105 protein-coding genes, 1 pseudogene and 2 riboswitches (1 of these 108 only partly in view) are annotated in these 112,419 nt (G+C 61.8%); of the genes and pseudogenes, 51 read left to right on the top strand and 55 right to left on the bottom strand.

Annotation, left to right across the window (positions count from 1 at the left end; genetic code table 11):
- The 5 genes in view from WA145_RS09895 to WA145_RS09875 are tightly spaced (at most 10 nt apart) and all read left to right on the top strand, a layout consistent with a single transcriptional unit that may run on beyond the window.
- Positions 1–197, top strand: the final stretch of a protein-coding gene (locus WA145_RS09895; protein WP_422581416.1) for a MotA/TolQ/ExbB proton channel family protein. 1,150 nt of this gene lie to the left of the window's left edge; only the last 197 of its 1,347 coding nucleotides appear in the window; the start codon falls outside the window, past its left edge; the stop codon is at positions 195–197.
- Positions 190–738: a MotA/TolQ/ExbB proton channel family protein gene (locus WA145_RS09890; RefSeq protein ID WP_422581415.1), complete on the top strand. Its 549-nt coding sequence runs from the start codon at positions 190–192 to the stop codon at positions 736–738. Before WA145_RS09895 ends, WA145_RS09890 begins: the two co-directional genes overlap by 8 nt.
- Before the next feature lie 10 nt (positions 739–748).
- On the top strand, positions 749–1,159 hold the full coding sequence (locus WA145_RS09885; RefSeq protein ID WP_422581414.1) for an ExbD/TolR family protein: 411 nt from the start codon (positions 749–751) through the stop codon (positions 1,157–1,159).
- Positions 1,159–1,842, top strand: coding sequence for an energy transducer TonB (locus WA145_RS09880; RefSeq protein ID WP_422581413.1), 684 nt, complete (start codon positions 1,159–1,161; stop codon positions 1,840–1,842). Before WA145_RS09885 ends, WA145_RS09880 begins: the two co-directional genes overlap by 1 nt.
- A gap of 1 nt (position 1,843) precedes the next feature.
- Positions 1,844–2,941, top strand: a complete 1,098-nt coding sequence (locus WA145_RS09875; protein WP_422581412.1) for a hypothetical protein — start codon at positions 1,844–1,846, stop codon at positions 2,939–2,941.
- 79 nt (positions 2,942–3,020) lie between these two features.
- Here the strand turns inward: WA145_RS09875 and WA145_RS09870 are convergent, their stop codons facing one another.
- The 4 genes from WA145_RS09870 to WA145_RS09855 all read right to left on the bottom strand — a co-directional run bounded on the left by WA145_RS09870 (position 3,021) and on the right by WA145_RS09855 (position 6,223).
- Positions 3,021–3,542, bottom strand: a complete 522-nt coding sequence (locus WA145_RS09870; protein WP_422581411.1) for a DUF3299 domain-containing protein — start codon at positions 3,540–3,542, stop codon at positions 3,021–3,023.
- Positions 3,543–3,553: 11 nt separating this feature from the next.
- The gene (locus WA145_RS09865) at positions 3,554–4,819 is read right to left on the bottom strand and encodes an ABC transporter permease (RefSeq protein WP_422581410.1); all 1,266 of its coding nucleotides are present in this window, start codon (positions 4,817–4,819) and stop codon (positions 3,554–3,556) included.
- A gap of 2 nt (positions 4,820–4,821) precedes the next feature.
- Positions 4,822–5,532, bottom strand: a complete 711-nt coding sequence (locus WA145_RS09860; protein ID WP_422581409.1) for an ABC transporter ATP-binding protein — start codon at positions 5,530–5,532, stop codon at positions 4,822–4,824.
- Positions 5,533–5,638: 106 nt separating this feature from the next.
- Positions 5,639–6,223, bottom strand: a complete 585-nt coding sequence (locus WA145_RS09855) for a DUF2796 domain-containing protein (protein WP_422581408.1) — start codon at positions 6,221–6,223, stop codon at positions 5,639–5,641.
- Positions 6,224–6,349: 126 nt separating this feature from the next.
- Between WA145_RS09855 and WA145_RS09850 the strand changes: the two genes are divergently transcribed.
- Positions 6,350–6,688, top strand: a complete 339-nt coding sequence (locus WA145_RS09850; RefSeq protein WP_422581407.1) for a hypothetical protein — start codon at positions 6,350–6,352, stop codon at positions 6,686–6,688.
- 39 nt (positions 6,689–6,727) lie between these two features.
- Here the strand turns inward: WA145_RS09850 and trxA are convergent, their stop codons facing one another.
- From trxA to WA145_RS09835, 3 genes are all read right to left on the bottom strand, one after another.
- A complete protein-coding gene (trxA, locus tag WA145_RS09845; protein WP_422581406.1) occupies positions 6,728–7,600 on the bottom strand; it encodes a thioredoxin in 873 nt (290 codons plus the stop codon).
- 71 nt (positions 7,601–7,671) lie between these two features.
- Positions 7,672–8,328, bottom strand: a complete 657-nt coding sequence (locus WA145_RS09840; protein ID WP_422581405.1) for a class I SAM-dependent methyltransferase — start codon at positions 8,326–8,328, stop codon at positions 7,672–7,674.
- Positions 8,325–8,780, bottom strand: a complete 456-nt coding sequence (locus tag WA145_RS09835; RefSeq protein WP_422581404.1) for a YbaY family lipoprotein — start codon at positions 8,778–8,780, stop codon at positions 8,325–8,327. The genes WA145_RS09840 and WA145_RS09835 overlap by 4 nt, the downstream gene beginning before the upstream one ends.
- Before the next feature lie 116 nt (positions 8,781–8,896).
- Between WA145_RS09835 and nrdR the strand changes: the two genes are divergently transcribed.
- The 13 genes from nrdR (at position 8,897) to WA145_RS09770 (ending at position 18,560) form a co-directional block, all read left to right on the top strand.
- The gene (gene nrdR / locus WA145_RS09830) at positions 8,897–9,361 is read left to right on the top strand and encodes a transcriptional regulator NrdR (RefSeq protein WP_311090449.1); all 465 of its coding nucleotides are present in this window, start codon (positions 8,897–8,899) and stop codon (positions 9,359–9,361) included.
- Positions 9,361–10,479 carry a bifunctional diaminohydroxyphosphoribosylaminopyrimidine deaminase/5-amino-6-(5-phosphoribosylamino)uracil reductase RibD gene (gene ribD / locus WA145_RS09825; protein ID WP_422581403.1) on the top strand — a complete coding sequence of 373 codons (1,119 nt, stop codon included), beginning with the start codon at positions 9,361–9,363 and terminating at the stop codon, positions 10,477–10,479. The genes nrdR and ribD overlap by 1 nt, the downstream gene beginning before the upstream one ends.
- Positions 10,480–10,578: 99 nt before the next feature.
- Positions 10,579–10,738, top strand: a riboswitch (FMN riboswitch).
- 168 nt (positions 10,739–10,906) lie between these two features.
- A complete protein-coding gene (locus tag WA145_RS09820; RefSeq protein ID WP_422581402.1) occupies positions 10,907–11,569 on the top strand; it encodes a riboflavin synthase in 663 nt (220 codons plus the stop codon).
- A gap of 12 nt (positions 11,570–11,581) precedes the next feature.
- On the top strand, positions 11,582–12,676 hold the full coding sequence (ribBA, locus tag WA145_RS09815) for a bifunctional 3,4-dihydroxy-2-butanone-4-phosphate synthase/GTP cyclohydrolase II (RefSeq protein ID WP_422581401.1): 1,095 nt from the start codon (positions 11,582–11,584) through the stop codon (positions 12,674–12,676).
- A 51-nt stretch (positions 12,677–12,727) separates the two neighbouring features.
- Positions 12,728–13,204 (top strand): 6,7-dimethyl-8-ribityllumazine synthase, encoded by a 477-nt coding sequence (gene ribE, locus WA145_RS09810; RefSeq protein ID WP_271349001.1) that lies wholly within the window; start codon positions 12,728–12,730, stop codon positions 13,202–13,204.
- On the top strand, positions 13,201–13,692 hold the full coding sequence (nusB, locus tag WA145_RS09805) for a transcription antitermination factor NusB (RefSeq protein ID WP_422581400.1): 492 nt from the start codon (positions 13,201–13,203) through the stop codon (positions 13,690–13,692). The genes ribE and nusB overlap by 4 nt, the downstream gene beginning before the upstream one ends.
- A 15-nt stretch (positions 13,693–13,707) precedes the next feature.
- Positions 13,708–14,676, top strand: coding sequence for a thiamine-phosphate kinase (thiL, locus tag WA145_RS09800; protein ID WP_422581427.1), 969 nt, complete (start codon positions 13,708–13,710; stop codon positions 14,674–14,676).
- The gene (locus tag WA145_RS09795; protein ID WP_422581399.1) at positions 14,669–15,199 is read left to right on the top strand and encodes a phosphatidylglycerophosphatase A; all 531 of its coding nucleotides are present in this window, start codon (positions 14,669–14,671) and stop codon (positions 15,197–15,199) included. Before thiL ends, WA145_RS09795 begins: the two co-directional genes overlap by 8 nt.
- A 51-nt stretch (positions 15,200–15,250) precedes the next feature.
- Positions 15,251–15,943 carry a substrate-binding periplasmic protein gene (locus tag WA145_RS09790; RefSeq protein ID WP_422581398.1) on the top strand — a complete coding sequence of 231 codons (693 nt, stop codon included), beginning with the start codon at positions 15,251–15,253 and terminating at the stop codon, positions 15,941–15,943.
- 17 nt (positions 15,944–15,960) lie between these two features.
- Entirely contained in the window at positions 15,961–16,608 is a 648-nt protein-coding gene (locus tag WA145_RS09785; protein WP_422581397.1) for a retropepsin-like aspartic protease family protein, read from the top strand.
- Between the two features lie 121 nt (positions 16,609–16,729).
- Positions 16,730–17,350 carry a GTP cyclohydrolase II gene (gene ribA, locus WA145_RS09780; protein WP_422581396.1) on the top strand — a complete coding sequence of 207 codons (621 nt, stop codon included), beginning with the start codon at positions 16,730–16,732 and terminating at the stop codon, positions 17,348–17,350.
- Positions 17,347–17,763: an MFS transporter gene (locus tag WA145_RS09775; RefSeq protein WP_422581395.1), complete on the top strand. Its 417-nt coding sequence runs from the start codon at positions 17,347–17,349 to the stop codon at positions 17,761–17,763. Before ribA ends, WA145_RS09775 begins: the two co-directional genes overlap by 4 nt.
- Entirely contained in the window at positions 17,763–18,560 is a 798-nt protein-coding gene (locus WA145_RS09770) for a cobalamin-binding protein (protein ID WP_422581394.1), read from the top strand. Before WA145_RS09775 ends, WA145_RS09770 begins: the two co-directional genes overlap by 1 nt.
- Before the next feature lie 52 nt (positions 18,561–18,612).
- Here WA145_RS09770 and WA145_RS09765 read toward each other — a convergent pair whose 3' ends face one another.
- From WA145_RS09765 to WA145_RS09730, 8 genes are all read right to left on the bottom strand, one after another.
- On the bottom strand, positions 18,613–20,505 hold the full coding sequence (locus WA145_RS09765; protein ID WP_422581393.1) for a TonB-dependent receptor domain-containing protein: 1,893 nt from the start codon (positions 20,503–20,505) through the stop codon (positions 18,613–18,615).
- Positions 20,506–20,605: 100 nt separating this feature from the next.
- Positions 20,606–20,821, bottom strand: a riboswitch (cobalamin riboswitch).
- A gap of 66 nt (positions 20,822–20,887) precedes the next feature.
- Entirely contained in the window at positions 20,888–22,783 is a 1,896-nt protein-coding gene (dxs, locus tag WA145_RS09760) for a 1-deoxy-D-xylulose-5-phosphate synthase (protein ID WP_422581392.1), read from the bottom strand.
- Between the two features lie 85 nt (positions 22,784–22,868).
- Positions 22,869–26,156 (bottom strand): carboxyl transferase domain-containing protein, encoded by a 3,288-nt coding sequence (locus WA145_RS09755; RefSeq protein ID WP_422581391.1) that lies wholly within the window; start codon positions 26,154–26,156, stop codon positions 22,869–22,871.
- Positions 26,157–26,351: 195 nt separating this feature from the next.
- Positions 26,352–27,239: a (2E,6E)-farnesyl diphosphate synthase gene (gene ispA / locus WA145_RS09750; protein ID WP_422581390.1), complete on the bottom strand. Its 888-nt coding sequence runs from the start codon at positions 27,237–27,239 to the stop codon at positions 26,352–26,354.
- Positions 27,236–27,481 (bottom strand): exodeoxyribonuclease VII small subunit, encoded by a 246-nt coding sequence (locus WA145_RS09745; RefSeq protein ID WP_422581389.1) that lies wholly within the window; start codon positions 27,479–27,481, stop codon positions 27,236–27,238. The genes ispA and WA145_RS09745 overlap by 4 nt, the downstream gene beginning before the upstream one ends.
- A gap of 98 nt (positions 27,482–27,579) precedes the next feature.
- The gene (locus WA145_RS09740) at positions 27,580–28,035 is read right to left on the bottom strand and encodes a DUF2214 family protein (RefSeq protein ID WP_422581388.1); all 456 of its coding nucleotides are present in this window, start codon (positions 28,033–28,035) and stop codon (positions 27,580–27,582) included.
- Positions 28,036–28,047: 12 nt separating this feature from the next.
- Positions 28,048–29,091 carry a diguanylate cyclase gene (locus WA145_RS09735; protein ID WP_422581387.1) on the bottom strand — a complete coding sequence of 348 codons (1,044 nt, stop codon included), beginning with the start codon at positions 29,089–29,091 and terminating at the stop codon, positions 28,048–28,050.
- Positions 29,078–30,448, bottom strand: a complete 1,371-nt coding sequence (locus WA145_RS09730) for an MATE family efflux transporter (RefSeq protein WP_422581386.1) — start codon at positions 30,446–30,448, stop codon at positions 29,078–29,080. The genes WA145_RS09735 and WA145_RS09730 overlap by 14 nt, the downstream gene beginning before the upstream one ends.
- Before the next feature lie 175 nt (positions 30,449–30,623).
- On the opposite strand from WA145_RS09730, the gene WA145_RS09725 reads away from it, so the two are divergent.
- Both WA145_RS09725 and WA145_RS09720 read left to right on the top strand, forming a co-directional pair.
- Positions 30,624–31,088: an aminoacyl-tRNA deacylase gene (locus WA145_RS09725; protein ID WP_422581385.1), complete on the top strand. Its 465-nt coding sequence runs from the start codon at positions 30,624–30,626 to the stop codon at positions 31,086–31,088.
- Positions 31,089–31,242: 154 nt separating this feature from the next.
- On the top strand, positions 31,243–36,165 hold the full coding sequence (locus WA145_RS09720) for an alpha-2-macroglobulin family protein (RefSeq protein ID WP_422581384.1): 4,923 nt from the start codon (positions 31,243–31,245) through the stop codon (positions 36,163–36,165).
- Positions 36,166–36,203: 38 nt separating this feature from the next.
- Here the strand turns inward: WA145_RS09720 and WA145_RS09715 are convergent, their stop codons facing one another.
- Both WA145_RS09715 and WA145_RS09710 read right to left on the bottom strand, forming a co-directional pair.
- Entirely contained in the window at positions 36,204–36,497 is a 294-nt protein-coding gene (locus tag WA145_RS09715; protein ID WP_422581383.1) for a hypothetical protein, read from the bottom strand.
- A 295-nt stretch (positions 36,498–36,792) separates the two neighbouring features.
- Positions 36,793–40,308 (bottom strand): beta strand repeat-containing protein, encoded by a 3,516-nt coding sequence (locus tag WA145_RS09710; RefSeq protein WP_422581382.1) that lies wholly within the window; start codon positions 40,306–40,308, stop codon positions 36,793–36,795.
- Positions 40,309–40,941: 633 nt separating this feature from the next.
- On the opposite strand from WA145_RS09710, the gene pbpC reads away from it, so the two are divergent.
- From pbpC to WA145_RS09695, 3 genes and pseudogenes are all read left to right on the top strand, one after another.
- Positions 40,942–43,311: a peptidoglycan glycosyltransferase PbpC gene (gene pbpC / locus WA145_RS09705; RefSeq protein WP_422581381.1), complete on the top strand. Its 2,370-nt coding sequence runs from the start codon at positions 40,942–40,944 to the stop codon at positions 43,309–43,311.
- Positions 43,312–43,465: 154 nt separating this feature from the next.
- Positions 43,466–44,527, top strand: a pseudogene (locus WA145_RS09700) (HAMP domain-containing protein); the annotation flags it as partial.
- 132 nt (positions 44,528–44,659) lie between these two features.
- Positions 44,660–45,397 (top strand): methyl-accepting chemotaxis protein, encoded by a 738-nt coding sequence (locus WA145_RS09695; protein ID WP_422581426.1) that lies wholly within the window; start codon positions 44,660–44,662, stop codon positions 45,395–45,397.
- Between the two features lie 227 nt (positions 45,398–45,624).
- Here WA145_RS09695 and WA145_RS09690 read toward each other — a convergent pair whose 3' ends face one another.
- The 11 genes from WA145_RS09690 to WA145_RS09640 all read right to left on the bottom strand — a co-directional run bounded on the left by WA145_RS09690 (position 45,625) and on the right by WA145_RS09640 (position 55,178).
- Positions 45,625–46,755 carry a GGDEF domain-containing protein gene (locus WA145_RS09690; protein ID WP_422581380.1) on the bottom strand — a complete coding sequence of 377 codons (1,131 nt, stop codon included), beginning with the start codon at positions 46,753–46,755 and terminating at the stop codon, positions 45,625–45,627.
- Between the two features lie 67 nt (positions 46,756–46,822).
- Entirely contained in the window at positions 46,823–47,944 is a 1,122-nt protein-coding gene (locus WA145_RS09685) for a GGDEF domain-containing protein (RefSeq protein WP_422581379.1), read from the bottom strand.
- Positions 47,945–48,088: 144 nt separating this feature from the next.
- Positions 48,089–48,940, bottom strand: a complete 852-nt coding sequence (locus tag WA145_RS09680) for a universal stress protein (RefSeq protein ID WP_422581378.1) — start codon at positions 48,938–48,940, stop codon at positions 48,089–48,091.
- Between the two features lie 106 nt (positions 48,941–49,046).
- Entirely contained in the window at positions 49,047–50,534 is a 1,488-nt protein-coding gene (locus tag WA145_RS09675; protein ID WP_422581377.1) for a SulP family inorganic anion transporter, read from the bottom strand.
- A 325-nt stretch (positions 50,535–50,859) separates the two neighbouring features.
- Positions 50,860–51,309: a DMT family transporter gene (locus tag WA145_RS09670; RefSeq protein WP_422581376.1), complete on the bottom strand. Its 450-nt coding sequence runs from the start codon at positions 51,307–51,309 to the stop codon at positions 50,860–50,862.
- A 144-nt stretch (positions 51,310–51,453) separates the two neighbouring features.
- Entirely contained in the window at positions 51,454–51,942 is a 489-nt protein-coding gene (locus WA145_RS09665) for a GNAT family N-acetyltransferase (RefSeq protein ID WP_305592551.1), read from the bottom strand.
- Between the two features lie 16 nt (positions 51,943–51,958).
- Positions 51,959–52,522 carry a DUF4136 domain-containing protein gene (locus WA145_RS09660; protein WP_422581375.1) on the bottom strand — a complete coding sequence of 188 codons (564 nt, stop codon included), beginning with the start codon at positions 52,520–52,522 and terminating at the stop codon, positions 51,959–51,961.
- Between the two features lie 25 nt (positions 52,523–52,547).
- Complete coding sequence (locus WA145_RS09655; protein ID WP_422581374.1) at positions 52,548–53,141, bottom strand: DUF4136 domain-containing protein; 594 nt, start codon at positions 53,139–53,141, stop codon at positions 52,548–52,550.
- Between the two features lie 29 nt (positions 53,142–53,170).
- Positions 53,171–53,920, bottom strand: coding sequence for a methyltransferase (locus WA145_RS09650; RefSeq protein WP_422581373.1), 750 nt, complete (start codon positions 53,918–53,920; stop codon positions 53,171–53,173).
- Positions 53,917–54,231, bottom strand: coding sequence for a nucleotide pyrophosphohydrolase (locus tag WA145_RS09645; protein WP_422581372.1), 315 nt, complete (start codon positions 54,229–54,231; stop codon positions 53,917–53,919). The genes WA145_RS09650 and WA145_RS09645 overlap by 4 nt, the downstream gene beginning before the upstream one ends.
- 92 nt (positions 54,232–54,323) lie before the next feature.
- Entirely contained in the window at positions 54,324–55,178 is an 855-nt protein-coding gene (locus WA145_RS09640) for a MaoC/PaaZ C-terminal domain-containing protein (protein WP_422581371.1), read from the bottom strand.
- A 178-nt stretch (positions 55,179–55,356) separates the two neighbouring features.
- Here WA145_RS09640 and WA145_RS09635 point away from each other — a divergent pair, with 178 nt between their 5' ends.
- Entirely contained in the window at positions 55,357–56,349 is a 993-nt protein-coding gene (locus WA145_RS09635) for an AraC family transcriptional regulator (protein ID WP_422581370.1), read from the top strand.
- A 4-nt stretch (positions 56,350–56,353) separates the two neighbouring features.
- Here the strand turns inward: WA145_RS09635 and WA145_RS09630 are convergent, their stop codons facing one another.
- Positions 56,354–57,124 (bottom strand): sulfite exporter TauE/SafE family protein, encoded by a 771-nt coding sequence (locus WA145_RS09630; protein WP_422581369.1) that lies wholly within the window; start codon positions 57,122–57,124, stop codon positions 56,354–56,356.
- A 29-nt stretch (positions 57,125–57,153) separates the two neighbouring features.
- Positions 57,154–57,417 (bottom strand): hypothetical protein, encoded by a 264-nt coding sequence (locus tag WA145_RS09625; RefSeq protein WP_422581368.1) that lies wholly within the window; start codon positions 57,415–57,417, stop codon positions 57,154–57,156.
- An 88-nt stretch (positions 57,418–57,505) separates the two neighbouring features.
- On the opposite strand from WA145_RS09625, the gene WA145_RS09620 reads away from it, so the two are divergent.
- The gene (locus WA145_RS09620) at positions 57,506–57,682 is read left to right on the top strand and encodes a hypothetical protein (protein ID WP_422581428.1); all 177 of its coding nucleotides are present in this window, start codon (positions 57,506–57,508) and stop codon (positions 57,680–57,682) included.
- Positions 57,683–58,066: 384 nt separating this feature from the next.
- Here WA145_RS09620 and WA145_RS09615 read toward each other — a convergent pair whose 3' ends face one another.
- Positions 58,067–59,260, bottom strand: a complete 1,194-nt coding sequence (locus tag WA145_RS09615) for a Fic family protein (RefSeq protein ID WP_422581367.1) — start codon at positions 59,258–59,260, stop codon at positions 58,067–58,069.
- Between the two features lie 746 nt (positions 59,261–60,006).
- On the opposite strand from WA145_RS09615, the gene WA145_RS09610 reads away from it, so the two are divergent.
- From WA145_RS09610 to WA145_RS09600, 3 genes are all read left to right on the top strand, one after another.
- Positions 60,007–60,279: a CopG family ribbon-helix-helix protein gene (locus tag WA145_RS09610; protein WP_003393486.1), complete on the top strand. Its 273-nt coding sequence runs from the start codon at positions 60,007–60,009 to the stop codon at positions 60,277–60,279.
- Complete coding sequence (locus WA145_RS09605) at positions 60,267–60,560, top strand: type II toxin-antitoxin system RelE/ParE family toxin (protein WP_422581366.1); 294 nt, start codon at positions 60,267–60,269, stop codon at positions 60,558–60,560. Before WA145_RS09610 ends, WA145_RS09605 begins: the two co-directional genes overlap by 13 nt.
- Before the next feature lie 426 nt (positions 60,561–60,986).
- Positions 60,987–61,961, top strand: a complete 975-nt coding sequence (locus WA145_RS09600) for a hypothetical protein (RefSeq protein ID WP_422581365.1) — start codon at positions 60,987–60,989, stop codon at positions 61,959–61,961.
- 301 nt (positions 61,962–62,262) lie between these two features.
- Here WA145_RS09600 and WA145_RS09595 read toward each other — a convergent pair whose 3' ends face one another.
- From WA145_RS09595 to dctP, 3 genes are all read right to left on the bottom strand, one after another.
- Positions 62,263–63,561 carry a TRAP transporter large permease gene (locus WA145_RS09595; RefSeq protein WP_422581364.1) on the bottom strand — a complete coding sequence of 433 codons (1,299 nt, stop codon included), beginning with the start codon at positions 63,559–63,561 and terminating at the stop codon, positions 62,263–62,265.
- A 57-nt stretch (positions 63,562–63,618) separates the two neighbouring features.
- Positions 63,619–64,146 carry a TRAP transporter small permease gene (locus tag WA145_RS09590; RefSeq protein ID WP_422581363.1) on the bottom strand — a complete coding sequence of 176 codons (528 nt, stop codon included), beginning with the start codon at positions 64,144–64,146 and terminating at the stop codon, positions 63,619–63,621.
- Positions 64,147–64,229: 83 nt separating this feature from the next.
- A complete protein-coding gene (dctP, locus tag WA145_RS09585) occupies positions 64,230–65,261 on the bottom strand; it encodes a TRAP transporter substrate-binding protein DctP (protein WP_422581362.1) in 1,032 nt (343 codons plus the stop codon).
- Between the two features lie 327 nt (positions 65,262–65,588).
- Here dctP and WA145_RS09580 point away from each other — a divergent pair, with 327 nt between their 5' ends.
- The 5 genes from WA145_RS09580 to WA145_RS09560 all read left to right on the top strand — a co-directional run bounded on the left by WA145_RS09580 (position 65,589) and on the right by WA145_RS09560 (position 70,627).
- Positions 65,589–66,494, top strand: a complete 906-nt coding sequence (locus WA145_RS09580; protein ID WP_422581361.1) for a dihydrodipicolinate synthase family protein — start codon at positions 65,589–65,591, stop codon at positions 66,492–66,494.
- A 3-nt stretch (positions 66,495–66,497) separates the two neighbouring features.
- Entirely contained in the window at positions 66,498–68,006 is a 1,509-nt protein-coding gene (locus tag WA145_RS09575; protein WP_422581360.1) for an aldehyde dehydrogenase, read from the top strand.
- Between the two features lie 170 nt (positions 68,007–68,176).
- Positions 68,177–69,523 (top strand): NAD(P)/FAD-dependent oxidoreductase, encoded by a 1,347-nt coding sequence (locus WA145_RS09570; protein ID WP_422581359.1) that lies wholly within the window; start codon positions 68,177–68,179, stop codon positions 69,521–69,523.
- Between the two features lie 106 nt (positions 69,524–69,629).
- The gene (locus WA145_RS09565) at positions 69,630–70,304 is read left to right on the top strand and encodes an AzlC family ABC transporter permease (protein WP_422581358.1); all 675 of its coding nucleotides are present in this window, start codon (positions 69,630–69,632) and stop codon (positions 70,302–70,304) included.
- Positions 70,304–70,627, top strand: a complete 324-nt coding sequence (locus tag WA145_RS09560; RefSeq protein ID WP_422581357.1) for an AzlD domain-containing protein — start codon at positions 70,304–70,306, stop codon at positions 70,625–70,627. The genes WA145_RS09565 and WA145_RS09560 overlap by 1 nt, the downstream gene beginning before the upstream one ends.
- Before the next feature lie 81 nt (positions 70,628–70,708).
- On the opposite strand, the gene WA145_RS09555 is transcribed toward WA145_RS09560, so the two are convergent.
- Together WA145_RS09555 and WA145_RS09550 are read right to left on the bottom strand one after the other, a co-directional pair.
- Positions 70,709–70,846: a hypothetical protein gene (locus WA145_RS09555; RefSeq protein ID WP_422581356.1), complete on the bottom strand. Its 138-nt coding sequence runs from the start codon at positions 70,844–70,846 to the stop codon at positions 70,709–70,711.
- 132 nt (positions 70,847–70,978) lie between these two features.
- A complete protein-coding gene (locus WA145_RS09550; protein WP_422581355.1) occupies positions 70,979–71,929 on the bottom strand; it encodes a LysR family transcriptional regulator in 951 nt (316 codons plus the stop codon).
- Between the two features lie 395 nt (positions 71,930–72,324).
- Between WA145_RS09550 and WA145_RS09545 the strand changes: the two genes are divergently transcribed.
- A complete protein-coding gene (locus WA145_RS09545) occupies positions 72,325–73,356 on the top strand; it encodes a GlxA family transcriptional regulator (RefSeq protein WP_422581354.1) in 1,032 nt (343 codons plus the stop codon).
- A gap of 217 nt (positions 73,357–73,573) precedes the next feature.
- Here WA145_RS09545 and WA145_RS09540 read toward each other — a convergent pair whose 3' ends face one another.
- The 5 genes from WA145_RS09540 to WA145_RS09520 all read right to left on the bottom strand — a co-directional run bounded on the left by WA145_RS09540 (position 73,574) and on the right by WA145_RS09520 (position 77,245).
- Entirely contained in the window at positions 73,574–73,753 is a 180-nt protein-coding gene (locus tag WA145_RS09540) for a hypothetical protein (RefSeq protein WP_422581353.1), read from the bottom strand.
- Positions 73,754–73,795: 42 nt separating this feature from the next.
- Positions 73,796–74,692: a hydrolase or metal-binding protein gene (locus WA145_RS09535; protein WP_422581352.1), complete on the bottom strand. Its 897-nt coding sequence runs from the start codon at positions 74,690–74,692 to the stop codon at positions 73,796–73,798.
- An 87-nt stretch (positions 74,693–74,779) separates the two neighbouring features.
- Positions 74,780–75,781, bottom strand: coding sequence for a YqaJ viral recombinase family protein (locus WA145_RS09530; RefSeq protein WP_422581351.1), 1,002 nt, complete (start codon positions 75,779–75,781; stop codon positions 74,780–74,782).
- A gap of 75 nt (positions 75,782–75,856) precedes the next feature.
- On the bottom strand, positions 75,857–76,825 hold the full coding sequence (locus WA145_RS09525; RefSeq protein WP_422581350.1) for a DUF932 domain-containing protein: 969 nt from the start codon (positions 76,823–76,825) through the stop codon (positions 75,857–75,859).
- A 90-nt stretch (positions 76,826–76,915) separates the two neighbouring features.
- The gene (locus tag WA145_RS09520) at positions 76,916–77,245 is read right to left on the bottom strand and encodes a hypothetical protein (RefSeq protein ID WP_422581349.1); all 330 of its coding nucleotides are present in this window, start codon (positions 77,243–77,245) and stop codon (positions 76,916–76,918) included.
- Between the two features lie 286 nt (positions 77,246–77,531).
- On the opposite strand from WA145_RS09520, the gene WA145_RS09515 reads away from it, so the two are divergent.
- From WA145_RS09515 to WA145_RS09505, 3 genes are read left to right on the top strand one after another with little or no spacing between them, the layout of a single operon-like run.
- Positions 77,532–77,756 (top strand): helix-turn-helix transcriptional regulator, encoded by a 225-nt coding sequence (locus tag WA145_RS09515; RefSeq protein ID WP_422581348.1) that lies wholly within the window; start codon positions 77,532–77,534, stop codon positions 77,754–77,756.
- Positions 77,756–79,210 carry a YfjI family protein gene (locus WA145_RS09510; RefSeq protein WP_422581347.1) on the top strand — a complete coding sequence of 485 codons (1,455 nt, stop codon included), beginning with the start codon at positions 77,756–77,758 and terminating at the stop codon, positions 79,208–79,210. The genes WA145_RS09515 and WA145_RS09510 overlap by 1 nt, the downstream gene beginning before the upstream one ends.
- A 15-nt stretch (positions 79,211–79,225) precedes the next feature.
- Positions 79,226–79,888 (top strand): hypothetical protein, encoded by a 663-nt coding sequence (locus WA145_RS09505; RefSeq protein WP_422581346.1) that lies wholly within the window; start codon positions 79,226–79,228, stop codon positions 79,886–79,888.
- 25 nt (positions 79,889–79,913) lie between these two features.
- On the opposite strand, the gene WA145_RS09500 is transcribed toward WA145_RS09505, so the two are convergent.
- From WA145_RS09500 to WA145_RS09490, 3 genes are all read right to left on the bottom strand, one after another.
- Complete coding sequence (locus WA145_RS09500; protein ID WP_422581345.1) at positions 79,914–81,116, bottom strand: tyrosine-type recombinase/integrase; 1,203 nt, start codon at positions 81,114–81,116, stop codon at positions 79,914–79,916.
- 215 nt (positions 81,117–81,331) lie between these two features.
- Positions 81,332–81,859 (bottom strand): inorganic diphosphatase, encoded by a 528-nt coding sequence (gene ppa, locus WA145_RS09495; RefSeq protein ID WP_160016157.1) that lies wholly within the window; start codon positions 81,857–81,859, stop codon positions 81,332–81,334.
- 78 nt (positions 81,860–81,937) lie between these two features.
- A complete protein-coding gene (locus WA145_RS09490) occupies positions 81,938–82,777 on the bottom strand; it encodes a zinc-dependent peptidase (RefSeq protein WP_422581344.1) in 840 nt (279 codons plus the stop codon).
- A 111-nt stretch (positions 82,778–82,888) separates the two neighbouring features.
- Here WA145_RS09490 and WA145_RS09485 point away from each other — a divergent pair, with 111 nt between their 5' ends.
- Positions 82,889–84,487 carry a protein kinase gene (locus WA145_RS09485; RefSeq protein ID WP_422581343.1) on the top strand — a complete coding sequence of 533 codons (1,599 nt, stop codon included), beginning with the start codon at positions 82,889–82,891 and terminating at the stop codon, positions 84,485–84,487.
- Positions 84,488–84,530: 43 nt separating this feature from the next.
- Here WA145_RS09485 and WA145_RS09480 read toward each other — a convergent pair whose 3' ends face one another.
- The 5 genes from WA145_RS09480 to WA145_RS09460 form a co-directional block, all read right to left on the bottom strand.
- A complete protein-coding gene (locus WA145_RS09480) occupies positions 84,531–84,998 on the bottom strand; it encodes a GNAT family N-acetyltransferase (protein WP_422581342.1) in 468 nt (155 codons plus the stop codon).
- 138 nt (positions 84,999–85,136) lie between these two features.
- Positions 85,137–85,949, bottom strand: a complete 813-nt coding sequence (gene eutC / locus WA145_RS09475) for an ethanolamine ammonia-lyase subunit EutC (RefSeq protein ID WP_422581341.1) — start codon at positions 85,947–85,949, stop codon at positions 85,137–85,139.
- A 14-nt stretch (positions 85,950–85,963) separates the two neighbouring features.
- A complete protein-coding gene (locus tag WA145_RS09470) occupies positions 85,964–87,358 on the bottom strand; it encodes an ethanolamine ammonia-lyase subunit EutB (RefSeq protein WP_422581340.1) in 1,395 nt (464 codons plus the stop codon).
- Positions 87,359–87,424: 66 nt separating this feature from the next.
- Entirely contained in the window at positions 87,425–88,873 is a 1,449-nt protein-coding gene (eat, locus tag WA145_RS09465; protein ID WP_422581339.1) for an ethanolamine permease, read from the bottom strand.
- A 181-nt stretch (positions 88,874–89,054) separates the two neighbouring features.
- Complete coding sequence (locus WA145_RS09460) at positions 89,055–90,575, bottom strand: aldehyde dehydrogenase family protein (protein WP_422581338.1); 1,521 nt, start codon at positions 90,573–90,575, stop codon at positions 89,055–89,057.
- Between the two features lie 304 nt (positions 90,576–90,879).
- Between WA145_RS09460 and WA145_RS09455 the strand changes: the two genes are divergently transcribed.
- The 9 genes from WA145_RS09455 (at position 90,880) to WA145_RS09415 (ending at position 102,098) form a co-directional block, all read left to right on the top strand.
- The gene (locus WA145_RS09455; protein WP_422581337.1) at positions 90,880–92,778 is read left to right on the top strand and encodes a sigma-54-dependent Fis family transcriptional regulator; all 1,899 of its coding nucleotides are present in this window, start codon (positions 90,880–90,882) and stop codon (positions 92,776–92,778) included.
- A 331-nt stretch (positions 92,779–93,109) separates the two neighbouring features.
- On the top strand, positions 93,110–93,976 hold the full coding sequence (locus WA145_RS09450; RefSeq protein ID WP_422581336.1) for a methyl-accepting chemotaxis protein: 867 nt from the start codon (positions 93,110–93,112) through the stop codon (positions 93,974–93,976).
- Between the two features lie 3 nt (positions 93,977–93,979).
- Entirely contained in the window at positions 93,980–94,573 is a 594-nt protein-coding gene (locus WA145_RS09445; RefSeq protein WP_422581335.1) for a hypothetical protein, read from the top strand.
- Between the two features lie 35 nt (positions 94,574–94,608).
- Positions 94,609–95,601, top strand: a complete 993-nt coding sequence (locus WA145_RS09440) for a hypothetical protein (protein ID WP_422581334.1) — start codon at positions 94,609–94,611, stop codon at positions 95,599–95,601.
- A gap of 83 nt (positions 95,602–95,684) precedes the next feature.
- A complete protein-coding gene (locus tag WA145_RS09435; protein WP_422581333.1) occupies positions 95,685–96,053 on the top strand; it encodes a response regulator in 369 nt (122 codons plus the stop codon).
- A 124-nt stretch (positions 96,054–96,177) separates the two neighbouring features.
- Positions 96,178–99,339: a GAF domain-containing protein gene (locus WA145_RS09430; RefSeq protein WP_422581332.1), complete on the top strand. Its 3,162-nt coding sequence runs from the start codon at positions 96,178–96,180 to the stop codon at positions 99,337–99,339.
- Between the two features lie 366 nt (positions 99,340–99,705).
- A complete protein-coding gene (mpl, locus tag WA145_RS09425; RefSeq protein WP_422581331.1) occupies positions 99,706–101,058 on the top strand; it encodes a UDP-N-acetylmuramate:L-alanyl-gamma-D-glutamyl-meso-diaminopimelate ligase in 1,353 nt (450 codons plus the stop codon).
- Positions 101,059–101,173: 115 nt separating this feature from the next.
- Positions 101,174–101,806 carry a flavin prenyltransferase UbiX gene (gene ubiX, locus WA145_RS09420; RefSeq protein WP_422581330.1) on the top strand — a complete coding sequence of 211 codons (633 nt, stop codon included), beginning with the start codon at positions 101,174–101,176 and terminating at the stop codon, positions 101,804–101,806.
- A complete protein-coding gene (locus WA145_RS09415) occupies positions 101,799–102,098 on the top strand; it encodes a YceK/YidQ family lipoprotein (protein WP_422581329.1) in 300 nt (99 codons plus the stop codon). Before ubiX ends, WA145_RS09415 begins: the two co-directional genes overlap by 8 nt.
- A 6-nt stretch (positions 102,099–102,104) precedes the next feature.
- On the opposite strand, the gene WA145_RS09410 is transcribed toward WA145_RS09415, so the two are convergent.
- The 6 genes from WA145_RS09410 to WA145_RS09385 form a co-directional block, all read right to left on the bottom strand.
- A complete protein-coding gene (locus tag WA145_RS09410; protein ID WP_422581328.1) occupies positions 102,105–104,729 on the bottom strand; it encodes an EAL domain-containing protein in 2,625 nt (874 codons plus the stop codon).
- 78 nt (positions 104,730–104,807) lie between these two features.
- Positions 104,808–105,419, bottom strand: a complete 612-nt coding sequence (locus WA145_RS09405) for a class I SAM-dependent methyltransferase (RefSeq protein WP_422581327.1) — start codon at positions 105,417–105,419, stop codon at positions 104,808–104,810.
- A 21-nt stretch (positions 105,420–105,440) separates the two neighbouring features.
- A complete protein-coding gene (locus WA145_RS09400) occupies positions 105,441–105,791 on the bottom strand; it encodes a DUF5629 family protein (RefSeq protein ID WP_422581326.1) in 351 nt (116 codons plus the stop codon).
- Positions 105,792–105,806: 15 nt separating this feature from the next.
- Positions 105,807–106,448 carry an oxidoreductase gene (locus WA145_RS09395; RefSeq protein WP_422581325.1) on the bottom strand — a complete coding sequence of 214 codons (642 nt, stop codon included), beginning with the start codon at positions 106,446–106,448 and terminating at the stop codon, positions 105,807–105,809.
- A 61-nt stretch (positions 106,449–106,509) separates the two neighbouring features.
- Positions 106,510–108,237 (bottom strand): C13 family peptidase, encoded by a 1,728-nt coding sequence (locus tag WA145_RS09390; protein WP_422581324.1) that lies wholly within the window; start codon positions 108,235–108,237, stop codon positions 106,510–106,512.
- A 296-nt stretch (positions 108,238–108,533) separates the two neighbouring features.
- Entirely contained in the window at positions 108,534–109,517 is a 984-nt protein-coding gene (locus WA145_RS09385; protein ID WP_422581323.1) for an outer membrane protein assembly factor BamD, read from the bottom strand.
- Positions 109,518–109,664: 147 nt separating this feature from the next.
- Between WA145_RS09385 and rluD the strand changes: the two genes are divergently transcribed.
- From rluD to WA145_RS09370, 3 genes are all read left to right on the top strand, one after another.
- Complete coding sequence (rluD, locus tag WA145_RS09380; RefSeq protein WP_422581322.1) at positions 109,665–110,639, top strand: 23S rRNA pseudouridine(1911/1915/1917) synthase RluD; 975 nt, start codon at positions 109,665–109,667, stop codon at positions 110,637–110,639.
- A 38-nt stretch (positions 110,640–110,677) separates the two neighbouring features.
- Positions 110,678–111,403: a peptidoglycan editing factor PgeF gene (gene pgeF / locus WA145_RS09375; protein WP_422581321.1), complete on the top strand. Its 726-nt coding sequence runs from the start codon at positions 110,678–110,680 to the stop codon at positions 111,401–111,403.
- A gap of 165 nt (positions 111,404–111,568) precedes the next feature.
- Positions 111,569–112,419: Clp protease N-terminal domain-containing protein (locus tag WA145_RS09370; protein ID WP_422581320.1), on the top strand; the 851-nt coding region annotated here is incomplete at its 3' end.

Genomic DNA, 112,419 nt, shown 5'->3' with positions numbered 1-112,419 from the left:
GCGGCGATTCGCGGCTGATGGCCGACGGTATCTCGCAAGCGCTGGTGACCACGGTGCTGGGCCTGGTAGTGGCGATTCCGCTGCTGTTCCTGCACACCCTGCTGGCCAGCCGCAGCAAGGGCCTGATTCAGCTGCTGGAGCAGCAAAGCGCCGGGCTGATTGCCCTGCACCTGTCCGGGGCGCCGCGCCGTGACTGATTGGCTGGCGCTATGGTTGCGCCTGGTGGACAGCGCTCATGCCTTGCTCGACTTTATGAGCGCCGGTGGCGTGGTGATGTGGGCGCTGGCTGGGCTGTGCGTGGTGTTCTGGACCCTGGTCTTCGAGCGCTTCTGGTACATGCGCCGGGTGTTCCCGCAGTGGGTCCGCGAGCGCCGTCAGGCCTGGCAGCAGGTGCTGAGCGACGACACCGGCAACTGGCAGCGCGCAGTGCGCAGTGCCTGGTTGGCCCAGGCGCAGCAACACCTGCTCGGGCCGCTGCGTCTGAGCAAGACCCTGGTGGCGATGTACCCGCTGCTGGGCTTGCTCGGCACGGTCAGTGGCATGGTCGCGGTGTTCGACGTGCTGGCCATCAATGGCACCGGTAACCCGCGCGGCATGGCGGCCGGGGTCTGGCAGGCGACTCTGCCGACCATGGCCGGCATGGTCTTGGCGATTAGTGGATTGTTCAGCCTGGCGCGCCTCGAACGCGATGCCCGCCGGGCCCTAGAGCAGCTGGCTGACCAGCTGCGTAACGACTGAGATTCGACACATGAGAATGCGCCGTCACCACCAGCAAGACGAAGACACCGGCATCGACCTGACGCCGATGCTCGACGTAGTTTTCATCATGCTGATCTTCTTTATCGTCACCAGCTCCTTTATCAAAGAAGCCGGCGTCGAAGTGCAGCGGCCCCAGGCGCAAACTGCCAGCCCGCAGGACAAAGGCAATATCCTTATCGCCATCACCGCCGACGGGCAGGTGTGGATGGACAAGAAAGTCGTCGATGTGCGCAGCGTGCGTGCCCATGTCGAGCGCATGCGCGTCGACCAGCCGGATGGCGCCGTGGTGGTGCAGGCCGATCAGGATGCGCGCACCGGTCTGGTGGTACAGGTGATGGATCAGGCGCGTCTGGCCGGTGTGCATGACGTGGCCCTGGCCGCTACGGCGGGAGCGCTTTGATGCGTTTGCCACTGTCCTTTGTCGCGGCCTGCGTGATGGCGCTGGCGCTGTTCGGCCTGATGCTTTACATGGTCGCGCCGCCCAGCAGCAAACCGAGTGAGGAACCGCTGACGGTGGCCAATTTCGTCCGCCTGGACGGCGACTCCAGCGACACCGCGACGCGCACCCGCCAGCAGGCACCGCAACCGCCGCAAGCACAAACGCCGCAAACTCCGACCCCACCGACGCCGATGACGGCCACCCCAAGTGCCAATCTGCCGGCCCTGGATCTGCCGGTGCCAAGCCTGAGCAGCGGCATCGCCGTCAACAGCGCACCGACGCCGAGTTTGACGGGCCTGGCGGCAGGCGCCTCGGCGCCCAATGCACCAACCCCCAGCGATACCGGTGGTCAGCCGGGCGACCCGGAAAGTGAAGTGATGCCGCTCAACGATGTCAGTCCAGATTACCCGCGCTATGCTTTGCAACGTGGCATCGAAGGCCACGTCAAACTGGCGTTCACCATTAACCGCGCGGGTGCGGTGGAGAATGTGCGGGTTATCGACGCCAGCCCGCAGAACGTCTTTGAACGCGAAGCTCGCCGCGCCGCCGTGCGTTGGCGGTTTGCGCCGCGCACCGAGGGAGGCCTGGCGGTGGCCCGCGAAGCGGTGAAAACCCTGTACTTCCGCCTGGAAGGAGGCCGCTGATATGTATCGTCTCGTGTTGCTGATCGCGCTGTGTGGCGCCGGTGCCGCGCAGGCGGCTGAGCAGAGTGTTGAGCCGGGCGTGTTTCGCGCCCTGGATACGGCGCAGAGCGCACAGCAGAAGGGTGACTACGCCGCCGCGCGCCGCGCTCTGGATGCCGCTAGCGGCCAACCGGGTAGCCTGGAAGAAGCGCTGCTGTGGCGCAGCAAAGCTTATCTGGCCTGGGCCGAAGGGCAGAATGCCCAGGCCATCGAGTTGCTGGAGAAGGTGCTGAAGAGCGGCAAACTGGACGCCGAACTGCAGGCCACTGAAGCGCTGAACCTGGCCCGCCTGAATCTGCTCGAGCGGCGCTACGCCCGTGTCGTGACCCTGCTCGCACCAGGCCAGGCCAACGCCAATGAAGAGGTGCTGCAGATGCTGGTGCAGGCCTATCAGGGCCTTGGTCAGCCGGCCAAGGCGCTGCCGCTGGCTGAGCGTTATGTGCAGGCTAATCCGCAGGCCGCCGATAGCTGGTTGCAATTTCTCGTCGCCATAAATGCCGACGTCAAACGCTACCCAGCCGCCGAGCGCTGGCAGCGTCAACTCCTGGCACGTCAGCCGAACAATGCCCAGGGCTGGCGTCAGCTGGCAGCGCTGCAGCAGCGAAGTGGCAGTTATGACAAGTCCCTGGCAACCCTGCGTACGGCGTATCAGAAGGGCCTGCGTTTTAGCGAAAGCGAGCTGGACAATTTGGTGCTGCTGGCCGGAGCTGCCGAGCAACCCTGGCAGGGCGCCAAGCTGCTCGCCGGGATGCTCGATCAGGGTCTGTTGCCACGCACCAGCGCCCGTGAGGAGCGGCTGGGGCTGCTCTGGTGGCAGGCGCGTGAGCGCGGCAAGTCGGCGCAGATCTTCCGCGAGCTAGCGCAGCGCTCGGGTACGGCCAAACATTGGCTGCACCTGGCTCAACTGGAGCTGGAGCAGGCGCGCTGGCAAGCCGGGCTCGACGCCCTGGCCAAGGCCGAACGTGCCGGCGCCGAGCGCAGCAAGGTGCGCGCCTGGCGCCAGTGGGCGGAAAGCGAGTTGAGCTACCAGCGTGACAAGCGCCTGGCCAGCGCCGGCTAGTGGCTTACCGATTTGTTACGGCCAATAAAAAGCCAGACCTGGGGTCTGGCTTTTTTCTGCCTGGTTGCTGCGTTGTGTCTTAGCTATCCGGCAGCTCATAGGCGTAGATCTTCTCGGCTTCCATCTGGTAACCGGCTTCAGCCAGCTCGCTGCTGGTCTGCTCGACCTTCATCGGCCCCTCGATCCAGAACGGCTGGTACAGCGCATCCAGCAGCACGCCCAGCTCGCTGGTGACATGCACGATCTGATTCGACGGCGGTGGCGGCACGTGGATGCACGCGCCGAAGTATGGCACCAGCAGGAACTCGGTCACCCGACCTTCATCCGTCACATCCAGTGGCACGATATAGCCCGGCAGCTTGACCGATTGGCCATCCAGTGCCTGCACCACCGGCGCGGCGGGTGACTGCTGCATGGCCGCCGGCCCGGACTCGGCGAGGGCGTCGGCCAGCTGTGAGAGGTCGTGGATCGGCGCCGGTTCAACGACTTGTGGCGGTGCGTCGGCCGGGACCATTTCCGACCAGGTCAGCTCGCGCACCTCGGCGGCTGCCAGGGGCAGGGCCAGGGTGAGCAGCAGGGTGGCGAGCAGGGAGCGGTGCATGCAAAAGAGCCTCATAAGCGGATCGATAAGCCATCGGCCAGGGATTGGCGATACGCACGCCAGGCCGGAACACAGCCCATCAACAGGGCGGCGTTCAGGATAGCGCCGAGCAGCGTCCACTCATAGCGGCTTGGCAGATTCAGTGGCAGGTACAGGCCGTAATTCGCCTGCACGTAGCCCTGCGCCCCGGCGATACCCAGGTACAGCAGCAGCAAGCCAAGCAGCACGCCGGCCAGGGCCAGGGCAAAGGCCTCGACGATCAGCAGGCTGGCGATATGCCAGGGCCGCGCGCCGACCGAGCGCAGAATCGCCATTTCCCGGCGGCGCTCGTTAAGGCTGGTGAGAATCGCCGTAAGCATGCCGATCAGCCCGGTCAGCACGACAAACAGTGACACCACAAACAGCGCCTTCTCGGCAGTGCCCATCAGGCTCCACAGCTCCTGCAGGGCCACGCCGGGCAGGATCGCCAGCAACGGTTCGCCGCGAAATTCGTTGATTTCGCGTTGCAGGCTAAAGGTGGCGATCTTGCTATTCAGACCGAGCAGTACTGCGGTGATCTGCTTGGGTTGCAGGTCCATGGCCCGTGCCTGTTCAGCGCTGACCTTGGCCGCGCCGCGCGCCGGCATGCCGTTCTGCCAATCAACATGCAGGGCCTGCATGCCGGCCAGGGAGATATGCAGAGTACGGTCCACCGGGGTTCCGGTGCGTTTGAGGATGCCGACCACCTTGAACGGTTTGTCGTCATGTTTGACCAGGCTGATGGTGGCCACGCCATGGGCCAGCACCAGCTCCTGATCGAGTTGGTAGTTGAGGGCCTTTGCTACTTCCGCACCCAGCACCACTTCGAACGGGTCATCGGCAAAGGCGCGGCCGCTGCTCAGTTGCAGTGGCTGGCTGCGGGCATAACGATAGTGTTCGAAGTACGCCGGACTGGTGCCCATTACCCGATAGCCGCGGTGCGAATCACCGAGGGAAATCGGGATGGCCCATTTGACCTGACGATGCTGGGCGAGCTGCTCGAAGCTGTCCCAGCGAATATTGTTGGTCGCATTACCGATGCGGAACACCGAGTACAGCAGCAGGTTCACGCTGCCCGAACGCGCGCCGACAATCAGGTCGGTGCCGCTGATGGTGTTGGCAAAGCTGGCGCGGGCTTCGGTGCGTACCCGCTCGACCGCGAGCAACAAACACACCGAGAGCGCGATGGCGAATACTGTGAGCCACGCAGTAAAGCGGCGGTTGCCCAGGCTGGCCAGGGCGAGGCGCAGTAGATACATGGTTAAATCTCCGCCAGACGAGTGGCTTTGTTCAGCTCGGCCAGCGACAGGCTGCGGTCGAACATCCGTGCCAGGCTCTGGTCGTGGCTGACAAACAGCAGGCTGGAGCCGGCCTCGCGGCATTCGGCGAACAGCAGTTCGAGAAAAGCCTCGCGGGCGTCGGCATCCAGGGCCGAGGTGGGCTCGTCGGCGATCACCAGCTCCGGCTGGCCGATCAGTGCCCGGGCTGCAGCCACGCGCTGCTGCTGGCCGATCGATAGGTCGCCAGCGCGGCGCTCGAGCAGGCTTGGCTTATTCAGGCCCAGGTGGGCCAGCAGGGCGGCGGCGGCGTTGTCCACGCTGCCATGGCGTTGCACCGCGCGGCTGGTGCGCAGGCGGGAGAAATGACAGGGCAGTTCGACGTTCTCGCGCACCGAGAGAAACGGCAGCAGGTTGAACTGCTGGAAGATATAGCCGGTGTGATCGACGCGAAAACGGTCGCGAGCACCGGCCGAGAGTGTACTCAGGTCCTGGTCGAGCAGCTGGATACTGCCGCGGTTGGGCTTTTGCACGCCGCCGAGTAGGCCCAGCAGGGTGGTCTTGCCGCTGCCACTGGGGCCTTTGAGGAACAGGCTTTCGCCGCGTTGCAGGGTGAAGCTGTCGATGTCCAGCAGCTCGGGCTGGCCGGGCCAGGCAAAGCCGAGGTTGGACAGTTGGATCAGGGCTGAACTCATGGGGGAACTCGTTTGGCGCGTAGGCAGGATGACGCTTCACCCATCCACCGCAAAATTGCCAGGGTGGATGGGTGAAGCGTCATCCACCCTACGTTAAATCGGCAAATCAGAAACTCAGGGTCGGCTGCGCAGGCGTCAGCTTGAGGCCCTGCTGGCCATTCGGACCGATCAGTTGTACCTGAATTTTCGCGGTGGCGGGGAAGCGCTTAAACAGTTCGCCCAGGTTCAATTGCTTCAGTTCGCCAGGGCTTTTGCAATCGAGCTGGTAATGCGCATGGATTTCGCTGTGTTCACTGTCTTTGTCGTGCGCGTGATGTTCTTCGTGCTCGTCATCTGCAAACAGGGCGCTTTCCAGCTCCGCTTCACGCATGCTGCAATCGCCTGCGTTCAGGCCGAACAGCGCCAGCGGGTCTTGTAACTGGCTGCGCACGGCGGCGACCTTGGCTTTATCGGCGTCGCTCTTGGCGGCATGTTCGAACCCCAGCAGATTCATCGCCGGGCTTTCCAGCTGCAACTCCAGCACCTTGCCGTCGAGCAGCACATTGAGTTGTGCTACGCCGTGCTCGTGAGCGTCCAGGCTGCCGTGCTCGGCATGTTCGTGCTTATCTTCGGCGTGCTCATGGCTGTGTTCGGCAGCGCTAGCGGCAAGGGGCAGCAGGGCAAACGGCAGGGCAAGTAGCAGGCGGCGCATGGCGGTCTCCGGTCAGAAATAATCAAGCGTTACGTTATAACAACTTTATGGCCTGCCTGGCCAGTCTTGCTTGGCGGTCTGCGGCAGACGTGGGAGCATGGCGGCTGATCAGTTGAGGGCAGAACCATGGTGCGAATTCGCGGGCAAATCGGCGCTTGGCCGGTGGACCTGATGGTTGAGCTGGATGCGCAGGATTGGGCGCAGCTGGCTCAGCATGTGCCCCTTGCAGCACCCGCTGCGCCGGCCGCAACTGCCGCACCGGTGGCCAACGACGCGCTATGGCAGACCACCCTGGAGTTGCTGCGTCAGGCTGGACAGATCGAGGGGCCGCAATTGCTCGGGCAACTGGCCGGGCTGGCCGGAGGCGAGGCGGCGGGCAAGCGCTTGCTCGTGCGCCTGCGCCATTGCGCGCAGGTGCGCGTGGAGACGGGGGTGGATGCGCCGATTTATCACTGGGTCGGCTAGTTCTCGTCGATGGGGGTTACCCATCGACGGTGGTGGGGATCAGTAAATCGCCTGGTACAGCTTGCGCCGGTAGGCGGTGACCAGCGTGTGGTCATTGCCCAGCAGGTCGAATACTTGCAGCAGGGTCTTGTGCGGCAGGCCGTCGGCATAGCTGCGGTTGCGGATAAACAGCTTGAGCAGTGCGTCCAGCGCCGGCTCATAGTGTTGGCGCGCCAGTTGCTGGATGGCCAGTTGGTAGCTCGCTTCATCGTCGTCGGCGTTCTGTGCCAGGCGGGTTTTCAGGCTGGCCACGTCCGGCAGCTCGCCGGCCTGGCGCAGAAAGGTCAGTTGGGCGCGGGCGCCGGCCAGGGCCTGTTTGTGCTCATCGCCTTTTACCGCGTCCAGCACCGCCTCGGCTTCGCCCAGTTCGCCCCGTTCGGCCAGGCAGCGGGCGTAGAGAATCAGCGCGGCAGCGTGTTCATTGTTTTCCGTCAGCAGCAGCTTGAGCAGCGCTTCGGCATCGGCAAAGCGGCCTTCGCTGAACAGCGCCTGCGCCGCTTCCATCGGGTCGGCGGCCGCCGGTGCCGGTTCGGCCACATGCGGCTTGAGCAGCTCGCGAATCGCCGACTCGGGCTGCGCGCCAGCAAAACCGTCCACCGGCTGGCCATCCTTGAACAGCACCACGGTGGGCAGGCTGCGGATGCCGAAGCGCGCAACGATGTCCTGTTCGATATCGCAGTTGACCTTGGCCAGCAGCAGCTCGCCGTTGTATTCCTCGGTGATCTTCGCCAGCAGCGGCATCAGCGCCTTGCACGGCGCGCACCACTCGGCCCAGAAATCCACCAGTACCGGCTTCTGGAAGGAATTCTCGATCACCAGCTGTTCGAAGCTGGCGCTGCCTGCGATATCAAAAATATAAGGGGAGTCGCTCATGGTCGGTCTCGGCTGGGCGAAAAATGGGATGAACTATAAATGCGGGCATGGCGCGGCGGATACAAGGGGCTTTAGCTGCGTTCGGCGTGGTACAGACTGACATGACGAAACTCCGCTGGCTCGGCCAGATCCGGCCAGGTGCAGGCTTCCAGTACGCCCAAGCGTTGGTACAGCGGGTGCTGAAAGTCGCGCACCCGCGAGTCGGCCACCAGCGCTGCACGCCCTCGGCTGAGAAACTGATCGAGCAGCGGCAGGTTGGCGCGGTCGTAGAGCACGTCGGCGACGATGATCAGGTCGAAGCGGTCGGCCTCGGCGAAAAAATCGGCGGAATAACTCAGCTGCACATCATTCAGTGCCGCGTTGGCCCGGCAGGCGGCAATTGCCAGCGGATCAAGATCGCAGGCCACCACGTCCAGTGCGCCGGCTTTGGCCGCAGCAATTGCCGCCACGCCTGAGCCTGCGCCGAAATCCAGCACGCGCTTGCCGCGCACCCATTCGGGGTGCGCGGCCAGCCAGCGCGCCAGGACCAGGCCGCTGGCCCAGCAGAAACACCAGTAGGGCGGTTCTTCGAGGATCAGGCGGGTTTCTTCCGGGCTGAAGCAGCGATCCATGTTGGCCGGGTCGATCAGCCATAGCTTGATCGCAGTGCCGGGCAGGGGCTGCGCGCTGAGCTGGGCGTCACCCAGCCGTTCGCTGAGCGCAGCCTGCAAGGCGGCGGGTGCCGTCATGGTGCCGGCACCAGGCGTAATTCACCGAGGGCCTGGGTTTCGCTGCGGGCAATCGGCTGCGGCGGCAAACGCAGAATCAGCCTACCGGCCTGGTTGGCGCGGCCATGCAGTTCGATACGCTTGTGCTTGTTAAAGGTTTGCGGGTTGAACGGCAGGCGAAATGCCAGCGGGTTGCCGGTGCCGCGCAGCTGGATATTGCCCAGCAGCGCTGTGGGGCGGCCGCGTTGATCAACCGCCAGCAGGGCCAGTTCGACATCCGCGGCATTGGGCACATTCAGCAGGGTGCCGCTTAGCTCGCGCTGGTGTGCCGGCAGTGGCGCTGCTTCTTTCGGGGCCTGTGCCGGCGCGGGCTGAGTGGGTTTGGCGGGCGGTGGGCTATCGCTGGCGCAGGCCGTCAGTAGGGCAATCAGGCTTACTAGAATCAGCGGTTGCAACGGCTTCGGGGCTTTCATCGAGGGTATCAACTCCGCTGGTTTGCATGGGCGCCTGTATACCGCAAAGCCCGCGGCTTGTCTTGCCTGCGGGATGCGCTACCATGGCTGTCTTCGTTCTAAAGCCGGCCTTATTTATGCACTGTCCCTTCTGCGGCGCCAATGACACCAAAGTGATCGACTCGCGCCTGGTTGCCGAGGGCGAGCAGGTGCGGCGTCGGCGTGAATGCCTGGCCTGTGAAGAACGTTTCACCACCTTTGAGACCGCCGAGCTGGTGATGCCGCGCCTGATCAAGCAGGACGGCAGCCGCCAGCCCTTCGATGAAGACAAGCTGCGCGCCGGCATGCAGCGTGCGCTGGAAAAACGCCCGGTGAGCATCGAGCGCCTGGAAGCGGCCATCGCCCATATCAAGCACAAGCTGCGTGCCACCGGCGAGCGCGAGATCAAGTCATTGGTGCTCGGTGAGTTGGTGATGGGCGAGCTGCAGAAACTCGATGAAGTGGCCTATATCCGCTTCGCCTCGGTGTACAAACGCTTTCAAGACCTTAACGAGTTCCGCGAGGAAATCGACCGCCTGTCCCGCGAACCTGCCAAAGGTTGATGATGAATTCAGATCACGCCTTGATGGCGCGCGCGCTGGAGCTGGCCCGTAAAGGCCTGTACTCCACCCACCCCAATCCGCGCGTGGGCTGCGTGATCGTGCGTGATGGGCGCATCGTCGGCGAAGGCTGGCATGCCCGCGCCGGCGAACCGCACGCCGAAGTGCACGCGCTGCGCCAGGCCGGCGACAAGGCGCGCGGTGCCACCGCCTACGTCACCCTGGAGCCCTGCAGCCATCATGGGCGCACGCCGCCGTGCGCCGATGCGCTGATCAATGCCGGTATCGCCCGCGTCGTCGCCGCCATGCAGGACCCCAACCCGCAGGTCGGTGGCAATGGTTTGCTGCGCTTGATGCATGCCGGTATCGCGGTGCAGGGCGGTGTGTTGGAGGCTGAGGCGCGCGCGCTGAATGCCGGGTTTATCAAACGCATGGAGCAAGGTCTGCCGTTTGTGCGGGTCAAGCTGGCGATGAGTCTGGATGGGCGCACCGCCATGGCCAGCGGCGAAAGCCAGTGGATTACCGGGCCGGCGGCGCGCGCTGCGGTACAGCGCCTGCGTGCTCGCTCCAGCGTGGTGTTGACCGGGGCCGATACGGTGCTGGCCGATGATGCACGACTGACCGTGCGTGCCGACGAGCTCGGTCTGGGCGCCGAGTTGAGCGCCTTGGCGCAGACCCGGCCACCGCTGCGGGTGCTGGTCGATGGGCGTTTGCGCGTGCCGCTCAGCGTGCCGTTTTTCCAGGCCGGTGCGGCCCTGGTGGCGACCTGCGCGGCAGCTTCGGCGCGTGATCGCTATCTGGACGATGGCCACGAACTATTGGCCATGCCCGGCAGCAATGGGCATGTTGACCTGCGTCGGCTGTTGGTCGAGCTGGCCAGCCGGGGTGCCAATGAGGTGCTGGTGGAAGCCGGACCGCGTCTGGCCGGGGCCTTTGCCCGCCTGGGCCTGGTGGATGAGTACCAGCTGTTCGTCGCGCCCAAGCTGCTGGGCTCCAGTGCGCGGCCACTGCTCGACCTGCCGTTGGCGCGCATGGCCGATGCGCCGGCGCTGAAAATCGTCGAGATGCGTGCGGTCGGTGACGACTGGCGAATTATCGCGGTGCCGCAGCCGGCCGTTTGATCGGCCGCTATTAGCGATCGCGAGTCATTCATGCGGTCGCTTGGTCATGCAGGGCGGCGGCAATTGTGGTAAAACGCGTCTCGGCCATGCAAGTGGCCGTAACGTTCTCAGGGCGGGGTGTAATTCCCCACCGGCGGTAATGGCTGCAAGGCCTAGCCCGCGAGCGCTTGCCCGGTGGCTGTAAACCGCCGCGCAAGGTCAGCAGACCCGGTGTGATTCCGGGGCCGACGGTTAGAGTCCGGATAAAGAGAGAGCGGGATTGCCTTAACAGGGCGCGTTCAGGCGTGCCTCGAAATCCCTATCGATCAAACATGCCCTGTTTTTTTATAAAACAGGAGTTGGTCTAGATGTCTGATTTTTATTCCGTGTCCCAAGCTACTGGCGTTGTTCGCCAGTGCTTTGCCGTGGGCATTAAGCAGGGGGTGGCATGTTTACCGGCATAATCGAAGCCATTGGCAATATCCGCGCACTGACGCCCAAGGGTGGTGACGTGCGGGTGTATGTGGCAACCGGCAAGCTGGACCTGGCCGACGTCAAACTCGGTGACAGCATTGCGGTCAACGGCGTGTGCCTGACGGCAGTGGAATTGCCGGGCGATGGTTTCTGGGCCGATGTCAGTCGCGAAACCCTGGCGCGTACCGCGTTTATCGATTTCAAGGCCGGCAGTAAGGTCAACTTGGAAAAGGCCCTGACGCCTACCAGCCGTCTGGGCGGCCACCTAGTCAGCGGGCATATTGACGGCGTCGGCGAGATCGTTGCGATGGCGGAAAATGCCCGTGCTTGGCAGTTCACCATTCGTGCGCCGAATGAGTTGGCCAAGTACATCGCCCACAAAGGCTCGATCACCGTCGATGGCACCAGCCTGACCGTCAATGCGGTCAACGGCGCCGAATTCGAACTGACCATCGTGCCGCACACCCTGGCCGAGACCATCATGCTTGACTACCGCCCTGGCCGTAAGGTCAATCTTGAAGTGGATCTGCTCGCGCGTTACCTGGAGCGCCTGTTGCTCGGTGACAAGGCCGCGGAGCCTTCAGCCTCGGGCCTGACCTCCAGTTTTCTCGCCGAACACGGCTACCTGAACAAATAAGGAATCGCCCGCATGGCTCTTAACAGTATCGAAGAACTGGTCGAAGACATCCGCGCCGGCAAGATGGTCATCCTGATGGATGATGAAGACCGCGAGAACGAAGGCGATCTGATCATCGCGTCCGAGTGCGTGACCGCCGAACATATCAACTTTATGGCGCGTTTCGCCCGTGGCCTGATCTGCATGCCGATGACCCGCGAGCGCTGCGAAACCCTCAAGCTGCCGCTGATGGCGCCGCGCAACGGTTCCGGTTTCGGCACCAAGTTCACTGTCTCCATCGAGGCCGCCGAAGGTGTGACCACCGGCATCTCCGCCGCCGACCGCGCGCGTACCGTACAGGCCGCCGCGGCCAGGCATGCCAAGGCCGACGATATCGTCAGCCCTGGGCATATCTTCCCGCTGATGGCCCAGCCCGGCGGCGTACTGGCCCGTGCTGGACACACCGAGGCGGCCTGCGACTTGGCGCGCATGGGTGGTTTTGAGCCGAGTGGGGTGATCTGCGAAATCATGAACGACGACGGCACCATGGCCCGTCGCCCGGAACTGGAAGTGTTTGCCGCCGAGCACGGCATCAAGATCGGTACCATCGCCGACCTGATCCACTACCGCCTGATCCACGAACGCACCGTTGAGCGCGTCAGCGAGCAGGTGCTCGACAGCGAACTGGGCCAGTTCAATCTGGTGACCTACCGTGACTCGGTGGAAAACGACGTGCACATGGCGCTGACCCTGGGCGAAATCTGCGCGGAAGAACCGACCCTGGTGCGCGTGCACAATATGGACCCGCTGCGCGACCTGTTTATGGTCAACCAGCCGGGCCGTTGGAGCCTGCGCGCAGCCATGGCCGAGGTGGCCAAGGATGGCAGCGGCGTGGTGCTGCTGCTGGGTAACCCGCTGACTGGCCCGGACCTGCTGGCGCACCTGGAGCGTCAGTTGGGCGGTGAGGCGAAAGTCGCCAACCCGACTACTTACAGCACCGTTGGTGCCGGCTCGCAGATTCTGCGTGACCTCGGTGTGCGCAAGATGCGCCTGATGAGTTCGCCGATGAAGTTCAATGCAATATCCGGTTTCGACCTGGAAGTTGTAGAATACCTGCCCTCCAAATAATCCCAAGGGTCGCCACTGGCGGCCCGGCTCTTTAAATAGACGAGACGCGTTATGACCCTGAAGACCATCGAAGGTACTTTTATCGCCCCCAAGGGCCGCTTTGCCCTGGTCGTCGGCCGCTTTAACAGCTTCGTTGTCGAAAGCCTGGTAAGCGGCGCAGTTGACGCCCTGGTGCGCCACGGCGTGAGCGAAAGCGAGATCACCATCATTCGTGCGCCGGGTGCCTTCGAAATCCCGTTGGTCGCGCAGAAAGTCGCCCAGCGTGGCGATTTCGACGCCATCATCGCCCTCGGTGCGGTGATCCGTGGCGGCACTCCACACTTCGAATACGTGGCTGGTGAGTGCACCAAGGGCCTGGCTCAGGTTTCCATGGAGTTCGGCGTACCGGTGGCTTTCGGCGTGCTGACGGTGGATTCCATCGAGCAAGCCATCGAGCGTTCCGGCACCAAGGCCGGTAACAAGGGTGCGGAGGCTGCATTGTCCGCCCTGGAAATGGTCAGCCTGCTGGCGCAGTTGGAGGCCAAGTGAGCCAGAACGACGGTAACGGGCAGCAGCCACAAGCGCCGAAGAAAGGCCCCAGCAGCAAGACCCTCGCGCGCCGTCAGGCGCGCACCCTGGCCATGCAGGCGCTGTACTCCTGGCACATGGCTGGGCAGTCGCTGAACGAGATCGAAGCGCAGTTCCGCGTCGATAACGATTTCACCGCAGTCGACGGCGGCTACTTCCACGAGATCCTGCACGGCGTGCCGCGGCAGAAAACCGAGATCGATGGCGCGTTCGAGTCGCTGCTCGACCGTCCGCTGGAGGAGATCGACCCGGTTGAACTGTCGATCCTGCGTCTGTCGACCTACGAGCTGAAAAACCGCATCGATATCCCCTATCGCGTGGTGATCAACGAAGGCATCGAGCTGGCCAAGGTGTTTGGCGCCACCGACGGGCACAAGTTCGTCAACGGCGTGCTGGACAAGCTGGCACCGCGCCTGCGCGCGGACGAAGTTCGCGCTAATAAGCGCTGATCTGGCTTGAGTGCCTTGGGTGAGTTCGAGCTGATCCGTCACTACTTCGCCGCTGCGTCCTGTGCGCAGGCCGGCGAAGGTGTGGCATTGGGCATCGGCGACGACTGCGCCCTGCTGCAAGTGCCGGCTGGCGAGCAGCTGGCGATTTCTACCGACACCCTGGTCGCCGGGGTGCATTTCCCTGCATCGCCTGAGCCGTTTCTGCTGGCGCAGCGTGCGCTGGCTGTCTCGGTCAGCGATCTGGCTGCGATGGGCGCGACGCCTGTCGGTTTTACCCTGGCCTTGACCTTGCCCGGTGCCGAGCCGGATTGGTTGCAGGCGTTTGCCCGTGGCCTGGATCAGATGGCGCAGCACTGCGCCATTCGTCTGATCGGCGGCGATACCACCCGTGGTCCCCTGAGCCTCACCCTGACGGTTTTTGGCCGCGTGCCGCTTGGCATGGCGCTGACCCGCCAGGGCGCGCAGGTCGGTGATCTGCTCTGCGTCGGTGGTGAGCTGGGCGATGCCGCTGGTGCTTTGCCGCTGGTGCTCGGGCAGCGCCACGCCGATCCGGCAGTAGCCGAGCCGCTGCTGGCGCGTTACTGGTCGCCCATGCCGCAGCTCGATCTGGGCCTGGCGCTGCGGGGTAAGGCCACGGCGGCACTGGATATTTCCGATGGGCTGTTGGCCGACTGCGGGCATATCGCCGCAGCCTCTGGTGTAGCGTTACTCATCGAACAGGCGCAGGTGCCGCTGTCCGCCGCTTTGCTGGCCTTTGCCGGCGAGTCGGCGGCGCGCCAGTGTGCTTTAAGTGGTGGCGATGATTACCGCCTGGCATTCACTCTACCGGTGCAGTATCTGGCGGATTTGCAGCAGGCCGGTTGGCCTGTGCGCGTTATTGGTCGTGTTGTGGCCGGTGAGGGCGTTACTCTGCTGGACGCGCAAGGCCAGCCTGTGTCGCTGCCACATAGCGGCTATCAACATTTTGGAAGTGTCAGTGACTGATCATCCCAAGCAAGTCCCCGCCGAGTTCGTACCGCCTTCGGTCTGGCGCAATCCCTGGCATTTCCTGGCCTTTGGCTTCGGTTCCGGCACCTTGCCGAAAGCCCCGGGCACCTGGGGTTCGCTGGTGGCGCTGCCGTTTATCCCACTGTTTCAGCTGCTGCCGGACTGGGGCTACTGGCTGATGCTCGGCATCACCATGCTGTTCGGCTTCTGGCTGTGCGGCAAGGTAGCCGATGACCTACGGGTGCACGACCACGAAGGCATCGTCTGGGATGAAATGGTCGGCATGTGGATCACCCTCTGGCTGGTGCCGGAAGGCTGGGGCTGGCTGCTGCTAGGCTTTCTATTGTTCCGTGTGTTCGACATCCTCAAGCCCTGGCCGATTCGCTGGATTGATCGGCACGTGCATGGCGGTGTCGGCATCATGCTCGATGACGTGCTGGCTGGAGTATTCGCCTGGATGGCCCTGCAACTGGTCGTCTGGGGCTGGGCCAACGGCCTGGCCGCCGCGCTGGGCTGGTAACCGATGGAGGGGTAAATGAGTCGCTGCTGTAGGTGGTGGTTGTGGTCGGTGATGAGCCTTGCCAGCGCGTCTGTCAGCGCTGCCGAGCCGACGCAGATTCGCATTGCCAGTGAGGTCTGGGAGGCGCACACCCAGGTCGATGGCAGTGGCCTTGCCTGGGATGTTCTGCGCACCGTGTATGAGCCGGCCGGCGTGCAATTGAGCATCCAGAGTGTGCCCTACACCCGCTCCATCGGCCTGGTGCAGCGCGGCGCTGCCGATGCCTGGGTCGGCTCCTACCTGAATGAAGTTGAGCAGGGCGTGTTTTATCCGCGTTGGCATTACGATGCCGACCAGATCGCCGCGCTGGGCTTGCAGGATAAACCCATTCCCACCCAGGACTCCCTTGGCGAGTACCGTTTGGTCTGGATGCGCGGCTATGAATATCAGCGTTATCTGCCAAATTTGCGCCAGTACCGCGAAGTGTTTAGCCGTAGCGGTATCCTCGGCATGTTGGAACTGGGTCATGCGGATTTCTATATCGATGCCCTGACCGAGGTTGAAGATGTACTGAGCAATGCGAGTCAGTCGGCCCGCTACCGCGTTACCCTGCTGACCCAACTGCCAATCTACCTGGGCTTTGCCGATACCCCGCGTGGCCGAACCCTGGCCGAGCTGTTCGACAAACGCATGGATAGCCTGGTGGCGGACGGTAGCCTGCGGCCGATTTTCCAGCGCTGGCAGCAACCTTACCCGTTTGACTAACCTGTGCGAGAGGTTCCATGTACGCCTTGAAAGTCTTGTTATTGAGCCTGTCGCTGCTACTTGGCAGTGGGCTAATGGCGGCCTCCCAGGTACGGGTTGTCGGCCTGTTTCCGGGGGCGGCGGTATTGCATGTCGACGGCCAGCGCAAACTGGTCAAGGTTGGCCAGGTCGGCCCCGGCGGCGTGGTGGTGGTCAGCGCCGACAGCCGTGGTGCGGTGTTGCGGGTCGACGGTGTCGAGCGCAGTTATAGCCTCAGCCGCGAATACAGCAACGGCTTTGCCGAAGCGCAGAAGAAGCAGCTTAGCGTGGCCAAGGGTATTGGCGGGCATTACTGGGTAGCGGGTTCGGTCAACAGTCAGCCCATCCAGTTTCTGGTGGATACCGGCGCCACCTCGGTGGCCTTAAATGATGCGCATGCGCGCCGCTTGGGCATCGATTACCGGGTGATTGGCGCACCGTTGCAGGTCAGTACCGCCAGCGGCACCGCGCGCGGCTGGCGCGTGACACTGGACCGGGTGAAAATCGGTGAGCTGGAAGTGCTGGGTGTCGAGGCCGTGGTACTGGAAGGCGGCTCGCCCACCGAGGCCCTGCTTGGCATGAGCTTTCTTAGCCGAGTTGGCTGGAAGGTCGAACAGGATGTGCTGGTGCTGGAGTCCAAGTACTAGCGCTTTGACCATCTCGAGCTGGCTCGATCCTTATCATCAGTAATTCAGGCTAAGCGGCTGCCAGGGCCTGCTGTTACAATGCCGGCCTGATTTTTCCAGCCCATTTCTTTAGGAGCATCCGGTGTCCGTCGTGTTTGTCGCCGCCTCCCAGCTGCCCACGCCCTTTGGCGTGTTCACCATGCACGGTTTCCTCGAAGAGGCCACGGGTAAGGAACATGTCGCCCTGACTTTTGGTGATGTGGCCGATGGCGCGCCGGTGCTCGGCCGTTTGCACTCCGAGTGCCTGACTGGCGATGCACTGTTCAGCCTGCGTTGCGATTGCGGTTTCCAGCTCGAAGCGGCGCTGCGCGCAATTGCCAATGAAGGTCGTGGCGTCTTGCTCTACCTGCGTCAGGAAGGCCGTGGCATTGGCTTGCTGAACAAGATCCGCGCCTATGAGTTGCAGGACGGTGGCGCCGACACCGTGGAAGCCAACGAGCGCCTGGGCTTCGGTGCCGATCAGCGTGACTATGCGATCTGCTTGCCGATGCTCGATCACCTGGGTATCAGCCAGCTCAAGCTGATGACCAACAACCCGCGCAAGGTCAAGGCGCTGGGCGATATGGGCATCAAGGTGGCGACCCGTGTGCCGTTGCAGATTGATCACAACCCGCACAACAAAAAATACCTCGCGACCAAGGCCGGCAAGCTCGGGCATATGCTCGGCAGCCTGCACCAGGGCGAGGTCGAGGAAAGCCTGTGACCCGCAGCGAAGTGCGCCGTCGACTAGCGCTGGAGTGGTGGCGGCAACTGGCCGTGACCCTGGCCCCGTTGTTTGTGCTCAACCTGCTGTTTGGCGCCGAGCAAAAACCCGGCCTGCTAACCATGCCGCTGTTTATCGCCGGCCTGGCCTCGATGTTTGTCAACCTGCCGCTGTTCAGCGCCTACAAGCGCGCGTTGCTGGCCACGGAAAAAGCCCTGGATACCCCCGCCGAGCATGACGCCTGGCTGGATTTGGCGCGTGTGCGTCGCCAGGCCTTGCTCGGTGCGGCGCTGCCGGCCTGGATTGCCGCCATCGCGGTATTCGCCGGCCTGGAAGCGATTCCGCTGATCCTCCTGGCGATTTCCAGCATCGTCCTGCTCTATCTCTACCGCATTCCCCGCCAACTCGGCTGATGCGCGCCACCACTCTCTGTTTGCTGCTGTTGCTGGCGTTGCCCGCCGCAGCGGTCGAGCGGGTGGTGAGCCTGGCGCCGTCGCTGACTGAAATAATGCTGGAGCTGGACGCGGGCAACCTCTTGGTCGGCCTGCTCGATGGCGGTGAGCGCCCGGCTGCGGTCGCGCAGCTGCCTTCGGTCGGCCGCTATGGCCAGCTTGAGCTGGAAAGCCTGCTCGAACTGCAACCCGATCTGGTACTGCTCTGGCCCGATAGCATCAGCAGCGCGCAACGCCAGCAGCTGCAACGTATGGGGATTCCCCTGCTGATCGTCGAGCCGCGCAAGCTGGCTGATCTGGCAGAGAACTTCGTCGAAATTGGCACGCGCATCGGCCGCGCCGAGCAGGGCCGGCAACTGCAGCGGCAATTCAACAGCGGCCTGGCCGCGTTGCGTCAGCGCTATCAGCGTAAGCAGCCGTTGCGCCTGTTCTATCAGGTCTGGGATACGCCGCTGTACACCATCGGCGGCCAGCAGATCATCAGCGACGCCCTGGGTATCTGCGGAGCCGAGAATGTATTTGCCGAGCTCACCTTGCCGGCGCCGCAGGTCAGCGTGGAGGCGGTGCTGCAGCGCAACCCCGAGGTGATTCTGGCGGGCGTGCAGGGGCAGCTGGACGCCTGGCGTATCTGGCCGCAGGTGGCGGCGGTTGCGCGGAAGCAGCTGTGGCTGGTGCCGGATGCAGGCCTGGAGCGGCCGAGTTTTCAGATGTTGGCGGCCACCGAGCGTCTGTGTCGGGCCCTGAGTAGGGCACACTAAAAAGCCCCGCGTTTGCGGGGCTCAGTCGATTGCCTGGTTGACGGTTAGGGCCTTAAAGCTGAGGCGTCCAGGTCACGGCAAACAGCGCGGTACGGCCTTCGGTGTTGTAGCCGAAACGACCGTTGCTGGTGCTGTAAGTCGCTTCGGCATAATCCTTATCGAAGAGATTGTTCAGTTTCAGGTCGAAGGCTACTTCCTCAGTGGCTTGCCATTTGCCGCGCAGGCTCAGCAGGCCGTAACCACCCAGCTCACGGGTGTTGGCGGCGTCGTCATAGCGGCCGCTGACTGCGCGCCAACTGGCACCCACTGCAAACTCACCGAAGGGGCGATCCAGGTCCAGGCTCAGCGTGCGTTTGGCGCGGCGGGCGAGGGTGTGGTCCGTGTCACGATCCCGTGGATCGATCAGCGCGAGTGCCAGGTTGCCCTGCCAGCCATACAGCTCCTGTTTGAGCGCGGCCTCGAAGCCGTTGATGCGGGCCGTCTGCACGTTCTGCGGAATAAAGTTCTGGTCGAGGACAATCGCGTCCTGCAGGTCGATACGGTACAGCGACAGCTCCAGCACGCCAGTTTCGCTGTAGCGGCTACGCCATTGGGCTTCGTAGCTTTTGGAGGTTTCTGGTTCGAGGTCGGGGTTGGCGCTGGCGGAGCAAAAGCCGGCAAAACAAAAATCGGGGTAGTACAGGTCGTTGAAGGTCGGCGCGCGGAAGCCTTCGCTGTAGGACAGGATCAAGTCGTTGGCGTTGTTGAATGGCAGGGTCAATGCGGCGTTCCAGCTGTTCTCGCTGCCGAACTGCTGGTTCTTGTCATGCCGCAGACCCAGCTCGGTGGAGAAGTGGTCGGCGTTGTAACGGTGCTGGATAAAGGCTGCCTGGTTCCAGCGCGAGTCCTCAGTGAAGTTCTCACTGCCATTCACGCGATCCTCATACCAATCGGCACCCAGCAGCACTTGGTGGCGCTCGTTGAGGCTCAGGGTGTTCACCCAGTTGACCGAGTCGCGGTAGGTATTAAAGCTGTAGAACGAGAATGCACTGGCGTTTGGCTGGTCGTTGCCGGTGTCGCGCTTGTCCTCGCTGTGGCCGATTTCCAGGCGGCTATTCCAGGCTTCGCTGAGGTTGCCATCGATGTAGCTGGACAGGCTGCTCAGCTGGAAGTCTGTGCTGGGCAGCGAGGTGCTGAAAATGTCCTCGAACTCGGCCTGACCACGTTGGTCGAGGGCGCTGAAGCCGATTTTAAGATCGTCATTGAAGCGGTGCGAGAGGTTCAGGCTCAGCGATTTATTGCGATAGGCATCGTCATCGCCGTTGGCACCGAAGTTATCGCGTGTGGCGTCGATCCCTTGGCTTTCATCGAGTGCGGCGCCCAGATTGAAGCGGGTTTGTGCGTCGCCACCGGACAGACCAAGGTTGCGTTCGAAGGTCTGGTTGCTGCCGACGCCCAAGCGTACATAGGGTTTGAGTCCGTCACCGCTGCCTTGGCGGGTGAAAATCTGCACGACGCCACCGATGGCATCCGAGCCATAGAGCGCCGAGCGTGCGCCGCGCACGACTTCAACACGTTCGATCTGCTCTGGGCTGAGAAACTCCAGGCTGCTGGTGCCGCTGGACGCGGCAGCAATGCGTTGGCCGTCGACCAGAACCAGGGTTTGTGCGGTTGCAGTGCCGCGTACGAACAAGCCGGTCTGGCTGCCCGCGCCGCCAGTACGGCTGACGCTGACGCCGGGCACGCGCTCAAGCAGTTCTGCCACGCTGCGCACTTGTAGGCGTTCGATGTCCTGGCGGGTAAATACCGTGGTTACAGCGGTCGCCTGCTGGATTGGTTCGGCATGCCGTCCGGAGGTCACCACCAGGGGCGGTAGCGCGAGCGGGTTCTGGTAGGCGTTGGATTGTTCGGCATGGGCAGCCAGCGGCAGCAGCGCCACAGCCAGGGCAAGACGGGACATTTTCACGTAGAGAATCCTCAAAAGATCAAACGACTTTTGAGGAGGGCAGGGGCAAGAACGGGCGCGCGGACGCAGCCTGAGCTTGACGGTGATGCCCTCCGCAACACCAGTCACATCCAGCAAGGCCGGTCTCCGGGCTCTCGACGTGCGCCACCTCGCCTTCCCGGGCTAACCCAGTGGCGTTGAGGTGACGTGCAGAGCGTGGCTCTGCGGTCGATTACCGTTGCGGGGGCAGCGCCGGGTTGGTTCGACAGAACGCACCGGCTTCCCGTTTAACGCCGCTTCACTGTGGAAGGGACGCACCTTGGCGGAAGTAAAACGCCGCGCACCTTAATCCGCGGGTGGATGAATTACAAGCAAGCCTGGTTCAGCTCTGGATGAGCGGTATTCATGCAGAAAGGCTGGCGAGGCGCGCGCGGATAGCGGCTTCGATACCGGCGGCATCCAGCCCGCATTCGGCGAGCATCTGCGCGGGCTTGGCGTGCTCGACGTAGTAGTCGGGCAGGCCCAGGTGCAGCACTGGCTTGAGGATGCCGGCGGAGGCGAGGAACTCGCTGACCGCACTGCCGGCACCGCCCATCACGCTGTTCTCTTCGATAGTGACCAGCAGCTCGTGGTTGGTGACCAGCTGGCGTACCAGGGCTTCGTCCAGGGGTTTGACAAAGCGCATATCCACGACCGTCGCATCCAGTGCCTCGCCAGCCTTAAGCGCCTCGCGTAGCTGCACGCCAAATACCAGCAGGGCCGCTTTGTTGCCCTGGCGGCGGACGATGCCCTTGCCGATTTCCAGTGGCTGCAGGCCTGGCTCGATGGCGGCATTCGGGCCGCTGCCACGTGGGTAGCGCACCGCCGCCGGGCCGTCGAACAGATGGCCGGTGGTGAGCATGCGGCGCAGTTCGTTTTCATCGCTCGGCGTCATCACCAGCATGCCGGGGATGCAGCGCAGGTAGGAAATATCGAAGCTGCCGGCGTGGGTCGGGCCGTCCTCGCCGACCAGGCCGGCGCGGTCGATGGCAAACAGCACATCGAGGTGCTGCACGGCCACGTCGTGAATCAGCTGATCATAGGCGCGCTGCAGAAAGGTCGAGTAGATCGCCACCACCGGCTTGGCGCCGTCGCAGGCCATGCCGGCCGCGAGGGTCACCGCATGCTGCTCGGCGATGGCCACGTCGAAATAGCGCTCGGGATAACGTTCGCTAAACGCCACCAGGTCCGAGCCTTCCTTCATCGCCGGGGTAATGCCGACCAGGCGCGGGTCCTGCGCGGCCATATCGCACAGCCATTGGCCGAACACGGCGGAGTATTTCGGCCCGGCGGCTTGCTTGGGCGCGGCTGGCGCGTTGATCGGCTCCAGCTTGGTGATGGCGTGGTAGCCAATCGGATCGGCCTCGGCCGGGGCGAAGCCCTTGCCCTTCTTGGTCACCACATGGAGGAACTGCGGGCCGTCGAGGTCGCGCATATTGCGCAGGGTGGCGAGCAGAGTGGGCAAGTCATGGCCGTCGATGGGGCCGACATAGTTCCAGCCCAGCTCCTCGAACAGGGTGCCGGGCACCAGCATGCCTTTGGCGTGTTCTTCGACCTTGCGCGCGATTTCCCAGGCGCCGGGCAGGTGCGAGAGGATCTTCTTGCTGCCTTCGCGCATGTTCGAGTAAGTGCGGCTGGAGATGATCTTGGCCAGGTAGTTGGACAGGCCGCCGACATTCTTGGAGATCGACATGTCGTTGTCGTTGAGGATCACCAGCATATTGGCGCCCACATCGCTGGCGTGGTTTAGTGCCTCGAAGGCCATGCCGGCGGTCATTGCGCCGTCGCCAATCACCGCCACGGCCTTGCGTTTGCTGTTCTGCAGGCGGGCGGCGATGGCCATGCCCAGGGCGGCGCTGATGCTGGTGCTGGAGTGGCCAACGCCAAAGGTGTCGTATTCGCTTTCCGAGCGGCGCGGGAAGGCGGCGATGCCGTCCTTCTGCCGCAGGCTGCCCATCTGCTCGCGGCGGCCGGTGAGGATCTTGTGCGGGTAGGCCTGATGGCCGACATCCCACACCAGGCGGTCATCCGGGGTGTCGAAAACGTAATGCAGGGCCACGGTCAGTTCGATCACGCCGAGGCCCGCGCCGAAATGCCCGCCCGTTTGCCCCACCGTATACAGCAGGTACTGGCGCAGCTCGTCGGCCAGGGTTTCTAGCTCGGCTTCGCCCAGTCGGCGCAGCTCGTCCGGCGTGTTGGCGCGGTCTAGAAGGGGCGTCAGCGGGCGCTCACGGGGAATCGCGTGGAAGGTCGTCGGCATCAGGCAGATCGTTATCGGGGTAAAAGATGCGGCAGTTTACCCGAAGCGCCGGAAACTGCCCAAACATGCTTCGGGCAGGCGCTTTTTACCAGGTGTCGACGCTGCGCTTCTTGCCTTCGCGCGGTGCGGGTTTAGGGGTGGCATTGAGGCCGCGCAGCAGCCAGGCGCGGGTTTCCACGGGGTCGATCACCGCATCGATCTCCAGGAAACTGGCCATATTGATGCCCTTGCCGTTCTGGTAGGCCTTGGCCACCAGCTTGTCGAACAGCTGCTGGCGCGCGGCGGGTTCTTCGATGGCGGCCAGTTCCTTGGCAAACCCCAGGCGCACCGCGCCTTCCAGGCCCATGGCGCCAAATTCGGCGCTGGGCCAGGCGATGGTGAACAGCGGTGAATGGAAGCTGCCGGCGGCCATGGCCTGGGCGCCCAGGCCGTAGCCCTTGCGCAGCACCACAGTGAAAAACGGCACCGTCAGGCTGGCGGCGGTGACAAACATGCGCGACACATGGCGCACCGTGGCCTGTTTCTCCGCCGCCGGGCCGACCATAAAGCCGGGGGTGTCGCACAGCGACAGCAGCGGGATATCGAAGGCATCGCACAGCTGCATAAAGCGCGCGGCCTTGTCGCCGGCCACCGCGTCGATGGCGCCGCCGAGGTGCGCCGGGTTATTCGCCAGCAGGCCGAACGGCTGGCCCTCGATGCGGATAAACGCAGTGATCAGCCCAGGGGCGAACTGCCTGCGCAGTTCCAGCACGCTGTCCGTGTCGGCGAGGGTGGCAATCACCTGACGGATGTCATAGACCCGCAGACGGTTTTCCGGGATCAGGTGACGCAACTCGCGCTGATCGGCGCAGTGCCACGCGCTGAGCGGGCCCTGGAAGTAGCTCAGGTACTGCTTGGCCACCCGCACCGCCTCGGCTTCGTCGGCCACCCGTATATCGATCACGCCATTGGGCCCCTGCACGCTGACCGGGCCGACCTGTTCCGGTTTAAAGCTACCCAGGCCGCCACCTTCGATCATCGCCGGGCCGGCCATGCCGATGGTGGCGTTGTCGGTGGCGATAATCACATCGCAGCAGCCGAGCAGCGCGGCGTTGCCGGCGAAGCAGCGGCCGGACACCACGCCGACCAGTGGCACCAGGCCGGAGAGTTTGGCCATGCCGACAAAGGTGTGGCAGTCCAGCCCGGCCACGCCGACAAAATCCGTATCCCCCGGACGGCCGCCACCGCCTTCGGCAAACAGCACCAGCGGCAAGCGCCACTGCGCGGCGAGGCCGAGCATACGGTCGGTCTTCTTATGGTTGATCACGCCCTGGGTGCCGGCGAACACCGTGTAGTCGTAGGCGATGGCCATGCAGCGCGCCGCCTGGCTAGCGAACGTTTCGGCGTTGACCGTGCCGATACCCGCCACCAGGCCATCGGCCGGGCTTTGCTCAATCAGCTCCTCCTGTGAGCGCCGACGGCGTTGCGCGGCAATCGCCAGGGCACCGTATTCGTTGAAGCTGCCGTCATCCAGCAGGTCCGCCAGGTTCTCCCGTGCGGTGCGCTGGCCGCTCTTGCGCCGCTTGGCCACGGCCTGGGGGCGGCGCTCGTCACGGGTAATTGCATGGCGTTCGAGCACTTCGGCCAGGTCCGCGCGGATATGATCGAGGTCCAGGCTTTGTTCGCTTTGGCTGGCGGTGGCATCCACGTCGGCCGGCTCGATAAACAGCAACGCTTGGCCTTCATTGAGCGCGCTGCCGACCTGCACGGCCAGTTGGCGGACGATGCCGCTGTGACTGGCGGTAACCACAAACTCCATCTTCATCGCCTCCAGCACGGCAATGCTCTGGCCGACGGCCACGGCATCACCCTCGGCCACCGCCAGGCTGACCACCACGCCGGTGCTGTGGGTCAGCAGCGGCAGACAACCTGGCGGTGCGTCCGCTATCTGCTCGGCGTCTTTGCTGGCAGCCTGCGCACCGGCAAAGAAATGATGTGGGTGGGCCTCGGGCTGGGCGGCCAACAGTTCGCTCAGCTGGCTTTCGACAAAGCGTGTGGTCAGCTGATAACTCGCCACTTGCGGCAGGCGCAGCAGGTTTTGCAGCAGGTGCAGGTTGCTCGCTACGCCTTCCAGGCGGAACTCGCACAGCGCGCGGTAGGCGCGGCGCAGGGCGCTGGGGTAGTCCGGCGCCTGGGCGATCAGCTTGGCCAGCAGTGAGTCGTAGCTGGGGCTGACCGGATAGCCGGCGTAGCCATAGCCGTCCACCCGTAGGCCGGGGCCACTGGGTGGTTGGTAGGCCGTCAGGGTACCGGCGGCCGGGCGGGTGCTGCCGTCGCTGCTCATGCTTTCCAGATTGATCCGCAGTTGTACGGCGCAGCCATTCAGTGGCGGTGGTTCGAGCAGACCCAGCTCGCTTAGGGATATCCCCGCGGCCAGCTTAAGTTGGGTGTGCAGCAGATCGACGCCAGTGACCTGTTCGGTGACGGTGTGCTCGACCTGAATACGCGGGTTGGCCTCCATAAAATAGAAACGCTCGGGCTGTTCGGCATCCAGCAGAAATTCGAAGGTGCCCAGGCCCTGGTAGCGGGCCGCGCCGGCCAGTTGCAGCGCGGCCTCGATCATCCGGGTGCGGGTGGTGGACAGCAGATCCGGGCTGGGGGCGATTTCGACCAGCTTCTGCTGGCGGCGTTGCAGGCTGCAGTCACGCTCCCACAGGTGGCTGACCGCCCCCGTACTGTCGCCCAGCACCTGAATCTCGATATGCCGGGCTTGGCCTACAAGCTGCTCGATATACAGCGCGCTATTGCCGAAGGCGCTGTGTGCCTCGGACTGGCAACGGGCAAAGGCCTCGTCCAATTCGCTGGCAGCCAATACCGGACGCATGCCACGACCGCCGCCGCCGGCCAGGGCCTTGAGCATCACCGCGCCATGCTCGGCGAGAAAGCCATGGGCTTCCTCCAGGCTGATCGGCCGATTGATCCCCGCCACCAGCGGCACGGCGCAGCGTTCGGCCAGCTCCCGCGCCGCTGCCTTGTCGCCAAACAGCTGCAACACCTCGCTGCTGGGGCCGACAAAGCACAGCCCGGCGGCCTGGCAGCGCCGCGCGAATTCGGCGTTCTCCGCGAGAAAGCCATAGCCGGGATGCACGGCATCGCAGCCCTGGGCCTGGGCGATGGCGATCAACTGCTGCATATCCAGGTAGGCCGCCACGCCACGGCCCTTGAGCGCCACGGCGCTGTCGGCCTGGCGCACATGCAGGGAGGCGGCATCGTCTTCGGCATAGACGGCGACCGAACGGATGCCCAGCTCACTGGCGGCGCGGGCGATACGGATGGCGATTTCGCCACGGTTGGCGATCAGCAGGGCGGCGAAGGGGGCGGTGGTAGAGGGCATGGTGGCTCCAGATTTTTATTCTGCAGCCATCTTAGGCGCTCTGCGGGCGAGGTAAACCAAGCCTTAGCGGCTGAGGGTTGGGTTATTGATAGGGGTGATAAGGGGCGCGGGTATGGCCTAGGCGTCCCCGCCGCGCCTGCAGGCGCGTGGCTGATCTGTAGGAGCGGGCTTGCCCGCGATGGGGGCTGTGCTGGCTTAGCTGCGTCGCTCGACGATATAGCGCGCCAGATCACGCAGCGGCTCGGCGGCCTGGTCGAACGGGCGCAGGGCATGCAGGGCCTGGTCGCGCAGTTCCAGGGCGTAGGCCTTGGCCGCGTCGAGGCCGAGCAGGGCCGGGTAGGTGGGTTTGTCGTGGGCCTGATCCTTGCCCTGGGTCTTGCCCAGGGTGGCGGTGTCGCTTTCCACGTCGAGGATATCGTCCTGCACCTGGAAGGCCAGGCCGATGGCGCGGGCGTAAGTGTGCAGGGCTTTTAGCGCGTGGTCGTCGGCCTGGCCACTGGCCAATGCGCCGAGTTGCACGCTGGCTTCGATCAAGGCGCCGGTCTTGTGCCGGTGCATGATTTCCAGGGCGCTCTGGTCGAGCCGCCGGCCCACCGAACCGAGGTCGATGGCCTGGCCGCCAACCATGCCGGCCGGGCCAGCGGCGCGGGCCAGGGTGCTAAGCATGGCCAGGCGCAGTTCGGCGTCATGCGGGTTGTGTGTGGCATCGCTGAGTACTTCAAACGCCAGGCTTTGCAGGCCATCGCCGGCAAGAATCGCGCAGGCTTCATCGAAGGCTTTGTGGGTAGTCGGCTGGCCGCGGCGCAGGTCGTCATCGTCCATCGCCGGCAGGTCATCGTGGACCAGGGAATAGGCGTGGATCAGCTCCACCGCGCAAGCGGCAGCATTGGCGCGCGCAGGCTCGCCACCGAGGGCTTCGCAGGCGGCATACACCAGCAGCGGGCGCACCCGCTTGCCGCCGTTAAACAGGCTGTAGCGCATGGCGGCGTAGAGGCGTTCCAGCTCCGGGCATGGGCTGCTCAGCAGAGTCTCCAGGGCCGCATCGACGCGGCGTTGGCAGCTGCTCTGGTAAGCCGCAATCATGCCTGCTGATCCGCGTCGAAGGGGGCTTCCTCCAGCTCGCCGTCGCGTTCCATCAGTATCTGCACTTTCTGTTCGGCCTGGGCCAGGGCGCTCTGGCAATCGCGGGTCAGGCGCACGCCTTGTTCGAAGGCGGTCAGTGAGTCTTCCAGCGACAGCTCGCCGTTTTCCAGACGTTCGACCAGGTTCTGCAGATCGCTCAGGGATTGCTCGAAATCGAGCGCGGCTTTTTTGCGGGCGGCCATGGCGGATATCTCGGGCGGATCGGGGAATCGGAACCGGCGCGACACTAGCAGAGCCATGCCGTGCGGGCAAATCGCGGGGCGTGGGGCAGGGCTGGCTGTCAGTCGATCCCGCCATAACCGCGTGCCATCAGCACCGCTAATAATGGGATGGCCAGTAGCAGCAACAGTTCCAGGCGAATCACCATGATCACCAGGCGCGCCTTGGCTGGGCTGACCAGTGGCACCTCGCCGGCCTTGAGGCTATTGCGCCAGTTGAGGAAGACAAAGGTCGGCACCACGGAAATCAGCCCGACCAGAATAAACAGGCCGACTTTGGCGTGAAACAGGCTGTTGCTCAGGTAGTAGTCCAGGCCCTTGCCGTACCACAACACCCGCGCCAGACCGGTGAAAAGCACCACGCCGGCGCAGATGCCGTAGGCGATGTCGGTGATGATCAGGCTGCGTGCGCGGCGCAGATCCAGCGGCAGTTTGAATTGCACATGCTCGATACTGAGCAGGGCGAACAGCAAAAAGATCGACAGGTAATGCAGGTAGGCGGCAATGGCTTGGCCCATGGGAGCATCCCTTCAGGTGGTTGATATGCAACTGGCGAGTTCGACCCGATTACGGCCATTGCCCTTGGCCTGATACAGCGCCTGGTCGGCGCGGTTTAGGGTGGCCGTCGGTGCTTCTTGAGGGCCGCGCAGGGCTGCGCCGACACTGATGGTCAGGTTGAGTTGCAACTCGTCGATGGCCACCGGCTCCTTGTTCAGGGCGCCGCGAACACGCTCGGCAATTTGCAGCAGTTCATGTTGATCATGCACTTGCAGCAGCACCACGAACTCCTCGCCGCCGCTGCGCGTCACTACATCCTGCGGGCGCACCGCTGCGCTGATACGTCGCGCGGCTTCCCATAGCACCTGATCGCCGATGGCGTGGCCGTGGTTGTCGTTGACCTTCTTGAAGTAGTCGAGGTCGCAGAACAGCACGCCGAGCTGCAGGCCCAGGTCGGCGGCCTGCTCCTGCTGCCGCGGTAGAAAATGGTTGAGGCCGGCGCGGTTCCACAGCTGGGTCAGCGGGTCGAGCATGACCTTGCGTTGTTCACGGCTTAGCGCCGCGCGCAGTTGCACGGTCTGCGCGCTGACGTGACGCAGCTTCAGGTAGCCCTCGACCAGGGTGGCCATATCGATAAGCAGACGCACCTGCTGCTCGTTCAGGCGACCGGGACGCGGGTCGAACAGGCACAGGGTACCTAGCGCCTGACCTTCCTCGGAGAGCAGCGGCTGCCCGGCATAAAAACGGATGTGCGGGGTGTTGATCACTAGCGGGTTGTCATGAAAGCGCAGGTCGTTGTGAGTGTCTTCAACGATAAAGGGCTGGGTGCCGAGGATCGCGTGGGCACAGAACGAGATGGTGCGCGGGGTTTCGTTGAGCTCCAGGCCGATGCGCGATTTGAACCACTGGCGATCATGGTCGATCAAGCTAACCAGTACGGTCCTGACCGCGAACACATCGCGCACCACCCGCACCAGGGTGTCCAGATAGGGGTCGGCAGGCGTGTCGAGCAGCTCTTGGTCATCGAGAGTCTGTTGGCGCAGCGCTTCATCACAGGGCATTTCAGGGCTGAGCATGGGAGGCTCCGGATTGGCTGGGGGCGAACCATCGATCGTCACGGGTCAGACGGTAAGCATAGCCACCCAGGCACAGGCTGCGCAGCCCCATAAAGCTCAGAAAAGCCAGCCATAGGCCCTGGTTGCCCAGCGGTTGCAGGCTCCAGGCCAACGGCAAGCTGAGCAGCAGCGCCAGCAACATGGCGTCGCGCATCTCGCGGGCACGGGTGGCGCCGATAAACAGCCCGTCGAGCAGGTAGCCCCACACCGCGATCAGCGGCAGCAGGGCGAGATAGGGCAGGTAGGCGAACGCCGTCTCGCGCACCGCCGCGATAGTGGTCTGCAGGCTGATAAACCAGTGCCCGCCGAGCAGAAAGAACAACGCAAAACCCAGGCTGGCGAGCAGTGACCAACCGCCGGCGACGATCAGCGTTCGCCGCAGCGCATGGCGATCCCGGGCGCCCAGGGCATGTCCACACAGCGCCTCGAGGGCGTGGGCCAGGCCGTCGAGGGCGTGGGCGGCGAGCAGCAGGCCGTTGAGCAGCAGGGCATTGGCCGCCACCGTGGCATCACCCAGGCGCGTGCCCTGCACGGTGATCAGAAAGAACACCGCCTGCAGCGCCAGGGTGCGAATAAAGATGTCGCGGTTCACCGCCAGCAGCGGTCGCCAGCTCAGCCAGCGGCGCAGCGCCGCCCAGTCCAGCGTGCCGGCATAGGCGCGCAGGGCACGGCGTGCCAGATACAGGCCGAGCAGGGCACCGCTCCATTCGGCAAGCACCGAGGCCCAGGCCGCGCCGGCCACGCCCCAGTGCAGGCCGAGGACAAACAGCAAATCGAGGGCCACATTCAGCAGGTTGCTGGTCAGCAGAATGGCCAGCGGCCCGCGGGCGTTCTGCGTGCCCAGCAGCCAGCCAACCAGGGCGTAAGTGGCCAGCGCCGCCGGCAGGCCGAGCAGGCGGATATGCAGGTAGCTGCGCGCCAGCTCATCGAGCTGCGCCGAGGGTTGCATCAGGCTCAGCGCGGCGCTGCTCAGGGGAATCGCCAAGCTGATCAGCAACATCGCCAACAGCACGCCGAGCAGCAAACCCTGCAGCAGCACCTGACGCAGCGCGCCGCCATCATTGCGCCCGGCGGCCTGGGCACTGAAACCGCTAGTGCCCATGCGCAGAAAGCCCGCCGCCCAGGCCAGCAAGGTGTACAGGCTGCCGCCCACGGCCACGGCGGCCAATTGGTGGGCGTGCGGCAGGTGGCCGATCACCGCGCTGTCGACCAGCGCCACCAGTGGCACCGAGAGGTTGCAGAGGATCATCGGCGCGGCCAGCGCCCAGACCTTGCGCTGAGTCGGGCGGTGCTGCCAGGCGTCGAGCAGTGCGGACATGGGCGCTCCGGAAAAACGCCGATTATAAGCGCAGCCCAGTTGATAGTGCGGTTTCGCCTATACAGGCCTCGCCATAGCAGCAAGGGTTGCAGAGGCCGGCCGCTGCACGGGAGCGGGCTGGCTACACTGAACTCAGGGGGTAATGACTGCGTATGGCGCAGTCGAGGAGGTGGTTATGCACATGGCACAAACCCTTGAGCGCAACCTGCAGCGTGCGCACTGCCAGTACGAGCTGCTTGCGCACGATATAACGGCGACCAGCCTGGAGTCGGCCCGCAAGGCGGGTATTCCGGCCGCACGCATGGCCAAGTCGGTGATCCTCGACGATCGCCGCGGGCATTACCTGATGGCCGTGTTGCCGGCCAATCGCCAACTGGACCTGAGCAAGGTACGCAAGGGCCCGCGGCGTTGGCAGCTGAGCGGCGAACAGGCGCTGGCCAGGCTGTTCAAGGATTGTCAGCGCGGTGCGGTGCCGGCCATTGGCGAGCTCTATGGCCTGGACATGCTGATCGACCCCATGCTGGTCGGCCAGCAGGATATCTACCTGGAGGCCGGGGACCACGAAAGCCTGGTGCATATGCCGGTCGATGAGTTCTTCAGGCTGGTGCCCAATGCCGAGATCCGCGAACTCTGTGCTTGAGGCTTGAGGCCTAGGAGCCGCGGTCTGATCCGGCATTTCGCCGGACGGCGGAGAGTTGTGCGCTGCTCGTGGCTTTGCCGGTGGCCCGCTCGTCGGCCGCCGGGGGCTCGACTATAGTGTGTGGCTGCATCTACCACCCTTGTTGGAGCCCGCAATGCCGAAGAATGGACTGCTTCTGGCACTTGCCCTGAGCCTGCTCAGCGCCTGTGATTCATCCACCCCTGGGCCGGCCGAAGTGACGGCGACCCAACCCTCCCCCGTGAGCAGCGAGGCGGCCAAGCCGGCGCTCGAGCGCAAGGCGCTGGCCGAGCGTTACGCCGGCCGCGAACTGACGGTGGTGGACGTTTCGGAAGTGCAGCTCGATGGCGCCAGCACCCTGTCGATCAGCTTCTCGGTGCCGCTCGACCCCGAGCAGAAGCTCGCCGAGCGCCTGCACCTGGTCGACAGCAAAGACGGCAAGGTCGATGGCGCCTGGGAACTGAGCGACAACCTGATGGAGGTGCGCCTGCGCCACCTGGAGCCGCAGCGCAAACTGGTGCTGACCGTGGATGCCGGTCTGCTCGGGCTGAACGGCAAGAGCCTCGCCGCCGAGCAGGTCACCCGCCTGGAAACCCGCGACCTGCAAGCCAGTGTCGGCTTTGCCAGCCGTGGCTCCTTGTTGCCCACACGCCTGGCCGAAGGCCTGCCGGTTATTGCGCTGAACGTCGACAAGATCAATGTCGAGTTCTTCCGCATCAAGCCCGAGTCGCTGCCGGCCTTTCTCAACCGCTGGGGCCGTTCGAGCAACCTGGATAACTGGGAAGCCCGCAGCCTGCTGCCGATGGCCGAGCTGGTCTACGGCGGCCGCTTTGACCTGAATCCTGCGCGTAACACCCGCGAAACCCTGCTGCTGCCGATTGCCGGCCTGCAGCCGTTCAAGCAGCCCGGCGTGTACCTGGCGGTGATGCGTGAGGCTGGCAGCTACAACTACGCGCAACCGGCCACGCTGTTCACCCTGAGTGATATTGGCCTGTCCGCGCGGCGCTACCAGAACCGACTCGATGTGTTCACCCAGGCCCTGGCCGGCGGTGATGCCCTGGGCGATGTGCGCCTGGAAATTCTTGATGGCGAAGGCCAGGTGCTGGCCGAAGGCAAGACCGACAGCGCCGGCCATGGCGAACTGCCGTTGCCGCCCAAGGCCGAAGTGCTGCTGGCCCATCAGGGCGAACAGACCAGCCTGCTACGCCTGAACACCGCGGCGCTGGACCTGGCCGAGTTCGACATTGCCGGGCCCGTCGCCCACCCGTTGCAGTTCTTCGTGTTTGGCCCGCGTGACCTTTATCGCCCCGGCGAAACCGTGCTGCTCAACGGCCTACTGCGTGATGCCGATGGCCGCGCGGTAAAAGCCCAGCCGGTAAATGTGGAAGTGCGCCGCCCGGATGAGCAGGTCAGCCGCAAATTCGTCTGGCAGGCCGATGATGCCGGCCTCTATCAGTACCAGCTGCAACTGGCCGATGAGGCGCCGACCGGGCGCTGGCAACTGCTGTTCGACCTCGGCGATGGCCGCCAGCAGCTGTATGAATTCTCCGTGGAAGACTTCCTGCCGGAGCGCATGGCCCTGGAACTCAAGGGCAGCGATGTGCCTTACAGCCCGGCAGAAAACGCCCGCTTCGAGGTCACCGGGCGCTATCTGTATGGCGCGCCAGCGGCGGGCAATCGCTTAAGTGGTCAGCTCTATGTCCGCCCCCTACGTGAGGCGGTGGCGAGTTTGCCTGGCTATCAGTTCGGTTCGGTTACCGAAGAAGAGCTGAGCGAGGACATCGAGCTGGATGAAACCAGCCTCGACGAGCAGGGCAAGGCCAGCCTGGATATCGAAAGCCGCTGGGCCGATGCCAAATCGCCGCTGCGTCTGATCCTGCAAGCCAGCCTGCAGGAATCCGGTGGCCGGGCGATTACCCGGCGGATTATCCAGCCGGTCTGGCCGGCCGAGCGTCTGCCCGGTGTGCGCGGGCTGTTCGATGGCGAAGAAGTGGACGCCGACAGCCTGGCCGAGTTTGAAGTGCTGGTGGCCGATGCGCAGGGCAATAAGCTGGCGGCTGACCAACTCAGCGTGCGCCTGATTCGTGAACGGCGTGACTACTTCTGGAACTTCTCCGAAAGCGATGGCTGGAGCCATAACTACACCGAGAAATTCCTCACCCTCAATGAAGAAACTCTTAAGGTCAGCGCTGGCGGTACCGCCAAGATCAGCTTTCCGGTGGAGTGGGGCCCATACCGCGTTGAAGTGATTGATGCGCAAACCGGCCTGCTCAGCAGCCTGCGTTTCTGGGCTGGCTACCGCTGGCAGGACAACGCTGACGGCGGTGCGGTGCGCCCGGACCAGGTCAAGCTGGCGCTGGATAAACCGGCCTACGTCGATGGCGACACCGCCCAGGTCACCGTCACCCCGCCTTCTGCGGGCAAGGGCTACCTGATGGTGGAGTCCAGCGAAGGGCCGTTGTGGTGGCAGGAAGTCGAGGTGCCGGCCGAGGGCAAGACCTTCGACATCCCGATTGCCAAGGACTGGGCGCGGCATGACCTGTATGTCAGCGCCCTGGTGGTTCGCCCTGGCGAACGCAAGAGCAATGCCACGCCCAAGCGCGCGGTCGGCCTGCTGCATCTGCCGCTGGAGCGTGCGCCGCGCAAACTGGCGCTGACCCTGACCGCTGCAGAAAAGATGCGTCCCAACCAGCCACTGAAGGTCAAGGTGCAGGCGCGCAACGCTGACGGCAGTGTGCCGAAACAGGCGCAGGTGCTGGTGGCCGCTGTGGATGTCGGCATCCTCAATATCACCGAGTACGCCACGCCCGATCCATTCGCCAACTTCTTCGGCCGTAAGGCCTATGGCGCGGATCAGCTGGATATCTACGGGCAACTGATCGAAGCCGGCCAGGGCCGGATGGCCAAACTGGCCTTCGGTGGTGACGCGGCGCTGGCCGGCGGCGGCAAACGCCCGGACACCAGCGTGCTGATCGTCGCGCTGCAGAGCCAGCCGCTGCAACTGAACGAGCAGGGCGAAGGCGAAGTCAGCCTGGCGATCCCCGACTTCAACGGCGAACTGCGGCTGATGGCGCAAGCCTGGACCGACGAGCATTACGGCATGGGCGAAGGTAAGACGCTGGTCGCTGCGCCGCTGATTGCCGAGCTGTCGGCGCCACGCTTCCTCGCCGGTGGTGATGAAACCACCCTGGCCCTGGACCTGAGCAACCTGTCCGGACGTGAGCAGAAACTCGATGTGCAACTGAGCGCCGCAGGTCAGCTGCGCCTGGCGCAGCATCCGGGCGCGGCAGTGGCGCCGATTACCCTGGCGGATGGTCAACGGACCATTCTGCGCATTCCGGTCACCGCGTTGGGCGGTTATGGCCAAGGGCGCTTCAAGGTCAGCGTCAATGGCCTGGCCCTGCCGGGTGAGGAGCTACCACCGTTTAGCCGTGAGTGGATCCTGGGCATTCGCCCAGCCTACCCGGCGAAGCTGCAGCACTTCCGCGCCGTGCTGAAAGACGAAGCCTGGCTGCTGCCGGCCAATGCACTTAGTGTTTTTGAAGCTGCAGGCCTGGAGGCGCGTCTGGCGATTTCCAGTCGTCCGCCGCTGAATCTTGGCGAGCAGATTCGTGCGCTTAAAGCCTATCCATACGGCTGCCTGGAGCAGACCACCAGCGGTCTGTATCCGTCGCTGTATGCCGATGCGGCCACGCTGAAACGTCTGGGCGTGGACGCCGAGCCGGATGAGCAGCGCAAGCGCTCCATCGAACTGGGCATTGAGCGTCTGCTGAGCATGCAACGCTACAACGGCAGCTTCGGCCTGTGGGGCGCGGACAGCGATGAGGAATACTGGCTGACCGCTTACGTCAGCGACTTCCTCCTGCGTGCCCGCGAGCAGGGCTTCGGCGTGCCGGAAGAGGCGCTGAAGAAGGCCAATGAACGCCTGCTGCGTTACCTGCAGGAGCGTCATCTGATCGAGGTCAACTACAGCGATAATGCCGAGCACAGCCGCTTTGCCGTGCAGGCCTACGCCGGTTACGTGCTGGCGCGCAGCCAACAGGCGCCGCTGGGGGCCTTGCGCAGCCTGTATGAGCGGCGCAGCGATGCACGCTCCGGCTTGCCCCTGGTGCACCTGGCCGTGGCCCTGGAGAAAATGGGCGACCAGCCGCGCGCCGATGAGCTGCTGACCGCTGGCCTGGCCCGTGGTCGTGAGAGCAACACCTGGCTGGCCGATTACGGCAGCCCGCTGCGCGATCAGGCGCTGATTCTGGCGCTGCTGGAAGAGCATGATCTGGCCGGCAATCGCCGCGAAGAGCGGCTGTTCAAGCTGGCCGACGAAGTGGCCGGGCAACAGTGGCTGTCGACTCAGGAACGCAACTCGCTGTACCTGGCCGGGCGCAACCTGCTGAGCAAACCGCAGCCGAGCTGGCGCGCGGCCCTGCAAAGCGGCAGCCTGGCCTTCGAGCTGAGCAATGCCCAGCCGGGCTTCAAGCTCGATGGCAGCGACCTTACTGCGCCGTTGAGCATCCGCAACTTGGCAAGTCAACCGGGTGATACGCCGCTGTACCAGCAGCTGACCCTGTCCGGCTACCCACGCCAGGCCCCGGCGGCGGGTGGTGAAAACCTCAGCATCTACCGTGAATACTTAGGCATGGATGGTGAGGCGCTGGACCTGAGCGACTTGCACAGCGGCGAGCTGGTGCTGGTGCACTTGGCAGTTTCTGCCAAGCAGCGGGTGCCGGATGCCCTGGTGGTCGACCTGCTGCCGGCGGGCCTGGAACTGGAAAACCAGAACCTGGCGCAAAGCGCCGCCAGCCTCGACGACGCCAGCAGCGCGGTGAAGGAGTGGCGTGAGTCGATGCAGAACGCGGCGATCAAACACCAGGAGTTCCGCGCTGATCGCTACGTTGCCGCGCTGGATGTAAACGGCTACGACACCACCCACCTGCTGTACCTGGCCCGCGCCGTCACCCCCGGCAGCTACCGCGTGCCGCCACCGCAAGTGGAGTCGATGTACCGACCGAACTGGCAGGCACTGGGCGAAAGCCCGGGACGTCTGGTGGTTAAAGAGCGCTAGAACGCACAAGGCCCGCCAAGTTGTTTAGCCAGTGTGACTTAGCTGATCAGGCCGCTTAGCAACCACAACCCCAGCACCAGCCAGATCACTCCGGCAATGATCGAGCGGCGGATAAAGGCGCGCACCGCCAGGTACAGCAGCCACAGGCCGGCGACCAGAACCACGATGCTGAGCAATGACGGCGTCACCCCAAGGGCCTTGGACATGCCCGTGATAAAGCTGCTGACCGCGCCGCTGAACAGGCCGAAAAAGCCGCTCAGGCCCTCGACGATAAAACGGATAAGCGAGCCGAATGCCTCGCCCAGTGATTCGAAAAAGCCTTCTACGCGCATCTACTAGCCCCAATCAGCCGAGTACCTGAATGGCACGGCGGGTTAATCTTCCGGACAGTCACGTTTGGACCATCGCAGAGGGTGGCTAGTGTGCCACTCCTGGAGCGGGTATGCAGGTCTATTGGGTTGCGGGCTGGGTGGTTTTATCGTTGCCACGGCGCATGGCTGGCACTTGGGTTAGTTCATGGTGCCCAGGCGTCGTCACTTGCGGGCAAGGCTTGTGCGATCCATTTTGAGCAGGCCAGGCTAAGCCGCGAGAAGGAAAAGTCCCTCTCGCGGCCTATTGTCCCAAACGTCAGACCGATAGAGTGTGATCGCTATCGCCGAAGTAGATGCGCACCATATCCATCGCTGGGGTGCCGTAGTTGCTCAATACCGCCACATCGGCGAAGTTCGTACCATTGGTGGCGCCATCGGTGTCCACCTGCACGGTGATGTCGCTGCCAGCCTGCACCAGCTGAACGAAGTCCGAAACCTGGCTACTGCCCGTGACGAAGTTGGCGTCCAGCAGCGCCGAGAGGTCGAGCGCGTCGCCTTCGGCGAAGCTGTAGTCGAGGATGCTGTCGCCACCATCGCCCAGGTTGAGGTAGGCGAACACGTCGGCTCCTGCTCCACCGCTGAGGGTGTCTGCCCCGCCGCGGCCGGCGAGGATGTCGTTGCCGCTGCCGCCACTGAGCACATCCGCCAGCATGCTGCCGACCAGCGTGCCGCTGTGGGCACCGGAGTAGCTGACCAGGGTGCCGGCCTCGCCGCCGGCGGCGACCTGGAAGTCGGCCGCCGAATAGTGGCCTAGCAGGCTCACCTCGGCGCGCTGAGTGCCGTCGTCCACCGTCAGCACGCCGCCGCTGCCATAGGCGTTGGTGCTGTAACTGAGTTGGGTGTTGGCGCCGAAAGCGAGATCGCCGAACACCAGCGAGTCATCGCTTTCCAGGCCGAGAATGCCGACCAGCGAGCCCGCCGCCTCGGCCTGTGCGATCACCAGCGTGCCTGCACCTCCGCCATAGAAGGCGACCGAAGCATGGGCGGCGCCAGCGAAGCTAAGGGTTGCATTGCCATCGATGGTGGCGCTGCCGTTGCCCGTCACGTCGGCCAGCAGGCGCAGGTCGCTGCCATTGGCCCACAGGTGGCCGGAGTTGTCGATCGCGCTGGCCACCGTCATGCCCCCCGCGCCCGTAGACTCCAGTGTGCCGCTGTTGACTATGGTGTTGTCCCCGGTGTCGATCACCAGGGCGTTGGCGCCGCTGGCCAGGATCAGCCCCGCATTGATCAGCACCAACTGCCCGGCGCCCAACTGGCCGGCGCCGGAGATGCGGTTGTCGACATTGGTCAGCACGGTGTCGGCGCTGCCGCCGAAAATAACGTTTTGCGCGCTGTCGGATAGCAGCACCTGGCCGCCTCCGGTCAAGTTCGCACCACGGAAGAGGATTTCCAGGGCGGTTTCGCTGCCGGTGGAGCCCAGCTCGATGCTGCCGCTGTTATGGATGCTGCCACCGAACGGCATGATCGCTCCGTCGGCAATGCTGATGGTGCCGCTATTGGTCGTCAGCGGGTCCACGTCGAACAGGAAGTTGGCCGCACCCAGGGCCGCCGCATCCACGCCCTTGATCGTGATGGTCTGGCCGGAGCCGATGCTGACCAGCGCATTGCCGTTTGCGTCGTTAGCGATGCTCAGATCAGCAAAGCCGGTGACGCCGGCGAAGCCGATCAGGTCGATCTTGTCCGCCGCCGCGTCGAAGCTGTGGATGACGTTGTTGCCGATCGGCTGGGCGAAGACGAACAGGTCGGCGCCGCTGGAGCCGGTGAGGTTGTCGTCGATGGACAAGGCGAAGATTGGATTGCCGGGGGCGTAGGCTTCGACGTTGTTGGCGATGAACATGTTTTCCGTACTGCCGTCGGCGTTGGTCCAACTCATGCTGACACTCAGCACCATGGCCCCAACGTGATCAGCAGGCGTGGTGACCGTCAGTGCGCTGGGGTTGTTGGTCAACACCGTCCAGGTGCCGTCACCGTTATTGGTGCCTGCGTTGAATGTCCAGCCGGTTGGTACACCGCTGATGCTGACCGTGACCGCGCCGACGTGATCGGAAGGATCGGTCAGTGCCAAGTTGATCGGCTCGCCAGCAGTACCAGCGGGGGCCAGTGAGTTGATGGTGCCAGATGCCGTTAACGCTACGTTCCCAGCAGCGTCTACAACATTTGTGCCAGTTTTTAGCGTAAGCGTCAGGGAGTTACCGCGATCCCCACCGTTGGCGGGAGGCGCTGAAACGTAGCTCACCGTCACCGTATAGTTTGCGCCGGATCCCGTAACGTTTGTAATCGTTGGGTTCGGAGGGGCGGTAAACGCAGTACCAGTCAGAACAAAGTCACTCGCATCCACACCGGTTACCGACTCCGAAAATACTACGGCGAAGGTAGCTGTCCCAGCAGTCACGTCCTTACTGCTGGATCCAGTAATAATCGCAGTCGGCGGCGTCGTGTCGTCGGCTACTGCCACCAGCGTTACCGTGAATGTTGCTGCCGCCGAATTCATCGTACCGTCGTTGACCGTCACGCTAAAGACGCGCGTACTCCCATCCACCGGCGTGTCCGAGGTGTTGTTGTACTTGAGCCCGTCCAGCAGCGCTTCGTAACTTGCCTTGGGCGCCTCTGTGGCGCTACCACCCGACCCGCTCAAGCTGGTGAAGGTGATGGTGCGCGTGCCGCTCACATCAGCGATCGCATACCGAAACACCGTACCACCCGCTGTCACCTCGCCCATGGCCGTCGTGCCCGTGATGTCGATGACGGTGCCACCAAACACCAGCCGATCGCCGGTCGCGGCGCTGACCGCTGACAGGCTGACTTTCAGGTTGGCCAGATTGGCCGAATCGACGTCGCTGATGTTTGTACCGCCCGCGCTGAAGAATACCGCATTGGCGCCAGTATCCGCCCCGGACACCTCGGTAAAGGTTGCGGTGTTGTTCAGCCCTACAGTGCCGGTGTTGAGATCCACCACCGGTGCATCGTTGGTGCCGGTGATGGTGATGGTCACGTCCTGGGTGGCGGTGGCGCCCTGGTCGTCGGTGACGGTGACGGTGAATACGGCGGTGACCACGTCACTTGCGGCGAGGTAATCCGGCGAGGCCAGGTCGAAGCTCCAGTTGCCGTCGGCATCGATGCTGAACGCATCGGCGATGGCGGCTTGCTGGTCGGCACTGAGGGCGATGCCAACGGCGCTGATGGTGCTGTCGGTGTAGCTGGTGGCTGGCGTATCGCCGCTGTCGATATCGCTGAACAGCAGGGTACCGCTGGTGCTGAGGGGCGCATTGGTTTCGGTCAGGTCGGCACTGGTGTCGGAGCCAGCGGCATCGATCACCGGTGCATCGTTGACCCCCAAAATCTTGACCGTCGCCGTGGCCCAGCTAAGCGTGCCGTTGCCCAGGCGGATGGCGTAAGTAAAGCTGTCCGTCAGGTAATCAGTCGCTGAAAGCTGCTGGTAGTCTAGGTTGTGTTGAAGGGCGCTGGCGTCATAGGCAACTTTGAATTTTCCGTCCGTCGAATCCCATTTGATCTCGATGCTTGCGCCATAAGCACTGATAGTCGGGTGAGTTAACTGAGTTAACAGGGCTGCTTGAATGTCAGCTGCTGTGGCTACGCTGCCATCGAGCATGCCGTCATCCAGTGAGTAGAGCGTCTTGGCCTTGCCGCCTAGATCATTCGCCATCACATCCAGATAGATGTAACTGAAACCTTCACGTACTAATGCATCGTAATAAAACATATCCCCGGTGGCTTGCGGGGTGTTGTTGAAAGAGACTGTGGAAATGGCCATGACGACTTCCTCTCTAAACAAAAACGCGGCTCGTTAGAGGCGCAGGTTATAGGTAACAACTTCCTTTTTACGTGGCCCTTGAACAACCCAGGTTGCTGGCAATGTTGAAGGTGGGGTGGCGACGCTTTCGACGATGGCAAGCCTCTCCCATGATCCGGCGGAAATAGCCCGTTCTCATTGCATATATAGCGGAAAGGCCTAGGCGGGTCGGAGCTGGGTTGAGAGTGGAATAGGGTGGCGTTGTGCAGCGAGGAAGCCCGCGAAGCGACGGGCTTGAAAAACTAAGAGCGCCCATGGCGGGACTCCTACAACAGTGATCAGAACCTTGTCTTCGGGTTGCCGACGCAGGTTGTGGTCGATGCCAGCTGATGTCAGTTTGATATTGTTGTAGGCGCCGCCAGAGCCGCTGTAAAGACTGCTGTTGAGTTGTTCTGGGGCGGCAGTCGTAAATTCGACGAATGGTTATTTATGGTCAATTTATTGACTGACGTAACTTTGAATGCTGTGCCGCTACCCCGCTCGGAAAGTGCCGTCGGTCACTGTCGCAGAAGGGTTGATGACCGACAATGGGCGCGCCTGTGCCGCCGCAGGTAAAGGCGCAGGCCTGGATTGGCGAACTTTATATGGGGTGATATGACCAGCATTGCCGTGTGGGGTAAGCGCTATGACGGCCGTTTGCCAGGGCGTCGCCTGCGTTGGCTGCTGCTTAGCCTGCTGCTGGTGTTTGTGCTGCTGTGGAGTGCCGACCGTCTGTTCCCGCTGCCCCTGCCAGCCGACGACCTGGCCCGGGTGGTGCTGGCCGAGGATGGTGCGCCGCTGTGGCGCTTTGCCGACCGCGACGGTGTATGGCGTTACCCGGTCAGCCCCAGTGAGGTATCGCCCTATTATCTGCAGGCGCTGCTGACCTATGAGGACCGCTGGTTTTACCAGCATCCCGGGGTTAACCCGCTGGCGCTGGGCCGTGCGGCCTGGCAGAACCTCCGCGGCGGGCGCGTGCTGTCGGGCGGCAGCACCCTGTCGATGCAGGTGGCGCGCCTGCTCGATCCGCATGCGCGCAGCTACAGCGGCAAGCTCAAGCAGTTGTGGCGCACGCTGCAGCTGGAGTGGCAGCTGTCCAAGGATGAAATCCTTACGCTGTATCTCAATCGCGCGCCCTTTGGCGGCACGCTGCAAGGGGTGGCGGCCGCCAGTTGGGCCTACCTGGGCAAGTCGCCGAGTCAGCTGACCCGCGCCGAAGCCGCCTTGCTGGCGGTGCTGCCGCAGGCGCCCAGTCGTTTGCGACCGGATCGCCATCCCGAGCGGGCCCAGGCCGCGCGCGACAAGGTGCTCAAACGCCTGGCCAGTTTTGCGGTGTGGCCGCAGCCGGCGATTAACGATGCGCTGGAAGAACCGGTGCTGCTGGCGCCACGTCAGGAACCGCGCCTGGCACCACTGTTGGCGCGGCGGCTGAATACGGCCGGCAGCCCACCGCTGATTCGCACGACTATTGATGCCGCCTTGCAGCGCCGCCTGGAAGACCTGCTGCTGGGTTGGCGGGCGCGCCTGCCGGAGCGCACCTCGGCGGCGATTCTGGTGGTCGAGCAGCCGAGTATGGCGGTGCGCGCCTATCTGGGTTCGGTGGATATCGGCGATGCCAAACGCTTCGGCCATGTCGACATGATCAATGCGCTGCGCTCGCCCGGTTCGACGCTAAAGCCCTTTCTCTACGGCATGGCCCTGGACGAGGGGCTGATCCATTCCGAGTCGCTGCTGCAGGATGTGCCACGGCATTATGGCGATTATCGCCCCGGCAACTTTGCCGCCGGTTTCAGTGGTGCGGTGTCCGCCAGTGAGGCGCTGGCGACCTCCTTGAATCTACCGGCCGTGCAACTGCTGGAGGCTTACGGGCCGAAGCGTTTTGCCGGCGAGTTGCGCAGCGCCGGGGTGCCGCTGCTGTTGCCGCCGTTGGCCGAGCCCAATCTGGCGCTGATTCTCGGCGGTGCCGGCAGCCGCCTGGAGGAGCTGGTCAGCGGTTACAGCGCCTTTGCCCGGAGCGGCATGGCTGCGCGTCTGCGGTTTCAGCCGCAGGATGGGCTGCATGAGCGGCGTCTGCTGTCGCCCGGTGCGGCGTGGATCGTGCGGCGCATCTTGAGCGGTCAGGCGCGCCCGGACCGCGACCCGCGCGCACAGCTGGTGCAGCGCCCGAGCCTGGCCTGGAAGACCGGCACCAGTTACGGCTTTCGTGATGCCTGGGCGATTGGCGTGGCGCCGCGTTACCTGATCGGCATCTGGATTGGTCGCCCCGATGGCACCCCGGTGCCGGGGCAGTTCGGCCTGGCCTCGGCGGCGCCGCTGTTGCTGCAAGTGCATGATCTGCTGGTCAACCGCGACAGCCAGCGCGGCATCGCCCTGCCGCTTGACCCGCAGCCAGCCTCGGTGGGCGTGGCGGCGATCTGCTGGCCGCTGGGCCAGCCGCTCGACAGCCGTGACCGCAACTGCCGGCGTCAGCGCTTGGCCTGGACCCTGGACGGCACCACGCCGCCGACCTTGCCGGCGCAGGATCAGCCGCTGGGGCTGGGTTTGCAGGAAACCCTCTGGCTTAACGCTGCGGGGCTGCGGGTGGATGCCAGTTGCCCGGGCGCGGTGGCGCAGCACCTGGCGCTATGGCCCGCGCCACTGGAACCCTGGCTGGCCAAGCGTGAACGGCGCAGCGCGCGTCTGCCGGCGGTCGATGCCGCGTGCCCGCCGCAGCATGCTGCGCCAACGGCACCCTTGTCGATTGTCGGGGTGCGTGATGGTGATCATCTGCGGCGCCCCGTCGGCAGTAACGAGCCACTGCGTTTGCGCCTTTCGGCGTTGGGCGGGAGTGGCCGGCGCTGGTGGTTTGTCGATGGTCAACCGCTGGCGGAAAGCGCCGCCGAGGCCGCGTTCAACCAGGCCTTTAGCCGCACCGGCGAATACCAGCTGAGCGTGCTCGATGAAAGCGGGCAGACCGCGCGGGTGCAGTTCAGCCTGAATCAATAGCCCATGCCGCAGCGCGATCTATGCTGTTACTGAGCTAGCACCTCAAGTCCGCCATAGATCCTGTCGATAAGGTTTTGAGCCGAATGGCCGTTGAATTTGTATACATATATGTATTCAATCGCCATATTCAAACAAAATTTAAAAGGTAATCTCCATGCGCTTATGGAAACGCAGCATCCAGTGGCAGCTGATTCTCAGCATGGGCGCCGCCCTGCTCGCCAGCATTCTGATCGTGGTCGGCGTCTACTCGGCGGTGGTCAATCGCCTGACCGAGCGCTTTCTGGTCGAAGAAGCCTTGCCGGCGCGGGTGCTGGCGATTCGCAATGACCTGGAGCGGGTGCTGACCGCGCCGATCACCGCCAACGCCGGGATTGCCGGCAACGCCTTTATCCAGGACTGGCTGGCGGCGGGCGAAGAGCAAGGCCAGCGCGACGCCGTGGCGCGTTACCTGGAAGGCGTGCGCCAGCAGCAGAACGCCCTGACCACCTCGATTGCCGTGCTGGACAGCGGCAACTATTTCACCGGCGCGGGCCTGGCCCGGGTGATCAGCCGTGAGCAGCCGGAAAACCAGTGGTTCTACAAACTGGTCGACAGCAGCCGCGATCAGGTGCTGGAAATCGATATCGACAAGGGCACGCGCCTGCCGACCCTGTTTATCAACCAGCGGATCAAGCAGGGCGGCAAGACCCTCGGGGTGTCCGGTTTGGGTTTCAGCCTCAAGGCCATGTCGGAAATGATCCGCGACTTTCGCTTCGGTGAGCGCGGCCAGGTGTTTCTGATCGATGCCCAGGGCGAGATCAAGGTGCACCCGCAGGCCGAACTGAGCGGCGCTGGCCGTCTCGCCGAGCTGTTTGGCACCGCGCCGGCCAATGAGCTGCTGGGCAGCGGCGGCAAGGCGGTGCGTTTCGAACGTGACGGTGAAACCTACCTGGCGGTGGCGCAGAAGCTCTCCAGCCTGGACTGGCTGCTGGTCAGCGAGGTGCCGGAAGCGGAAATCTATGCCGAAGCGCGTGAGGCGCTGTTGATGACGACGGCGATCGGGGTGGGCGTGGCCGTGCTGTTCCTGGGTCTGGTGGTGCTGCTGGCACGCGGTTTGGTACGGCCGATCCGTCAGGTGACCGCCGCGCTGGTGGAGATTGGTGGCGGTGGCGGTGATCTGACCCGCCGCCTGGATGAGTCCCGCGAGGATGAACTGGGCGATCTGGCGCGTGGCTTCAACCGCTTTATCGGCGGCCAGCGCAGCCTGATCAGCGATGTGCTTACGACCAGCGAGCGCTTGCGCGCCTCGGTCAGCCAGGTGGCGCAGGTGGTCGATAACACCGCCGGGCGCTCCAGCCAGCAGCAGGAAATGACGGACATGGTCGCCACTGCCGTGCATGAGATGGGCCTGACCGTGCAGGAAATTGCGCGCAACGCCAGCAGCGCCGCGCATGCCTCGCAGTCGGCGCGCGATGAGGCGCAGCAGGCGCGCAAGGAGGTTGGCGAGTCGATCAGCCATATTGAGACGATGTCTGCGGATATCGGCAGCGCGGCCTCTGCGGTCAGCGAGTTGGCCAATCAGGTTGCCTCGATCGATCAGGTGCTGGCGGTGATTCGCGGCATTTCCGAGCAGACCAACCTGCTCGCGCTCAACGCCGCCATTGAAGCGGCGCGCGCCGGGGAAATGGGCCGTGGCTTTGCCGTGGTGGCCGACGAGGTGCGCACCCTGGCCAGCCGCACGCAGAGCTCCACCGATGAAATCCAGCAGATGATCCAGCGCCTCAAGCAGGGCGCGGAAACGGCCGTCAGTTCCATGCATGCGGGCCAGGCGGCCACCGGCACCGGAGTCGAGGCCAGCCAGCGTACCGGCCAGTCGCTCAGTGCGATTACCGAGCAGGTCGAACGCATCAGCGATATGAACACCCAGGTGGCCGCCGCGACCGAGGAGCAATCGTCGGTGACCGAAGAAATCAACCGCAACGTACAGGGCATTGCCGACCTGGCGCATGCCACAGTTGCCGAGGTGCAGGTGTGTAAAGAGGACTGCCACGCCCTGCGCGGCCTGGCCGATGACTTGGCCAAACAGATGGGCAGTTTCCGTCTTTGAGTCTGGCTATATATGAATCGGCTGATGTCGCTCTGTTTGGCTTTTGCAGGAGCCCGTCCGGCGTACTGCTACGCGAGTACGCCCTACCTGACTGTTGAGTTTTTGTAGGAGCGGGCTTGCCCGCGAATCGAGGTCAATGCAAAAGCATTGCGGCCAATAACCAGGCGTCCCATAGCTCCTGCCGCTTTTGTAGGGCCCCCAGGACTGCCGGCACCACTGAGTTGGCCTCAGGCCAGTTCCAGGCGGTTGCGCCCGCCGGCCTTGGCCCGATAGAGGGCGTTGTCGACCCGGGTGTAGAAGGCTTCTGCGGAGTCATCGCAGAGCGGCTGGAAGGTGCCGACGCCGAGGCTGCAGGTCAGGGGTGGATACTGCGCGGGGTTCTGCCCCGGAATGTTCAGCGGGTGTTCGGTCAGTTCGGCGCGGAAGCGCTCAGCCAGCAGCATGGCCTGCTCCAGGCTGGTGTCGGGCATCAGCACGGCAAATTCCTCACCGCCCAGGCGCAAGAGGATATCGCTGTCGCGGCGGAACAGCTGGCGCATGCGCTCGGCGAAGGCTTGCAGGTAGAGGTCGCCAGCGCGGTGGCCGAACTGGTCGTTGATCTTCTTGAAAAAGTCGATATCCAGCAGCACCAGCGCCAGCATGCTGTTCTGCCGGCGCGCACTGGCCAGCCAGTTGGGCAGCAGGGCATTGAACTGATAGCGGTTGCTCAGGCCGGTCAGTGCATCGGTGCGGCTGAGACGGTCCAGTTGTTCGCCCTGGCGCAGCAGGCGCAGCTCGCGATCGAGGCTTATGTGGTACTCGCGGTGCCAGCGATAGAGGAACAGGCCCAGGTAGCTCAGGTAGATCACCAGGGCCACGGACTCGCCGATATCGCCGATACCCAGGTGGATCTTGACCGCGGTGCTGGGCAGGTAGGTCAGCAGGATGGCCAGGGCGCAGCTAGGCATGCGCATCGGGTAGGTAAATGCCAGGGCGGTGCCAAACACCACCACGCAGAGCATAACCACCAGGTGCGAGACGATGACCCCAGGGTGCAGCTGAATGCCCGCCAGCATCAGGCCCCAGGCCAGCGACTGCAGCAATATGAGAACCCAGCGCTGGTCCAGCCAGCGCTGCAGTTGCTCCGCCGGCAACTGTTCGGTGGGCCGCTCGCTGCTGCGCAGGATAAAAAAACCGAGCAACAACAGGACGCCGCCGCTCCACAGCCAGAGGTTTTGCCCGGGGTTGCGGCTGGTCAGCCAGAGCATGGCCCAGGCGAGCAGGTAGTAGTAACCGCCGAATCGGGAGCGGATATGGGTATCGCTCGCCTCCCGCCACAGTCGCAGGCGAGGGCCGGTTGCCGCGGATATTGAGGTCATCTGCAGCTACTCGAAGGGTCACCCAGCTGAGTCTAGTTGAGTGATGGCTATTTGCCGTGTGTGCGCCTCAAGCCAGCTGCAAGCGGTTGCGGCCCGCGCCTTTGGCCAGGTAGAGGGCATCATCTACGCGCTTGAAGAAGGCCGCAGCGTCGTGGTCACGCTGCGGGTCGAAGCAGCCCACGCCCAGGCTGGCGGTCAGGGGTAGAGGGTTGCCGGCGATATTGAAGCCCTGCTGGACCAGTGTCTGGCGAAAGCTTTCTGCGCGCTGGCAAGCCTGCTCCAGCGGGGTATTGGGCATCAGAATGCCGAACTCTTCGCCGCCCAGGCGCAGCAGCGCATCGCTGTCGCGGCGGAAGTTCTGTCGCATGCGTTCGGCAAAGTCGCTCAGGCAGCTGTCGCCACAGGCATGCCCATACTCGTCATTGATCCGTTTGAAGAAGTCGATATCCAGCAGCACCAGCGACAGCGGCTGGCTTTGGCGCTGGGCGTTGGCCACCATCAGCGGAAACAGACTATTGAACTGATAACGATTGCCCAGCTGGGTCAGGCTATCGGTGCGGCTCAGGTGTTCGAGGCGCTCCTGCTGGTCGAGCAGCTGCAGCTCCAGGGCCAGGGTGTTGTGGTACTCACGGTTGCTGCGGCTGAGCACCAGCAGCAGGTAGCTCAGGTAGAAACTCAGGGTGATCAGGATGGCGTACTGCTCGCGCCATGCCAGCGCTAGCACCAGCAGCCCCGGCAGGTAAAGCAGTAGCAGTGCAAGCATTGCGCGTTTCTTGCGCATGGCAAAGTTGAAGGCCATGGCGGTGCTAAAGGCGATGGTGCTGAGGGTGGCGATAATCACCGAACTACGCAACAACGGGTCGTGCTGCGCCAGGGCGTGGGCCAGGCCCCAGCTCAGCGCGGTGATCAGGATCAGGCACCAGTGCAGGTTAAGCCAGCGGTTTAGCGCTTGGCTGGTCTGTTCCTGGGGCAGGCGGTGTAGCAGGCGCAGGGCCAGCAGCAGGGCAAACATGGCAATGCCGAGGGCGCCAGGTACCAGTAGTGCACCGGGTGCATCGCTGAAGATCCAGGTGAGCAGCCACGCCAGCAGGTAATAAATGCCGCCCAGGGGCGAGCGGGTGCGGGTGTCCTGCGCTTCGCGCCAGAGGGTGAATGCATGCGGCTGGCGGGGAACCTGGGCTTCAGTCATGGCCGGGGATCACAAAATAACGATGTGGTCGCAGCATAACCCGTTGCTTTTGCAAAAGCTGTCAGATTGCTATCGCGCGGGCTGTGGCGAGCCGCTCGGCTGGGTAGGGCCGTAACGGGTGGGGTGGGCCCACCTCGTCCGCATCTAGCGCAGAATCAGCAGCGCACTGTTGCTGGTGCGCAGCAGGTGGCTGGTGGTGCTGCCCACTAGGAACTGACGAATCCGCGAATGGCCGTAGGCCCCCATCACCAGCAGGTCGATGCCCTGCTCGGTCTGGTAGGCGTGCAGGGTCGGTTCGACCTCGCCGGCGCGGATCGCCAGGTGCACCTGATGGCCGCCTTTGACCAGGCGCAGCTCGGCCTGCTTGAGCTGCTCCCAGGCTGGGCCGGTGTCTGCGCCGACCATCAACACATGGATCGGCAGGCCCTTGAACAGCGGGCTGGCGGCGAGCATGTCGATGCCCTTGTGGCAGGTCGGGCTGCCATCGAAGGCCAGCATCAGGCTCTGCGGGGCCTGGAACTGGCCCGGACTGACCAGGATCGGCCGGTGCAGGGTGCGGATCACGCTTTCCAGGTGGCTGCCCACCAACTGGCTGAGGTTGTCGCTGGTTTCGCCCTGGCGACCGATCACCAGCAGGCGGATGTCCCGCTCCAGCTCGCCGAGGCAGCTCACCAGGTCGCCGTGGCGCTGGCGCAGCTGCGGGTTGGCTACGCCATCGTGCTGGGCGCGCTGCTTGGCCGCCTCCAGGGCCAAACGCCCCTGTTCCAGGGCCAGCGTGCTGCGTTGCCGGTCGAGGTCGGCCAGCTCCTGGAGCAGCTGCTCGCGGCTGCCCAGAGTGATATTGCCGGACAGGTTGCTCAGCGGCGGGTACTGCTTGTGGTCCAGTACGTGCAGCAGGGTCAGCGGCGCAGCGAGGCGCAGGCAGGCCCAGGCGGCGTAATCGCACACCGCGGGGGAAGACAGGGAGCCATCGATGCAAGCCATTACCTGGGACATGGTGTTCTCCATTAGCGTGAAAGTCGCGCAGCGACGACTCCCTTTGTCCTTCTCCCTCCGGGAGAAGGTGGCGCGAAGCGCCGGATGAGGGAGGCGGATATACCCGTCAGTGGCCCGACAGCAGGTCGCTGGCGTTGTCTTTGTCGTGCACGCCGAAACGGTCGACGATGGTCGCGCTGGCTTGGTTCAGGCCCAGTATTTCCACCTCGCTGCCTTCGCGGCGCAGCTTGATCACCACCTTGTCCAGGGCCGCCACCGCGGTGATGTCCCAGAAGTGCGCGCGGGACAGGTCGATCACCACCTTAGCAACGGCTTCCTTGAAATCAAAGGCGGCGACAAATTTGTCGGCGGAGGCGAAGAACACCTGGCCCACCACCTTGTAGCTGCGCTGGCTGCCCTCGCTGTCGGTTTCCGAATTGATATAGAGGAAGTGGCCGATCTTGTTGGCAAAGAACATCGCCGCCAGCAGCACGCCGACGAACACCCCGTACGCCAGGTTATGGGTATAGACGGTGACCGCCACGGTGGCGAGCATGACGATATTGGTGGAGAGCGGGTATTGCTTGAGGTTGCGCAGCGAGTCCCAGCTGAAGGTGCCGATCGATACCATGATCATCACCGCCACCAGCGCGGCCATGGGGATCTGGCGGACCCAGTCGCTGAGGAACACCACCATCAGCAGCAGCACCACGCCGGCCACCAGACACGACAGGCGGCCACGCCCGCCGGATTTCACGTTGATCACCGACTGGCCGATCATCGCGCAGCCGGCCATGCCGCCCATCAGGCCGGAGGCGATATTGGCCACGCCCTGGCCCTTGCACTCGCGGTTCTTGTCGCTGCTGGTGTCGGTCAGGTCATCGATGATGGTGGCGGTCATCATCGATTCCAGCAGACCGACCACGGCCAGGGCGGCGGCGTAGGGGAAGATGATCGCCAGGGTCTCGACGTTCAGCGGCACATCCGGCCAGAGGAAGATCGGCAGTGTGTCCGGCAGCTCGCCCATATCGCCGACGGTGCGGATATCCAGGCCGAAGTAGATGGCCACGGCGGTCATCGACAGGATGCACACCAGGGGCGAGGGGATCAGCTGGCCAATCTTCGGCACATAGGGGAATAGGTAGATGATGCCCAGGCCGGCGGCGCACATGGCGTAGACCTGCCAGGTGACATCGGTCAGCTCCGGCAGCTGGGCCATAAAGATCAGAATCGCCAGGGCATTGACGAAGCCGGTAACCACCGAGCGCGAAACAAAGCGCATCAGGCTACCCAGCTTGAGGTAACCGGCGCCGATCTGCAGCACGCCGGTCAGCAGGGTCGCCGCCAGCAGGTATTCCAGGCCGTGGTTCTTCACCAAGGTGACCATCAGCAGGGCCATGGCCCCGGTGGCGGCGCTGATCATCCCTGGGCGACCGCCAACAAAGGCGATCACCACGGCGATACAGAAGCTGGCGTAGAGGCCGATTTTGGGATCGACCCCGGCGATGATCGAGAAGGCGATGGCTTCCGGGATCAAGGCCAGGGCCACCACCAGGCCGGCGAGCACATCGCCACGGATATTGAAGAACCAGGTGTTTTTCAGGCTTTGCAGCATGGTCAATTCCACAGGCTGGGGTCCGCAGGCGCACGCAAGGGCGGCGGATGGGGCTAATAAAAAGCTGGATACAGCGAACGCAACACAGCCTTGCGGCGGGCGCGCAGGAGCAGAGCTAAGGCAGTGGTTGTACCGGCCGGGCTATGCGGGGAGGGGGCGAAACGCTATGGCGGCGTAGGCAGCCAGCGCAATGGTTGGGCCAGTGTCATAACGACCTGTCTCTATCCATTCGGGCGAAAAGGGCTGGTACCTTACCACAGGGCATCCAGGCATGGCACCCGCAGGGCGGGTCGCGGCAATTGCTCGCCAACCAGGCTTCGCGCGATCAACTTCGCCTGATCAGCCAGATGCCCGCGACGATCAGCAGCAAGCCGCCGACTTTGCCCGCGGTAATCGGCGCTTCGCGAAAACCGGCCCAGCCGAAGTGGTCGAGGGTTAGCGCCATGCTCAGCTGCCCGGCGATCACCAGGGCCATAAACAGCAAGGCGCCGACCTTGGGCCCGGCAAAGGCGGCGGTGGCGATAAACATCACCCCCAACAGGCCGCCGCTCCAGTGCCACCAGGTCAGGCCTTTTAGCGCGCCAAGGCTGGGAAACTCGCGCTGGGCCAGTACCACAATCAGCAGCGCCAGGGTGCCGACGGCGAAGGACACCAGCGCGGCGGCCATTACGCTGGACACCTGTTTGGCCAATTGCCCATTGATCCCCGCCTGCAGCGGTAGGCAGGCGCCGGCAACCAAGGGCAGGGCGAGTAACCACCAGATCGGGGCGGGCATAGGGGCATCTCCAGGGCAGCAAGGGGGCGATTATGCCGGGGCAGCTGTGCGCTTCGTCAGCCTCTCGGCCAAGGCATTGGCCGACCTTGCTGGATTTTATGAGCGAGCGGTTGGCGGCTCGCCCAGACGGGGCCTGTCATCGGCCTACAGGGTTTTGCTGAACTGGATTAATGCCACGCGCTGACCCTTGGGGTCACGCCGCTCGACCACGTCACTGAGCGCATAGCCAAGCTTGGGGTAGAGCAGCAGGCCGGCGCTGTTGGCGTTGAAGCACGACACCTGCATGCGTTTGGCGTGGTAATGCTCGCGCGCCAGTTGCTCCATCACCGCCACCAGATAATGCGCCACGCCATGGCCTCGGGCCCAGGGGGCGACCATCAGGTTGCCGAGGGCGCAGTGGTCGTCGTAGTGCCACTGGTAGAAGTTGGCAAAGCCGGCCACCCGACCATCGAGCAGCACCACGGTGCTGTCGCGGCGCTCGGCCATGGCGGCGGCCAGCTGACCGATGCTCAACGGCCAGTCGGCCTTGGGATAGCAGAAGAACAGCTCGTCGGCGTTCTGTGGAAAACCGACGATCTCGGCCAGGTCAGCCGCTGCTGCGGGGCGATGGCTGAGGTGTGGGGTTGGGCTCATGCAACTTCCTGGTGGGTTAGCGGGGTGGGTACTGGCTTAGCACCTCGGCGACTGTACGGCGAATTGCCGCTTCGCGCTCGCTGGGGCTGGGCTGGCGGCTGCGCAGCACCTGTTCGGCACTGCCGCGCCAGACCAGTTTGCCGTCCTTGCCGTCGAGCAGGTCGATCTGCAGGGTGCCGACCTGGTAGTCCAGGGTGCGGGTTTCCACATAACTCGGGCCACCCCAGAAACCACCGCGCCATGGGTCGCCCCAGCCACCGCCCATTTGCGTGCTGACCTGCTGCTGGCGGTTATCGACGATCATCCATACCTGCACTTTGAGGTCGCTTTGCATGTTCGCGACCGCCTCGCGCAAGCCGCGCTGGTCGAGCTGCTCGCTGACCGCGCTGCGGATGCGCTGGCCGGTGAGGTCGCTGTTGATGCGCGGGTCATCGGGTTTGTATTGCACGGCCGGCTCCTGCCAGCTCCAGCTGCGGTAGGCGGCAAAATCGCGGTTGGGGTCGAAGTCGCGTTCCAGCTGCGCCGTCTGACAGGCGCTGAGGATCAACAGCAGGGGCAGTAACAGCAGTGATGCACGCATGGGTACTTTCCTCGGGCTTCAGCAATCAGTGTGGTGGATAGGCTGCCAGGGCCTGTTGTACCGCGTCGCGCAGCGCGGCGGCGCGTTGACTCTGGCTGCCGCTGCTGAGGGTTTCGGCGCTGGCACTCCAGACCGGCTGGCCATCCTGGCCGTCGAACAGTTCGATGCGCACCAGCATGACGTCTTCGCTATAGCTGCGCACCAGCGGCGCGCTACCCCATAGGCCGTAGTTATCGCCATAGCGACTATGACCGTACTGGCTGCCGTAGTGTTCACTGACCTGGCGCAGGCGTTGTTCCAGGCGCAGCTCGGCGCTGACCTGCAGGTCGCTGGTCTTGCCGGCACGATGGGGGCGCAGGCCGCGTTGATCGAGGGCGTTGCTCAGGGCTTCCTGCACCTGCTCGGAGCTGGCCCAGGCCGTGCCGGCGGGCAGGCGTTGCCAGCTCCAGGTGCGGTAGCGGGCATAGTCGCGCGGTGCGGCCGGGTAGGCGCTGCGGTCAAGCTGTTGCGGCGAGTGCACAGGTGCCGGCGGCAGGGGCTGACTTTCGGCGGTATACGGGTTGTCGCCCTGGCAGGCCGCTAGGCTCGCCAGGAGCAATAAGGTGCCCAGTCTTTTCATTGAATGTTCCGCCTCCTGTGAGAGGGCAATCAGCGTGGCCGGCAGATCCAGTGCAGGTAGCGCCCCAGCCCGGCAAAGCTCGGGTGGCGACGGTAGGCCAGCTCCATTTCCAGCAGGTCGAGCAGCTCGGCCTTGGCCTGAAAAGGCTGCGGCATATAGTCGTGAAAAACCCGCACGCCACTCCGGCTTTCGACCTGCCAATCAGCCTCAAGTTGCGCCGCCAGCTCGCGCGGATCAAGCGGCATCTGCGGGGTCAGGCTCTGCTTTTCCCCGGCGAACTCGGCCTTGCGCAGTTTGCGGAAATGCCCCTTGAGCAGGTTGCGGTAAATCAGCGCGTCCTTGTTGTAGAACGCCAGCGATAGCCAGCCGCCGGGCACGCACAGCTGGTGCAGCACCGGCAGGATGCTGTGCGGTTCGGCCAGCCATTCCAGCACCGCGTGACAGATCACCAGGTCGTAGGGCTGATTGAGCTGGCCGAGCAGCTCCTGCCAGGGCGCCTGAATAAAGGTGGCTTGTTGTCCGGCGGCAGCAAAGCGCTCGCGGGCGCCATTGAGCATGGGTTCGGCGGGCTCGCTCAGGGTCACCTGATGACCGCGCTCGGCCAGCCACAGCGACATATGGCCAAGCCCCGCGCCAATATCCAACACCCGCAACGGGCGCTCGGGCAGCGCTTCGGCCAGGTCGGCCTGGAGCACCGCCAGGCGAATCGCGCCCTTGGCGCCGCCATAGATCTTCTCGGCAAAGCGCGTGGCCAGCTCGTCGAAGTGCCGATCGGTCATGGCGCGTCTCCGAGAAAGCGCCGTTCGTTGTCGGCCAGCTTGGCGCGCACCACCTGTTCCATATCCAGGCCCAGCTCGCCACACAGCAGCACCAGATAGAGGACGATATCGCCGATTTCCTGGCCGGCATGGGCCAGTTGTTCGGCGGGTAGCTCGCGTGACTGCGCCTCGCTCAGCCACTGGAAGATTTCCACCAATTCGGCCATTTCCACGCTGGCGGCCATGGCCAGGTTCTTCGGACTGTGGAATGGCCGCCAGTCGTTGCGATCACGAATGGCGTGCATGCGGGTGGTCAGTTCGGCGAGGTTCATCAGCTGCTCCAGCAAAGAGCGCATAGCTTCGGGGGTTCGCCGGCAGGGTGCAAGCGGCTGCCGAATAGTTACCGGCAGCCGCCTACTTTATTTCAGGTGAGCGGCCGCCAGCTGCCGCTCATATGCACCAGTTCATCCCCGCCGAGCAGGCTGAACTGACCACTGCTAGCCGACTCGCTGGCCAGTAATCGCACCTCGCCCGGCAACAACAGCGGTTTTTGAAAGCGCACGCTCACTGCATAACCGGCAGCAGGCAGGCGCGCGCCCAGTTCGGCCAGGGCACGGCCCTTGTTCCACAGGCCGTGGGCAATCGCGCGGGGGAAGCCGAACAGCTTGGCCGTGGCGGCAAACAGATGGATCGGGTTGTAGTCGCCGGCGATGCGCGCATAACGCCGGCCGATATCCGCTGGCGCGCGCCAGTGGGCCAGGGTGGTCTGGGTAAGCGCGGTTGCGGCGTCACGTTCGAGCGGCTTGCCGTCCAGGCGTAGGGCGCGGCAGAGGATGCGGCTGTCGCCTTCCCAGAGCAGGCCGAGCTGGTCGTGCAACTGGGTGATCAGGCTAAAGCTCGCGCCCTTGTCGTGGGGTTGCAGGTCCTGCACCTGCACGCTGACGCTAAACGGCCCCAGGCCGCCGAGTGGGCGCAGCACACGGATATGGTTTTCCAGGTGCACCAAGCCGAGCAGCGGAAAAGGCAAGCGCTGGTCGGTGAGCAGCTGCATCTGCAGGGCAAACGCCAGGATATGCGGGTAGGGCGCGGGCAGCAGGTGATCATCGGCAAAGCCGCAGATCTGCCGATAGCGCGCCAGGTGTGCGGGCTCTACCGTGACCTGGCAGCGCACGCCCAGCTCGGGCAGGCTGCGACCGGTCACACGGCGGCGCAGGGCGGCACGCAGAAACAGCGCGGGTAGGGCAGGTGGGGCGGGCAGTTCGAGCCAGTCGATGGCCATGGGCAAACTCCTCAGAACGGTGGCAGCAGCTTAGTCGGCCGGCTTTTATCTGCATTGGCCGCATCGCCCAGGTCTACGGCGGGCCAGTCAATCGTTTAGGCGCATGATTCACGCCTTGAGCGCATGAGCTAAAGCTGCCTAAGATGGCCGCGCCTCGCAGACAATAAGAATCCTCAACATGCGTGACCTGACTGACGACGTGGCGCTGATGCGCCCGGTGATCGACGCCTTGCGTGCCAGCGGAACCGACCCCGATCGCGTGCTGGCGCGGGTTGGCCTGCCGCCTGGCGGCTTGCCTGCCGGGCGCTTCCCGCATGCCGCCCAGGCACTGTTCTGGAAAGCCGCCATCGATGAGTGCGGCCAAGAGCATATTGGCCTCTACCTGGCGCAGCACCTGCCGGCCTTCCACGGCCTGCTGCTGGAATACCTGTTTCTTTCCAGTGAAACCTTCGGCGAAGGCCTGCGCCATGCGTTGCGTTATGTGCGCCTGCTCTCCGATACCCTGAACGCCAAGCTGGAGGTGCAGGGCGAGCGCGCGGTGCTGGTGCTCGGGCTGATTGCGGGCACGCCGCGGCACTTTCCGGAAATGCTCGCCGGCGCGGTGATCCGCCTGTTTGATGCGCTGACCGAAGGCGATTTCACCCCCTATGAAGTGCAGTTTATGCATGCCGAGGGTGCGCCGGCCGAGCGCTATCAGCAGGTCTACGGCTGCCCGGCGCAACTGGGCGGTGAGCGTTACGCGCTGGTGTTCAATGCCGCGGTGCTGGACAAGACCTCACGGCACGCCGCGCCGGAACTGCTGCGCATGCACGAATCGCTGGCACGGCGGCAGCTGGCCGAGGTCGAGCGCCTGGACCTGGTGCGCAAGGTGCGCGAATTGATCGGCGAGTTGCTGGTCGACAGCGGCGCCACCCTGGAACAGGTCGCGGCGCGGCTGAATATGCCGGCGCGGCGCTTGCGTGAGCGCCTGGCCATGGCCGGGGTGCGCTTCAATGACCTGGTCACCGACTACCGCTGCCGGTTGGCCAAGGACCTGCTGCTCAACACCGACGAGCGCATCGAGGTGATAGTCGAGCGCACCGGCTTCTCCGAACCGAGCACCTTCTACCGCGCCTTCAAGCGCTGGGTCGGCGAGACCCCGGTGGAGTTTCGCAAGCGCGGTAAAACCTGATGGGCTACTGGGCGAAATAGGTCGCCCAGAAGTAATAGAGCGTCATGCCGCTGCCGACGCCGATCACCAGCAGGCGCAGGAACTTGGCCGGCAAGCGCTGACCCAGCGCGCCGCCGACATAGCCGCCGACGGTGGCGCCCACCAGCAGAATCACCAGCTCATACCAGCTAACCCGGCCGGCGATGATAAAGGTGGCCGTGGCGACGCTGTAGATCACCGCGGAAATCAGGTTCTTCAGGGCATTGGCGCGGGCCAGCGGGTGGCCCTCGATGGAAAACGCCGCCAGTTGCAGAATGCCCATGCCGGCACCGAAGTAGCCGCCATAGATCGACACGCCAATATGCGCGGCCAGTGACAATGGGCCGTGCGGCGGTTGTGCGGTCTCGGCGCGGCGCGCGGCCAGAGCGCGACTAAGCCAGGGGCTGGCGGTAAACAGCGCGGTGGCGGCCAGCAGCAACCAGGGAATCAGCTTGGCAAACAGCGCATCGCCGCCCACCAGCAGCAACAGCCCGCCCAGCAAACCGCCCGCCAGCCCGGCCGCCAACAACGGCAGCAGATAACGCCCCAGCGGCCGCAGTGAATCCCGCGCCGCCCAGGCCCCGGCCAGGCTGGCCGGCCACAGCGCCACGGCATTGGTGGCATTGGCTGTCACCGGCGGCAGACCCGCCGCCAGCAGCGCCGGAAAGGAGAAGAAGGTGCCGCCACCGGCCAGGGCATTCATCCCCCCGGCAGCAAAACCGGCAAGTACCAGCAGCAGAATTTCGGATACAGGCATGGCAAAGGCTCGGGCAAAAGGTCAGCAGCTTAACCAGCGCACGCGGTGGGGCCAAGTCGACCAAGGTCGTTGGTCCAGGGGTTTGGCGGTGTCGGCCCCTGGTACAGGTACTTCTGGAAGCCAAAGAACAGGTTTTTGATCAGCTCGGGTTTGCCCAGGTCGGCGACGGCATCGGTCCCGAGGAACAGGGTCGCCATCATGTTGCGAATACGCCGCACCGAACCATTGCTCAGCTTGATCTCGACCACCTCGGGGCGGGCGCGGTGGTCTTGGCTCCTGCGGGGCGTCCGCATAGCCACCACGTTCTTCACCGGTGCCAACACCGCCGGGTGTGGCGGGGTCTTCCGGCTCGCCATCCCACTCCGGCTCGCGTAACAGGTGATGGGCTTTGACGAAGTCGTAGACGGTGAAATAGTCCTTGCCGTCGAACAGCCGCGTACCGCGCCCGATGATCTGGTACTCCTCGCCACGGTTGCCTTGGCGAACAAGAATGCCCGGATCATCTGGGCGATCCTCAGCAAGGGGCAAGACTATCAACCTGCTGAGGCGTACACCTGAATTACCCAAGCTGGAACCAGTAGCACCGTAGAAGATCCACCACGATTGCACAGTGACATGCAGTGATGACGAACCGGTCGAGCCGGCATGTGTAAAGCCTGCTTTACCCACAGGCCCTCTGTAAACCAAGGCCGCTAGGGCGATCAGGGGCATATGAGCGGATATTCATCATGGCTCAAGACAACACGCGCCTTATCAGCAGCCGGATATACGGAAGCAGTCGTACCTAGGTTCGTTGGATGTGTATTTCACTGGCAAAACGGGAGGAGTCCATACAAGGATGACGCTTCATCCATCCACCAATCACGGACATAGGGTGGATCAGAAGAGCATCGGCTGCTCGCCCCGATCCCCCTACAGCGGCCCGACATCTCATCGCTGGCCCTAGATAAACCGCCGATGCAGATCGGGGAAAATCTCCTGGGCAAACCACACCGGCAGGCCCGGCTCCACGTCCCGCGATTTGGGCGTGGGGCTAAGCACAATGCCCAGCTCGATCAGACGCTTGAGTTCTTCAATCGCCAGGCGCTCGCTCAGTCCGAGAAAGGTCTTGAAGGTCGCGCGCGGCATGCTACCCATGCTTAGCAGTGCATGCACCGCCGCCGCCGAGCCGGGGCGGATTTTTGCGGCGCTGATGCGCTCATGATGTTTAAACAACCGCTCTATGCGGCCACGCATATTGGCCGGGTCAACCGCCTCGGTCATATAGTCGATCTGGTCGATACACACATCCAGCATAAAGCCGATAAAACCCAGGTAATGCTTGAGCGAGAGCTGGCCACGGCCGTCCAGATCGCCTTCGCGCGGCCGGTCGGCGTTGGCCATCACTGCGTAATACTCGCTTTGCCGGCGCGCCAGGCCCCGTGATAGCGACCACAGGTTAGGCCGCAAATCCAGATACACCAGTTGCAGATGGGTAATCAGCCTTACCAGCCGGCCATTGCCATCCATAAAGGGATGCACCCAGGCCAGGCGATGGTGATAGGCCAGGGCGGCAATCAGCCGGGTGCGCGGGTCGTTGTAGGCTCCCAGCTGCTGTTGCAGCAACTCCAGCATGGGTTGCACCACCTGGGCGTCGGGTGCCAGATGGTTGCCTACCACCACCTGCTCATCAGGTTCTGTACGCAATTTGCCCGGTACTAAATAGCGTTCGCTGTTGTGCAGTTTGAGCTGCTCAGCAGGCGCGTATTTGAACAAGGCCTTGTGCACCTGCTCGGTGAGCCAGGGGGAGAACATCGCCGACCAGGCAATATCCTTATCCCAGCGGCGCATAATCCGCTCAAAGCTGGTTTGCACGCCAAGCTGCTGCATGGCCAGATCGGCCAGCTGTTTGCGCTCGCGCTTTGGCGCGGCCTGGGCGCGCTGCATATCGGCCGGGGCCGAATACTGCCCCTCGATCAGGTTGGAGTAATAGGTATTGGTCACCTCCAGCAGCGCGGCCAGCCTGGCGCGGGTGGCCGGGGCCAAACGGCCATCGAGAAACGCCGCCTTGGCCGGCAGCAGCGAGGCCTTTTGCAGAATATCCGCTGGCAGCTCGCCGGGCAGCGCCGGGAGCAGGTAGTTCTTGTCGCTGATCATCGCCGCCTTCTGCACATTTTTATGCAGATTGTGATAACCCGCAGAAGCCCTGCAAATACTAGCCTAAAGAAGAAAGTGTGGGCTTTGTTTTAAGCTGTTTTTGCACATTTTTCTGCAGATTATTTCGGGGGTTGCTTGGCACGGCTAGACAATGGCCATCGGCAACGGCGCTGTGCGGGGAAATAGATGCTGGATTATGTGGGCAGGGCTTTAGCCGCGATCCCAGACGCCGCGCGTTCACGCAGCAAACAGAGTGCTCAGGAATTAACGCCTTAGGATGGGTTAGGTGCCCGCAAGTTGACCTGCTGCCAGTAGAGCTAAGGCACCGTAACCCATCATCGACAGCCGTCATGCCGGCGAATACGAGCCTAAACCGCGTGATGGGTATCGCTACGCTCAACGCCATCCTACGAATTACGCAGCGCCCAAAACACTCGATTGGGGCCCAGGTACAAATTACGGGCATGAAAAACTGTCTGGAGCAGTTTTTAACCTCGCGCAGCGACGGCACAAAGGGTCGCGGCCATGGATGGCAGACATAAAAAAACCGGCTTGTGGGCGGCATTTTTAAATATCCAATATATTGATTTATATTGGTTTATTTTTTAATCGTGTTTCTGTCCCCCCACTTGTCCCCCCATCCAGGTTCTGCGTGACATCGTCCGGCTTCTTGACGCGTGGACAGATACGCCGGGCGACTGATACCTTATCCAAAGGTAATACCTTTAGATAGCGAGGGTTCGGCTATGGCCACTTCCATCAAGATCGATGACGAGTTGAAAAATCGCATTCAGCACTTGGCTGGTCTGCGTCAACGTTCGTCCCACTGGATTATGCGCGAAGCGATAGCGCAGTACGTTGAGCGCGAGGAAGCCCGTGAGAGTTTCAAGCAAGAAGCCTTGGCGTCGTGGGCGGCGTATCAGGAAACAGGCCGGCATCTGACCGGCCAAGAGACTCGGGCCTGGCTCAATACCTGGGGTACTGAGGCTGAGGCGGAGCTTCCTAAGTGCCACGAGTAATTATCACCGAAGGTGCTGCACAAGGGTTGGAGCGCTGTCGTAAGTTTCTTGTCGAGAAAGGTCCGCAGGTAGCTCGGCGTGCTGCTCAGGCGATTGAGCGACAACTCGCTCGACTGGAAGAAGGTCCGGAAGTAGGTCGCCCATTCCCAGAACTGCCGGAACTGCGTGAGCTGATAATCGAGTTCGGTGATTCGGGTTATGTTGCGCTCTATCGGCATGAACGGGCGGATGACGCTGTATATGTACTGGCCTTTCGGCATCAGAAAGAAGTCGGTTACTGAGTATTTGTCCTTGCGACCACGGCGTCATAGTCCAAAGCATGGCTGGATAGGACTGATAATCATGCGCTATGACTAGCTTCGACTGGTAATGTCGCTTGTGCATTTAGAGGTCGGTTTCTCAGCTAACTCTCCCAAGAAGCGATGCGGAAAATCTCTCGATAGGCTTGGCAATCTTGCTCCCCATTGCCCTGTCTCGCCGAGATAGTCGGAAGTGAGTAAAGCTGCATCTATTGATATAGTTATATAGTTATATAGTTATATAGTTATATAGTTATATAGTTATATAGTTATTAACTATCTATTCAAGTAGTTAAATAGTAATAAGCACTAACCCTACTCAGCATGGACTACCAGCAGAGGAAAAGGAGAACGGTTAAAAAATCCACTTCACGTACTAGGTATGAGTCAATCAACCAGGTACCCACCATGAGCAATCGTAAGACCTACACCCACCTCTCCCAATCCGACATTGCCCTTCAAATTGAGTCACTCGTCCAGGCTATCGAGAAGACCGACGCACCAGCATTCCGAATCACGCAAAGCCGATCAGGCTATGAGCGTCTCGAAGAGACCAGGCTCTCCCGATACTTCACCCACATCAAGCAGATGGTCGACCTGTTCGACGATGATCGAGTGGAGTACAGCTACAGCGAGCACCTGCAAGCATTCAAGGAGGCTTGCCAGGACGTAGGCCTTGTGCGTCGTCTTGACGGTCCTATCTGTCTGAATGAACTGGGTACGGCTTACCTGGATCACCACCACAGCATGAACGTACTGACGGCGCGCATCCGTAAATTGACCCGTGAGCTGCGGTATCGGCGTAAGAGTGGGGATCGCAGTGGTGAGGCGCGTAAGCAGGAGAAGGAGATCACTGGGTACACGGATGCTCTGGTGAGTCTTTATTCGCGTACTACGATCGTCAGAGTCAATCTTTACTATCGCTCAGAGGCTCAGGCCCGGCTACGAGTTGAGCACGTCTTTGATGACCTGCAGCAGTTAGTTATCACGCATAAACGCAATCCGATCTTTGAACATCTTATCGGCTACATCTACTCGGTGGAGCAGGGTGACCGGAATGATGGTCAGGGCTATCACATCCATGCTGCTTACTTCTTTAATGGCAACGTGGTCTGCCGGGATGTCTGGAAAGCCATCGAGATCGGGGGTTTGTGGGAAGACATCACGCGTGGTCAGGGCTACATGGAAAGCTGCAACCATGATAAGGATCGATATGGCGATGAGTGCGGCATTGGCCAGATCCAGAGGGGAGATCAAGCTATTCGACCTCATATCCACAGGGCAATGAAGTATCTCGTCAAAAATGCCCAGCACCTGCGCTTAAGGCCTGAGGGTGCTCGATGCCTGCGGACGGGGCAGCTGAAGCATCCTTGTCGAGGGTGAAATATCCAAACCTCTGGTGTGCACAGCTACCTGTGCAAGGTCACTATGAAGTCCTTCGGTGATCGTCAGCGTGGGTTTGGAGCAAGTAGGGGATAGTCCCTTGCTGATACTGCCAGTGCGAGCCAGTGATGCTTTGCCATCATTGGTTCGACGTTCTAGGATCGGGTCATGCTTACCTATTGAGCTGGGGACTTATGGATCAGCTGTGGAACATCAATGGCAAGTCGGGCGCCATCCAGCTTGCAGACCCAGCCATGCATAGAAAAGCGGGGACTAGCCCCGCTTTCTAATGAACAAGAGATTAATTTATATAGCCAAATGCTCTTGGCAGGTAGAGCGACAGTGGCGACCAGTAGGTCGTCACCAGCATGACCGGGAGCGCAGCGAATGCCATGAATCCGAGTGCCGGGCGCATTACCTGCGATATGCCCACGTTACCGATTCGGCACGTCATGAACAGGATAGGTGCCATCGGTGGGCTATTGCAGCCGATGACCACGCTGGTACCTACAATTGCCGCGAACTGTATGGGGTCGACGCCAATATTCACCATGACCGGTAGCAACAAAGGGCTAACGATGGCAACGACGCTGACATCATCCATGATCATGCCGAGCAGGATCAGAAAAATATTCACGACCAGCAGAATGAGCAGCTTGTTCTGGAACAGGTCCATCAGTACGTCAGTCAATTGTTGCGGAACTCGCTCAAGCGTGAAGATGCGGCTGGCAACAAAGGAAAAGAGCAGGATGACCATGATGACGCCGGTCGTCGTTGCTGCGGCGATAAAGCATTCAGCCAGCTTCTTAAGATCCAGTTCACGGTAGATAAATAGGCCGACAGGGATCGCATAGACAACCGCGATAGCCGCCGCTTCGGTGGGGGTGAACACGCCACCGTAGATACCGCCAAGAATGATCACCGGCAGCATTAGAGCAGGAAACGCCTTCCACATGCTGTTGCCGATTTCTTCGGCGCGCTGACGAAACTTTACCGGCTGCTCGGCTGGATCCGGGTGAGTGCGCATTTTGATCCAGTTCAAAATGCACAGCATGATGATTAGCAAAATGCCCGGTCCGATGGTCGATAGGAAACAGGCTGCCACCGACTGCCGCGTTACAACGGCGAAGAGAATCATGGTGATGCTGGGGGGAATAAGTAGCCCGAGCAGCGACGAAATGCCCAGCAGGGCACTGGTGTACTCCCGCGGGTAGCCGTGTTTCTCCATAGGGCCAATCATGATGGTGCCAATCGAGGCGACCGCAGCGGACGCAGTGCCAGAGATGGCACCGAAAACGCCGCAGGCCACGACCATCGACGAACCCATGCCACTGCGGGACTTGCCCACCAGGGCCTCAACGAAGTGAACCAGGCGTGCAGCCATGCCGCCGGCCTGCATCAGGTAGCCCGTCATCACGAAAAGGGGCAGTGCCAGCAGGATGACGGAGTTTACCGACCAGAAGCCGGTGGTCATCAGCGACGAAATATCGACACCGTAGGTGATGGAAAGAACCAGGGTCATAGCAGCGAAGGAGAAGACAACCGGAACCCCGATCATCATCAGCACTATAACAACGGCTATTGCGAGTAATGCGCCCATGATTAGTCTCTGCGATTTCTTGTAGTTGTGGTCTGAGGGTTGCTCTGGCTGGTAGCACTACCCGTGCCCGTGAGCAGTTCTCGCGCACGCTCGAAAACTGTTGATGTCGTTAATGGCGTCACGTAGCTGGTAGAAAATGAACAGAATGCTGGCCACGAAAAGGCTGCTCTGCGAAAGGTACCAGGGCAGCTTCAGAACCGTGCTGCTCTGGCCTTTCATGACTGCCCAGTACAGCAGGTCATAGCTCCAGGAGGCGAACATACAGGCCATGAACAGGGAAATCAGTGCTGCGACTACGCGAAAGGCGTGTATGACTCTTGGGTTCTTGAAGATAACTTCAACAAAATCAGCGGTGAGGTGAGAGCGGTCACGCGAGGCCAGAGCCGCGCCAAGCATATAAAGCCACATGGCACCGAGTAGCACGATTTCTTCCAGCCCGAAAACGGGTGTACCCATGACCGAACGGGTGAAAATGCCATAAACCAGTAGAACGGCTACCAAGAAGCTTATGACCACTACGATTGGCTTGATGATCAACATCAGTAATTTATCGACTGATGCCATCAATATAAGTAACTTGGCCATCGAGAGACCCTGCTGAAGTAAAAAGATAAAGGCAGCCGGTACAACATCCCGGTTGCCCAAACGCTGACATTATAGTTGACTGATTATTGGGGGACCGATGCGTTGGCGCGAATCTTGTCCATCAGTTCCTTACCGAGGGACTTTTCGGCCTCCGGCCAGACTTCGGCGCGTACACGCTCAACCCAAGCCCGCATGTCTTCTGCAGACGGCACGATGTATTCCATGCCGGCCTCCTGTGCCTTGGCGATCCACTTGTCGTCCTCGGCCTTGGCGTCCTTGAACTGCTTGTCGATTACCGTTTGTGCGGCGGCAGAGATGATGGCCTGATCTTCAGCGTCAAGCTCCTGCCAGGTTTCGTTGTTCATCAACATGGCGTAGGACGAGAAGTTGTGTTTGGAGTGTACGAAGTAATCCAGTTGATCGCGGAAGTACTCATAATCCCAATAAATGACGTTGCTCGAGTCGCCATCAACAACCCCGGTTTGAATGGAGGTGTAAACCTCGGCCCAATCGATAGGCACCGCCTGGAAGCCCATGGCCTTCATGGTCTGCGGGAGAGGGAATACCGGCTGCGAGCGAACTTTTAAGCCGTTGGCGTCTTTATTGTTTGTCGCGTATCGGCCTTTGGTGGCGATGCCGCCGAAGCCTTCCGGGTAGGGGCCGAAATACTTGAGGCCGATATCTGCGTAGACCGGGCCGAGAATGTTCTTCAGCCAGCCGTCTTCGTCATAGGCCTTCAGAGCATCTTCCCAACCCAGGGTCAGGTAGGGGATGTAGTTAACGCCGAGGCGTTCGTCATAAGAGGTTTGTGGCCAGGTCAGCATCATGTCGATGTTGCCTTTTACCAACTGGTCGAATAGCTCCTGCTGACCACCGAGCTCTCCTTGGTAATAGATGCTGACTTCCATACGGCCGTCAGACTTTTCCTTGATCAGGTCGGCCCACTGCTGCATGGATTTGGCGGATGCCGAATCACGATCACCTGATTCCAGCGCCAGCTTGAAGCTGTAGTCCTTGTCGCTTGCCAGGGCGCTGAAGGCACAACCTAGCGCGACGGTAGTCGAAAGCACGGCTACTTGCGAAACTTTAATTATTTGTTTAATCGACTGTTTCATTTCTATCTCCGGGACTCTTGTTCAATTGGATTGAATGAGGCGACTCATCAATCTTTGTTGTCCAGATGGGTTATTAAACCGCCGAGTTGAACGGTAGGCTTCCACGTATTTAGCGTCAAGAAACAAATCTAGTGGGCAATGGATAACGTCCAGTTATGAATAATTTGTGCTTCATTACTACTGGGCGTTAGAGGGTGGTATGACGTGACGTTATCGTTTGGGGTGTATAAAAGTTGATTGTTAATGCTGCCTGGTTGTCATTAGATTTTGCCTCGTTCGCCTTGGCACTTTTCCCTAGGTCAAGCCACTTTCCAACAGGACATTACTATGCGCGTTGAAGGTATCTACACTCCCGTAATCACTCCGTTTCGCGAAGACCTGAGCATTGATCTCGAGGCCTACACGGCTTCTGTTGATTACCTGTTGGCGGCTGGTGTGCACGGCATCATCGTCGGCGGCACCACGGGTGAGTACTACGTCGAGAGTCACGAAGAGCGCGTGCAACTGCTGGAGATCGCCCAGCAGCGCTGTGCGGGCCGAGTGCCGGTCATTTTCGGCACCGGTTCGGTCGATCCGGACGAGTCGATTCGTCTGGCCAAGGCGGCTGCCGAGCGCAAGGCCGACGCTATCCTGGTAGCAACCCCGCCCTATTCGCTGCCGACCGAGCATGAGGTGGCGCAGCACATTCTCGCCGTCGACCGTGCCGCCAACCTGCCCGTCATGCTGTACAACTACCCCGCCCGCATGGGCGTCATGATGGGCGAGGCTTGCCTGGACGAGGTGCTCAGCTCGCCGAACATCTGCTCCATCAAGGAGAGTTCCGGCGATATCAACCGTCTGCACCTGCTCATGCAGAAGTACCCCAGCCTGCAGACCTCCTGCGGCATGGACGACCAGGCGCTGGAGTATTTCGCCTGGGGGGCGAAGAGTTGGGTCTGTGCCGGCTCCAACTTCCTCGCCGAGGAGCATGTCGCGCTCTACAAGGCCTGCGTTGTCGAGGGCGATTTCGACAAGGGGCGTCGCATCATGGGCGCGATGATGCCGCTGATGAGCGTGCTGGAGCAGGGCGGCAAATTCATTCAGAGCGTCAAGTACGGCGTGACCCTGGCAGGTCGCTTCGCCGGTGTCACCCGCAAGCCGCTGCTGGGGCTGGACGAGGCTGAAAAACGTCAGCTGGAAGAGGTGATCAGCACGCTGAAGGCGACCATCGCAAACATTCAGAAAGGAGAATAAGACATGAGCGATCTTCTGAGCCGCGAAGAGTACCGAGCCATTGCTGCCCGCCTGAAGATTCAGACGCTGAGCTTTATCGACGGCGAATTCCGTCCGGCACTGTCCGGCAAGACCCTGCCGACCATCAATCCGGCTACTGGCGAAGTCCTGGCCGAGATCGCCGCCTGCGGCACCGAGGATGTCGACTTGGCGGTGCAGAAAGCCCGCGCAGCGTTCGAAGACGGTCGCTGGAGCCGCCTGCACCCGCGTGAGCGCAAGGAAACCCTGCTTCGCCTTGCCGAGTTGATGGAGCGCGATCGCCGCGAGCTGGCGGTACTGGAAAGTCTCGATTCGGGCAAACCGATCGCCGATTGCGAGACCATCGACGTGCCCGAAACCATCCACGTGATGAAGTGGCACGCGGAACTGATCGACAAAATCTACGACCAGACTGCGCCGGTAGGCTCGGACGTGGTGGCTATGGTGGTGCGCGAGCCAATTGGTGTGGTCGGCGCCGTACTGCCCTGGAACTTTCCGCTGCTGATGCTCGGCTGGAAGCTGGGGCCGTCATTGGCGGCGGGCTGCTCGGTGGTGGTCAAGCCGGCAACCCAGACCTCGTTGACGGCGCTGCGTATCGCCGAGCTGGCCAAGGAGGCGGGTGTGCCGAGTGGCGTGCTGAACGTCGTCACCGGTCATGGTTCGGTAGCCGGTGCAGCATTGGGCCGTCACCCGGATGTCGACATGGTGGCCTTCACCGGTTCGACCGAGACCGGTCGCCGTTTTCTGCATTACGCAGCCGAGTCCAACCTGAAAGAGGTGGTACTCGAGTGCGGCGGCAAGAACCCGTGCATCGTGCTCGATGACGCCGAAGACCTGGATACGGTGGCAGCTCAGGTGGTGTCCGCGGCGTTCTGGAACATGGGCGAAAACTGTTCTGCCGGTTCGCGTCTGATCGTGCATGAAAAGATCAAGGACGAGCTGCTGGAGCGCGTCTGCGCCAAGGCGGCCGAGTGGCGCACCGGTGACCCGCTGGACCCGGCCAATCAACTGGGCGCGCTGATCGACAAGGGGCACTTCGAGAAGGTCACCAGCTACTTGCGTCAGGGCAAGGAAGCCGGCCACAGGCTGCTGCTCGGTGGTGAAGCGCTGGAAGGAAATTTTGTACCGCCGACTATCTTCGATGGCGTGCGTAGCAGCGATGCTCTGGCGCGCGAAGAGATCTTTGGCCCGGTCTTAGCGGTCGTGACCGTCTCCAGCTTCGATGAGGCGATCGCGGTGGCCAACGACAGCGACTACGGACTGGCAGCCTCGGTGTTCACCGCCAACTCGCGCAAGGCGTTGCGTGCAGCACGCGCGATTCGGGCGGGCACCGTCACCGTCAACTGCTTCGGCGAAGGCGATATCACCACGCCGTTCGGCGGTTACAAGCAGTCGGGCTTCGGCGGTCGCGATAACTCGATCCATGCCCACGATCAGTACACCGAACTCAAGACGATCTGGATCAGTCTGGGTGACGAGCTGATCGAAGGCTGAGTGCCGCTGTGGAGAGCGTAGGATGGGGCGCCGCCAATCCGCGGATTTGACCCTGTGGTGGCTGCGGAGAGATGGCCGCCCCATCCTGCGATTTCGATTCCTCTCAAGACCCGCGGGAGCAGAGTACGGCTCCCGTGTCTCGCTTCGCTGTCATTCTGGCAGGATGATTTATGAGCAAAACACTGAAGGTCAGGCGTCTACCCAAGGATACAGGCCCAGCGGCGTGGAACGCGATTCTGTCGCCGGCGCCGGCCTATCCGCAGGTCGATCAGGATATCGAAGCAGACTGGGCGGTGGTCGGCGGCGGCTTCGCCGGGCTCGCGGCGGCACGCCGCCTGAGCCAGCTGGTTCCCGGCGAGCGTATCGTGGTGCTGGAGGCGGGGCGCCTGGCTGAAGGGCCGGCGGGCCGTAACAGCGGTTTCATGATCGATCTGCCCCACGAGTTGAATTCCGAGACCTACGCCGGCGCCAAGGATGCCGATCTCAGGCAGATCCGCCTGAATCGCCACGCCATCGAGTTTGCGCGGCAGACGGCTGTGGCGGCCGGCATGCCGAAGGCCGTGTTCGATCAGTGCGGCAAGGTCACTGGTGCGGCTTCGGACAAGGGCGAGCACCATATCGACACCTACAGCCGGCATTTGGCCTCGCTGGGTGAAGATTTCAGATTCATGGATACGGCCGAGATGAAAGCCTGGACCGGCACGGAGTTCTATCGCCGTGGCCTGTTCACGCCCCATTCGGTGATGATCCAGCCGGCGGCCTATATACGCATGTCCGCCGCCGAGCTGAGTCAGCGGGTGTCCATCTATGAGCACAGTCCGGTGCTGTCGATGGACCTCGGTGACAGGCATGTCTTGCACACCCCGAAGGGGAGAGTGCGCGCACGCAGCGTCATCCTCGGAGTAAACGGCCATATCCAGTCGTTCGGCTATTTTCCGCACCGGCTGTTGCACGTCTTCACCTACGCATCGATGACGCGCGCGCTGACGGAGGCCGAGGTCAAGCGCCTGGGCGGTGCCCCTGACTGGGGCCTGCTGCCTGCCGATCCGATGGGGACGACGGTTCGCAGGGTGTCGAACTACGACGGCAGCGGGCACCGCATCACCGTGCGCAACCACTTCACGCTGAATCAGTCGATGGAAATCGGCGAGCGGAATATCCGCCAGGCCGCCAAGCTCCATGACAGAGCGTTCTCGGCCCGTTTCCCGATGCTGGAAGGTGTGCCCATGGAGCATCGCTGGGGCGGCCGGCTCTGCTTGTCGTTGAACTCGGTGCCGGCATTCGGTGAGCAGGACGAGCGCGTGTTCTCGGCTGCCTGCCAGAACGGCCTTGGCACGGTAAAGGGGACGTTGTCGGGGATGTTGGCGGCAGAGTTGGCGGTCAATGGTCGTTCGCCAATGCTGGATGAGTTCCAGGACTGTGCCCCGCCCAGCCGATTGCCGCCGGAGCCGTTTCTATCGCTTGGCGCAAACATGACGATGCGCTGGAAGGAGTGGCAGGCCGGTATCGAGCTGTAAACGACGTAATGCCCTAACGCTTCAACCTGCCCGTAACTGCCTGGAGGCCGATGTGACTCAGTATTGGACGGCAAGGACGGCTTTCCTTGACGGCGTGCGAGCGCTGATGCCCATGGTCCCGGGGGTAATCCCCTTTGGGCTGGTGACCGGGGTCATGGCCGTCGAGCAGGGCTTGTCGCCCCTAGCCACCCTGGGCATGACCCTGTTGTTTTACGCCGGTTCGGCGCAGATGGCGGCCTTGCAGTTGCTGCGTCAGGACGCCTTTGCCCTGGTGATCGTACTGACCGTGTTGGTGATCAACCTGCGGTTTTTCATGTACAGCGCCTCCCTGGCGCCATACCTACATCATCTGTCCTGGCGCTGGAAATGGCCGCTGTCGTACATGCTGTCGGATCAGGCATACGCGCTCAGCATTCTGAAACTGTCGTCCGGTGAAATGGCCCGCGTGGGGCACTGGTACTATGCCGGCAGTGCGTTAAGTATGTGGCTGAGTTGGCAGCTATCGGTGATGGTTGGGGTCTTCCTCGGCGCCGGAATTCCAGCCAGCTGGTCGCTGGAATTCGCCATACCGCTGTCATTTCTGGCTCTGCTGGTGCCGGCGATCCGCAACTGCGCCAGCCTCGCCGCCGCCTGTGTCGGCGGCGTGGTCGCGGTGCTGGCCATGGGGCTGCCGTACAACCTTGGCCTGTTACTCGCATCCTTGTGCGGCGTTTTTAGCGGGCTGATCGTCGAGCGTTATCGCCAGGCATGTGGAGCATCCATCGCCGGGAAGGACGAATGATGGCGGATCAGTCGCTCTGGGCGTTGTTCCTGGCCATTGGCTTTGGCACCTTTGCGTTACGCCTCTCCTTTATTCAGGCTTACGGCCGGCTACGCATTCCTCTCTGGTTGCATCAAGCGCTTGCCTATGTACCGGCGAGCGTGCTGGCCGCGCTGGTGTTGCCGGCGGTGATCTATCCCGGCGCTGACGCTCAGTTCGATCTCGGCAATGGACGTGTGCTGGCCGCTGTGGTGGCTACGCTGGTGGCCTGGAAAACGCGCAATATCCTGCTCACCCTGGCTGCCGGGATGGGAACGCTCTGGTTGCAGCAGTCACTCGTTTAGAGCGCGTTGGGCTCGCTGGCTTAGCGACGTCTATCCAGCAACTCAATCAAGTTGGAACTGCCGGGCGCTGCGGCTCAGCGCCTAGGCCTTGGCGGACAGTCCCTGGGTGTGCCGTTCAAGCGTCAGGCGCAGGCCTTTGGTCTCGCCGGTATGCAGGTTGATATCGTCCATCTTCGCGGCGATGTCTTCGGTGGTGCTGGAGATTTCCTCGATAGCCACCACCTGACCGGCATACCGCTGGTTCTCCGCGGCCAGGGAGCGGCAGGCACAAAAAAACCAGCCAGCAGGTTTTTATATGAGTGATATCGAGCGTGCCGAGCAATAGCCTGGCGAAGGTTTAACGACGTGTAACTAAACCTGCTGCATCAGCCATTCGCGCAGCCGGCAGCAGGCCTCGTCGTCTTCTCTGTCCTCGCGGAAGGTGAGGTAGTGTAGGCTTTCGCGATGCACGACTTCTTCGGCAACCGGGCGTACCAGCAGTCCTTGTTCGACCAGATGGCCGACCAGGTGATTCCAGCCCAGCGCCACGCCCTGATGGCTGAGCACCATCTGGATCAGCATGTTGTAGTCGTTGGCGTTGAAGAAGTGCGGGCTGTCGTGGGCGCGGGTTTCGATATCGATATCGTTGAACGCCAGCCAGACGCCCCAGTCGACGTGCTCGGCGACCTGCGAGCGGCCATAGGGGCTGAGGTTGAGCAGCACGCTGTCGCGCAGGCCTCCGAGGCTGCTCAGTTCTGGATGCTGCTCGAGATACCGCGGTGTACAGACCGGGTAGATGACATCGTGGAACAGCGCCGTGCTGCGGTAGCCCTCATGCACCTTGGCCATCTTGGTGATGAAGATGTCCGGGCGCACGCCGGGTTCCATCGACAGGAAGTTTTGCGTGGTGATCAGGTTGAGGTCGATATCCGGGTTGGCGCCGAAGAAGCTCGGCAGGCGATGGGCCAGCCATAGTGCGGAAAATGCCGGCGAGCAGCACAGGGTCAACACCCGTTTGCCGGCGTTGTGGCTGCGGATGCGCTCGGCGGCCTGGGCGATATTGACGAAGGACAATTGCACTGCGTCGTAGAAGATCGAGCCGGCGGTGGTCAGCTCCACGGCGCGGCCGGCGCGAGTAAAAAGCTCGGCGCCGAGGTAGCCCTCCAGCTCGCGGATCTGCCGGCTGATGGCCGCCTGGGTCACACAGAGGGCTTCTGCGGCTCGGGTAAAGTTCTGGTACTTGGCCGCGGCGATAAAGGATTTTACCGCCCGCAGTGACGGCATCTTGATCAGCGACTGATCGGGTTCGGTGTGTATGACCATAACTACAGGTATTCAATATCCTGAATAAAAAGTCGATTCTGCTGACTATAGCCGGACTCTAGACTTCAAGGGCGGCGACTGCTGATGCACTTCCTAAAATGGCCTCGGAGAGTATCCGAAAAGTGATATTCAAGGAAACTCCGGAACAGTCGCATGCGCTTTGCTGAAATGCTGTTTACACCGCTCCAGGGCCCTGCCTCTTGATTTGGGTGGAGTTTAGGGTGTTGAACAGGCCGGTAAATCTAATAGCCACAGGGCGAGCGCTTTGTGGGAGGCACGGGGCTTGTATGTGTTATCTCTGATCGACCGGCTCTTTTAACAAGGTCTACAACGTTCACTTTCGCTCGCCGGCTGGAAGGCTTGGGGCGCTGACTTCCGATGGAGTTGCCTGCGTGATGAAATCGTCGTTCGAGAGCGTCCTGAAGGACAAGAACCGGGTGCACCTGGAGCGGGTGCCGTGTGGCGAGTCGAATATGGAGGTGCAGCATGTTGCCTTCGTGCTGTTGGACCACTTCTCGATGATGGCCTTTACCGGTGCCGTGGACGCCCTGGTCACGGCCAACCTGATGAGCGCCACGCCGCTCTACGAAGTGCTGGTGGTCGGTGGCGATCAGGATGTAGTGGTCAGCGATCTGGGCATTGTCATCTCGGTGGATTGCCGTCTAGCCGATCTGGAGGAGCGTCAGCAGCAGCTGATCGTGATCTGTGGCGGCTTTCGTGTGCAATTACAGGCAAGTCCGTTGCTCAGAACCAAGCTGCGCCAGGCCGATGCCGCCGGTGCCATGCTCGGCGGATTATGGAATGGCGCCTACTTCATGGCGGAAGCAGGGCTGCTGGACGGCTACGAATGCGCCTTTCACCCCGATGGCCGGGTGATGATGACCGAGCTGTTTCCCAAGGTTAGGGTGACCGGCCATTCCCATGTGGTCGATCGGGGGCGGATCAGCTGCGCGGGGGCCAACAGCTCTCTGGGCATGATGCTGGAGGTGGTGCGCCGAGACACGCGGCAGGAGTTGGTCAGCGCGGTTGAGGAAGTGTTGAGTTGCGACAAGATGCGCGAGACCTTCGACGTTTCCGTGGTTTCGATCGACATCGAGCCGACCTTGCCACAATCGCTGAAAACCGCACTGGAGCTGATGCACAGCAATATCGAAGACCCTATCGGGATCGGCGAGATCGCGCAGTATGCGGGTATTTCCAGGCGCCACCTGGAGCGTCTGTTTTGCCAGCATGTGAAGGCGACGCCGCCGCGTTACTACCTGGAGTTGCGGCTGACCAACGCGCGCCAGTTGCTGCAGTACACCAATAAGTCCTTACTCGAAGTCTCCATTGCCAGCGGCTTCGTGACCTCCTCGCATTTCCAGCGCCGCTTTCGAGATATGTTTGGTACCGCCCCCGGGCAGTTTCGTAAGCGTGCTAACCCCTGAATAAGGAAACGTCCCGTGTGCAAGAGTTCGGAATCCGTTGAGGTATTTTTTGTGTCGGCATCACCGCCTCAACGGATTCTGATTTATGTAGCAAAGCTGATGGCGTTGTTGAGCGAAGCGTGGATGTAGTGGGCAGTTGTGGTAGTCGGTCAAAAAAGATATATGGCTAAGCAGCCCGTGTGAGCAAGCTTTTGCCTGCTCACACGGGCTGTGCCATTTACTGGAAAGGCTTGCCTGCTTTTTTCAACAGCCAGTACAGGATCCAGCACGCCAGCGCTACGGCAATCAACAGCGGCGGAAAGCGCAGCATCAGCACGATGCTCACGACCAATGCCCCGGCTGCCGCCAGTGCGCCAATGAACGCAAACAGACTGAGCAGAAATCGCAATAGAATCATCTCGGTTCTCCAGAGCCTGCCTGAAGCCAGGTAGGCGATAGGTCAGTGGGGTTGAGTTGCGAGCACTTCCAGTTTGCCCGCCAGTGAGGTAGTGCTAGGGGGCAGCGCTTCGCTTTGGGGGTTGGTGGAAGCTGCATCCGTGCTGGAAAAGAACTCTTCGATCACGGCACCGGCATCCTCTCCGCTGTCCTCGAATACGCCGTTGCCAAAGCCACGTCGCGCCGCCTCATCCAGTGCAACCTGATCGAAGCCTGCTCCTTGCCGTTGAGTGTCCAACTCATTAGCAGCCTGCAGCGCCTCGGCCATGTCCATGCCGGTACGCACTGTGAGATCGACGTAGAAGATCGGTGTGCCATGGCTCTGGCGTGTCGACTTGCCACGCAGACGTAGTTCCAGTGGTAAGCAAGCCAGCCGATTGCCGGAAATAGCCTGGAAGTAATGCAGGCGTGCAGCCAGGGTGCGGATGCTGTTGAAACCGGTGGTGCGGAACACAAAGCTGCCCAACGGATCGTCATCACCAATCAGCACGTTCAGCCGGCCGTAAGGTTTACAGGCACCGCCTTTGGCTAACGGACAAGCATCAGGCGAAGGGCAGGGCAGTGATTGCATGCCTTCCTGGGTGACTCGCTTGCAAGTCTCGCCATTGCCTACGCACAACGGCCTGCCAGACTGCCGATCAAACAGCGTGTAGTCTGCACGGAAATTCAACTCAGGTTCGTTGAACAGCAGGCGTACCGGGATGCTGCGCAGTTTGTCCTCCTGGTTTTTACGCAGCTCATCATTGAGCGGATGCAGCAGCCAGCCGTCCTTGCCTTGCACCTGTGAAGTGATGGTGAATTGATCATCCTTTTCCGGCAGACGTTTGCCGTTCTTCTCGATGATCTTGCCGATGGAAATTCGCCCGAGCACCGGCGGGGTGATAGCCAGACCTTTGAGCATGGTGGTTCTCCTGCAAACGAAAAAAGGCCAGCCACGCAGCGCTAACTGCATGGACTGGCCAACGGGAAGGAATGGTTGAGGTTGGGATTAGGCGACCAGGAAGCGCCGGCAGCCTTCCTTGAACTTGGTATAGCGAACCTGCAGGTAGGGCTTGTCCTTCAGCATGCGGTCAACATCGAGCACGTTGCTGTCTTTGGATTTCTTCCAACTGATAAAACCGTGGCTGAACTCCGCGCGTGTGGCTTCGCCCATGGCTTGTTGCAGCATTTGCTTGAGCTGGGCCTCACGGGTTTCTTTCTCGTTGATGGATTGGCGCACGGCCTTGAGTTCCAGGTATGCCGCAGCTAAACCGGCACGGCCACTGAAGTCGACCGTCTGGCCGTTGTCCTCCGGGTAGAGGCAGCGCAGCGCCATTTCAGCTGAAGCAGAACCATCAGCAGGCGGTGGCGTGTCGGTTTCGACGTAGTGCCAGAACTTTCGTTCCAGCTCGATCAGGCGGGCGATCATCTGCTCGTCCCGTTCGATGCGATGGATCTCCAGGATCTGACCGCCTAACAGAACAGCCACGTCGGCGGCTTGCTTACCGGTCACGGCCAACTGGTGCATGACCTGCAATTGCACATACTCGGGTACGCCTTCTTTCCAGAGGCGTGCACCGTTTATGCCGGCGGTCTTGCATTCGAGGATCTGCACATCGTCAGCGCCAATGACCTCGCGGTCGATGTTGGCCAGCATCCAGGGCAGCTCAGGATCAGGATGTTGCAGCACGGCATTGATGCGTCGCACCTTGTTCTTTGTGCGTTTGCTGTAATGCCAGGCCACGACCGGTTCCAGCACATTGCCCCAGTACATCGGGCTTTCTTCATCGTGCGGGTCGGCCTTCGGTAACGTGGTGTCACGACCGGTTTTCTCCATCCATAACTCCAGCTGCGACTTGTAGGGATTTAGGCCCACTGCAGCACCAGCATCCGAACTGCCAATGCCCTGCTTGCGCACCGCCAACCATTCTTCACGCGGTAGTTCCTTGGTACTGATCAAGCGCAGCGCCGGGCGCGACTTGCTGGTGCTGCTCAACGGAGTAGCTGTCATAACGTTCACCTTGCGGAAATAGAAACGCCCGATCAGCAACCAGGCTGATCGGGCGTTATGGGGGGAAGTAAGCGGTCAGGCGACCAGCTGCAGAGCGGTGTCCAGAGCACGTTGTTTGATCTGCGCGCCCTGGCCGAACCAAGCCGAGTCCATGCGGTACTCATTGCTGCGGGCGCGGCGCTCGTGATCGACAAACTCAGTCACAGAATTGAGTAGGCCCCAGGCGGTGCCGCGTGCCGAGTCCAGCTGACTGCCCCGGCCACGGCCCTCGTACAGCTCTTGAACCTTGCGCAGAGCACGCTCGTTGGGTAGCACCTCCGGCAGTGCGCCGGTCGGATTGGTTTCGCACAGCACGTTCATAAAGAAGCCCAGCGCCTCATGCCACTGCACCTTGCGCTCTGCCAGCACGCGCATGCGGTACATAAAGTCGTCCCATTGCGAGACGGCGATGCCGAGCTGTTTCTTCACCACAGTTGAATCAAAGCGCGTGTTGTGCGGCACCTTGATTGCGCGGCTCGTGCCGTCTAGCGCGATGGTCAGGGTGTTGTTGCACACCACGCGAACCGTGGTTGGCGTTGCTGTGGTGGCCAGGGTGCCGTCGCAGGATGTGGCCAGTAGCAGGTAGCCGTTGATCTGGTCGTTACCTTTGAGCGCTGCCCCCTGACCAGTACGCGCCAGCGCCCAGAGCTTGCGGCCACCTTTCAGTACACCAGCCGTTTCCAGCTCGTAGCCAGATACTTCGGTCAGATCCCGGTAGAACTCCAGCACCTCGCGTGGTTGCACGCTGTGGTAGCGGTTGGAAACCACCGAAAGCGGTGCTTTGGTATCCGAGCGAAACAGCACCTTCTGCTCAGGGAATGAGTGGATAGCGCCCAGCGGACCGATGCTGTCCGATTTGAAATGCACAGGGCTTTCCTGGATCTGCCAATCCATGCCGGCTTCGCGTTGCCAGACTTCGATGGGTTGTTTTTGCGTGAGCTGATTGCCCAGGCCATGCCACGGGGTAGCGCCAGCGTAGGCCATTGTTTCGATGAGATGAGCCATGGTTGAGATTCCTTAGGGTGCAGGCCGGCATAAAGCGCCGCGCACAGCGCAGCACCGGCCGGACGACATGGATAGAAAGGTGTGGTCAGATCAGGCCGGCAGGTTGAAGCGATGCCCACAGAGTAGGCAGAGGTTGTGGCCCAATACGTGACGGTCGAGCGACTCACCGAGCTGAGCGCCGAGTGCGTAGCCTCCGACACCGCCGGCCAGGCCGCCGAGAATGGCACCCGACACGGATCCGAGGGTGATGCCGACAGGCCCGGCGAACGCGCCGATAGCTGCGCCCGCTTGACCGCCAGCCAGGGCAGCGCTGACGCCACGAGCAACGCCGCCCACGGTGCCGATGGCCGCGCCGACTTTCATGGCGTGATGGAAAGAAGCGACTTTGGGAGAGTGACAGCGAGGGCACTGCAATGACATGGGGCGAACCTCCTTGGTGGTGATGTCATTGCAGTTATGTGTGTTTGAAAAATTAACGAATGGAATTTTCAGGCAGTGTAGGCGTCGCTGCGCCCGCTACTTTTGCTACAGCTTTAGCAGCTTTAGCAGGTAGCGACGGGGCTGTTGGTTGAAAAAGTGCCGTGCGCTGTTTTTTCTCAGTATTTCAAAAATGTCAAGGTAACCGCTTAAAATAATTTCTGTTTAGTGGTTTGGCTGTTACGACTTCGCCGGCTAGGTACCGTTGAGGTGCCAAAAGGAGGGTCGTATGCAAACAGAAAATTTTGATGATGAGTTGCGAGTGATCCGCATTAGTCGGCTTCAGGTCGTGCTAGGGCTCAGTAGGTCGACTATATATGAGCGTATTAAACCAGGATCAAAATGGTTTGATCCGGATTTTCCTAAACCGTTCAAGATCGGAATCTACGCAGTTGGATGGGATCTGCGGGAGGTAAGAGCATATGTTGAGCTGAAAAAACAGGTGGGGGGATGATGCGTGGCGAGAAGCCTGCACGGCAGCCATCATGGGGTAAGGTGCCGCTCGAACCAAAAGAAGCATCGAATAAACATAACTTACTGGACCCCATCCCAGGTCTGCCGTTCGAAGTTTTTACTGAAGCGATTGATGAGGTGCAGAGAAATATAAAGGCCCCAAGGGAGCTTGGTGTTTGCTCTGCGCTGGCGATGATGTCCCTGGTTGCTCAGGGGCTATATGACGTTAAGTCGCCTCTCGGTAATGTCTGCCCGCTGTCGCTGGCTATTATGGCGATTTCCGGTTCTGGGGATGGAAAAACACCGACGTTTCGTGCGTTGTCTGCAAGTGTATTTAAATATCAAGAAGTGGTCCTTGCAGAACGTGATCTTGAGTATATTAAATATAAGGCTGCTCATGGTATTTGGCTTGAAATTTTAAAGGCACATAAATCTACCTTGAGAAAGTTTGTACAGCGAGGTGAAGATACTGGAAAAATTTCTAGTTTGATCTGTGAGCATCAAGAAAAAGAGCCAAGGCCACCATTGAATCTATTATTTCTTAATGATGATGTGACAGTTCAGGCTTTGTTTAAAACCATGAATGGAGGGTTGTCGTCGGCTGGGTGGATGTCCAGTGAGGCCTCAGGGATTCTGAAAGGAGGTGCGTTTCAGCATTTCGATAAAATTAATTCAGTCTGGAGTGGCGATGGCGTACGTGTAGGTCGTGTCTCAAGTGAGTCTTATCAGGTGTCTGATGCAAGACTTACCCTTTTTTTGATGATGCAGCCTAGTGTTTTTGAATCGTTTAACGAAGTAAAAGGTGATGTTGCAAGAGGGACGGGTTTTATTTCGCGTTGTTTATTTTGTCGGCCTAGATCAACTCAAGGCTCCAGAATTGATGATGGCGCTGAGCAAGGGTGGCAAGCTTGTGAAAGATTTGGAGATAGAGCCGTTATTCTTCTGAAAGAGTATGTTGAGCGTTGTCGTCTTGGTGAAAGTGCCCGCAAGATTATTCGATTGTCGGCACGCGCAAGTATGATCTGGATTGATGTGCGAAATCAGATTGAGAGAGAGATTTCGGAAGAAGGAGTTTATGGGTGGGCGCCGGATCATGCTTCAAAACTTGCAGAAAATATGCTTAGGTTAGCTGCTATATTTCACGTATTTGAGGGGCGTGAGGGAGATATTTCTGAGACGACGATGCTGGCGTCAATTGAGCTTGGTTATTGGTTTTCGCGTCAGTTCAATAAGGTGTTTAGTCCGGATACAATGCTAGAAAACGATGCAAGTGAGCTTCACGCTTGGATAAGGTCAAAAGGTGAATGGCGAATGGATAAAACCTATATTAGGCGTCATGGTCCCAATCGACTTAGAGACTCTGATAGGCTGGAGGAAATATATGAAAAGCTTGTCTGTGATGGGTTGATTCGCCTTGTGCTGGAAGGTAAGAAAGGGGTTGTAATTCTTAATTGAAATGGCTGGGTTCTTATGAGTGTGTATGATTCTGTTGCGAAAATTAAGTCAATTTCATTTGAGGATAGTTTGCACAGGCTACGTGCTGGCTTGCGATACATCTTTTTTAAACGCTGGCCTAAAGAGATGTTTAGCGATTTCTTAAGGAGAGTGTCGACCTTTCTAGAGGCAGATAAGAAGATATCTGAGAAAAGCATTCTTTGGTGTTGGATGAGGGAAGAAGCGGCACGTGGACCTGTTGAGTTGAAAGAGAGGTTTTTTTATGCCTCTCTTTATTATTTGGCTGCGGTCTGTGAATATGATCGAGGGCGAGGAGATGTAGCTGCATCTCTGGCCGCGAGGTCTGCACTTGAGCTCGGCCGGTTTGATGGCTGGCAGCAGTTTATGGCTGTAGTAAATATCTCTTATGACGGTCGTCTTAAAGGCGCACAAGCGGGCAAAGTTATTATGGATGCTTTATATGCTAAGCTTCTCGACTGTATCAGAGGTGGCCCGGTCAATCCAGAATCGGGGTGGTCATGCCATGAAGACGTTATCAAGGATTTTGAATTGAAGCTTGAGAGCTTTCTGGATGAATCATTCAATTCATTTAGCCTTGATATCGGTGATTTTATTATTAGGTCGCTAAAGAATAAAGGTGAGGTAAGGGATTTTTACATGGAGTTTAAAAATAAATAGGTCGTTATCTGCTTATTTTTCTGGCTTATATCGTCTCTGTTGTCAGGTACCCTGCCCAGTCTTGCATTAGTTCTCTGCGCTTATCTAGATAGTCAGACCTGGAGTATGCACCTTCAGTTTGGTCGCGTTCGTCATGCGCAAGTGCCATTTCACAAACTTCACGTGGGTAGTGTGTACGTTCACCTGCCCAGTCGCGAAATGATGAGCGGAAACCATGTCGCGTAATAGATTTATGTCCCATGTCATGTAGTAGGGTGCGGATCGCATTTACATGCATTACACCGCTTTTACCTTGACCAGGGAATAAGAATGGACTTCCTTCTATACGTGGAATATCTCGCAGGCAGTCAATAACCTCGTTAGCAAGTGGTATTACGAAGGCAACGCGCATTTTCATGCGCTCGTCGGGAAGTGACCACGTACGAGCTTCAAAATCAAACTCATCCCAGCGTGCGAATCGCACCATGTGCGCTCGCGCGGCGGTCATGATCAGCAATTGTGCGGCAAGAGATGGTGCTGTCATGTTCGCTTTCAATTGATGCATCAGCTTTGGTACGTCTTGCCACGGCATTGCAGGGAAGTGCTCGCGCTTTCTAGCTTTTTTCTTTTCTGCCCGGCTGAGTAAGTTGTCCAGGTGGCCACGCCACCGTGCTGGGTTTTCTCCGTCACGAAGTCCGCGCGCTTTTGCTGCATCCAGAATTTGTTCGATCTGTCCGCGTACCTCGTCAGCTGTACGGGTTTTGGTGGTCCAGATAGGCTGCAGAATCTTGAGAATATGCGCTGTGTCGATCTGCTCAGCAGCCAGCTTGCGAATATAGGGGAACGCATAGAGCTCTAGCTTGCGCATCCAGCCTTTACGCCACTGCGCAGACCAACTCCCGCTGTGGGCGATCCAGTAATCTGTTGCCAGCACTTCAAACTTGAGCTGTTTTGCCTCTTGGGCTCGCTGAGCCTCGCGCTGGGCTGCGCGCTCCTGATCCCTTGCTGCAAGAGGGTCAACACCCTCTGTCAGGTGACGACGTTTGGCGCTTGCTTCGAGTCGTGCGTTCTTGAGGCTGACCTCTGGGTACGAACCTAAGCCCATTTCCCGGCGGCGACCTGCGAGCTGGAAGCGTAGTAGCCAAGACTTGCGTCCTGTGGGTTTGACGACCAGTCGAAGTCCTTCTCCATCTTCGTAGGTGCCAGGTTCTGTCAGGTTCTCGACCTGTTTCGGATTTAGCTTGCCCATCGTGTCCCTGCCGCGTTGCCATTTCCGCTTGTCCCCCCACTTGTCCCCCCACATTGTCGTCGGATGGGGTTGTATCGCATTGGACTGGGTTGGTTGGGATAATGGCTGTAGCCCTTGATTTATCTAGGCTAGCAGCTTTGGTTTCGGACTGGATAGGATTATTTCGGGCATAAAAAAAACCGGCTTGTGGCCGGTTTTTAGGGGGTAGTCTCAGCTTATTTTTGGTAAGCCGCGACCGCCTTATTAATCAGGTTGCGGGCCTCGTCGGCGCCAGCCCAACCTTCGACCTTGACCCACTTGCCCTTCTCCAGATCTTTGTAGTTCTCGAAGAAGTGCTTGATCTGCTCGATCAGCAGCGGGGGCAGGTCGGTGTATTCCTGAACGTCCTTGTACAGCACGGTCAATTTGTCGTGGGGAACGGCCACCAGCTTGGCATCGCCGCCGGCTTCGTCGCTCATCAGCAGTACGCCGACTGGACGGGCGCGGATCACCGAGCCTGGGGCCACTGGGTAGGGGGTCACGACCAGCACGTCGAGGGGGTCACCGTCGTCGGCCAGGGTGTGCGGGATAAAGCCGTAGTTGGCCGGGTAGAACATCGGGGTGGCCATGAAACGGTCGACCATCAGGCAGTCGCTGTCGTGATCGATTTCGTATTTGATCGGCGCGTGGTTGGCCGGGATCTCGATGGCGACGTAGATGTCGTTCGGCAGGTCTTTACCAGCAGGGATCTTGCTGTAGCTCATGGGGCGACTCCCGAGGGGTGGGCCAAAAAAGTGGCGCGATTATAGGCATATTCCCCAGGGGTTGCTACGCCGGGATGCCTAGCCATTGGTCGCGAACCCACTGTCTTCGGTTCTGACCTGATAGTCGGGGTTGCTGGCCTGCAGCTGCTGCAGGCGCGCCAGCGGGTCCTGGCGGTAGAACAGCTTTAGCTGCGCGTACACCGCCGGGAAGGCCTCGGCGAGCAGGTCCGGGGCGCTGAAGAAGTATTCGCTGGTGACGGCAAAGAACTCTGCCGGGTCTTCGGCGGCGTAAGGGTCGATGGCGGTTTCGGCCTCGGGATTGGTATCCAGTTCGATGTTTAGCTGGTCGAAGGCGCTCTGCATGGCCATGGCCCAGTCCTGCACGACCATAGTGCTGTGCAGCGGCGGCAGGCCGTTGGCGTCGCCGTTAAGCATATCCAGTTTGTGCGCCAGCTCGTGGATCACCAGGTTATAGCCATGCCACTGGCCGCTGGCCTGCACGCCCGGCCAGGCGAGGATCACCGGGCCTTGCTGCCAGGCCTCGCCGCTGTGTTCGGCGTCCCATTCGTGCACCACGCCGCTGGCGTCGCGGTGGCGCTGCGGGCTGACGAAATCGTCCGGGTACAAGACGATTTCATGGAAGCCCTGATACCAGTCAAGGTCGGCCAGGTGCAGCAGCGGCAGCTCGGCCTGCACCGCCAGCAGCAGGCGTGCGTGGCGGTCCAGTTCGACGCCAGGCAGGGCGCTGAGGTGTTTGTGATGCAGAAACAGCACGGCGCGTTCGCGCAGGCGCTGCTGCTCGGCGTCATTCAGACCATCGAGAATCGGCAGCTGCTGCAATACAGCCTGCCACTGCTCACTACTGACGGGGTGACGGGCGAGGATGCGCTGGCGACGCCAGGCGCGGAGCGACCACATGGACTCTGCTCGGATGGTGGAAAGCGCCCACCATAAGCCGGGGACCAGTGCTGGGCAAGTCGGCACAAAGGCTGCAACGGCAGGCTTATCCGCGACCTGGGAGGGCTGCCAATGTCGATCGAGCGTCTGCATCATGCCACCGTCAAACTGCTTTGCGGCCAGGGCCTCGACCTGCCCAGCCAGGCCGCACGGGCGCGCGCGACCTGGCTGCCGGGGCGTGAGGGGCGGGCGCCGGTGTTACTGGTGGCGCTGCTCTGTGCGCGCGAATGCACTGATGTAGTGCGCACCCTGGAGGCGTATCTGGATGGCCTGCTGGCCGATTGCTGTTGCACCCCCAGCGGCTGGAGTGAGGCCCAGGCGGCGCGGCAGGTGCTGGCGGCGTTTAATCAGCAGCTGTTTCGTCAGCGCCAGGCCGGGCGCAGCATTGCGCAGCTGAATGTCGGGCTGTTACTGCTGCAAAACGCCGAGGCGCAGTTTCTCCAGGCTGGCGCCATCGGTTTGCGGCGTTATCAAGGTGACACGGCAACCAGCCTGGTAGGCCGTGATGGCCTGCAATTGGGCGCACAGGCCGAGCTGGCGCTGGTGCAGCACCGCCTGACCCTGAATCCCGGCGAGCTAGTGCTGCTGGCGCCGCAGCCGCTGCTGGATGTGGCGGACCTGCGCGGCTTTCATGGCGCAGGCGAGGCGCTGGGCAGTGATCCATTAGCGCAGCTGCTGGCGCCGCTGTTGCAGGCCCCTGGCGCGGCGGTGTTATTGCTGCCGGGCGAAGCCGACAGCGTGCCAGAGCTGGCCCCGCGCAAGCCCTGGCGGGCGGTGAGCAATGCGCAGCCTGGCCTGCAGCTGGATGGCTGGGTGCTGCTCTCGGCTTGTCCCTACGGCCCGCCTGGGCGGGTGTTTCGCGCCACGGATCCACGGGGTCGTGAGGCCATGTTGTGGCTGGCCGAACAGGCCGCGGATGAGGCCTTCTGGCAGCGTGAGTGGGCGCTGCGGCGCAGCCCGGTGGCCAGCCTGGCGCAGGTGCTGTCTTCGCATCAGCCGCGCGAGCATGCCTTCTGGTTATTTGAGCCGGCGGGCAAGGGCATGCGCAGCCTGATCGACTGGGTGGCGGCCCATGGCCCGGTGGACGGTGTGACGGTGCTGGCCGTGCTTGAACAATTGATTGCCGCCGTACGTGGCCTACAACGCCGGGGCATGCAGGGGCTGTGGCTGGACCCACGCAATATTCTGTTGGATGACGGCGGTCGGCTGCTGTTGCTGCCTGAATATGCCGTGCTGTTGCCCGGCGTGCCGCCGCAGAAACTGCCTGAACAGGCGGTGCCGCTGGCCCCTGAGGTACGTGGTGGGCAGGCCGTGGATGGCCGCGCCGACCAGTTTGCCCTGGCGGCGTTGGCCTATTGGCTGTTCTGCGGGCGCTGGCCCGAGGCGGCGCAGGCGGATGCGGGTATTCACAGCCGTTATGTGCCGTTGGCGCAGTTCAGCGTGCAGGTGCCGGTCGGTTGGGATGGTGTACTGGCGCGGGCGCTGGCGCCCAGGCCGCAGGTGCGCTTCGAGGCGCTGTCGGAGTTTGAGCAGGCATTGCGTCAGCCGTTACTGCATCAACCGGCAGCCACGCGCCGCACGCGGCACTATCGGCAGAGCTGGCAACTGGCCGCGTTGGGTTTGCTGGTTTTACAGCTTGGGATTGGTTTGTGGCTTAGCCTGGAAGGCTGAGGGGCTGAGCCAGCGGCGCGCTGTGCGTCGCTGGCTGGGCCGGTTACGGCGCAGTGAAGTCTTCGGTGATCGGCAGGACAAAGCTCTTGAACTCGGTGTCTTCCTTGAAACCGATGGATTCGTAGAGCTTGTGCGCGACCTCGTTGTTGATGCTGGAGGCCACCCGCAGGCGTACGGCGTTGGTTTCCTTGGCCATCTGCTTGGCGGTCTGGATCAGGCGGTCGGCCACCAGCTGACGGCGCGCGTCCTGGCAGACATAGATGTCGTTGAGAATCCATACGCGCTTGAGTGACAGCGAAGAGAAGCTCGAATAGAGCTGGCAGAAGCCGAGAATTTTATCTTCATCGTCAGCCATGGCCAGGTAGATCACTGATTCCTTGCGGCTGATGCGCTTTTCCAGAAAGGCGCGCGAGGAGTCGGGGTAGGGCAGCTGGCCAAAGTGTTCGCGGTAATTGACGAACAGTGGCGTGAGTTGATCCAAATGCTCCAGGGTCGCTTGGACGATGCGCATGGTGAGCCTCTACTTAAAGTCATGTGGATGGCTTCGGCAACACGGCAGCGCTGCCTGCGAACGACCCCGATGCTGCCTAAAGCTTTTGGAAAGTGCAATCCAAACAAGCGTTTGGTTGTAGTTTGCGGAAATTTCGCGTCATCCAAGAAGAAAATTCTCGCGCTGCACCCCGCCGGCCAGCAGCGGCACTTCGGCCTCATCCTTCAGATTGACCCCAGACAGCTGGCGGCGGCAGGCCTCGCGCATCAGGTACAGCAGGCGATGGCTGGCCATGGCGTAGCTCAGGCCTTCCTGGCGCACGTTGGAGATGCAGTTGCGGTAGGCGTCGGTCAGGCCGACCTTGGGCGCGTAGGTGAAGTACAGGCCCAGGCTGTCCGGCGAGCTCAGGCCCGGGCGCTCGCCGATCAGAATCACCACCATGCGTGCGCCGAGCAGTTCGGCCACTTCATCAGCCACCGCCACGCGGCCCTGACTGACCAGAACCACGGGTGAGACGCTCCAGCCTTCGGCAGCGGCCTGTTCCTCGATATGCGCCACCATGGGCAGGGCATTACGGTGCACGGCCAAGGCAGACAGGCCGTCGGCAATAACAATGGCCAGGTCGTAACCGTCTGGATTGTTTTCGCGGTGCTGGCCCAGCAGCTCGGCGGACTCGTGGCTCAAGCGCCGGCCCAGGTCCGGGCGTTGCAGGTAGGTATCGCGGTCCTTGGCGGCGCTGTGCAGCAGCAGGCTTTGCCGATGCTGGTGAGCCAGGCCGGCAGCTAATGCGGCGTGGTCGAACGGCAGATGCACGGCATCGCGGGCCTGGGCGTGGGCGAACTGGAAATCCAGCTGGGCGCGGGTCGGCATGCTGGTGCCGGCACGACCCAAGGCGATGCGCGCCGGGGTGAGGTTGCGCAGTTGCTGCCAGGGATTTTCGCTGGCGCCGCTGAGTGGGCTGTCATCGTACATAAGCGACTCCTCTGCTAACCAAGCTGCGCCAGTGCCTGACGAAACGCCGTCGGCAGGCTGTTGCCCATGCGCGGGCGGCCATCGGCCTGGGTAAAGATGCCCATGCGCTGCAGCCAGCCTTCGAACTCAGGGGCCGGTTTCAGCCCCAGGCTCTGCCGGGCATACAGCGCGTCGTGAAAGGAGGTGGTCTGGTAATTGAGCATCACATCATCGGAGCCGGGGATACCCATGATGAAGTTGATCCCGGCCACACCGAGCAGGGTCAGCAGCACGTCCATATCGTCCTGATCGGCTTCGGCGTGGTTGGTGTAGCAGATGTCGCAGCCCATCGGCAGGCCCAGCAGCTTGCCGCAGAAGTGGTCTTCCAGGCCGGCGCGGATGATCTGCTTGCCGTTATACAGATACTCCGGGCCGATAAAGCCGACCACGGTATTCACTAGAAACGGTTTGAAATGCCGCGCCACTGCATAGGCGCGGGTTTCGCAGGTCTGCTGGTCGAGGCCATGGTGGGCGCCGGCGGAGAGCGCGCTGCCCTGGCCGGTTTCGAAATACATCAGGTTGTCGCCGAGGGTGCCGCGTTTGAGGCTCAGGCCGGCGTCGTAGCCTTCCTGCAGGATCTTCAGGCTGACGCCAAAGCTGGCGTTGGCCGCCTCGGTGCCGGCAATCGACTGGAACACCAGGTCCAGTGGCACACCACGGTTGATCGCCTCGATCGAGGTGGTGACGTGGGTCAGCACGCAGGCCTGGGTGGGGATTTCATAACGCTGGATGATGCCGTCGAGCATCTTCAGCATCTCGCAGATCGAACTGATGCTGTCGGTGGCCGGGTTGATGCCGATCATGGCGTCGCCGTTGCCGTACAGCAGGCCGTCGAGAATGCTCGCGGCGATGCCGGCCGGTTCATCGGTCGGGTGATTGGGCTGCAGGCGGGTGGACATGCGCCCGCGCAGGCCGACGGTGTTGCGAAAACGGCTGACCACACGGATTTTCTGCGCCACCAGCACCAAGTCCTGCACGCGCATGATCTTCGATACCGCTGCGGCCATTTCCGGCGTCAGGCCGGGGGCGAGGGCGCGCAGGCTGGCTTCATCGGCGCTGTCGCCGAGCAGCCAGTCGCGAAAGCCGCCGACAGTCAGGTGGCTGACCGGAGCAAAGGCCGCCAGGTCATGGCTGTCGATAATCAGCCGGGTGACTTCATCGGCTTCGTAGGGAATCAGCGCCTCGTTGAGAAAATGCTTGAGCGGAATATCGGCCAGGGCCATCTGCGCCGCGACCCGTTCGCCGGCATTGCTCGCGGCAACGCCGGCGAGAAAGTCGCCGGAACGCGCCGGGCTGGCCTTGGCCATGACTTCGGCGAGGCTGTCGAAACGGTAGGTTTCACCACCTACCCTATGCTGAAAACTGGACATCGCGTGTCTCCCAAACGTCGCACTGGCGCAGCTGCGCCAGCGCGGCGGTGTTACTTGGTTACTTGGCTACTTGAGCGCGGCCTCGGCTTTACCGATGGCGACGAATTCTTCTTCCGGCGTACCGGCCACCAGGTGATGGCGACTGTACAGGGCGAAGTAGGCGATCAGCACGGCGTAGATAACCGCAGCGCCAATCACCACCCGTGGGTCGACCAGGAAGCCGGCGACCACGGCCACGCAGGCCAGCACCAGGGCGATGCCCGAGGTGACGATGCCGCCTGGGGTGCGGTACGGGCGATGCATCTCTGGACGGCGTACGCGCAGGGTGATGTGCGCGGCCATCATCAACACATAGGAGATGGTGGCGCCGAACACTGCCACCAGAATCAGCAGGTCACCCTGGCCAGTCAGCGACAGGGCAAAGCCGATCAGACCGGGCACGATCAAGGCCAGTACCGGCGCCTTGTTCTTGTTGGTCAGCGACAGCGAACGCGGCAGGTAGCCGGCGCGCGACAGGGCGAAGATCTGCCGCGAGTAGGCGTAGATGATCGAGAAGAAGCTGGCAATCAGACCGGCCAGGCCAATCAGGTTGACGAAGCTGCTCATCCAGGTGGATTCGCCGTAGGCAATGGTCAGGGCTTCCACCAGCGGGTTGCCGGAGGCCATCAGCGCGTTGGCGCCGGCGCCGCCTGGGCCAATCAGCAGAATCAGCAGAGCAAAGGCCAGCAGCACCAGCATGGCGCCGATCAGCCCGCGCGGCATATCGCGCTGCGGGTTGCGGGTTTCTTCGGCGGCCAGTGGCACGCCTTCGACTGCGAGGAAAAACCAGATCGCATAGGGGATCGCCGCCCATACGCCGACGTAGCCGAACGGCAGGAAGCTGCTGGCGCCGGTGGCTTCGCTCACCGGGATATCGAGCAGGTTGGCCACGGAGAAGTGCGGCACCATCGCGACGATAAACACGCCGAGGGCAATCGCCGCCACGGCGGTGATGATAAACATCAGCTTCAGCGCCTCACCGACGCCAAAGATATGGATGCCGATAAACAGCACATAGAAGGCCAGGTAGATCGCCCAGCCGCCGATGCCGAATAGCGACTCGCAGTAAGCGCCGATAAACACCGCAATCGCCGCTGGGGCAATGGCGTACTCGATGAGGATCGCCGTGCCGGTAAGAAAACCGCCCAAGGGGCCGAAGGCGCTGCGGGCAAAGCCGTAGCCGCCGCCAGCGGTGGGGATCATCGAGGACAGTTCCGCCAGGGAGAAGCACATGCACAGGTACATCAGCGCCATCAGCAGGGTGGCGAGAAACATGCCGCCCCAGCCGCCCTGGGCTAGACCGAAGTTCCAGCCGGCGTAGTCGCCGGAAATCACGTAGGCCACGCCCAGGCCAACCAGCAATACCCAGCCTGCTGCGCCCTTCTTCAATTGCCTGCTTTGGAAGTAATCGGCATCGACCTGCTCTAAATCGGTGCCTTGCGGTAGACCTACCGCACTGATTTGTTCTGCTGCCATGGGAATTCCTTATCAACACGCTGGCCGCAGCGCAGGCCCGGCCAGGCGTGTAGCTATTTGAGGGAGAGTGTTACCCAGTGGATCAGCAACCGCTGTGCCAACTGCGCCTCTGGTCTAGACCTGGGGCGCGAGCGGGCAAGCCGATGTCGTTTCCGAGCATCGGCTGCGGTTGCGCAGGGGCTTAGAAAAAGCCGAGTGGGTTGGTGTCGTAGCTCACTAACAGGTTCTTGGTCTGCTGGTAGTGGTCGAGCATCATCTTGTGGGTTTCGCGGCCGACGCCGGACTTCTTGTAGCCACCGAAGGCAGCATGCGCCGGGTACAGGTGGTAGCAGTTGGTCCATACGCGCCCGGCCTTGATCGCCCGGCCCATGCGGTAGGCGCGGTTGATGTCGCGGGTCCACAGGCCGGCGCCGAGGCCGAACTCGGTGTCGTTGGCAATCGCCAGGGCTTCGGCTTCGTCCTTGAAGGTGGTGACGCTGACCACCGGGCCGAAGATTTCCTCCTGGAACACGCGCATCTTGTTGTGGCCCTTGAGCAGGGTCGGCTGGATGTAATAGCCGCCGTCCAGGGTGCCGCTGAGCTTTTCCACGCTGCCTCCGGTGAGCAGCTCGGCGCCTTCCTGCTTGGCGATTTCCAGGTAACTCAAGATCTTGTCGAACTGCTGCTCGGAGGCCTGGGCGCCGACCATGGTGTCGGTGTCCAGCGGGTCGCCGCGCTTGATCTGCTCGACCTTCTTCATCACCTCTTTCATAAAGGCCGGGTAGATGGATTCCTGCACCAGTGCCCGCGATGGGCAGGTGCACACTTCACCCTGGTTGAAGAAGGCCAGCACCAGGCCTTCGGCAGCCTTTTCGATAAAGCTCGGCTCGGCCTGCATGATGTCTTCGAAGAAGATATTCGGCGATTTTCCGCCCAGCTCCACGGTCGACGGGATGATGTTCTCGGCGGCGCACTTGAGGATATGCGAACCGACCGGGGTGGAGCCGGTGAAGGCGATCTTGGCGATGCGCTTGCTGGTCGCCAGCGCCTCGCCGGCTTCCTTGCCGAAGCCCTGCACCACGTTGAGCACGCCCGGCGGCAGCAGGTCGCCGATTAGCTCCAGCAGCACGCTGATACCCAGCGGGGTTTGCTCGGCCGGTTTGAGCACCACGCAGTTGCCAGCGGCCAGGGCCGGGGCGAGTTTCCAGGCGGCCATCAGCAGCGGGAAGTTCCACGGGATGATCTGCCCGACCACGCCCAGCGGTTCGTGGATGTGATAGGCCACGGTGTTGCCGTCGATCTCGGCGGCCGAGCCTTCCTGAGCGCGCAGGCAGCCGGCGAAGTAGCGAAAGTGGTCGGCGGCCAGGGGAATATCGGCATTCAGGGTTTCCCGTACGGCTTTACCGTTGTCCCAGGTTTCGGTGATGGCCAGCATTTCCAGGTTGGCTTCGATGCGGTCGGCGATCTTCAGCAGGGTCAGCGAGCGCTCCTGCACTGAGGTGCTGCCCCAGGCATCGGCGGCAGCGTGGGCGGCGTCGAGAGCCTTGTCGATATCCTCGGCCGTGGAGCGCGGGAACTCGGCAATCGGCAGGCCATTCACCGGCGAGGTATTGGTGAAGTACTGGCCTTTGACCGGCGCAACAAACTCGCCGCCGATGTAGTTGCCGTAACGGGATTTAAAGGAAACGAGGGCACCTTCGGTACCGGGATGGGCGTAACGCATGCTGAATATCTCCTGGTTCTTATGCTTGTTCTGGTGATGCAGCGAACGGCGCGCTGTGGCGCTTGTGCAGAGACAGAGCAAGGGCTGGGCCAGGAGTGTGCAGTTACCGTGCTAGAGCGGTTGCGTGACTTGGGGCTAGGTGCTGGGGCAGGGCGTCTGTATCAGCCCTGATACAGGTCGCGTGACACTTTGTACCAGGGCCGATACAGCTTGGTGACTCATTGGTCAGACTATCTTGCAATGGCCGGAAAGCTGGTGGATGCTCGGTCATCACGTGCACCTCCTAGAGCGGAGAACAATAACAATGCACAACCCAGCAAGCCGCCACGCCCAGCAGGTGCTGACCGTGGCTCAAGGGCGCGGACAACTCGCCGGCCCGGCTGCCGATTCCTCGGTGACGCGCTCCTGGCTGCGCTGCCTGCAGCAGCATCACCTCGACCCGGCGCAGAGCCTGCCGCCGGCGGTGATTGAGCACGCGCACATGCTTGAGCGGCGCGAGCAGCTGCAACAGGTGCTGGAGATTTCCAGCAACGAGATGAACAGCCTGCACCGCCAGCTGGCCGGTTCTGGTCATGCCGTGCTGCTCACCGATGCCCGTGGGGTGATTCTTAACTGTGTCACTGAACAGGCGGAAAAACGCACCTTCGAGCAGGCCGGGCTGTGGCTCGGCGCCGACTGGAGCGAGGCCTGTGAAGGCACCAATGGCATCGGCACCTGCCTGGTCGAACGGCAGCCGCTGACCATCCACCAGAATGAACATTTCCGCAGCCGCCACACCGGCCTGACCTGCTCGGCCAGCCCGGTGTTTGATCCGCATGGCGAGCTGCTGGCGGTACTGGACGTGTCCTCGGCGCGGCATGACGTATCGCGGCAGAGCCAGTTCCACACCATGGCCCTGGTCAACCTGTCGGCCAAGGCCATCGAGGGCTGCCATTTCCTGCGCAGCTATGAGGGCGAGTGGCTGTTGCGCTTCCACGCCCAGGCCGAATACATCGGCCAGTTCAGCGAGGGGCTGCTGGCTTTCGATGGCGACGGCCGGGTCAGTGCGGTGAATCAGAGCGCGATCAACCTGCTCGGGTTGTCGCGTCGGCAACTGCTCGGGCGCACCTTGGTGGAGGTATTCGACTGCCGCCTGGATGACCTGCTCGGCCGCGCCTCGGCGCAGCCCAGCGCCAGTTGGCCGCTGTATACCCAGCGCGGTCAGCTGCTGTTCGCCATGCTGCGTGGCCAGCCGCGGCGCAGTGCTCAGGTGCTTGGTGCGGCGGCGCTGGCAACCCCAGGACTGTGCCTGGCCGATCCGCAATTGCAGAGTGATTTTCGTCGCGCGCTACGGGTGTATGAGCGCGATGTGCCGCTGCTGATCGGCGGCGAAACCGGCACCGGCAAGGAGGCCTTCGCCAAGGCCCTGCATCAGGTCAGCTCGCGTGGCGGCAAGCCGTTTGTTGCGCTGAACTGTGCGGCGATTCCCGAGAGCCTGATCGAGAGCGAGCTGTTCGGCTACCGCGGCGGCAGCTTTACCGGCGCGCGCAAGGAAGGCATGCGCGGCAAGCTGCAACAGGCCGATGGCGGTACGCTGTTTCTCGATGAAATCGGCGATATGCCGCTGGCGCTGCAAACCCGCTTGCTGCGCGTGCTGGAAGAACGTCGGGTCGAACCGATTGGCGGTGAAGCGCAGGCCATCGATGTGCGGGTGATCAGCGCCAGCCACCGCGACCTGAACGAGCGAGTGGCCAGCGGCGAGTTTCGCCAGGACCTGTTCTATCGCCTGAATGGTCTGGTGATCGAGCTGCCGCCATTACGCGCGCGCAGCGACAAAGCGGCGCTACTGGATTTTCTGCTGGCCGAAGAAGCGCGCGGGCAAGCGGTGCGGCTCGATGATGCGGCCCGCGAAGCGCTGCTGGCTTACCCCTGGCCGGGCAATGTGCGCCAGCTGCGCAATGTGCTGCGCACCCTCTGCGCGCTGTGTGAACAGGGTGTGATCAGCCACGACGAACTGCCTGCCGAGATTCGCCATACACGCCCCGCGTTGGCTCGGCTGCCGGCGGGCAAGCCCGACCAGTTGGGTGATGCCGAACGCCAGGCATTGCTCGCGGTGTTGGAGGCGCAGCGCTGGCAGATGAGCCGCAGTGCCGAACAGCTCGGCATCAGCCGCAATACCCTGTACCGCAAGTTGCGCAAGCACGGCATTCGCGCCGAGGGCTGAAACATCGGACAAGCCTCGAACCGCTGCAGGCGGGGTTCCTGCGGTCGAATTAACCGCCCACAAGATTGATAGCAATCTGCCATTTGGGTGGTGGTATTTGTTCTTCTCAGGGGCTAATCTCGGGATAAGGTCAATAAAAACCTTGACGCCAGTTTTAAGTCTGCGGCGCCGCGCATTCAAGTTCGCGGCCAATCAGCAGATACCCCGGAAATAGAGGCAACCTAAACAAACATTGCAGATCGGCCTGAAGAACGCATTTGGCCGCTGTGCAGGCGAGAGCTGGCGGTTTTTCTACGCTGGACGTCACCCATCGTTTTGGCCGAGATCACCTATGTCATTGTCACTCAGTGCGCCCTGTTTCTGTCTCCCCGCCCCAGGTAGCCTGCTGGGAACCTTGGCCGTCACCGGGTCCAGTGTGGGTGGCGAGGGTTCCCTGTTTGGTGTGATCAACTTGCTTCTGCTGTTGCTGGTTGTTGGGGTTGGTTTCTGGCTGTTGTGTGCCAAACATGCGCGCGCCCTGGCTGCTCTGCAGAAATCCCTTGAGGAAAGTGAAGCCCGGCAACGGACTCTGTTGCTGCCCGAGGTGCTCGAACAGCAGCAACAACAAAGCCGTGAGCAACTGGCTGCGCTCCAGCAAAATCTGGCACAGGTCAAGGCCGAGGCCGAGCAGGAACTGCGCAACCTCAACCACGAATACGCGCAAACGCGTCAGGCGCTGGAGCAGGAACTCAGTCAGCTGCGCCAGTCGCGACAGGCCAGCCTGGAGCACATGGCCCGCAATATGGTTCAGATCAAAACCTCGGTGCAGGAATTGCTGGACATTACCCAGACCATCGAACGCTGGCATGAGGGCATGAACAGCATCATGGTGCACAACAAAATCATGCAAAAGCAGATTGGCGACTTCAAAAGCATTGTTGGGCAGATTGCTATTCTTTCGCTCAACGCCGCCATCGAGGCCGCGCGCGCTGGTGAGTCCGGGCGCGGCTTTGCGGTGGTCGCTGACGAGGTGCGCAAGCTCTCCACCAGCGCCGAGGCGCTCAACGAGGAGTACCGCACCAACCTGAACAAGAATGCGTTGATCGCCACTCTGGCGTTTCAGGACGTACAGGCCGGCGGCAATATGATCGTGACCGCCATCCATGGCGTACAGACTCAGGTCAGTGGTCTTGACCAGGTCTTGGCGGACGTCCGCTAAATTATGCGAAAGACCAATTACGAGTTCGACTCGACATTCAACAAGCTATTGCAGGCCACGCTGCTGCAGACGCTTAACGGCTGTAATGCAAGCACGCCATGGCTGGTCAGCAAGGTCGATAGCTTGGCGGACATCCATCACGATCAATGCATTGTGCTGACCATCTCGTCATTCAAGTTCAGAATCATGTGCCTGCTCCACCTGAGCATGGATGCGGCCAACCGTCAGTTTGTCGCCCAAGCTATTGCACAGGGGAACGATGAGCTCGATGAGTCGACCTATGTCGATTACCTGCTGGAAATGAGCAACAGCTTCAGTGGCAATCTTAAGCGTCATTTACAGAGCAGTTGTCCGCCTCTGGGAATGTCCACGCCCAATTTTCTGCAGCACGCCAGTCTCAAGTTTGACCAGACCACCCAGCCGACCTACAGCGTCCATGCTCGCGCGCAAGCGGCTAGCAACGCCCCGTCATTGTTTGCCGTGAGTGCGCTGGTCTGTACCAAGCATGAAGCTGACTTTACCTTGCAGCACTATCAAGAGCATGTCGGCGAAATTAATACCCAGGCCGACAGCTCTGGAGAGCTAGAACTCTTTTAAAAGAGCCACTCCCTGCCCCAGTGAGTACCGTTGATATGATCGGATTTGAAAAGCGACTCGTCAGCAAGGTCTTGATTTTCGAGGAGGATGAGCGTGCTCGGCAGCAACTCAAGGAGTTCTGCGCCGAGAACGGGCTGATCGGCCTCAAGCAGGTCGGTCATTCCATTATGGAGATGCTGCACGCCAATATTGACTTGGGTGCAGTCTTGATCTCAGAGCGCAGCGATGAGCGCACCGAGGGTATTGCGGATGGCTTCGAGTTGGCCCGGCGTATCCATCAACTGCGCCGCGAATTACCGATTTTTATCCGGCGCAACGGGCGTACCGATCTGGACGACCTGACCCCCGACGAAAAGCTCGGGATTGCCGGGGCTTACGATATCGATCAGCCGCAAAGCCTCAAGCTTCTGCTCGACCAATACCTGGCGGACACTGAATACCCCATCTCGCTGATCCGTCGCATGGAAGAAGTCACCCATAGCTCGCTCAACGCGCTGTTTCGCGACGTCGAGGTGAGCAACGAACTGCCCTACCTGGTCAAGGATAAGCTCACCTATGGCGACATATTGAGCCTGTTGCCGGTGGAAGCCCCCTGGTTCAGTGGCTACATGATGATTCAGGCCGAAGAGCAGCCCATGCTGGGCTTGATCAAGGACGGGCGCACCGCCATCGACGGGGCGCGCGTGGACTTTCGTGACGTGATGGGCATGCTCAGCGAAATCACCAACCTGGCCTGGGGCGGGTTACGCACACGCTTGTTGGCCCTGCATCCACCGGCACTCGATGATGGCATGCGCATCAGCGTGCCGATCACGGTTAATCAATATAAGGAATACATCTCCTTCGGCACCGACCGCTCGCAGTTGTGTTTCAAGTACAGCTTACGCGACATACAAGGGCGCCTGGCCCCCGTGACGCTCTATCAGAAATTCATCTTCAATATTCGCTGGTCGCCCGAAGACTATCTGCAGGCCGATGAGAATAAAGTTGAAGACCTGGTGGAAAGCGGCTGTTTGGAATTGTTCTGAGGAGGGTTTGCAAGGTATCCGCACAGGTTAATGGTTATCCAAAAACAACAATATCGACGTTTAACTGGTAAAGGCTGACGGCAATGGCACAAATACTCGTAGTTGATGACAGCGCAGCAATTCGCAATGAAGTTGCGGCGTTTCTCAAAGCTAATAATTTCAGCGTCGAGACCGCGGTGGATGGTAAGGACGGGCTGAGCAAACTCAAGAATGACCGCGCCATCAAGCTGGTGATTTCCGACGTCAATATGCCGAACATGGATGGCCTGACCATGGCGGAGAAGGTGCGCAGCGAGCTGGGCAACCAAACCGTCAATATCATCATGTTGACGACCGAAAATGACCCCAATATGAAGAATCGCGGCAAGGCCGCCGGCGTAAAGGGCTGGATCGTCAAACCTTTCAATGGCTCCAGTGCCCTGGGGGCGATCCAGAAGCTGGTCGCCGGTTAAACGACAGGCCGGTACAGGCATGCGGTCGCAAGCGCAGGCGACCGCTCGGTCATAGGCTGCCGATCAGGATGCCTAGCGTGATCATTGGAATACAACAATAACGAGTCCAATTGAGGTGGCATCCATGCCCATGCTTAAGCTCAGTTTCAATCAGAAAGTCGCACTGGGTTTTGCGATCATTCTGCTGCTGTTGACCATTTCCGGTGGCATGTCCTTATGGACGCTCAGTGATATCAGTCGCTCCAATCAGCGGGTCCATGAAACCGCGGTACCTGTGGTGGGCGAAGTCAACAAGGTGCAGATCCAGCTGCTGAAGCTGGCCAACCTCAGTGCCCTGGGCTTCAACGCCCTCAGCGAAGAAGATATTCGCCCCTATCGCGACGGTTTCGACAAGGGCGCCAAGGAGTTTGCCGAGGGTTACCAGCGCCTCGAAAAGCTGGCCCAGGCCGATCCGCAACGCGAAGCCCTGGTCGCCGAAATCAAAAGCAACTACCAGACCTACACCGAGGCCGTGCGGCAGATGTTCGATGCCAAGCTGGCAGTGCTGGTAGCCAAGCAGAAGGTCGAGGACGAAGTGGCCCAGGTCATGGAGCTGTCTGACGATGTCGGCTTCGGCTTTATGGAAATCGTCAACGCCCGCGCGCCGAGCAAGGCCATGGAGAAGGACCTGACCCTGGCCCAGGGCTTCGCCAACCAGGCGGATGCCCTGATGGCCGGTGTCGCCAAAGCCGCCGAGGAATTGAAGAACAGCGGCGACCTGGAAGGCCTGGACAGCGCTCAGGATGATTTCGAATTTATCATCAATGGCTCGATGTTCTGGTTCGACAAGGCCGCGCCGCTGTTCAAACCAATGGACAGCGACGGTGTTCTGGACACCGCCTACGCCAGCGTCGAGGCGCTGCGCGAGCGGCTCAAGAGCGAACCCAACCTGGTGGATCACAAGCGTGAGCAGTTGACCCAGGCGCAAACCGCCTGGGAGCAGCTGAATGCCTCCAAGGTCGCGGTGCAGAAAGCCGTTGACGGTCTGGACCAGGTGCTGGTGTCCGCCGATGCGCAGTTCAACCGTCTGCAAACCGAACTGGGTGACAGCGTTGGCTTTGGTTTTAAAAGCACCATTGCCATCCTGATCATTCTATTGGCCCTGGCCACCCAGAACTTCAACTCCATGCGCTTGGCGATCCGCAAGAAGATGATTGACCTGGCCAAGCTCAATCGTATCGGCGGCACGTTGGCGGCGGCGCGAGATCAGGACACGGCGTTGGAATTGGTGCTGCATGCCATGTACGAGAAGATGGGCATCGAGAGCGGCTCGGTCTATCTGTTCAATAAGGACAATGACCTGGAGGCCAAGGCCTTCTTGCCGCCCAAGCAAATGGAGGGGGCCCCATCGGCCATCACCTTTGTCATGGGCGAAGGGATTATCGGGCGTGCAGCGGCCTCCAAACAGGCGCTGTTTGTACCGGATACCAGTCGTGACAGCGCATATGTGGGTCGGGAAAACGAGAAACCCAAGGCGCTGTTGTGCGTGCCGCTGGTCGATAAGGACATGCTGATCGGCGTGATGAACTTCTCCGGTGAGGTGAACAAGGTGGCGTTTGCCGATAGCGACTATGAGTTCGTCGCCGCAGTCGCCCGTTCGCTGGTAACTACCATCAAGAATATCCGCATGGTTGAAGTCATCGAGGAGCACAACCGCACCCTGGAGAAGAAGGTCGAAGAGCGTACCGCGGCCCTCAAGCAGAAGAACGAGGACATTGCCAATATGTTCTCCAACATGCACCAGGGGCTGTTTACCATCGTCGATGGCGGTCTGATTCACTCCGAGTATGCGGCCTACCTGGAGACTATTTTCGAGACCAAGGAAATCGCTAACCGCAATGTCGTGGACTTTATGCTGCGCCGCTCCACGCTGAGTGCCGATGTGATTGACTCGGTCTCCACCGCCATCGCATCGATCGTGGGTGAGGACGCGATGATGTATGAGTTCAACTCGCACTTGCTGGTGACCGAGTTGGCGCTGGAATTTGCCGATAAGCCCCGTAAGCTGATTGAGCTGGATTGGGATCCGATTATCGACGACCAGGATGTGGTCACCAAGCTGATGGTGACCGTGCGTGACGTGACGGCCCTGAAGGCGCTGCAGGCTGAGGCGGAAGGGCAGAAGCAGGAGTTGATGATGATTGGCGAGATCTTGGCGGTGGATGCCGACAAGTTCAGCGACTTTATCGAGGGTTCTGCCTCCTTTGTCGAGAAGTGCAAAACCATCATTGAGGAAACCCAGCAGAAAGACCTGAACAAATTGGCCGAGCTGTTCCGCAATATCCATACGGTCAAGGGTAATGCGCGCACCTACGGGCTCAAGCACATCACCGATACCGTGCACCGCATCGAAAATACCTATGACCAGCTACGCAAGAATGAAGAGATGCAATGGCAGCCTCAGGAGTTGCTCGATGAGCTGGCTTTCGCCGAGCAGGCGATCAAAGTCTACAAAGGCATCTTCAAGGACAAATTGGGTCGCGATGGTAAGCAGGGTATTGCCGGCGCGCGGGTTGATCGTGAGCAGATCAATCGTCTGATGGAGAGTATCGCCGCGCTGTCCAGTACCGAGTTGCCGGCCAACGTCATCAATATCGTGCGCGACACCTATCATTCGCTGGCCTCCATCGAAGCCGAGCCGCTGGCGGATGTGATTGAGGATGTGATCGAGTCGGTGCAGTCGTTGGCGCTGGAGTTGGGTAAGCCTGCACCGTCTATCCAGATCGCCGATAACGCGCTGTTCACACGCAAGGAGGCGCACGGCCTGCTCAATAACATCTTTATGCATGTGCTGCGCAATGCCCTCGACCATGGCATCGAAACACCGGCAGAGCGCCTTGAGAAGGGCAAGCCCGAGCAAGGGCGTATCCAGATTGACGCTCTGGAGCACGAGGGCGCCATCAGCTTTGCCGTGCGCGACGATGGCCGCGGCATTGCCTTGAGCAAGATCTTCGCCAAGGCCGTCGAGCTGGGGCTGTATTCGGCCGATGCGGAGCGACCGGCCGCCCACGAGATCGCCAACCTGATCTTTACCTCCGGCTTCTCCACCGCCGATGAAGTGACTGAAGTCTCCGGGCGCGGGGTGGGCATGGACGCGGTGCGCGGGTTCCTTGAGTCTGAGGGCGGTAGCATTGAGGTCAAGCTCGACGCCGGTGACGAAAATGCCGACTACCGTGGCTTTACCACCCTGATTCACCTTCCCGTCCAACTGTGCATCGTGCCGCCGGAGTTCGCTCAGGCGAGCTAACCTGCCCCATCGTACCCAGGCCGCCCCGTTATGTAGGAGCGGCCTTGGCCGCGATCAAGCTTTCTGGCGAACGCAGTCCTGCTCGGCGTCGGAATTTTCCCAGGTTTTATCCGGGCTACAACCTGCGCTTTCGCAGGGTGGACAAGCCTTCGGCATGCCCATCCTGCGAGCACCGAGGCCTTACCCACAACCATAGAGTCGATGGGCTGGGGGCGATTTTCGCGCCTACGTTTGCTTCGCGTTAACCAGCGGCGATAACCTCGTCACCCTGCTGTCCAAGCCGTGCCCGTGGCCGCTGTGCTAACCTGCGGCGATATTTTTGCGGGCGTTATTGGTCATCCGGCCGGTCTGTTTTTGAGGTTATCCATGCATATCCATATTCTCGGCATCTGCGGCACTTTTATGGGCTCGCTGGCCGTGCTGGCCAAGGAACTCGGCCACCGCGTGACCGGCTCCGACGCCAACGTTTACCCGCCCATGAGCACCCAGCTGGAGGCGCAGGGCATCGAACTGACCCAGGGCTATGACGCCGCGCAGCTCGACCCCGCACCGGATCTGGTGGTGGTTGGCAACGCCCTGTCGCGGGGCAACCCGGCTGTGGAATATGTGCTGAATAAGGGCCTGCCCTATGTCAGTGGCCCGCAGTGGCTGGCCGACCATGTGCTACAGGGCCGTTGGGTGCTGGCGGTGGCGGGCACCCACGGCAAGACCAGCAGTTCGAGCATGCTGGCCTGGGTGCTGGAACACGCCGGCATGAGCCCGGGCTTTCTGATTGGCGGCGTGCCGCAGAACTTCGGTATTTCCGCGCGTCTGGGCGCCACGCCGTTCTTTGTGGTCGAAGCCGACGAGTACGACAGCGCCTTCTTCGACAAGCGCAGCAAGTTCGTGCACTACCGTCCGCGCACCGCCATCCTGAATAACCTGGAGTTTGATCACGCGGATATCTTCCCGGATCTGGCGGCCATCGAGCGGCAGTTCCACCATCTGGTGCGCACCATTCCGGGGGACGGGCTGATTATTCACCCGACCACTGAGCCTGCGCTTAAGCGGGTGATCGAGATGGGCTGCTGGACCCCGGTGCAGACTACGGGAGAGGGCGGCCAGTGGCAGGCGCGGTTGCTTAGCGAGGATGGCTCGCGCTTCGAGGTAAGTTTCGAGGGCAAGGTTGCTGGCACTGTGGACTGGCAACTGACCGGTCAGCATAACGTGGCCAACGCCCTGGCGGTGCTGGCGGCGGCGCGGCATGTTGGCGTGGTGCCGGAGCTGGGCATTGCCGCGCTGTGCGGCTTTATCAACGCCAAGCGGCGTATGGAGAAGGTCGCCGAAGTGAATGGCGTGACCATCTTCGATGACTTCGCTCACCACCCGACCGCGATTGCCACCACCCTGGACGGCCTGCGCAAGCGCATCGGCACGGCCAAACTGATCGCCATCGTCGAGCCGCGCTCCAACTCGATGAAGCTCGGCGCGCACCGCGATGGTCTGCCCGAATCCGTGGTACAGGCCGACTCGGTGTACTGGTACGCGCCGCCGAATCTGGGCTGGGACCTGGCCGGCACCGTGGCCCGCTCGACCGTGGCGACCCAGGTGTGTGATTCCCTGGAAGCGATCATTGCCGGGGTCAAGGCTGAAGCAGCGCCCGGCACCCAGGTGGTGGTGATGAGCAACGGCGGTTTTGGCGGCCTGCATGGCAAGCTGGCGGTGGCCCTGGCCAGCTAGGTTGTAGGATGGGTTGAGGCGCGCAGCGCCGATACCCAGCGAGTCTAGGGTGATGGGTATCGCTTCGCTCAACCCATCCTATGACCGACGGTTTCACTCATTCCACGGAGTTCGCATGAACGGTCCCGAACGCATTACCCTGGCCATGACAGGCGCTTCCGGTGCTCAGTACGGCCTACGCCTGCTCGACTGCCTGGTGCAGGAAGAACGCGAGGTGCACTTTCTGATTTCCAAGGCCGCGCAACTGGTGATGGCCACCGAAACTGATGTCAGTCTGCCGAATAAACCCCAGGCCATGCAGGCGTTCTTGAACGAGTACACCGGCGCCGCGCCTGGGCAGATTCGCGTATATGGCAAGGAAGACTGGATGGCCCCGGTGGCCTCGGGTTCCGGCGCGCCCTCGGCGATGGTGGTGGTGCCGTGCAGCACCGGCACCCTGTCAGCGATTGCCACCGGGGCCTGCAATAACCTGATCGAGCGCGCTGCCGATGTGGCGCTGAAAGAGCGTCGTCAGCTGATTCTGGTGCCGCGTGAAGCGCCGTTTTCCAGCATCCATCTGGAGAACATGCTCAAGCTGTCGAATCTTGGAGCGACTATCTTGCCGGCCGCGCCGGGCTTCTATCACCAGCCGCAGACCATCGATGACCTGATCGACTTCGTCGTGGCACGCATTCTCAACTGCCTGAATATCCCTCAGGACATGCTGCCGCGCTGGGGCGAACACCATCAGATCACTCCGGATGAATAAGCCGGTGGCCCGCGCGGCCGGCTTGTTGCTGCTGAGCCTGACCCTGAGCGGCTGCGCCACGGTGCGTACTCTGGATGCCGCCAAGCCTGACGCGCCGGTGGTGTATGCCGGCACGCGGCTGAACCTGTATGCGCTGCAGGGCGGTTGCTGCGCCACTCAGCGCTTCGGCGCCGAGGCCCCGGCTTACCCGGCCGCCGACCTGCCGGTCAGTGCGTTGCTCGATACCCTGTTGCTGCCACTGTCCCTGGCCACCGCCATCGGCCTTAACCTGGGCATCAGTGGCGGCTTGTAACGGGCGTCAGGCGTCCGGAATGCCGGCCTTTTTATCCTGCCAGCTAGCGGCCAATGGCCAGTCCTCAAGGGTCTGCGCCGGCCCTGGTTTGGCAAACAGGTAGCCCTGAAAGCGCCGGCAACCCATGCGTTGCAGGGCATTGAACTGTTCCTGGGTTTCCACCCCTTCGGCCGTCACGGCCAGGTTGAGGTAACCCCCCAGCGCCAGGATGGTGCGCACGATGGCGGCATCGCTGGGGTGGTCGAGCAGGTCGCGGACAAAGGATTGGTCGATCTTCAGCTGGTTCAGCGGCAGGCGCTTGAGGTAGTTGAGCGAGGAGTAGCCGGCACCGAAATCGTCCAGCGCCAGGTGCACGCCGCGCGCTTTCAGCTGGCTCATCTTGCCGATCAGAGTTTCCACGTCTTCCACCAGCTGGCTTTCGGTCAGTTCCAGTTCCAGGCGCTGCGGATTGGCGCCGCTTTCGGCGAGTGCGGCGAAGACGTCTTCGACAAAATCAGGATGGTGGAACTGCTTGGCGCTGACGTTGACTGCCAGGGTCAGCTGCGCCAGGTGCGGGTGGGCGGCCCAGGCCACCAGTTGCTGGCAGGCGCTGTAGAGAATCCAGCGGCCCAGCGACAGAATCAGCCCGGTGCTTTCCGCCAGCGGAATAAATTCGCCCGGCGGCACCAGCCCGCGGGTGGGGTGTCGCCAGCGCACCAAGGCTTCGGCACCGACCAGTCGGCCCTGGGCGTCCACCTGCGGTTGGTAGTGCAGAATAAAGTGGCGCTCGCCGAGGCTGTGGCGCAGGTCGCTTTCCAGGCTGGCGCGGGCGCTGACGTCGGCCTGCATCTGCGGGTCGAAAAACCGCATGGCGTTGCGGCCGGTGGCCTTGGCCTGGTACATGGCCATGTCGGCGCGCTTGAGCACTTCATCGACCGTGCTGTGCGCGCTGGGGAACAGTGCAATGCCGATGCTGGCGGTGCTGATATGGCTGCGCCCATGCAGGTTGTAGGGGGCTGCGAGCGCGGCGATTACCTTGTTGCCGACATGCTCGACCTGGCTCAGCGCCTGCGCGGACTGCAGGCTCAGGCCTTCGAGCATCAGCACAAACTCATCGCCACCGAGGCGGGCCAGGGTGTCCTGGGCGCGCACATGGCTGCTCAGGCGTTCGGCCACCTGCTGCAGCAACTGGTCGCCCATATCGTGGCCGAGGGTGTCGTTGAGGTCCTTGAAGTTATCCAGGTCGATAAATAACAGTGCGCCCTGTTGCAGGCCGCGCGCATGCTTGGCCAGGGCCTGTTGCAGGCGATCAAGCAGCAGGCGACGGTTGGGTAGGCGGGTGAGCGGGTCATAGAAGGCCAGCTGGTTGATCTTCTCCAGGTTCTTCTTGTGCTCGCTGATGTCGGTGGAAATGCCGCACAGGGCATAGATCTGGCCCTGGGCATTGCGCAGTGGCAGCTTGACCGACAGATAGGCGTGCACGCTGCCGTCACTCAGGCTGAGATTGGTCTCTTCGGCTTCCACTCGCTCACCGAGCTTGAGTACGCGGCGGTCGTTCTCGTACAGATTGATGGCGGTATCCATATCGAAGAACTGTTCATCGGTCTTGCCGATCACCTGCTCCAGGCTCTGGCCGAACAGCTCGCAGACCTTGCGGTTGGCGTACTGGTAACGCAGCTGGGTGTCTTTGATGTAGATGCAGGCTTCGACGCTGTCGAGAATGGTGTTCAGACGCTGTTCGCTAGCCAGCAGGTGACGGGTTTTCTCCCGTACCTGGCGGCGCAACAGCAACGCCCCTGCGAGGGCGGCGACCAGCAGCAGCGCGAGGGTGCTCAGGCCCCACCAGACGCCGCTGGGAATCAGCAAGCGTGGCCGTTCACCGCCCCAGCGTTGCAGGCTCTGGTAATAGATCGAGGAGGGCGAGTCCTGCCAGTCCGACAGGTGCTGATCGATGGCAGCCAGCAGATCGGCGTTTTGCCCCTTGCGTGTGGCGTAAAACAACTGCGCCGGCTGAAAGATGATCGAGGAGCTCTGTAGTTGATAGCTCGGCGCATGGAAGTCGCCAAAGCGCTGGTTGGCCACTACCGCGTCAGCCTGCCCGGCCGCCACCTGTTCGAAGCCTTGGGGCAGGCTGGCTACGCCGAGCAGCTGGGCTTTCAGGCCAAAGCTTTCGAGCAGCCCGCGCAGGTATTCCTCCTGCACCGAGCCCTGTAACACGGCAATGCGCAGGTCTTTGAGGTCGAGTATCGATTTGAGTTGCAGGTCTTCGCTGCTGTAAATCTGCGACCAGCTGATCAGCGAAGGGGTCTTGTGGAAGTCGAGTACCTGGGCGCGGCTGTCGTTGTAGGCCACGTCTGGCAGCAGGTCGATTTCACCCTTCTGCGCCAGCTCCAGGCACTCTTGCCACTCGCACGGCCTGGGACGCAGTTGCCAGTCCTCCTGGTTGGCGATTTCATTCAGCAGTTCGCCGAGGATGCCGGAGAGCTTGCCGTCCTGGCCGAGGAGAATTTTCGGCTCGTTGGCGTACACTCCCACGCTCACCTGACGTGCTTGCGCGCTGCTCAGCGATGCCGCCATAAGGCTTACGGCCAATAGCAGAACAGTGGCGCAAGGGCGAAATGACAGACGCTTCATGCGGTGGCCGATATTCATACGAGAATCCATGGCCTAACAATAGTCAGGATAGGGTGCCGGTGCTGACCGCTAATGGCAATTGGCTATTTATGCGGGCTAATCAGCCCAGCCTTGGTAGATATAGGTCATGGGTTTTGGGCCCTTGAGGTAGCGATTGCTTAGCTCGCCAATCTGAAAGCCGCCGGCAGTGATCAGCGCTGGAATGTCGCGATTAAGGTGGCAGCCCCCGGCGAGTGGCTTCCACACTGGCGTCAGGCGGTTCTGCCAGCGCAGCACGGGCAGCTCGGGAGCCCTGCCATGCTCGCAGAACAGCAGACGGCCGCCAGGCTTGAGCACGCGGCGCATGTCTTGCAGCGCGGTCACGGCATCGGGGATGGTGCACAGGGTAAAGGTGCAGACGATGCAGTCGAAGCTGGCGTCGGCGGCCTGGATCTGCCCCAGTTCGAGGGCAATCATCTGCACTGGAATGCAGATGGCGGCGGCGCGCTGCTTGGCCAGCTTCTGCATAGCGGCGCTGGGGTCGACGCCGATAATCACGCTGACTTTTTCGGTATCGTAGAAGGCCAGGTTAAGGCCGCTACCAATGCCGATTTCCAGCACCCGACCATGGGCCTGGGGCACCAGTTGCGAGCGGGCCTTCATCACCTCGCCCATGCCGCAGGCGAAGTCGATCAGGTGCGGCAGCAGGTAGCGGTCATACAGGCCCACAGGATTGCCTCGAGTACTCTGCTATTCGGCGTCGTTGCTGGCGTCATCCGGCAGCTCGCTGTTGTCGCCGCTGACGGCGGCAAAGCACTTGATCAGGTGCGGCCCGGCCGTGCCGCTGATGGCCCAGGCGTCGGCTTCGCCGTCGAAGCGCGCGGCGATCACCTGCGCCAGGCTGAAGTGCCATTTGCGCAGGGCGCGGCCATCCATGCACTCGATGCTTAGCAGCGGCGCGTCGCCAGTAGGCGGGTTGCCGGCCTGGTGCTGGGCCAGTTGTTCGCTATCAAGGTGGAATTGCCAGGCATGCAGGTCGTCGATCTCCAGCATGTCGGCGCGGCTGAGGGCGCTGATCAGGTCGTGCGGGGTGCTGCTCATAGACTCATTCTTCTGTTAGCGGCCGAGACGGCGCAGTTGGTCTGATTCGATCACGCGGGTGCCGACGTCCTCTTCCAGCGCCAGGCGCCATAGCGCACGGGCCAGCACGGTGGCTTCGATGCCGCGGTATTTGCCTGGCAGCCAGCGCATAAAGGGCGCGGCCAGACGCTCGCCGAGGCGAAATTCCTGGCGTGCGCCGAGCAGCAGTGACGGGCGGGCGATGGTCAATTGCGGCCACTCCTGCGCACGCAGGGTCTGTTCCATTTCGCCTTTGACCTTGTTGTAGAACACCTTGGAGTTGGCGTCCGCGCCAAGGGCGCTGATCACCAGCAGGTGGCCTGCGCCGAGGGCGCGGGCGCGTTCGGCGAAGGCGATCACCAGGTCATGGTCGACCGCGCGAAAGGCCGCCGGCGAGCCGGCCTGTTTGATCGTGCTGCCCAGGCAGCAGAAGGCGGTATCGACCTTGCCGGCCAGTTGCGGCAGCAGGTCGAGTAATTCGCCCTGGGGATTTTCCAGGTGTGGGTGCGCCGCCAGCGGCCGGCGGCTGGGGGCCAGCACGCGGGCGACCGTGGGCTCGTTCAGCAGGCGGTCCAGCAGGTGTTCGCCGGTCAGTCCGGTGGCACCTGCGAGAAGGATGTGCTGGGGTGTCAAATACATAGTGTGGAATTCTCCGCTGATATCAATCAGCTTATCAGGCTGTTGGACATACGCATGGCTGTTATGGGGTGACTGAGGTTTGCACGTCGAGGGCCGTGTTAAGGGCGCGCTCGGCCTGCTGCTCGCGCAACTTGCGCCACTGCGCGAGCACCGCTTTGGCGGGCCAGATTTGCGGCTCGGAAGGCTCGAAACCATCGGCTTTTTCGCGTTCGGCAACGCTGGCCTGGGCCAGGGTGAAGGCGCGCTGCAGGTCGTCGGTCTGTTGCAGGGCCTCGGCAAACAGGGCGCGGCCGAAGTAGGTGAAGTCGTTTTCTTCTGAGCAGCCGAAGGACACCCGGTCGGCCCGTGCGGCGGTGATCACCAGGGTCTTGTCGTCCTGCAGTTTGGGGATAAAGCCGCCGGAGTAGCAGGCCGAAATCACCAGTACCTTGTGCCGCTCCTTCAGCGGTTCGAGCAGCGCCGCCAGCTCGCTGGCAGGCAGGTCGTTGAGTTGCAGGCGCGGCTGGTCGAGGTTCAGCTCATGCTGGGCCGAGCCGTGGCTGGTCAGGTAGATAAAGATCAGGTCTTCCTCGCCGCTGCGTTCGGCCAAAGCCTGAACGCTGCGGCCCAGGCTGACGCTGGTGGCCAGTGGCCGATCTGCCAGGTGGTTGCGGTGGTTGACCAGGGTGATCAGGCCGCGGGCGGCGAAACGCTCCTGCAGCAGATTGCCGACATAATCGGCCTCGCGCATAAACACACTCTGCTTGCCGTCGCCGGCCAGCGTCAGGGCATACAGCTCGATAGCCGGAGTCGAGGCGGGCAATTTGCCGAGGGCGGCATCCAGCAGCCGGCCTTGTTCCAGCAGGCCGGTGGCCAGGGCGTCGGGTATGGCCTTGCCCTGGGCGTCACGAATCAGCCGGCCGTTCTGCCAGGTGCCGCTTTGCTGGCTGCCGTCGCTCAGGGTCAGGCTGCCACTGCCCTGGTATTTACCGTAGGCAAAGTGGCCTTGATAGAGGCTGCCGTCGCTCAGGCTCAGGCGACCTTCGCCGTGGTAGCGCCAGTCGCGGAACTGGCCGGTGTAATGGCTGCCGTCGCTGCCCTTGAATTCGCCTGTGCCGGTCAGGCTGCCGTTGACGAAGCGCCCGCTCCAGACTTCGCCATCGGCGTTCTGATAACGGCCCTTGCCGTGGAACTGGTTGTCGCGGAACTGGCCGCTGTAGAGGTCGCCGCCCTGGCTCTTGAAACTGCCCTGGCCATTGAGCTGGCGGTTATCGAAGGTGCCGGTGTACACATTGCCTTCGGCGTCGCTGAGCACGCCCTGGCCTTCAGGTTCGCCTTGTTTGAATTGGCCCTGGAAGCTGGCCCCATTGCTCCACTGCAGTTTGCCCAGGCCGCTGTACTGGCCCTTGCTGAATTCGCCGCGGTATTCCAACTGGCGGCTTTTCAGATGGCCTTCGCCGCTGGGCATGCCATTGGCAAAGCCGCCCTGGTAACGGCTGCCGTCGCTGTAGGTGAGGCTGCCCTGGCCGTGGAAGTCGCCGTTCTGAAATTCACCGGCATAGAACTCGCCATGCTTGCTGCGCCATTCACCGGGGCCGCTGAACTGGCCGTCCTTGAATTGTCCCTGGTAATAGCTGCCGTCGCTGTAATCCAGGCGGCCAGGGCCTTGCAGCAGACCGTCGATCACCTCGCCACGGTAGCGTCCGCCATCGGGTAATACGGCATCCGCTGGCAGCAGGGGTTCGCCATCGCCACAGGCGAGCAGCAGCAGGGCGAGGCTCAGTGGAGCCAGGAGAATGAGGCGTCGCATGCAGAACATCCAGGCTGGAGGGGCGTCATTGAGTATGCCTTAAAGCGCTTGGCCTGCCGTGATTGAGCGCACCGGCAGAACAATAAAAGCAGCCGCAAGTGCCCCGACTCTCCTGCGCGTGGACGCCCCCATGCACCATGCCAGGGGGCGTCGCTACTGCTCGGCAGCCTGATGTCCATGTGCTCAACGATGCCTGGGGAGCGGCGCATAAAAAATCCGATGCCTGAAACAGGCATCGGATTTTCTTTGCACTGCGCTAAACGCCAAAGCTAGCGTCTGCGCTGGGTGTGGGCGGTTTAGTCGAACAGGCCAAAGGTCAGGTAGCTGAACCAGGAGCGGCTCGGCTGCTCTTCGCTCGCGCCGGCTTTGAGCTCGTCCGGAATCTGCTGTTCGGCGTCTTCGTACTGACGAATCACGTCCTGGCTGGCGCGGGTTTCGCCCGGCGGCAGGGGTGTGTCGGTTTCGATCAGGCCCAGGGTGGCCTTGGCCATCCAGGAGCGGCTGTCGGCTTCTTCTTCGCGCGGCACGAACTGACCGTCGACCAGGCTTGGGTGATCCGGGTAGTTGAGCTTGAGGGTTTCCAGGCTGGTGGCGGCCAGGTCATCCAGGGTCAGGCGCTGGTAGGCTTCGGTCATGACCGCCAGGCCGTCGCCGACGGCTGGGGTTTCCTGGAAGTTTTCCACCACGTAACGACCACGGTTGGCGGCTGCCACGTAGGCGTTGCGGGTCAGGTAGTAGTGCGCCACGTGGATCTCGTAGGCCGCCAGCAGGTTGCGCAGGTAGATCATGCGCTGCTTGGCGTCGGGTGCGTAGCGGCTGGTCGGGTAGCGGCTGGTGAGCTGGGCGAACTCGTTGTAGGAGTCGCGGGCGGCACCTGGGTCGCGCTTGGTCATGTCCAGCGGGACGAAGCGGGCGATCAGGCCGCGATCCTGGTCAAACGAGGCCAGGCCTTTGAGGTAGTAGGCGTAGTCAACGTTGGCGTGCTGCGGGTGCAGGCGGATAAAGCGGTCGGCTGCGGATTTGGCGGCTTCCGGCTCAACGTTCTTGTAGTAGGCGTAGATCAGCTCCAGCTGCGCCTGCTCGGCATAGCGGCCGAACGGGTAGCGCGACTCCAGTGCCTTGAGCTTGGCCACGGCAGCTGTGTAACTCTTGTTGTCCAGATCGGCCTGTGCCTGCTGGTAGAGTTCGGTCTCGCTCAGATTTTCGTCGACCACTGGTTTCGATGAGCAGGCGGCAGTGAGGGCGAGGATTGCGATCAGCAGCAGGTGTTTCACTTGCATGGCGGCTTGCGTCCCTGTGACGGCGGCTGTCTTGAGCAAAGCCGTCCTGTTATGATGAGCGCCCCCGGTACCCCTGGGGCAAAGACGCCGTATTTAACCACAAGCGTGTAGCCGAAACCAAAAGCTATGCCCCCTCTGTTGCCGAGCATGTCCTCTATTAATAAGCAGATCATTCAACTGAACGCCGAGGTGCCCTATGAAATGGGCGGTCAACGCCTCGATCAAGTCGCCGCACTCCTGTTCGCCGAGCACTCGCGTTCGCGTCTGTCTGCCTGGATCAAAGAGGGTCTGCTGACCGTCGATGGTGAGGTGTTGCGCCCGCGCGACATCGTTCACGGTGGTGCATTGCTGGCGCTGAACGCCGAGCAGGAAGCCCAGGGCGAATGGATTGCCCAGGACATCGCGCTGAACATCGTCTACGAAGACGAGCAGATTCTGGTGATCGACAAGCCGGCTGGGCTGGTCGTGCACCCGGCTGCCGGGCATGCCGATGGCACCTTGCTCAACGCCTTGTTGCACCACGTGCCGGACATTATCAACGTGCCGCGTGCCGGCATCGTCCATCGCCTGGACAAGGACACCACCGGTTTGATGGTGGTGGCCAAGACCATCGAAGCGCAGACCCGTCTGGTCGACCAGCTGCAGAAACGCTCGGTCAGCCGCATTTACGAGTGCATCGTAATTGGCGTGATTACCTCCGGCGGCAAGATCAATGCGCCGATCGGCCGTAGTTCCTCGCAGCGCCAACGCATGGCGGTCAGTGATGGTGGCAAGCCGGCGGTCAGCCATTACCGGGTGCTGGAGCGTTATCGCTCGCATACCCACGCGCGGGTCAAACTGGAAACCGGCCGCACCCACCAGATTCGCGTACATATGAGTCATATCGGTTATCCGCTGGTGGGCGACCCGGTCTACGGCGGGCGTTTCCGCATTCCGCCGGCCGCCAATCCAAGCATGGTGCAGACCCTCAAGGAGTTCCCGCGCCAGGCCCTGCATGCGCGCTTCCTGGAGTTGGACCATCCGATCACCGGTGAACGGATGAAATGGCAGTCGCCATTGCCGGATGATTTCGTCTGGTTGCTGACGCTGCTGCGTCAGGACCGTGAAGCCTTTGTCGGCTAATAAAAGCACGAGTGGGTAACAGGGAATTGGGTGACAGGATGCACGACTGGCTAACGCCGCAATGGCCCGCACCGGCACGAGTGAAAACCTGCGTTACTACTCGTTCAGGCGGCGTGAGCCTTGCGCCTTACGACAGTTGCAACCTGGGCGAGCATGTCGGCGATGACCCGCAGGCGGTGCTGAAAAACCGTCAGCGGCTGGTCAGTCTGCTCGGCTGCAAGCCGGCCTGGTTGCAGCAGGTGCATGGCGTTGCGGTGGTTGAGGCCAATCCTGCGGCGGTGCGTGAAGCCGACGCCAGTTGGACCAGCAAGCCTGGCATCGCCTGCACGGTGATGACCGCCGACTGCCTGCCGGCATTGTTCTGTGACCGTGCCGGCAGCCGTGTGGCGGCGGCGCATGCCGGCTGGCGCGGCCTGGCTGCCGGGGTGCTGGAAGCCACTCTGGATCAGTTGGCGGTGCCGGCGGATCAGGTGCTGGTCTGGCTGGGGCCGGCCATTGGGCCGCAGGCCTTCGAGGTCGGTGCGGAGGTGCGTGAGGCCTTTGTTGCCCAGCATGCGCACGCGGCAGCGGCATTTCAGCCCAGCGTCAATCCGGGCAAGTTTATCGCCGATATCTACCAGCTGGCGCGTATTCGCCTGGCCGCCCGTGGCATCGAGGCGGTGTACGGCGGCGATTTCTGCACCTTCAACGATCCGCGTTTCTTTTCCTACCGCCGCTCGGCGCAAACCGGACGTTTTGCCAGCCTGATCTGGCTGGGCGACTGATCCTCAGGTGCCGCCTCTGCGGCACTGTGGCGGTAAGTGACCCAGGTCAACGCCGCGCGGCTTGAAACCCGCACAATCGTCCTCATCTACTCTTCATCTCGCAGGCTTTCTGTTTGGGCGCGATTCAGTGCGCCGGCCTGCCACCACTACGAGGGTTGATTGTTTATGCGTATTGATCGTTTAACCAGCAAGTTGCAACTCGCGCTGTCCGATGCGCAGTCCCTGGCCGTTGGTCTTGACCATGCGGCCATTGAACCGCTGCACCTGATGCAGGCCTTGCTCGAACAGCAAGGCGGCTCGATCAAGCCGCTGCTGATGCAGGTCGGTTTTGATGTGAATAGCCTGCGCCTGGCCCTGGGCAAGGAGCTGGATCAGCTGGGTAAAATCCAGAATCCGTCCGGCGACGTCAACCTGTCGCAGGATCTGGCGCGCCTGCTCAATCAGGCCGACCGCCTGTCGCAGCAGAAGGGCGACCAATTTATCTCCAGCGAGCTGGTGCTGCTGGCCGCGATGGATGAGCACACCAAGCTGGGCAAACTGCTGCTGGGTCAGGGCGTCAGCCGCAAGGCGCTGGAAAACGCCGTGAGCAACCTGCGCGGCGGCGATGCGGTAAATGACCCGAATGTCGAGGAAAACCGCCAGGCCCTGGATAAATACACCGTCGACCTGACCAAGCGTGCCGAAGAGGGCAAGCTCGACCCGGTGATCGGCCGCGATGATGAAATCCGCCGCACCATCCAGGTGTTGCAGCGCCGCACCAAGAACAACCCGGTGCTGATCGGTGAGCCCGGTGTGGGTAAAACGGCGATTGCCGAAGGCCTGGCCCAGCGTATCGTCAATGGCGAAGTGCCGGATGGCCTCAAGGACAAGCGCCTGCTCTCCCTGGATATGGGTGCGCTGATTGCCGGGGCCAAGTTCCGCGGCGAGTTCGAGGAGCGCCTGAAGGCGGTGCTCAATGAGCTGAGCAAGCAGGAAGGGCGGATCATCCTGTTTATCGACGAGCTGCACACCATGGT

The sequence above is a fragment of the Pseudomonas sp. genome (assembly GCF_049301935.1).
GTDB lineage: Bacteria > Pseudomonadota > Gammaproteobacteria > Pseudomonadales > Pseudomonadaceae > Aquipseudomonas.
This window is presented reverse-complemented; position numbering and strand designations above follow the sequence as displayed.

What these genes read in the sequence shown, in the direction of transcription:
- WA145_RS09390 (WP_422581324.1), bottom strand. Translation starts at nt 108,237, where the DNA reads ATGCGACGCCTCATTCTCCTGGCTCCACTGAGCCTCGCCCTGCTGCTG.
- WA145_RS09400 (WP_422581326.1), bottom strand. Translation starts at nt 105,791, where the DNA reads ATGAGCAGCACCCCGCACGACCTGATCAGCGCCCTCAGCCGCGCCGAC.
- WA145_RS09615 (WP_422581367.1), bottom strand. Translation starts at nt 59,260, where the DNA reads ATGATCAGCGACAAGAACTACCTGCTCCCGGCGCTGCCCGGCGAGCTG.
- WA145_RS09855 (WP_422581408.1), bottom strand. Translation starts at nt 6,223, where the DNA reads ATGCGCCGCCTGCTACTTGCCCTGCCGTTTGCCCTGCTGCCCCTTGCC.
- WA145_RS09470 (WP_422581340.1), bottom strand. Translation starts at nt 87,358, where the DNA reads ATGTCCAGTTTTCAGCATAGGGTAGGTGGTGAAACCTACCGTTTCGAC.
- WA145_RS09570 (WP_422581359.1), top strand. Translation starts at nt 68,177, where the DNA reads ATGAGCAAAACACTGAAGGTCAGGCGTCTACCCAAGGATACAGGCCCA.
- rluD (WP_422581322.1), top strand. Translation starts at nt 109,665, where the DNA reads ATGTCCTCTATTAATAAGCAGATCATTCAACTGAACGCCGAGGTGCCC.
- WA145_RS09645 (WP_422581372.1), bottom strand. Translation starts at nt 54,231, where the DNA reads ATGAACCTCGCCGAACTGACCACCCGCATGCACGCCATTCGTGATCGC.
- WA145_RS09415 (WP_422581329.1), top strand. Translation starts at nt 101,799, where the DNA reads ATGAATAAGCCGGTGGCCCGCGCGGCCGGCTTGTTGCTGCTGAGCCTG.
- WA145_RS09435 (WP_422581333.1), top strand. Translation starts at nt 95,685, where the DNA reads ATGGCACAAATACTCGTAGTTGATGACAGCGCAGCAATTCGCAATGAA.
- WA145_RS09720 (WP_422581384.1), top strand. Translation starts at nt 31,243, where the DNA reads ATGCCGAAGAATGGACTGCTTCTGGCACTTGCCCTGAGCCTGCTCAGC.
- WA145_RS09655 (WP_422581374.1), bottom strand. Translation starts at nt 53,141, where the DNA reads ATGAAAAGACTGGGCACCTTATTGCTCCTGGCGAGCCTAGCGGCCTGC.
- pbpC (WP_422581381.1), top strand. Translation starts at nt 40,942, where the DNA reads ATGACCAGCATTGCCGTGTGGGGTAAGCGCTATGACGGCCGTTTGCCA.
- WA145_RS09550 (WP_422581355.1), bottom strand. Translation starts at nt 71,929, where the DNA reads ATGGTCATACACACCGAACCCGATCAGTCGCTGATCAAGATGCCGTCA.
- WA145_RS09535 (WP_422581352.1), bottom strand. Translation starts at nt 74,692, where the DNA reads ATGCTCAAAGGTCTGGCTATCACCCCGCCGGTGCTCGGGCGAATTTCC.
- WA145_RS09715 (WP_422581383.1), bottom strand. Translation starts at nt 36,497, where the DNA reads ATGCGCGTAGAAGGCTTTTTCGAATCACTGGGCGAGGCATTCGGCTCG.
- WA145_RS09520 (WP_422581349.1), bottom strand. Translation starts at nt 77,245, where the DNA reads ATGTCATTGCAGTGCCCTCGCTGTCACTCTCCCAAAGTCGCTTCTTTC.
- mpl (WP_422581331.1), top strand. Translation starts at nt 99,706, where the DNA reads ATGCATATCCATATTCTCGGCATCTGCGGCACTTTTATGGGCTCGCTG.
- WA145_RS09685 (WP_422581379.1), bottom strand. Translation starts at nt 47,944, where the DNA reads ATGACTGAAGCCCAGGTTCCCCGCCAGCCGCATGCATTCACCCTCTGG.
- WA145_RS09560 (WP_422581357.1), top strand. Translation starts at nt 70,304, where the DNA reads ATGGCGGATCAGTCGCTCTGGGCGTTGTTCCTGGCCATTGGCTTTGGC.
- WA145_RS09880 (WP_422581413.1), top strand. Translation starts at nt 1,159, where the DNA reads ATGCGTTTGCCACTGTCCTTTGTCGCGGCCTGCGTGATGGCGCTGGCG.
- WA145_RS09395 (WP_422581325.1), bottom strand. Translation starts at nt 106,448, where the DNA reads ATGTATTTGACACCCCAGCACATCCTTCTCGCAGGTGCCACCGGACTG.
- WA145_RS09835 (WP_422581404.1), bottom strand. Translation starts at nt 8,780, where the DNA reads ATGAAAGCCCCGAAGCCGTTGCAACCGCTGATTCTAGTAAGCCTGATT.
- WA145_RS09875 (WP_422581412.1), top strand. Translation starts at nt 1,844, where the DNA reads ATGTATCGTCTCGTGTTGCTGATCGCGCTGTGTGGCGCCGGTGCCGCG.
- ribBA (WP_422581401.1), top strand. Translation starts at nt 11,582, where the DNA reads ATGGCTCTTAACAGTATCGAAGAACTGGTCGAAGACATCCGCGCCGGC.
- WA145_RS09460 (WP_422581338.1), bottom strand. Translation starts at nt 90,575, where the DNA reads ATGCGTTACGCCCATCCCGGTACCGAAGGTGCCCTCGTTTCCTTTAAA.
- WA145_RS09690 (WP_422581380.1), bottom strand. Translation starts at nt 46,755, where the DNA reads ATGACCTCAATATCCGCGGCAACCGGCCCTCGCCTGCGACTGTGGCGG.
- WA145_RS09850 (WP_422581407.1), top strand. Translation starts at nt 6,350, where the DNA reads ATGGTGCGAATTCGCGGGCAAATCGGCGCTTGGCCGGTGGACCTGATG.
- WA145_RS09500 (WP_422581345.1), bottom strand. Translation starts at nt 81,116, where the DNA reads ATGGGCAAGCTAAATCCGAAACAGGTCGAGAACCTGACAGAACCTGGC.
- WA145_RS09525 (WP_422581350.1), bottom strand. Translation starts at nt 76,825, where the DNA reads ATGGCTCATCTCATCGAAACAATGGCCTACGCTGGCGCTACCCCGTGG.
- nrdR (WP_311090449.1), top strand. Translation starts at nt 8,897, where the DNA reads ATGCACTGTCCCTTCTGCGGCGCCAATGACACCAAAGTGATCGACTCG.
- WA145_RS09430 (WP_422581332.1), top strand. Translation starts at nt 96,178, where the DNA reads ATGCCCATGCTTAAGCTCAGTTTCAATCAGAAAGTCGCACTGGGTTTT.
- WA145_RS09740 (WP_422581388.1), bottom strand. Translation starts at nt 28,035, where the DNA reads ATGGGCCAAGCCATTGCCGCCTACCTGCATTACCTGTCGATCTTTTTG.
- WA145_RS09440 (WP_422581334.1), top strand. Translation starts at nt 94,609, where the DNA reads ATGATCGGATTTGAAAAGCGACTCGTCAGCAAGGTCTTGATTTTCGAG.
- WA145_RS09670 (WP_422581376.1), bottom strand. Translation starts at nt 51,309, where the DNA reads ATGCCCGCCCCGATCTGGTGGTTACTCGCCCTGCCCTTGGTTGCCGGC.
- WA145_RS09680 (WP_422581378.1), bottom strand. Translation starts at nt 48,940, where the DNA reads ATGTCCCAGGTAATGGCTTGCATCGATGGCTCCCTGTCTTCCCCCGCG.
- WA145_RS09575 (WP_422581360.1), top strand. Translation starts at nt 66,498, where the DNA reads ATGAGCGATCTTCTGAGCCGCGAAGAGTACCGAGCCATTGCTGCCCGC.
- WA145_RS09785 (WP_422581397.1), top strand. Translation starts at nt 15,961, where the DNA reads ATGTACGCCTTGAAAGTCTTGTTATTGAGCCTGTCGCTGCTACTTGGC.
- WA145_RS09665 (WP_305592551.1), bottom strand. Translation starts at nt 51,942, where the DNA reads ATGAGCCCAACCCCACACCTCAGCCATCGCCCCGCAGCAGCGGCTGAC.
- WA145_RS09735 (WP_422581387.1), bottom strand. Translation starts at nt 29,091, where the DNA reads ATGCTCAGCCCTGAAATGCCCTGTGATGAAGCGCTGCGCCAACAGACT.
- WA145_RS09450 (WP_422581336.1), top strand. Translation starts at nt 93,110, where the DNA reads ATGTCATTGTCACTCAGTGCGCCCTGTTTCTGTCTCCCCGCCCCAGGT.
- WA145_RS09820 (WP_422581402.1), top strand. Translation starts at nt 10,907, where the DNA reads ATGTTTACCGGCATAATCGAAGCCATTGGCAATATCCGCGCACTGACG.
- WA145_RS09635 (WP_422581370.1), top strand. Translation starts at nt 55,357, where the DNA reads ATGCGTGACCTGACTGACGACGTGGCGCTGATGCGCCCGGTGATCGAC.
- WA145_RS09490 (WP_422581344.1), bottom strand. Translation starts at nt 82,777, where the DNA reads ATGTGGTCGCTCCGCGCCTGGCGTCGCCAGCGCATCCTCGCCCGTCAC.
- WA145_RS09770 (WP_422581394.1), top strand. Translation starts at nt 17,763, where the DNA reads ATGCGCGCCACCACTCTCTGTTTGCTGCTGTTGCTGGCGTTGCCCGCC.
- WA145_RS09505 (WP_422581346.1), top strand. Translation starts at nt 79,226, where the DNA reads ATGAGTGTGTATGATTCTGTTGCGAAAATTAAGTCAATTTCATTTGAG.
- ribE (WP_271349001.1), top strand. Translation starts at nt 12,728, where the DNA reads ATGACCCTGAAGACCATCGAAGGTACTTTTATCGCCCCCAAGGGCCGC.
- WA145_RS09650 (WP_422581373.1), bottom strand. Translation starts at nt 53,920, where the DNA reads ATGACCGATCGGCACTTCGACGAGCTGGCCACGCGCTTTGCCGAGAAG.
- WA145_RS09600 (WP_422581365.1), top strand. Translation starts at nt 60,987, where the DNA reads ATGAGCAATCGTAAGACCTACACCCACCTCTCCCAATCCGACATTGCC.
- WA145_RS09640 (WP_422581371.1), bottom strand. Translation starts at nt 55,178, where the DNA reads ATGGCCATCGACTGGCTCGAACTGCCCGCCCCACCTGCCCTACCCGCG.
- WA145_RS09580 (WP_422581361.1), top strand. Translation starts at nt 65,589, where the DNA reads ATGCGCGTTGAAGGTATCTACACTCCCGTAATCACTCCGTTTCGCGAA.
- WA145_RS09730 (WP_422581386.1), bottom strand. Translation starts at nt 30,448, where the DNA reads ATGTCCGCACTGCTCGACGCCTGGCAGCACCGCCCGACTCAGCGCAAG.
- WA145_RS09515 (WP_422581348.1), top strand. Translation starts at nt 77,532, where the DNA reads ATGCAAACAGAAAATTTTGATGATGAGTTGCGAGTGATCCGCATTAGT.
- WA145_RS09445 (WP_422581335.1), top strand. Translation starts at nt 93,980, where the DNA reads ATGCGAAAGACCAATTACGAGTTCGACTCGACATTCAACAAGCTATTG.
- WA145_RS09745 (WP_422581389.1), bottom strand. Translation starts at nt 27,481, where the DNA reads ATGGCCGCCCGCAAAAAAGCCGCGCTCGATTTCGAGCAATCCCTGAGC.
- WA145_RS09790 (WP_422581398.1), top strand. Translation starts at nt 15,251, where the DNA reads ATGAGCCTTGCCAGCGCGTCTGTCAGCGCTGCCGAGCCGACGCAGATT.
- eat (WP_422581339.1), bottom strand. Translation starts at nt 88,873, where the DNA reads ATGGCAGCAGAACAAATCAGTGCGGTAGGTCTACCGCAAGGCACCGAT.
- WA145_RS09510 (WP_422581347.1), top strand. Translation starts at nt 77,756, where the DNA reads ATGCGTGGCGAGAAGCCTGCACGGCAGCCATCATGGGGTAAGGTGCCG.
- WA145_RS09480 (WP_422581342.1), bottom strand. Translation starts at nt 84,998, where the DNA reads ATGCGCATCGTCCAAGCGACCCTGGAGCATTTGGATCAACTCACGCCA.
- WA145_RS09755 (WP_422581391.1), bottom strand. Translation starts at nt 26,156, where the DNA reads ATGCCCTCTACCACCGCCCCCTTCGCCGCCCTGCTGATCGCCAACCGT.
- dctP (WP_422581362.1), bottom strand. Translation starts at nt 65,261, where the DNA reads ATGAAACAGTCGATTAAACAAATAATTAAAGTTTCGCAAGTAGCCGTG.
- WA145_RS09545 (WP_422581354.1), top strand. Translation starts at nt 72,325, where the DNA reads ATGAAATCGTCGTTCGAGAGCGTCCTGAAGGACAAGAACCGGGTGCAC.
- WA145_RS09625 (WP_422581368.1), bottom strand. Translation starts at nt 57,417, where the DNA reads ATGCGGACGCCCCGCAGGAGCCAAGACCACCGCGCCCGCCCCGAGGTG.
- WA145_RS09870 (WP_422581411.1), bottom strand. Translation starts at nt 3,542, where the DNA reads ATGCACCGCTCCCTGCTCGCCACCCTGCTGCTCACCCTGGCCCTGCCC.
- ubiX (WP_422581330.1), top strand. Translation starts at nt 101,174, where the DNA reads ATGAACGGTCCCGAACGCATTACCCTGGCCATGACAGGCGCTTCCGGT.
- ppa (WP_160016157.1), bottom strand. Translation starts at nt 81,859, where the DNA reads ATGAGCTACAGCAAGATCCCTGCTGGTAAAGACCTGCCGAACGACATC.
- WA145_RS09385 (WP_422581323.1), bottom strand. Translation starts at nt 109,517, where the DNA reads ATGCAAGTGAAACACCTGCTGCTGATCGCAATCCTCGCCCTCACTGCC.
- WA145_RS09595 (WP_422581364.1), bottom strand. Translation starts at nt 63,561, where the DNA reads ATGGGCGCATTACTCGCAATAGCCGTTGTTATAGTGCTGATGATGATC.
- WA145_RS09840 (WP_422581405.1), bottom strand. Translation starts at nt 8,328, where the DNA reads ATGACGGCACCCGCCGCCTTGCAGGCTGCGCTCAGCGAACGGCTGGGT.
- WA145_RS09610 (WP_003393486.1), top strand. Translation starts at nt 60,007, where the DNA reads ATGGCCACTTCCATCAAGATCGATGACGAGTTGAAAAATCGCATTCAG.
- WA145_RS09630 (WP_422581369.1), bottom strand. Translation starts at nt 57,124, where the DNA reads ATGCCTGTATCCGAAATTCTGCTGCTGGTACTTGCCGGTTTTGCTGCC.
- WA145_RS09860 (WP_422581409.1), bottom strand. Translation starts at nt 5,532, where the DNA reads ATGAGTTCAGCCCTGATCCAACTGTCCAACCTCGGCTTTGCCTGGCCC.
- WA145_RS09455 (WP_422581337.1), top strand. Translation starts at nt 90,880, where the DNA reads ATGCACAACCCAGCAAGCCGCCACGCCCAGCAGGTGCTGACCGTGGCT.
- WA145_RS09530 (WP_422581351.1), bottom strand. Translation starts at nt 75,781, where the DNA reads ATGACAGCTACTCCGTTGAGCAGCACCAGCAAGTCGCGCCCGGCGCTG.
- ispA (WP_422581390.1), bottom strand. Translation starts at nt 27,239, where the DNA reads ATGATTGCGGCTTACCAGAGCAGCTGCCAACGCCGCGTCGATGCGGCC.
- WA145_RS09485 (WP_422581343.1), top strand. Translation starts at nt 82,889, where the DNA reads ATGTCGATCGAGCGTCTGCATCATGCCACCGTCAAACTGCTTTGCGGC.
- WA145_RS09660 (WP_422581375.1), bottom strand. Translation starts at nt 52,522, where the DNA reads ATGCGTGCATCACTGCTGTTACTGCCCCTGCTGTTGATCCTCAGCGCC.
- eutC (WP_422581341.1), bottom strand. Translation starts at nt 85,949, where the DNA reads ATGTACGATGACAGCCCACTCAGCGGCGCCAGCGAAAATCCCTGGCAG.
- WA145_RS09565 (WP_422581358.1), top strand. Translation starts at nt 69,630, where the DNA reads ATGCCCATGGTCCCGGGGGTAATCCCCTTTGGGCTGGTGACCGGGGTC.
- WA145_RS09590 (WP_422581363.1), bottom strand. Translation starts at nt 64,146, where the DNA reads ATGGCCAAGTTACTTATATTGATGGCATCAGTCGATAAATTACTGATG.
- WA145_RS09710 (WP_422581382.1), bottom strand. Translation starts at nt 40,308, where the DNA reads ATGGCCATTTCCACAGTCTCTTTCAACAACACCCCGCAAGCCACCGGG.
- WA145_RS09620 (WP_422581428.1), top strand. Translation starts at nt 57,506, where the DNA reads ATGGGCTTTGACGAAGTCGTAGACGGTGAAATAGTCCTTGCCGTCGAA.
- trxA (WP_422581406.1), bottom strand. Translation starts at nt 7,600, where the DNA reads ATGAGCGACTCCCCTTATATTTTTGATATCGCAGGCAGCGCCAGCTTC.
- pgeF (WP_422581321.1), top strand. Translation starts at nt 110,678, where the DNA reads ATGCACGACTGGCTAACGCCGCAATGGCCCGCACCGGCACGAGTGAAA.
- WA145_RS09885 (WP_422581414.1), top strand. Translation starts at nt 749, where the DNA reads ATGAGAATGCGCCGTCACCACCAGCAAGACGAAGACACCGGCATCGAC.
- WA145_RS09725 (WP_422581385.1), top strand. Translation starts at nt 30,624, where the DNA reads ATGCACATGGCACAAACCCTTGAGCGCAACCTGCAGCGTGCGCACTGC.
- WA145_RS09865 (WP_422581410.1), bottom strand. Translation starts at nt 4,819, where the DNA reads ATGTATCTACTGCGCCTCGCCCTGGCCAGCCTGGGCAACCGCCGCTTT.
- ribD (WP_422581403.1), top strand. Translation starts at nt 9,361, where the DNA reads ATGATGAATTCAGATCACGCCTTGATGGCGCGCGCGCTGGAGCTGGCC.
- WA145_RS09410 (WP_422581328.1), bottom strand. Translation starts at nt 104,729, where the DNA reads ATGAATATCGGCCACCGCATGAAGCGTCTGTCATTTCGCCCTTGCGCC.
- WA145_RS09695 (WP_422581426.1), top strand. Translation starts at nt 44,660, where the DNA reads ATGACGGACATGGTCGCCACTGCCGTGCATGAGATGGGCCTGACCGTG.
- dxs (WP_422581392.1), bottom strand. Translation starts at nt 22,783, where the DNA reads ATGCCGACGACCTTCCACGCGATTCCCCGTGAGCGCCCGCTGACGCCC.
- WA145_RS09675 (WP_422581377.1), bottom strand. Translation starts at nt 50,534, where the DNA reads ATGCTGCAAAGCCTGAAAAACACCTGGTTCTTCAATATCCGTGGCGAT.
- WA145_RS09540 (WP_422581353.1), bottom strand. Translation starts at nt 73,753, where the DNA reads ATGATTCTATTGCGATTTCTGCTCAGTCTGTTTGCGTTCATTGGCGCA.